We start from the raw sequence: 96,500 nt of genomic DNA, 5'->3' as shown, positions 1-96,500 counted from the left end.
GGGCGGTGGTGCCGGGGGTGATGCGGTACCGGTTGCTGGAGACGGTGGCGGAGTACGCGGCCGAGCGTCTCGACGAGGCCGGCGACCGGGACGGCACCGAGCACCGCCACCTCGTGCACTACCGCGAACTCGCCCGCACCGGGGAGAACGGACTGAGGGGTCCCCGCCAGCCCCACTGGCTCGCGGTCTTCGAGTCCGAGCACGACAACCTGCGGGCCGCGCTGCGCACGGCCGTACGGTCGGCACAGGAGCAGGAGGCCCTCTGCCTCACCCTGTCGATGAGCTGGTTCTGGCAGCTGCGCGGCCATCTGTCGGACGCCCGCACCTGGTCCGCCGCGGCCGCCGGGCTCGGCCCCGACCCGTTCCTCCCGCCGGTGCGCCCCGCCGTACCGCTGCGTGAGCGCTCCACGCGCCGGCCGCCCCCGTGGAGCGAGGAGCAGCTGTGGGAGGCCCGGCGCGGCGCACGGCTGATGGTGCTCGCCGGGGACGGAAGCCAGGGCGCCGCCGCCGTGGAGAAGCCGGAGAACCGGGCCTACCTGGAGGCCGTCGCCGACGCGTACCGGCCGGGCCTGCCCCAGAACAGCCGCCAGCCGGGAGCCATGTGGTTCTTCGTGCGGCTGATGCTCGGGGAGTTCGCGGGCCTCGCCGAGGCCCTGGACGCCTGCGTGGGTTCCGCGCAGGCGTACGGCGACGACGCGGAGCTCGGGTTCGCCCTGCTCATGCGCGCCAAGCTGGTGCCGGGCGGCGCCGACGACGCCGACCGGGCGCTGACCCGGTTCGAGGCGGCCGGGGACCCGTGGGGGATCGCCGAGGCGCTCTGCGCGCGCGGTGAGACGCACGAGCGGGCCGGGCGGTACGCCGAGGCCCTCCGGGACTTCGGCCGGGCCGTCGACAGGGCCGAGCGCATCGGCGCGCGCATCCAGGCCACGGTCTTCCGGGCCCGCCTGGCGGGTGTACGGCTGCGCACCGCCGAGGGAGCGGCGGAGCGCGAGCGCGCCGAAGGCATGCTGCTGGCCGCGGCCGAGGAGGCGGCGGATTTCGACGTGGAGGTGATCGGCACGGCCCGTCTGCTGCTGGTCCAGCACTTCGGCGGCACCGGACGTGTCGCTCTCGCCCGGCGTCAGCTCCGGCTGATCGAGGAGGAGTTCACGCCGGGCACGGCGGAGATGTTCACCGGTATCGTCCTGGGCCTGCATGGGTGGCTCGACTGCCTCGACGGCGAGTACGCCCGCGCCCACGAGCACCTGGAGGCCGCCCTGCGCCGACTGGAGTCCCTCGCCCACCTGGTCGCGCCGCTCCTTGTCACCGGCCAGTTCCCCGCCGCCGCCTGGGTCATGGCACGGCAGGGCGAGCCGAGGACCGGCGCGCTGCTGCTGGGAGCGTACGACCGGAACGTGCCGGGAACGGGCGGTACGGGCTTCCGGCAGCTCACCCCCGAGGCCGAGGCGGCGACCAGGCAGCGCGCCGAGCGCGAGGTACGGGCGGGGCTGGCCCCGCGGGACTACGCACGGGCACACGAGGAGGGCGGGCGCCTCTCGGTACGGGAGGCGGCGGCGCTGGTGCGGCGGCCGGGCGGGCGCGTCACGCCTGCCTGATCGCCCCGGGCGCCCGTCCGCTCATCGCGGGGACGCGTCCCCGCTCGTCATGAGCGTGCGCGCGGGTTTCGCCCGCCCTGTTCCCGGAGATCGGACAGCCGCTCCTGCGCCTCGGCGAGGTCGGCGGGGGTCGGGGCGTCGTCCTGGCTGAGCCGCCGACGCCAGTACCCGGCGAAGTCGACCGACCGCCTGTCCAGGCCCCGCTCGTCGACCAGATGCCGGCGCAGCGCGCGCACCGCGTCCGCCTCCCCGGCCAGCCAGGCGTACCCCGCACCCGTGGGAGGGCGCAGGGAGCGCACCGCGTCGAGCAGCAGTCCCTCACCGTGCAGCCAGCGCACGCTCAGATCGGCGGCGCTCCGCAGCGTCTGCTCCTCCGCCGCGTCCGGCACCTCGATGTACGCCACCGCCCTCCGCCCGGCCGGCAGTGCCTCGGCCACGGTGGCGAGCGCGGGCAGCGCGCAGTGGTCCGCCACCATCAGCGTCCAGTCGCCCGCGCGGGGGTCCACCTGCCGTGCGAACAGTTCCGAGGGGCCGAACATCCCGAGCGTGTCCCCGGCCCGGGCGGCGCGGGCCCAGCGGGTCGCGGGCCCTTCCGCGCCTCCCGCGTGCAGCACGAAGTCGATGTCGATGGTGCCGCGCCCGGCGTCGTGCGCGCGGACGGTGTAGCTGCGCATCCACGGCCGCTGGTCCGCCGCCATGGCGTTGTACGCGGCGTACCAGCGCATCACGTCCCCGTCGGCATCGGGTTCCGGCAGCACGGGCACGCTCTGCCCCCGCCTGGGGAAGAACAGCTTCACCTGCTGGTCGGGTCCGCCCGGGGGGAAGCAGGCCGGTGCCTCCCCGCCGAAGGTGACCCGTACGAGGCGAGGGGTGACCCGCCGTACGGCGGTGGCATGGACGTGGCGGACGGGCAGGGGCGGTCGCACAGGGCCTCCAAGGGGTGCGGGGGTGTTCCGCGACCACCGTCCCAGCCGCTTCCGACACGGGGCCGACAGCCCGTCGACACGGCTCCGACGAGAGGGTGGGTGCAGGGGATGCGATCGGGGTACCCGGCGGCGACAATGAACCAGAGCAGGACCATCAAGGAGGCGGCATGAACGCTGAGCCCGATTCGACCTCCCAGCGCGAGGGCGTCACCCCGGACGGCCTCTTGCACAGCGGCTCCGAGGGTGAGTTCACCGCGGAAGACGTGGTGCTCGCTTCCGGGCGTGACGTCAATCCCGAGAATCTGGCCTGGGCCGAGCGCAGGCTCGCCCAGCGGGGGAAGGCAGCCCTCGACGAACTCCTTCCCTGACGAACTCAGCGGGCCGCGCGGCCCCGCGTCCCCCTCGCGGCAGCGGGGGACGCGGGGCCCGTGACGTTCCGTGACATCCTCGCGGCAGAGGCGGCACCGTGCCGTACCGGGCGGTGACGTCCGCACGGCCCGGGCGTCTCGGCAGGGACAGCGGTCCGGACGGGTCCGACGCGGACCCTCCCCGCACACGCCCCCCGCACGCGCGGATCCTCCCCGCGCCCGGCCTCCTCAAAGACGTACGGGTCGCCGCAGCGAGGTACGCCCGGCATCCCAGGCGCCCAGCACATGGTTCTCCCACAGATCGTCCAGCCACCGCGTCGCGCGGATGCCGAAGGCCACGTCCGGCGCCAGTTCCGGCTCCCGGGCGAGCAGGTCGTCGAGCACGAACCTGCGCATCACCTGCTCGTGCACCGCGTCCGCCTCGACGTGCTCCGAGAAGAAGAGGACGCATCTGTCCTGAGCGCCCAGCCGCTCCAGCGCCTTGACCATCCGGCGGGCACCCGGGGGAGAGGCGATCTCCTGGGCCGCGAAATTGCCCACCCCGGCGCCCCGCAGCGCCCTGTGCAGCCCGAACATCGTCATCATGTTCACCGCTGCGACGGCCGGGGCCGGCACCAGGTCCACGTACCGGCCGTACGAAGCGTCCAGTCCGGCGCCCTCCATGAGCTCCGCGAACAGACGGGCGTGCACCCGCTCCCCGTGCCCCGCGCCGAACTCGTCGTACTCCACGGCGGCCAGCGACGCCTTCGCCTGACCCTCCAGCCGGGGGATCAGCCACGCCTGCGGATCCGACTCCTTGAGCTGGTAGAGCGAGCGGTGGACCAGATACTCCCGCATCCGCTCCCAGTCGCCCTGGTCCATCAGCCACCGCGAGACGCCGCGTCCGTCCACCGGATCCACCAGCAGGGGTTCCAGCGCCGCCGTCACATCGCCGTCGTGGGGAACCGCCGCACGCAGCGCCGCCAGGAACGCCGCTTCCATGGGCCGTCGCAGGCCGAGCAGCGCGGGGTCCCACTCCCGTTCGTCGGCCACGCCCTCCATGGACCGGTAATGCGGTTCGTACGTGAGGTACAGCGCCAGCTGGAGGTCCTCGCCCAGCGGGTCCGCGTCCTCGACGCCGGGACCGGCTGCCGGCGCCGGGCGGCCCAGGAGGACGTCGCGAACCGCCGTCGACAGGGGGCCGCGTGCCTCGGGGAGCGGTGCCTTCGTCATGCGGTCCCCTCCCGCGTGCCGCCGGACTCCTCCGTGAGGTCGGCCTGCTCCAGCGGGCGCAGCGCGGGTCCCTGCACCACCTTGCCGTCGATGTCGAACCGGGACCCGTGGCAGGGGCACTCCCACGCCTGCTCACCGTCGTTGAAGTGCACGATGCAGCCGAGGTGGGTGCAGCGCGCGGAGAGCGCGTGGAGCCTGCCCGTCGTGTCCCGGTGCACCGCCAGGCGCCGGCCTCCCACCCGTACCACCGCGCCGCCTCCCGGTTCGATGTCGTCCGTGGAGTCGGCGTGGGCGCCGGGCACCCGGTCGCCGATGAAGTGCCGCGCGGCCTGTGCCTGCAACCGGAGCAGCGCGGGCGCCTCGCGCAGCGGGTGCAGCCGCACCGGGTCGTACAGGCTCGTCCAGGCGGACTCGCGGCCACGGATACGGGAAGCCAGCAGCGCGCCCGCCATCACCCCGCCGCTCATGCCCCAGCCGGCGAACCCCGTGGCCACGTAGGTGTGCCGGGCGCCCGCGTGCAGCCGGCCCACGTACGGCACGTGGTCGGTGGTCCAGTTGTCCTGGGTGGCCCAGCGGTGGGTGAGCTCCACACCGTCGAACCGTTCACGCGCCCAGGACGCGAGGCGCGCGTACCGCTCCTCGACCTCGCCCTCGCCGACGGCTCCCGGGGTGAACTTCTCGCCGGTGACGATCAGCAGCCGTCGGCCGTCCTCGCCGCCCGGAGCGGTCCGTACCGATCGCGTCCCGCCCTCCGGCGTCAGGAAGACCCCGCCGGGTTCGGGCCCGGCCGGCAGCGGCCCCGCCACCACCAGCTCCCGCTTCGGCTCCAGGCGGGTGAACAGCAGCGCCCGGTCGAAGACCGGATAGTGCGTGGCGATCACCACGTCGCGGGCCGTCACCGTATGGCCGCTGCTCGTCGACACCTTGCACGGACTGCCCTCCCGCAGCCCCGTCACCCGGGTGCGTTCGAAGATCCGCCCGCCGAGCCGCTCCAGGTCGGCGGCGAGCGCCAGCAGGTACTTGCGCGGATGGAACTGGGCCTGGTTCATGACGCGGACCGCGCCCGCCACCGGGAACGGCAGGGGAAGATCGGTCTCGTAGGAGGCGTCCAGCCCCGCCGCCCGCGCCGCCTCCGCCTCCTCGCGCAGCTCATCGGCCTTCGCGGGGTCCTCGGTGTAGGTGTAGGCGGGCAGCCGTTCCAGATCGCAGTCGATGGCCAGCTCCTGGCAGACCTCCGCGACGTGGTCGACGGCCAGCTGCTGGGAGTGGGCGTACAGCCGGGCCCCGCGCGCACCGTGGATCGCACGGATCCGCGCGTACGCCATGCCGTGCAGCGCGGACAGCTTCGCCGTGGTGTGGCCGGTGACACCGGAGGCGATCCGGTCCGCTTCCAGCAGCACCACCGAGTGCCCCGCACGGGCCAGCTCCCACGCCGTGCACAGCCCCGCGACACCCCCGCCCACCACGACCGTCTCGGTCTGCACGGAGCTGTCGAGGGCGGGCCGGTCGGGCCCCGGCGCGTACTCCATCCACAGGGAACGGGAACGGGACTGGTCGGTCATCGCTCACTCCTCGCACCGCGTGGGCCGTACCCCACGCCTCGTCGCTCGCCGTCGCTCTCGTCCTCCGGCGTACGCCGCGCGCCGCGCGCCGTTTCACCGGAGAAGTCCGAGGTACCCGCTCCGCATGCGACTACGCAGGTCGCCGCGGAGCGGGGCGTCCGGGCGGCACCACGATCACGCTCCTGGAGGACACCGTGTCCCGAGAACGCGAGCGCGTCGTGATCGACGCGCACGGCCCGCTCCTGCTCGACGGCCCGGTCGAGGTCCGGCTGCCGGACGGCACCACGGTGTGCTCCGACCGGTTCATGGTCGCCGTGTGCACCTGCCGTGCGAGCCGCCGCTACCCGTGGTGCGACGCCAGCCACCGGCGCAGGAGCCGCCGGGAGCGCGACTGACGGCGATCCCCGGGGGCACGACGACCGACGGGGCCGCGCGGCAGGCGGCGTTGTCCGGTGTGGCGGCGCGGTATGCCGCCGGGGCGCCGGTGAGCGCACGGCGGGACCCACGACCGTGCCACGAGGCGAAGGAGGCCGGCCATGGCGACGGCACGCCAGCTGATGACGGTGGGGGTCGACTGCGTCGGGGAGGGGGAGACCCTTGTCCGCGCCGCGGAGCTGATGAGGCGGCTGGGCGTCGGAGCGCTGCCCATCTGCGGTGACGACGACAGGCTCAAGGGCATGCTCACCGACCGCGACATCGTCGTGAAGGCCCTCGGCGTGGGCAAGGACGCCTCCCGCACCACGGCGGGTGAGCTCGCCCAGGGCGACGTCGTGTACGTCGAGGCCGACGACGACGCGATGATGGTGCTGCGCAGGATGACCCGGCACAAGGTGCGCCGGCTCCCCGTGATCGACGACCACCGCCTGGTCGGCATGATCTCGCAGGCCGACGTGGCCCGCGCCCTGCCGGAACCGCAGGTCGGCGACCTGCTGGAGGCCCTTTCCACCGAATGACGCCCCCCGGGCGGGATCGGCGACGGATCGGCCCGGCCCGGATCGGCCGGTATCGGCCTGGGTGGGCCGCCGGTGCGGAGGTACCTTCGGACCATGGGTAACAGCCACGCCGCCGCGGACCCGGGCCTCTTCGGTCCGGACTCCGTCACCTGGCAGCTGCACGGCGACCCCATGATGTGGGTCGCGGGCGTCCGGGCCCTCTACCTCCAGGCCCTGCACCCCGGAGCCGTACGCGGAGTCATGATCAACAGTGACTTCATGAAGGACGCCTGGGGCCGTCTGATGCGCACCGCGAGCTTCGTGGGCACCATCAGCTACGGCACGACCGAGGCCGCCGAGAAGGCAGGCGCCCGGGTGCGCAGGATCCACCGCCTGCTCGGCGTCGACGACCCCGAGCTGCTGCTGTGGGTGCACTGCGCCGAGGTGGACTCCTATCTCGACGTCGTGCGCCGCTCGGGCATCGTGGTCGGCGACGCCCAGGCGGACCGCTACATCGACGAACACCGGGAAGCGGCCAGGCTCGTCGGCCTCGACCCCGCGCGGGTGCCCGCCACGGGCGCCGCGCTGGCCGCGTACTTCGACCGGATGCTGCCCGGGCTCACCGCCGGCGACGACGCCCGGACCGTCGACGCGTTCCTGCGCCGCCCCCCGGTCCCCGCCCCGCTCGTCCCCGCGCGCGCCCTGGTCTGGAGGCACGTGGCCGCGCTCGCGTACGACTCCCTGCCGAGCTACGCCCACCGGCTCTACGGCAGGCCCGCCCCGGACCCCGCGACGGTCACCCGACGGCTGATCGTGACCGGCAACACCCTGCGCTGCGTTCCCTCCCGTATCCGCTGGCGACTGCCGCCGCAGCACATCCTCAAAGCCATGGCCCGGCTCGGGCCCGACACCCGCCCGGCCCCGTACAAACTCCGCAGACAGGGCGCCATACTGGACGGGCCGGGGAGGGCGTGGCGAATCGACGGGGGCGACAGCGCGCGATGGGGGAAACCAGGCTGATCCAGGGCCGTTACCGGCTGGAGGAGGTGATCGGGCGCGGCGGCATGGGCGAGGTGTGGCGGGCCGTCGACGAGTCGCTCGGCCGCCGCGTCGCGGTCAAGTGCCTCAAGCCACTGGGACCGCGGCACGACGAGGAGTTCGTCCGCGTACTGCGGGAGCGGTTCCGCCGCGAGGCGCGGGTGGCGGCCGCGCTGCAGCACCGTGGTGTGACCGTCGTCCACGACTTCGGCGAGTCCGAGGGAGTGCTCTACCTGGTCATGGAGCTCCTCGAAGGCCGCAACCTCAGTCAGCTGCTGGAGGACAACAAGCACCATCCGCTGCCCGTCCACGATGTCGTCGACATCGCCGAGCAGGTCGCCGACGCCCTCGCCTACACCCACCGGCAGGGCATCGTCCACCGGGATCTCAAGCCCGCCAACATCATGCGGCTCGGCGACGGAGCGGTGAAGATCTGCGACTTCGGCATAGCGCGACTCGGCGAGGACATCGGCCGCACCTCCCGCCTCACCGGCACGGGCATCGCCATGGGCACCCCGCACTACATGTCACCCGAGCAGATCAGCGGCGGCCACATCGACCACCGCAGCGACCTCTACTCGCTGGGCTGCGTGCTGTACGAGATCGCCACCGGCGTCCCGCCGTTCGACCTGGACGACGCGTGGGCCGTCCTCGTCGGACACCGTGACACCCCGCCGGAGCCGCTGCGTACGCACCGCGCCGAACTGCCCGCCTACTTCGAGCGGATCGTGCTCGACCTGCTGGCCAAGACCCCCGACGGCCGCCCCAGCGACGCCGGCGACCTGCGGCGCCGCATCACAGGCGCTCGCGCCGTACCGGCCCGCGACCCCTTCGCGGCCGATCCGTTCGGCCCCGAACCCTTCACGGCCGACCCCTTCACGACACCGAAGCCCTTCACGCCCGCCCCGCCCGTCACCGCTCCCCGGACCCCCGGCACGCTCCCCGCCCAGGCCCCCGGGCCCGTCGTGACGGTCCCCGGCGCCGCCGATCTCCCGCCCCCCGGACGGCCGGGGCAGCACCCCGTCCGCGCCCCGCGTCTGCCCTCGTGGACCCGGGGCATGACCATCGGCCACAGGGCGGCCGGCCGCGAGGCGCCCCGAGGCGCCTTCCCCGACCCGTCGGCGGGCCTCACGGGGGAGTGGACCGCCGCGCGTCCCCCGCGGGCCGCCCCCGTCGTCGTCCCTCCGCGCCCCGGGCACCCGACGGCGCCGCCCGATGTGCTCACCGCCCTGGCCGGGCGGCACGGCGTGGGCCTGGGCCTCGGCCGTCTGGGCCGCTGGGAGGAGGCCGGCGAGGTGCACCGCGCGGTAGCCGCCGAGCGCGAGCGCGTCCTGGGCCCCGACCACCCCGACACCCTCGCCAGCCGCTACGAGACCGGCTTCGCGCTCAGCCGTACCGGGCACGCGGCGGACGCGCTGCGCGAGTTCGGACGCGTCGCCGAGGGCCGGGGCCGGGTGTTCGGGGCCGACCACCCCGAGACCCTCGCCGCCCGGCAGGAGATGGCGTACGTGCTGGGCCGGCTGGGCCGTCATTCCGAGGCACACCAGGTGTACGCCGCGGTGCTCTCCGGCTGGACGCGTACCGTGGGCGCCGACCATCCCGACACCCTGCGCTGCCGTCACAACCTGGCGTTCAACCTCAGCAGACTGGGGCGGCTGGACGAGTCGTACCGGATGGCCCGCGACGTGGCGGCCGCCCGTGCCGCACTGCTCGGCCCCGAACACCCCGACACCCTGGTCACGCGGTACGAGGTGGCCTACACACTGGGCCTGCTCGGCCGCTGGACCGAGGCGCTCCGTACGTACCGCGAGGTCGCCGCCGCCCGCGCCCACACGCTGGGACCCGATCACCCGGACACCCTCGCCGCCCGCTACGAGGTGGGCATCAGCCTCGGCAGGCTCGGCCTGGGCCACGAGGCACTGGAGCTGTACCGGGACCTCGTCGACGCCCGGGTCCGGGTGCACGGACCGGACGACCCCGAGACCCTGCGGGCCCGGCACGGCCTCGGCGTCAACCTGGGGCGCATGGCCCGCTGGCAGGAGGCCCTCGCCGAATCCCGGGACGTGTGCGCGATCCGTGGGCGCGTGCTGGGACCCGATCACCCGGACACTCTGGTCAGCTGCCGCGAGGTCGCCGTCGGACTGGGCTGGCTGGGGCGCTGGCAGGAGGCGCTCACCGTGTACGAGAGGGTCGCCGAAGCCCGTGACCGGGTGCTGGGCGCCGGCCACCCCGACGCCCTGGCCAGCCGCCACGACCAGGCGCACTGCCTCGAACAGCTGGGCCGCCGGGCCGAGGCGGTCGAGCTGTACCGGCGGGTCGCCGCATCGCGCGAGAAACAGACGTCGCGGGACGGGTGAACCCACGGGGCGCCGCGTGCGGCCGCGTGGGGAAGCGGCCGGCATCTGGAGAGGCCGCCGCGGCCCGTGCTACCAAGAGCCATGACCGTACAGCGCTCGTACGACGCCGTCATCGTCGGCGGCGGCCACAACGGACTGGTCGCCGCCGCCTATCTGGCCCGCGCCGGACGCACCGTCCTCGTCCTGGAGCGCCTGGGCACCACGGGCGGGGCGGCCGTCTCCACCCGGCCCTTCCCCGGGGTGGACGCCCGGCTGTCGCGCTACTCCTACCTGGTGTCCCTGCTGCCGCGGAAGATCGTGCGCGAACTCGGTCTGCGGTTCACCGTCGTCAAGCGCTCCATCTCCTCGTACACCCCGTCGAGCGCCACGGCCGGCCCACCGGACTGCTCGTCGGCGGGGCGCGCACGCGGGACTCCTTCGCCGCGCTCACCGGTTCCGACGCCGAGTACACCGCCTGGCGGCGGTTCTACGCGACGACCGGAAGGGTCGCCGGACGGATCTTCCCCACGCTCACCGAGCCGTTGCCGGACCGTGCGGCGCTGCGTGCCCGGATCGCGGACGACGATGCCTGGCGCATGCTGTTCGAGGAGCCCATCGGCGTCGCCGTCGAGGAGCGCTTCCAGGACGATCTCGTACGCGGCGTGGTGCTGACCGACGCCCTGATCGGCACGTTCGCCGACGCCCACGATCCGTCCCTGCTCCAGAACCGCTGTTTCCTCTACCACGTCATCGGCGGCGGCACGGGGGACTGGGACGTGCCGCTCGGAGGCATGGGCGCGCTCACCGACGCCCTCGCCGACGCCGCGAGGGCCGCGGGCGCCGAGATCGTCACTGGCCACGAGGCCACCCGGATCGAGACCGACGGCCGCACCGCCGAGGTCGCCTTCCGCACCGGATGGAACCAGGGTTCGGTCGCCGCACGGCACGTGCTGGTGGGCGCCTCGCCCCACGCCATGGCCGGCCTGCTCGGCGAGGGGCCACCGCCCCCTGCCGAGGGCGCCCAGCTGAAGGTCAACATGCTGCTGACCCGGCTGCCCGCACTGCGGGACCCCTCCGTCGACCCGCGCGACGCGTTCGCCGGCACGTTCCACATCGCCGAAGGGTACGGACAGCTGGCCACCGCGTACGCCGAGGCCGCCGCCGGGCGGCTGCCGAGCGCCCCGCCCTCGGAGATCTACTGCCACTCGCTGACCGACCCGTCGATCCTCGGCCCCGGGCTCGCCGCGAGCGGGCACCACACCCTGACGCTCTTCGGACTGCACACCCCGGCCGGACTCTTCGCGTCCGACCACGACACGGCACGGGCCGCCCTCCTGAGGGCCACTCTCGCCGAACTCGACGCCCACCTGGCCGAGCCGCTGGCGGACTGCCTCGCGCTCGACGAGGACGGCCGGCCGTGCATCGAGGCGAAGACCCCGCTCGACCTGGAACGCGATCTGCGGCTGCCCGGGGGCCACATCTTCCACCGCGACCTCGCCTTCCCGTACGCGACCGGGTCCACGGGCCGCTGGGGCGTGGAGACGAGCCACCCCAACGTGCTGCTGTGCGGGGCGGGCGCGGTCCGCGGCGGCGGAGTCAGCGGCATCCCCGGCCACAACGCCGCGATGGCGGTGCTGGAGGAGTGACGCCGGAGGGCCGACGCGTGGGCGCGCACCCCCGCGGCGGCCCCGCCGCCCGCCTCGGCTCGCGCACCGCGGCGGCCCCGCCGCTCCGTCGGCCCGGCACCCGCTCGCCGCTCCGGTCCGATCCCGGGAAGGCCCCCGGCGGCCCGGTGCTATAAAGACCGTCATGAGCAGAGAGATCCGGGCGGCGGCCGGCGCGCCCACCCTGGAGGACGTGGCACGCGCGGCCGGGGTCTCACGCGCCACCGTCTCACGGGTCATCAACGGCATCCGCAACGTGGATCCCGCCATCCAGGAGGCCGTGAAGCAGGCCGTCGAAGCCACCGGCTACGCCCCCAACCGGGCGGCCCGCTCCCTGGTCACCCGGCGCGCCGAGACCATAGCCCTGGTCGTCTCCGGCGCGGCGGACGACTCCGAGCCCGAGCGGAGCGCTTTCGCGGGCCGGGTGTTCGCCGATCCGTTCTTCGGCCGCGTGGTGGCGGGCGTCGCGGAGTTCCTCCGGCCCCGCTCGATGTACCCGGTACTGATGTTCGCGGAGACGCCCGCCGACCGCGAGCAGGTCGTGTCGTACCTGCGCCAGGGCAGCGCCGACGGCGCGTTGATCGTCTCGACCCACGCGGACGACCCGCTGCCCGCGCTCCTCGCCTCGGCCGGGCTGCCCGCGGTGCTGTTCGCGCGCCCCTCGACCCCCCTGCCGATGAGCTACGTCGACCTCGCCCACCGGGACGGCGCCCGGCTCGCCGCCGAGCACCTGCTGGCGCGCGGCTGCCGCCGGATCGCGACCATCACGGGGCCGCTGGACCTGCCCGCCGGACAGGAACGGCTCGCCGGGTTCCGCGACGTCATGGCCCGCAACGGATTCCCCCACGTCCCCGTCGCCGAGGGGGCGTTCGATCAGGAGAGCGGCGAGGCGGCGATGGACCGGCTGCTCACCGAGGACCCGGATCTGGACGGCGTGTTCGTGGCGAACGACGTGATGGCGCAGGGCGCGTGCCACGTCCTGCGGGAGAGGGGCCGGAGAATCCCCGAGGACGTGGCCGTCGTCGGCTTCGACGACAGTGCGGTGGCCCCCGCCTGCCGGCCGCCGCTGACCACCGTGCGCCAGCCCGTGGAGGAGATGGCCGCCGAGATGGCCCGGCTGCTCCAGAACCACATCGAACAGCCCGGCCGGGCCGAGGCGCTGTCGGTCATCTTCGAACCGGAACTCGTCGTGCGGGAGTCGGCGTAGGGGCGACGCCTCCCGGTGCTCCGGCTCCGGCCGGATCCTCACGGCCCTCCGCTACGCCCTGCCCCCGGGGCTGATCGACGAACTCTTGTGGCAGGTGACGGTCGGACCGGCCAGGACCCTCCGGGCGCCGAACTCCTGCCCTCCGGACTCCCAGTGGCCGAGCTTCGAGACGATGCCGGTGCAGGCGCCCTTGACGGTGACCCGGACGAGCACGGTGAGCGGGCGGCCGGGCCGCAGATCGGTGAGAGCGCAGTCCAGCGCGTGCGTGCCGCGCACGGGGGCCGCCTGGCCGCCCGGCGGGGGATTGACGCACCGGGCGTCGGGCGAGACCAGTTCCACGCCCGAGCCCTGTTCACCGGTCAGCCCGAACCGTGCGCCCGGGTCGGCCTGTTCGCTCAGCCGTGTGACCGTGTACCTCAGGGTGGTCGTGGCGCCGGCGGCCACCGTGCCCGGCGTGACCTCGACACGGTGCGTCGGCTCGGCCTTCCGCTCAGCGAAGTCCAGAGTGGCGCGCACCCGGCCGCGCAGATCGACCCCCACGGAACGCACCTGGACGACGACGCCGAAGTGATAGGTGCCGGGGCCCGGGTACTCGGCCCGTTCGCCCCCGAGGTCGCCGGCCGCCGCCACCGAGCCGTCGTCGCGCCGCGCCGTCCATGTGCCGGTCGTCCGGCAAAGGGTGTCGTGCCCCCTGCCTCCGTCCCGGCGGCAGGTCGCCGGAGCCGTGACGGACATGACGGAGTCGTTGCCGCTGACACACACCCCGACCTCGGCCGCCTGGCCGCGCGGGCCCTGCAACGTCGCCCCGGGGGCACAGCGCGTCACCTCGACGGCCCGTGCCGGCGGAGCGGCCGGGCGCGGTACCAGGGACGCGCGGGCGGTACCGGTGGGGGTGCCCGCCACGGCCGCCGCGCACAGCAGCGCCGACAGCGCCGTCACCGTGAGCAGCTCGCGGGCTCTGCGGCTCACCCTGCCTCCCAGGTCCTCGGCGGGCGCCCATGGCCCTCCCGGCGGTTGATGCTGCGGGGAGGCCGGGGCGGAGGGAACTCCCCACGCGGGGACCGGGCCGAAACCGGTACGACATTTCACCCGTCCGGCGGCAGCGCACATCTCCCCGACGGATCGCGGCGCGTCGCGTCGATCGCGCCGCCGACGGGCGGGCCCCGGCGGCGAAAAGACGTTGTCCGTGGACCGGGGGAGTGCCAGGCTTCCCGCCATGTCGGAAAACAGAACCAGTACCGCCCACGATGTGTCCGCCCTGTTCTCCCAGGGGCGCCTGACAGTGATCCCGCGCAGGACGGCCCGGCGTGAGCAACTGCTCGTCCACCTCGCGCGGACGCTTTTCGAAGCGGACCGGACATACAGCGAAGGCGACGTCAACGAGGCGCTGCTCGCCGTGCACGACGACTCCGCCGCGCTGCGCCGGTATCTGGTCGAGGCGGGACTGCTCGTCCGGACCAAGGACGGCAGCAGCTACCACCGGGCGGATCAGGTGTCGTCCGCCCTGGCCTGATCCCTCGTCGCACCCGCGCAGGGTGCGGCCGAGCGGTCTTCGTCGTGCGATCGGCGACGCTCCGCCGGCCCGCCGGCCGCGGGTGGCGGAGCGTCGCCCCGCGTCCTGACGGCGCGATCGCGTCGGATCGCGACGCGTCCGGTCAGGCGGCCTCGGCGGGCACGGGGGAACCGTCGGGAGCGGCTGCCGGCGCGGCGGCCTCCCGGCGGGGAGGGGCCAGGGCGACGGCGATGGCCACCGCGCCGATCGCGCAGACGGCGGCAGTTCCGTACAGCGCGATGTGCAGGGCATCGGTGAACCCGGCGGCCAGTAGACCGGAGGCGCCCCCGGACAGGTCGCCCGCGGCGACCCGCGCGGCCAGTTCGGGGGAGCCGACCCGGGTGCCGATCAGACTGACCAGGACGGCGCCGAACACGGCGATGACGATGGCCTCGCTGCCGATGCGCATGGTGTTGAGGAACCCGGTGGCCATTCCGGCGCGCTCGGGCTCGACGAGACTCATCGCCATCCCGTCACCCACACCGAACGACAACCCGGCGCCCAGCCCGACCAGCAGCAGGGGACCGGCGATGACAAGGATGCCGGTGGACGGGCCGATCACGGTGAGCCACGCGTTGCCGACGGCGAACATCGCCAGCGACAGCGTGATCAGCAGCCGGGGCGACACACCCCGGTTGACCAGCGCGCCGGCCAGCGGCGGGGCCAGCAGCACCGGAGCGGTCATCAGCAGCAGCACCGTGCCCGCGCGCTGGGCGGAGAATCCGCCGGCACCCACCAGATACGTGGGCAGATAGGTCAGCAGCGTCACGAAACCGAAGGTCGTCACCACCGGCACCATGCACAGTGCCAGGAACCGGCGGTTCCTCACCAGCGACAGGTCCAGCAGCGGGTTGGCGGAACGCGACTGCATCACGACGAAGGCCACCAGCGCCCCCAGGCCCGCGGCCAGCAGCACCAGCACGCCGGGGCTCGCCCAGCCCCACTCGGGGCCCTGGACGGCGCCCAGCACCAAGGCTCCCAGCCCGGTGACGAACACCACCGCTCCGGCCACGTTCAGCCGCGGGCGCTGCGGAGCGCGGGACTCGGCGACGAAACCGATACCGGCCAGCGCCACCAGCACCAGTACGGAGTGCAGGCCGAAGGTGGCGCGCCAGCCCAGCGCGCTGACCAGCCAGCCCGAGAGGGTCGGCCCGGCGGCCAGACCGAGCCCGGCGGCACTGCCGAGGGCCGCGAACGCGCGGGTGCGCTCGGCACCGTCGAAGGCGGTGGCCAGGATCGCGCCACCGCTGGCGAACACCCCCGCCGCGCCGATGCCGGACAGGGCACGGGCGAAGTCGAGCAGAACGATGCCGGGAGCGGCTGCCGCGGCGATCGAGCCGGCAGCGAAGACCGCCGCGCCGGTCGCGAAGATCCGGCGGCGGCCCACCAGGTCGGCCGTGGAGCCCGCGACCAGCATGAACGAGGCGAACGTCAGGTTGTAGGCGTTCATGACCCATTGCAGCGGTGCGCCGGCGGTGTGCAGGTCACCACCGATGTCGGGCAACGCGACGGCTGCTCCGGAGATGGACATCGGCACGGTGACGAAGGCCAGGAGCACCACCGCCAGCGTGATCGCCGGCCGGGAGCGGCCCGTAGGGGCAGTAGTCACGAGTTGAGGCTCCTTCAGGAGACGTTCGACAGCCGCGGTCGGCCACTGAGGCGACAGTGCCACTGAGTGGCATTAGCCGTCAAGGCGCAACAGCGCCCCGGTGGTAGTCTCGTGCTGTGAGTGATGATCTGCGCGTCCTGCCCTTGCGCGAACGGAAGAAGCTGCGCACCCGCGGGGCTCTGTCCGAGACCGCACTCCGCCTGTTCACCGAACGCGGATACGACGCCACCACGCTGGACGACCTGTGCGATGTGGTGGAGGTGTCCAAGCGGACCTTCTTCAGGAACTACCGCTCCAAGGAGGACGTCGCGCTCGCCTGCGACAGCGACCTGTGGTCGTCCTACCTGGACTGCGTCGCCACCCTGGAGATGACGGGCCCGCTCCTCGACGCCCTCCGCGCAGCACTGCACACCACCTTGACGGCCATGGACCCTGACTGGGACCGCCGCTTCCTGGCCACCCGGGAGCTGTCGGAGGGCGTCCCCGCCCTGCAGGCGCACAGCCTGGGCTACTGCCAGGACACCACTCGGGCCATCGTCGAAACCCTGAACGGCCGGGCCGGCGAGGACGTCAACGAGGTGCGCCTCCGTCTGACCGTGGAGATCTTCGTGGCGGCCTGGCGCACGGCTTCGCTGCGCTGGACGGCACTGGGCGGCGACGGAGGCCGCGACGGCCTGACGGAACTGGTCGAGGAGACCTTCGCCGAGCTCCCGGCCGCACTCACCAGCCCCGCCTAGGGAGCGTCCGGAAAGTATCGGCGCCCGTCCGGAGGACGGGGGGCGGCGGCGTCACGGCTTCTCCGCCTCGGCAAGGCGCGTGAGCGTCCTGGCACGGCGAAGCCCCGGCAGTTCCACAGGGGACTGTCGGGGCGCCGGTCCGGGGCTGTCCGCGCGCCGGGGCCGGCCGGTCAGCGCTGAGGCGGCTCCTTGTTCGGGTCGGTGCCGTACTGCTCGCGGAGCTTCTCCTGGGCTGTGTCGACATGGCCCTTGTACTTGCCCTGGGTCCGGTCGTCGACGAAGTCGCCTGTCTTGTCGACGCCCTTGCTCGTCTGACTCTCGTGGCCCTTGAGCATCTGCTTGAGCTTGTCCATCATGGACATGAAGTCTTCCTCCTCGCCGAGTGACCCCCTCCCCTTCAGTCTCACCGCCGGGCGCGGGGTTCGCCATCCGGGCCGTGGCGGGGCCATCCCCCCTGTTGAGGGGCTTGCGACCGCCCCTTGGGAGCAGGGGGGACCTTGTCCCGCAGCGATGCGCGGCCCCAGCTCGTTCCGGCCCGGCGCCGGTCAGTCCTCCGAGGCGATCCAGCCCCGCGCGTCGATCCGGGACGCGTCCGGGGGACGGCTCTCGTCGAAGAGCGTGCGGTGTCCGTCGCGGACGCGGATGCCGTTCACGTACACGCCGCGCCCCACGTACAGCTGGTCGGTGGTGTACCGCCAGCGCAGTCGTACCGCCGTGTCGCGCCAGGGGGTCAGATCGGCCTCCAGCCGGTGCCAGACGCGTCCCGACCAGCCCGTCACCGTCCCGGCCCGGTGGAGCCGGGGCGGCTGCCCGGCCCGTACGGTCGTGAACGGCACCGGTTGCCATGCCGCCCCGTCGTCCGCCGTCGCCTCCAGGGCGACGGTGTCCGCGACCGGTTCGGTGTCCCACCACAGGAAGCAGCGCAGCCGGGCGCGCGAGGAGCGCGGCGTGAGGGCGGGCAGGGCGAGGGTCGCCGTCGAGCCGCCCGCCATGCCCGCGAACCAGGCGGTGCGGCCGCGCGCGGGGCGCACGGCCACGGCACGCGCCAGGTTGTTGGCGGCGGCCACCCGCGGCGCGGACCCGGAGCGCCAGCCGCGTACGGGATGCACCGAGTTGCCGAGGATCACGAGGAAGGAGTCGCTGACCGGGTCGAGGACCAGACTCGTGCCCGTGAAGCCGGTGTGACCCGCGGTGCGCGGGGTGGCCATGGCACCCATGTACCAGTGCTGGTGGAGCTCGAACCCCAGGCCGTGCTCGTCGCCGGGGAACGCGGTGTTGAAATCGGTGAACATGAGCTCCACCGAGGCCGGTCGCAGGATCCGGGCGCCTCCGTACACACCGCCGTTGAGGAGGGTACGGGCGAGGATCGCGAGGTCCCAGGCGCACGAGAACACCCCCGCGTGGCCCGCGACCCCGCCGAAGCCGTACGCGTTCTCGTCGTGCACCTCGCCCCACACCATGCCGCGGTCGAGTCCGGACCAGGGGGGCCGGGCGTCCTCGGTGGCGGCGATCCCCGGTTTCCAGGACGCGGGCGGATTGAAGCGGGTGCGGCGCATTCCGAGCGGATCGGTGATCTCGTCCCGGAGCAGCGCGTCCAGGGGGCGGCCGGTGATCTCCTCCAGGATCAGCTGCAGCGAGATCAGATTGAGGTCCGAATAGAGGTACGCGGTTCCCGGTGGACTCGCCGGGACCTCGTTCCACAGCAGCCGCAGCCTGCCTTCCCGTGTGGGCTCCTTGTACAGCGGGATCCAGGCGCGGAAGCCGGAGGTGTGGGTGAGCAGCTGGCGTACCGTGACGTCCTGCTTTCCGCCGCCCCCGAACTCCGGCAGATACGCGGTGACCTTCTCCTCCAGCCCCAGTGCTCCCCGCTCGATCTGCTGGACGGCGAGGATCGCGGTGAAGAGCTTGGAGACGGACGCCAGGTCGAACACCGTGTCCTCGGCCATCGGGATCCGCTGCCCGGCGGGGAGCTCCACCCCCGTGCCGGTCCGCTCGTCGTACGCCGAGTAGCGCACCGCGTAGCCGATCGCCCGGTGCAGTGCCACCGTGCCGCCCCGTCCCGCGAGCAGCACCGCCCCCGCGTACCAGGGGTGCTTGGGGGAGGGGGCCAGGAAGCGTTCGGCGTCGGTGACCAGCCGGTCGAGGTGTTCGGGAAGCAGACCGGCCCGCTCGGCGGGGCCCCTGCGCAGCGTGGGCCGGGAGCCCCGCGCGCCGCCCGGTCCTGCGCCGGGGTCAGGAACCGTCCCGGCTTCCGGCCCCTCGGCGGCGACGGCCCCCGGAGTCGAACCGATCATCAGCGCGCCTCCCAGGGCCATCACTCCACCGCTGAGCCGACGGCGGCTGATCCCCTTGCCCGTCCGGTCCCACGTGCCCTCGGTCATCCTCACCCTCCCTGAAAGAATCCTTCGGACGCACCCGCAACACGTGAAACCTTCTTACCGTGACTTTCGTGCGGTGACAGTGGCCCGTCAAGGCGGTCGCATGACCTGATGCGGTATCAGGGAGGCCCGCCCCACCCGTCGCCGCTGTGACGTCCGCACCCCGCGAGCGGGCGGCGCGGAAGGCGGGACCGCGTGTGCCCGGGCCCGCCATGCCGCTGTGCCACCGCTGTCCGCCGGCCGCGCCCTCCGTGCCGCCGGAGCCGCGGGCCCGGCCGCTCCCTTGGCCCAGCACACCGCGCGAGCCGCTCGGCGCTCTGGCAGCGTGGCCCGCATGAGCACCGGCCCGGCAGGAGTGATGCGGCAGTGGACGACCTGGACCCCGGTCCTCGCGCTGGCCGTCCTCGCGTCGGGATGGGGCCGCGACCTGCCGGGTCCGCTCGTCGCCGTCGTGGCCCTGTTCCTGGTCGGATCGGTACTCGCGGCCGTGCACCACGCCGAGGTCGTCGCGCACCGGGTGGGCGAACCCTTCGGCTCACTCGTCCTCGCGGTCGCCGTCACCGTCATCGAGGTCGGCCTCATCGTCATGCTGATGGCAGGCGGCGGCGACAAGGTCTCCACCTACGCCCGCGACACCGTCTTCGCCGCCGTCATGATCACCTGCAACGGCATCGTCGGCCTGTCCGTCCTGGTCTCGGCCGTACGCACCCGGGTGGCCGTCTTCAACGCCGAGGGCTCGGGCGGCGCACTCGCCACGGTGACCACACTCGCCACCATGACGCTGGTGCTGCCCACGTTCACCACCAGCCAGCCGGGCCCTGAATTCACCGGAGTCCAGCTGGCCTTCGCGGCCGGTGCCTCGCTCTGCCTGTACGCGGTCTTCGTCGCCGTACAGACCGTCCGCCACCGCGACTACTTCCTGCCCGTGGCACGCGACGGCGAAGGCCTCACCGACCCCGACGAGCACGCCCCGCCGCCCACCCTCCGGGAGACCTGGTGGAGTCTCGTCCTCCTCCTGCTGGCCCTGGTCGCCGTCGTCGGCAACGCCAAACTCATCTCACCGGCCATCGAATCGGGCGTGGAGTCGGCCGGCCTGCCCAACGCGGTCGTGGGTGTGGTGATCGCGCTGATGGTGCTGCTGCCCGAGACCCTCGCCGCCGTACGTGCCGCGCGCCGCGACCGCGTCCAGACCAGTCTCAATCTGGCGTACGGCTCCGCCATCGCCAGCATCGGTCTCACGATCCCGGCGATCGCGCTCGCCTCCATCTGGCTCTCCGGTCCCCTCGTCCTGGGCCTGGGCGCCCTCCACATGGTGCTGCTCGTGCTCACCGCCGTGGTGAGCGCCCTGACCGTGGTGCCCGGACGGGCCACCCTGCTGCAGGGCGGCGTGCATCTGGTGATCTTCGCCGCCTTCGTGTTCCTCTCGTTCAGCCCCTGAGGCGGCCAGTTCCGCATCCGCACCACCCTCAGGGAGCGATCGGCCAGGATGTCCCGCTCGCGGAACCTGGCGCGCACCCACCGCTCATCCGCGTACAGCGCGGTCCGGTCCCGGTAGTGCGGCGAGCCGGGGCAGGAGGACTGCGCGTACGTCAGCAGGGTCCGGGCCACCGGGCGGCGGCCGCCGTCCCAGCCGGCCGCCTGGATGTGGCCGGACCCCTGGGCCACCTCGGTGCACCCCGGGCGCCCGGTCGGCGAACTGCTGCCGCGGGAGGCCGGTCACCGTCAGCCGGCCCTTCGCCGCCATCGCGGCGACGTCCTCGATACCGCCCCGGGTGCGCGGCGAGCGCGGTGCGGCGACGGGGTCGGCACCCGCGTACTTGACCCCAGAAGCACCGCCGCCCAGGATCGCGCCATGGACCGACTCCTGAGCCGCACCGTCGACGGCGTCCTGCGCCGTTCCGCCCAGCGCACGCCCGACCGCACCGCCGTCCGGTTCGCGGACCGGAGCTGGACCTACGCCGAACTCGACGCGGCCGTGACCACCGCCGCCGCGGTGCTGCGCGGCTACGGGCTCGACGAGTACGACCGGGTCGCCGCCTACGGCCACAACTCCGACGCGTACCTGATCGCCTTCCTGGCCTGCTCACGCGCCGGACTCATCCACGTACCGGTCAACCACCACCTGACCGGCGACGACCTGGCGTACATCCTTCGCCAGTCCGGCAGTTCCCTGGTCCTCGCCGACCCGGAGCTCGCCCCCCGCGTGCCCCGGGAGTTCCCGGTCCGCGCTCTGCGCGACACCGACGACTCACTGCTCGCCGCGCTGGCCGAACCGCAGGAGTACGACGCCGACCGCGACGCCCGCGACCTGGTACAGCTGCTCTACACCTCCGGCACGACGGCCGACCCCAAGGGTGCCCGGATGACCCATCGGGCACTGGTCCACGAGTACGTCAGCGCCATCGACGCCCTGGATCTGAAGGAGAGCGACCGGCCCGTGCACTCGTTGCCCCTCTACCACTCCGCCCAGATGCACGTGTTCCTGTTGCCGTACCTCGCCGTGGGCGCGGAGAACACCATCATCGACGGGCCGGACCCCGGGCGGATCTTCGACCTGGTGGAGGCGGGCGCCGCCGATAGCCTCTTCGCACCGCCCACGGTCTGGATCGGGCTCTCCCACCATCCGCAGTTCGCCACCCGCGATCTGAGCGCCCTGCGCAAGGCCTACTACGGCGCGTCGATCATGCCGGTACCGATCCTGGAACGGCTGCGCGAACGACTTCCCGGGCTGGCCTTCTACAACTGCTTCGGGCAGAGCGAGATCGGCCCCCTCGCCACCGTCCTCGGGCCGGACGAGCACGAAGGCCGGATGGACTCGTGCGGCCGCCCGGTCCGGTTCGTCGAGGCCAAGGTCGTCGACGAGGAGGGTGAGGACGTGCCCGACGGCACCCCCGGCGAGATCGTCTATCGCTCGCCGCAACTGTGCGACGGCTACTGGGACAAGCCCGACGAGACCAAGGCGGCGTTCCGGCGCGGCTGGTTCCGCTCCGGCGATCTCGCCGTGCGCGACGGCGACGGCTACTACACGATCGTCGACCGGGTGAAGGACGTCATCAACTCCGGAGGTGTGCTGGTCGCCTCCCGTCAGGTGGAGGACGCCCTCTACACCCACCCCGCGGTGGCCGAGGCGGCGGTCGTCGGACTGCCGGACGACCGCTGGATCGAGGCGATCACGGCCGTCGTCGTGCCGCGCGGACCGCGCGAGGAGGTCACCGAGGCCGAACTGATCGACCACACCCGCGAACGGCTCGCCCCCTTCAAGGCCCCGAAACACGTCGTGTTCGTGGACGAGCTGCCGCGCAACGCCAGCGGCAAGATCCTCAAGCGCGAGCTGCGCGACCGGCTCACCCGCCCCTGACGGCTCGCTGGAAGCGCCGGTCCCGTGCGGACGCGCGGGCACGCGGACCGGCCGCGCGCAGCACCACGTCCAGGACCCGGTCGGGGTCGGCCGCGTAAGCGTTGCTGAACCACGCCATGTTCGCCTCCACCACGGCCCAGCCCTCGGGGGCCGAGGGCCGCGCGGCACTCAGCAGCCCGACGTCCACCACGACGGCGCTGGGCAGGGTGTCGCCGCAGGCCGCGAGCAGACGCGCCGCGAAGGCGGAGACGGCCTCCCGGTGGCGGTGCCCCTCCACCGGCGACGTGTCGAGACGGCCGAAGGCCGCGTACTGCGAAGCGGCGCGGACCTCGCCGTCCAGGACGAACAGGCGGAACTCCGCCTCCCACGTCACCACCTCGCTGATCAGCACCGGCGTGTCCGCAGGCAGCCCGGGCGCGCTCGGCAGCCGGCCGCCGTCGCTGTACACGGCGGCCGGGAAACTCTTGTCGCTCGGCGGCTTGACGAACACCGGCCGCATCACCCGACGGGCCTCGCCCAAGGTCGTCGCGCTGACACGCCGGCGGGTGAACTCGCTCGGGAGCGCCGCCAACCAGTCGTCCTCGGGCTCCAGCAGCGCGACCGACAGCTCCTCGACGACGCCCGCGGCGAACGCCGGCCCGCCGTAGTAGTGGCCCTCACGACCCTTCGGGACGGCGCCGGCCCCACCGCCGACGGACAGCACGGCGACCTCCAGGCCCCGCCGCCGAGCGGCTCGCGCCAGCAGCTCGCCGGTCGAGGTGTACTGCGGCGAGAGGGCCAGGAAACCGTGCTCGTTCATGATCACCGACCCTGCCATCAGGGCGGGGGAGCGGTCCACGGATTATCCCGGTCCGATACGCCGGCCGCCGGACCCGTCCTCCCGTTCGGGGCCCGGCCTCCGCCGGGGCACCGCAGGCCCGTCCGTGCCGGCCGGTCGCCCCGCTCCGCCACCGCGGCCCCTCGGCGAAAGCACCCGCGACGACGGCTCCTGCCCCTCCGCGCGGGTGCGGACGAAGCCGTGGCAGGACCGGTCAGGAATGGAGAAGCCCTGGCGGCGGGGGAGCCCCTAGCGTGAGGGCCATGGAAACCACCGCGTCCACCAGCTCCCTCGCCTCCGTCACCCTTGAGGTGGCCGACCCCGGGGCCGCACACCGCTTCTACACCGCCTTCGGCGTGGACACGTACATACGCCTGCGAGCGTCCGAGGCGCACTCCACCGGATTCCGCGGCTTCACCCTGGCGCTCACGGTGGCCCGGCCGGCCACCGTCGACGGCTTCTTCGACGCCGCCGTGGACGCGGGCGCCACGGTGCTGAAGCCCGCCGCGAAATCGCTGTGGGGCTACGGGGGCGTCGTCCGGGCGCCGGACGGGACGATCTGGAAGATCGCGACCTCGGCGAAGAAGGACACCGGCCCGGCCACCCGCGAGGTGGACGAGATCGTCCTGCTGCTCGGCGTCGAGGATGTGAAGGCCGGCAGGCAGTTCTACGTCGGCCGGGGCCTGACCGTGGCCAGGAGTTTTGGCGGCAAGTACACCGAGTTCGCCTCCGACGGGGCCGGCCCGGTGAAGCTGGCGCTGTACAAGCGCCGCGGCCTGGCCAAGGATCTCGGTGTTCCCGCCGAGGGCACCGGCTCCCACCGCCTCGTCCTCGGCGGCACCACCGGCCCCTTCACCGACCCGGACGGATTCACCTGGGAGGCCGCCACGTCGTCCGCGCTGTCCTGACCGCCGCCCCGCACTCCTCCCGGCCCGGCCTGCCTCACCCCATGCGAACGGACGACTTCGCAAGATCACCTGTCCGACCGCGTGCCGACGGCGTCGGCAGGATCCCGGCAGGGCCGGCCGGACACCGCCCGGTCAGGCGAGAGTCCGCCGTACGCACTCGGCGACCACATCGCGCAGACTGCCCGTGCGCTTCAGCACGTCACGCTGCACCCGGGCGCCGTTCCCGGTCTTCAGCAGCTCGGCCAGCGACTCCTGCACCAGCACCAGATCGCCGTTGTCCTCCAGGGCGTCGCGTACGTGGTCGAACAGCGCGTGCACGACCGCCTCGGCCGGGGCCGGCCGCATGGTGAGGGGATGGATCAGCTGGTCCTCCAGCCCCGACCTGGCCGCCCGCCATCCCGCGAGCCGCAGCATCCCGACCGTGTGCCGCGCGGGCGGCTCGCCGTCGCTCCACTGGCGCGACGCGGTCTCCACCAGTCCCCGCACCAGCGCGGCCATCAGCACAGTGGTGGAGGCATCCAGGCAGACGTCCGCCACGCGGACCTCGACGGTGGGGTAGGAGTGGGAGAGCCGGGCGTCGAAGTAGATCATCCCCTCGTCCCGCAGCACCCCGCTGCCCACCATCGCGTTCACCTCCTGGAGGTATCGGTCGGCGGTACCGAAGATCTCCACGGGTCCGGCCGACGGCCAGCGCCCCCAGACCTGGCTGCGATAGCTGCCGTACCCGCTGTCGTCCCCCTGCCAGAACGGCGAATTCGCGCTCATCGCCAGCAGCACCGACAACCACGGCCGCATCCGGTCGAGGACCGCGACCCCTTCCTCGTCGGACTCCACGGACACGTGCACATGGCAGCCGCAGGTGAGCTGCTCCTGGGCCGTGAGCCCGAAGTGCTCCTTCAGCCACAGATGCCGCTCGTCCGTCCCGATCGAGGGGCTCACCGGGAGCGGCGACGTCGCCAGCGCGGCGACCGACGCCCCCAGCCCCTCCGCGTGCCGCGCGGCCTCGGACCGCCAGCGCCTGATCTCTTCCGCGAGATCGCCCATCACGGTCTGCGGCCGGGTGGCGAACTCCAGCTGCTGGCGCTGGAGCTCCGCCTCGAAGACCTCCCCGCCGTCACCGTCCCGCGAGGCCGCGGCCAGTATCGCCGCCGACAGCGCCCGCGCGTCTCCGCTCTCGCCGTCCACCAGGAGGAGTTCCTCCTCGACACCCACACTGCGCATCACAAACCGCCCCTCTTGCCGCCGTCCGGCCGGAAGAGGTGTGTCCTGCTCCCGGCCGCTCCGGCTCCGACGCCATCCGGCGCGGCCCTTCACGGGGCCGTCCGGGAGGTCCGTCTGCCCCGGATTCCCCGCCTCACGCCTGGCCCGGCGCCCCTCCCGGGCGTCCGTCCGGCGAGGGCTCCGGGTGGGCACCCGGCCCGTCGGCCCGGTGCGCCAGCGGTGTGGGGGACAGGCCGCTGCTCTCCTCCCCGGGCTCCAGCAGGGTGTCGGCGGCTCCCACGATGAGCGGATCCGGCTCCCCGACCGCCTCGGTGCTCTTGCTGGGGTAGTCGAACCGCGACAGCAGACTGCGCATGGCCTCCAGACGGCCACGCCGCTTGTCGTTGCTCTTCACCACCGTCCAGGGCGCGTGCACGGTGTCGGTGGCACGGAACATGTCGACCTTGGCGGTGGTGTAGTCGTCCCACCGGTCCAACGAGGCGAGGTCGGTGGGGGACAGTTTCCACTGCCGTACCGGATCCACCTGACGGATGGCGAAGCGCGTGCGCTGTTCGCCCTGGGAGACCGAGAACCAGAACTTCACCAGCAGGATGCCGTCCTCCACGAGCATCCGCTCGAAGGCGGGGCACTGGCGCAGGAAGATCTCGTGCTCCTCCTGTGTGCAGAAACCCATGACCCGCTCCACACCGACCCGGTTGTACCAGGACCGGTCGAAGAAGACGATCTCACCGGCCGACGGCAGGTGCGCGACGTAGCGCTGGAAGTACCACTGCGTCGCTTCCCGCTCCGTAGGTTTCTCCAGCGCCACGACCCGGGCACCACGGGGGTTGAGCCGTTCGGTGAAGCGCTGGATGGTCCCGCCCTTGCCGGCGGCGTCCCGGCCCTCGCAGATGACGATCAGCCGCTGCCCGGTGTCCTTGACCCACCGTTGCAGCTTCAGCATCTCGATCTGGAGCACCCGCTTGTGCCGCTCGTACTCACCACGCTTGATCTTCTGGTCGTACGGGTAGTTCTCCTGCCATGTCTTGATCGGCTGACCGGCCCTGTCCAGCAGGACCGGCTGCTCCGGCCTGCTCTCGTCGACGGTCAGGCCCTCCAGCAGGTCGTCGGCCATTTCCCTGTCGTCCCTGCCCTCGCCCATGGCGTCACCACCGTCCCCATCACACCGTGCTTCCCACGCTATGCCTGCATGTGTGCCCCGGCACCGGCGCCCTGCCGCCGACGGCACACCGAAGCCCCGCAGGCGCGGGTTCATGGGTCGGCGTGCCGGTCCGGCGACGCCTCCGCGACGGACGGACCGCGTCCCCGCCACCGGGCGGAGCACGGCGCCCGTCTACCCCGATCACGGGTCCCGACGCCTGCGGATCCTCACGGGGACTGCCGGAGGTCGACGATCCGCTTGATCTTCCCCACCGATCGCTCCAGCGTCTCGGGGTCCACCACCTCCACGGCCACCGACACCCCGATGCCGTCCTTCACGGCGGCCGCGATCGACCGGGCCGCCTCGGCCCGCTGGTCCGGCGAGGCCTCGGGACGCGCCTCGGCGCGCACGGTCAGCGCGTCCAGCCGGCCCTCCCGGGTCAGCCGCAGCTGGAAGTGCGGGGCGACATGCGCGGTACCCAGCACGATCTCCTCGATCTGGGTGGGGAAGAGGTTCACGCCGCGCAGGATCACCATGTCGTCGCTGCGCCCGGTGACCTTCTCCATGCGACGGAACACCCGCGCCGTCCCCGGCAGCAGCCGCGTCAGGTCCCGGGTGCGGTACCGGATGACGGGCATGGCCTCCTTGGTGAGCGAGGTGAACACCAGCTCACCCCGCTCTCCGTCCGCCAGCACCTCACCGGTGAAGGGGTCGACGACCTCGGGGTAGAAGTGGTCCTCCCAGATGTGCAGGCCGTCCTTCGTCTCCACGCACTCCTGGGCGACACCCGGGCCCATCACCTCCGACAGTCCGTATATGTCGACCGCGTCGATGGCGAACCGCTCCTCGATCTCCCGCCGCATCGCCTCCGTCCACGGCTCGGCGCCGAACACGCCCACCCGCAACGAGGTCGACCGCGGGTCGACGCCCTGCCGCTCGAACTCGTCGAGCAGGGTGAGCATGTACGACGGGGTCACCATGATGATCTCGGGACGGAAGTCCTGGATGAGCTGCACCTGGCGTGCCGTCATGCCTCCGGATGCCGGGATGACCGTGCACCCCAGTCGCTCGGCGCCGTAGTGCGCCCCCAGTCCGCCGGTGAACAGTCCGTAGCCGTAGGCGATGTGCACCTTGTGCCCCGGCCGCCCGCCGGCCGCGCGGATCGACCGCGCCACGACGTCGGCCCAGGTGTCCAGGTCGCGGTCGGTGTAGCCGACGACGGTCGGCCGTCCGGTCGTCCCGCTGGACGCGTGGATCCGCCGTACCCGGGACTGCTCCACCGCGAACATCCCGAACGGGTAGTTGTCCCGGAGATCCGTCTTGGCGGTGAACGGGAAGCGGGAGAGGTCCGCGAGCGTTCGGCAGTCCTCGGGCCGGATCCCCGCCGTGTCGAAGGCCTGCCGGTAGAAGCCCACGTTCTCGTACGCGTGGTGCAAGGTGGCCCGCAGACGCTCCAGCTGGAGGGCTTCGAGCTCCGCGCGGCCGAGCCGCTCCCCACGGTCGAGCAGGTCCATCATGCGCCGTTCTCCCGTCCCACGCGGACGACCGATCGTTCGGTCGATCTGCTCCGCTCAGTAATTCAAGGACCCCCGGCACCTGGCAAGGGGGTGACGCCGACTTTCTGGACTGTGCCGCCCGCGGCGCCTCACGCGGGGACCCGGCCGCTCCGGCGGGGCCGCGCACGGCGCCCCGCCCGGAGCCCGACCGGGCCGTCCGCTCCCTTCGGCCACCCGGCCGAAGGGCGTCCGGAGCGCCGTGGCCGGCAGCGCGTCACGGCCTGTCCGGAGCCGGTCGCGATGGCTAGTCTGAGCCCGGACGACGAACCGGGAGGAGCAGGGACGTGGCCGACACCTTCATCACCCCCCAGCAGCGGCGGGCCGACCGGGGCAGGCCGGAGCTCGACCTCAGCAAGGCGGAGTGGCAATCGGGCGGTCGGGGGACCGGCGACGTCCAGATCGCCTTCGTGGAGGGCTTCATCGCGATGCGCAACGGCGGCCGCCCGCACAGCCCGTCGCTGATCTTTCCCCCGGCCGAGTGGCGTGCCTTCGTCGTCAACGCCCGGCAGGGGGAGTTCGACCCCAGGTGACGTGACCTGCGCCCACCGCCGGCCCTGTGAGGGATGCCCGACGCGCTACCGTCGGCGTCATGGCCGCGCACCCGCTCGCACTCGATCTCGCTCTCACGATCCGCCACGACGGGCAGGGGGGCGTCGCCGATGATCTCCAGGACCCCACGGGGCTCACCCGTTGGGTCCGCGAGCACGCCGACGCCCTCGCCGTCCTGCCCGCCGCCGACCGCTTCCGTGCCGACGACGACACGCTCGCCGCCGTCCGGTCCGTGCGGACCGCTGTGCGCTCCCTCTTCGCCCGGGCGGTGCCGGGCGGGCCGAACCCCTCCGACGCCCAGCGCCCGCTGCCCGTGGAGAGCGCCCTCCGGAGTCTCAACGCGGCGGCCGCCGTCGTGCCCGTCGTGCCGCACCTGAGCTGGCCCGAGGGCGGCGACCCGACGGAGGAGTCCCGGCCCGTAGGGACCGCCTCGCACCGCGACGCGCTCACCGCTGCCCTCGCGAGTTCCGCGATCACGCTCCTCACCGGCCCGGACCGCGCGCGGCTGCGGGCCTGCCACGCCCCGCGGTGCGTGCGCTACTTCCTCAAGGAGCACCCCCGCCAGGAGTGGTGCAAGCAGTCCTGCGGCAACCGCGCGCGCGTCGCCCGCCACCACGAACGCCACCGCGCCTGACGCCGCCCGACCCGGCCGCCGCCCGTGTCCCCCCGCGCCCGACGCCGCCGCCCCGGCACCACCGCCCGCCCCGGCCCCACCGCCGTCCGTTCCGGCACCGCACCGCGCGATCCGGCCGATCCCGGCGAAAGGGCCTAGTCTGGTGATCATGAGTGGAGAGCGTGACCTGACCCGGCTGCTGGCCGGTATGCGGCCCGAGCTCAACCCCGGCCGCCATGTCTTCTGCACCGTCGACGGCGCCGTCGTCCCGCCGGGCCTGCACCCCGTCGTGACCGTCGCCGAGTCCGAGGGGCTCACCCTGGTGGTACGCCAGGAGGAAGCGGACGCGGCCTCCCTCCCGTACGACTACGTGGCCGGGTGGATCACTCTGCGCGTCCACTCGGCGCTGAACGCCGTCGGGCTCACCGCGGCGGTCGCGGGAGCGCTCGCCGACGCGGGACTGAGCTGCAACGTCGTGGCCGGCTGCCACCACGATCATCTGTTCGTGGAGCACGAGCGGGCGGGGGAGGCACTCGCCGCGCTGAGGCAGTTGGCGGAGCGCTCGGCCTGAGTGCCGACCCCCGCCGCGCACACGGTGGTTGACCCCGGAGCGGACGGCCGCCCGGGCGCGCGCGACCCGGCCACGGTTCGGTGCGGAGCCACCGCGCCCGAGCCCGGCACAGGGCGCGGTGGCGGGCCGCCGACAGGGCCGGGCCCGGGCGCCGTCCGGGGGGCCGGGGCACGTACCATTGCGGCATGTCCTTCCTCCGCCGCCGCAGCGCCGCCACACCCGCGGGCCCGGACTTCGATGTCCTGGCCATGGACCCGGGCGACTGGCCCGGCAACCTCGGCGCCGGTCTGCTCCCCGCCCCCGACGGCAGGTGCCAGGGCGTCTTCCTCCGGTACGACCTGTTCGGCGGCCGGGGCCCCGCGATGATCATCGGCAATCTCCCGGAGGGCTCCCCGGCGCGCGAGCTCGGAGAGGGCCAGATCCCCTTCGAGGTGGCCCAGCTCCTGGCGGCCCTGGAGAACGACGAGCCCGTCGAGGTGGTCGAGACGGAGGACGTGCCGGTGATGCAGGGGGACAACCTGCTCATCGTGCGCCGCCTCAAGCTCTCCGAGAGCCGTATCTCCTGCGTCCAGTTCGACCGCAGCGACAACGTCCTGGTCACCATCGCCAGCTGGGACCGGCCGATCACCGACGATCTGTACGCGCTCCTCAAGCCGCTGCCCGCGGAGCTCTTCCAGCAGGGCTGACGAACCCGCCGTCCGCCCCGGGTCCCACTCCGGGCCCGGGGCGGACGGCGGTCGAGCCGTGGATTTCGCGCGGCCGGCCGGAGAGGGGCCCGGGGACGCGCGGACAGCGGGCCCCGGCCGGACAAGGAGGCGTCCCCTTCCGTCCGAGCCGATTAGAGTCGGACCATGGCAACCGACGAGGGGAACACCACCGCACGGGTCGACAGCTGGATCTGGGCCGTACGACTCACCAAGACCCGCTCACAGGCCGCTGCCGCCTGCCGGGCCGGGCATGTCCGGGTGAACGGCGAGCGCGCCAAGCCCGCCCAGCCCGTCAGGCCGGGCGACGAGGTCCGGCTGTTCCACGCCGGTCACGAGCGGATCGTCGAGGTGAAGCGGGCGCTCGCCAAGCGTGTCGGCGCTCCCGTCGCGGCCGAGGCGTACATCGACAACAGCCCGCCCCCGCCGCCTCGTGAGCATGTCGCTCTGGCCGGCGTGCGCGACCGGGGCGCGGGCCGTCCCACCAAGCGCGAGCGCCGCGAACTGGACCAGCTCCGCGGCGCCCGCCACGCCTGACGGCCGTGGCGCGCGGTCTGCCGTCCCCGCGCGCCACGGCCGGCTCCTCACGTACTCCTACGACGCGAAAAGCCCCGCGATCCGGGCCGCCGACGTCCCCGGCCCGGTCGGCCCGTAGGGCGGACGCCCCCGGTGCAGCAGAGCGGTCCCACTGCCCGAGTGGACGTCCCGCGCCGCGTAACGGCGCACCCGCCGGTGCCAGTTCAGGATTCCGGCGAGCCAGTCCTCCAGCTCCCGCACATAGGCGTCCAAGGCCGCCCTGCCTCGCGCGTCCAGCCCGAACTCCTCGCAGAGCAGGGGCAGTTCGTTCTCTTTCACATGCAGGAACTGGCGCAGCCGACCCCGCATCAGGTCGTCGACGATCGCGACACCGGTCGGGTAGTCGCATCCGAAGAAGGACTGCACCACCAGCACACCGTTGTGCACCTCGCCCTCGACCTCGATCTCCTTCTGGTACGAGAAGAGGTCGTTGAGCAGTGTCGCGTAGTCCGACGCGGAACTCTCCAGGCTCCGCAGCGTGCCGGTCCGGTAGATCTCCGCCGGGAGCTCGTGCTCGTGCCGCAGCCGGGCCAGGCTCATGGTGAGGTCCGAGCCGAAGGTCAGCCGGCGCATCTCGATGTAGTCGACCGGATCGGGCACGCGGTGCTGGGCCTGGTTGTGGAGCTCCCAGAGCCAGCTGTCCAGCATCTTGTCGAGCGACAGGCGCAGCGCGGCCCGCGCGGAAGGGCCCATCGGGCCGGCCGTGCGCTCCCACAGATCGGCGAGCGACCGCTCCATCGGACTCACCGCCAGGGCCGCGCCGGCCGCCGGGTCGTCGACGGGCATGCATGCCTTCAGCCGCTCGGTGCAGAGTTTCGCCCCGACGAGGTTGCGCGGGCGTCCGAAGACGACCGGGTAGTAGTCGTCGCCGTACGTCCCCCAGGTCAGCCACTCGGCGCTGAGCTCCAGCTCCTCGGCGGTGGCGTCCGGGTCCAGGCCGGCGGAGCAGAGCGCCAGGTCGAATCCGATCGCCATCCGCTCGTCCCAGATGTCGTCGAGCAGCCCCATCCGGCCCGCCCAGGCGACCGACTTGGCGCGGGCGTCCTCGTGGTGCGGGCTGATCGACAGCGGGAACGGCAGGTCGAACTCCGGCAGCAGGGAGGGTCCGACCTTCTGGTGCGGTACATGGGTGAACCCGCGGAGCCGTGAGGTGGCCGGGCGGCCGAAGAGCGTCCTGATGTCGAGCGCCGAGGTGCCCAGCACACCCGCGGGCGCCGAGAAGGCGGTGCGCGCGCCCTCGTTCATGTAACGACTGGAGCGCATGTGCCATTCATGACCGCCGGACTGCCAGTCCTGCAGCCCCTTCGTGTACGCCGCGACCGCGGCGCACTCGTCGGGGCTCAGGCCCTTCTCCAGGCACACTCCGGGCACCTCGGTCAGCGCCGTGTTCTCGAACTGCTGAAGCCGGGACGTCAACAGGTCGTTGACGGCATCGGCCGCCTCCTGCGTGGTACAGCCGAGGAATTTCTCCAGGACGAGGACGCCGTTGCTGTTCTCCCCCTCGTCCTCGACCTCACGCTGGTAGGAGAAGAGGTCGTTGCGCAGGTGGACGGCGTCGGAGAACGCGTCCCGCAGCACCAGCAGCGGACGTGTGTGCGCCACCCGTTCGGGCACCTCGGCGCCCGCCGCGTACTCGACGAGCCCCGCGGACCAGGGCGCGCCGCCCACCTTGCGGCGCATCTCGATGTACTCGACGGGATTGGCGATCCGGCCCTCGTCGATGTTGGTCAGTTCCCACATCGACTCGTTGAGCAGGTTCTCGGTGGCCTCCGAGAAGCGGGCCCGCCATGCCGGGGACATGCTCGGCACGGTCCGTGTCCACAGATCGGCGAGCCCGGCCTCGACCGGATTGGTCGGTTCGGGCATCCCCTGGGTCAGATCCATCGGCATGAAGGCGGGCAGCCGGTCCAGATAGGCCTTGCCGCCCGCCCTGTCCTGGGACCTCTTGAAGACCTCCAGGAAGTGGTCGTCGAAGAAGAAGACCCACACGTACCAGTCGGTGACCAGGGACAGCGCGTCCTCGTCGCAGTCGGGATGCGTGTACCCGCACAGCAGGGCGTAGTCGTGGGAGTCCAGGTCGTGTTCCTCCCAGACCCCGGATCCCTCCAGCATCCCCATGTGCCGCGCCCACTTCTTGGTGTGTGCGCGCGCGGCGTCCACATGGGGGCTGAGACGTGCCGGACAGGGCACATAGAAGTCCGGCAGTACAAAGGGCTGTGCCATGCGTGCGGGGCCTTTCGGTGGGCGAAGTGACTACCGCGCCAGCCCTACCCTTCGCCCGTACGGCCCACGCAGCACCGGTATTAGTCATATGAACGCCAGGTGGGGGACGGTGTCCGTACGGAAAGGTTCCGTCGGCCCCCCTGTGGCCGACGGAACCCCTCCGTACCGCTCAGGAGCGGAAAACCCGCACGTCGGAGGCGTTTACAAAGGCGACGCGGTGTCCGAACTGGATCTCGTAGTACAGCTCCTCGCCCCGCACCACCCGGTGCTTCGAGGTATCGAACGCCGGAGCGAAGAAGTACTCGCCGGGGACCCGGTCTCCCACGACGTACCGCTGGCCCGCGAGCAGCCGGTACGGAAGCGGCGCGACCGCCTGCACCGGTACTCCCTCCGGATACGCGGCAGCCTCCGGATAGGCGCGTCCGTACACCGCGACCTCCGCCGAGCCGTCCTTCGGGGTCAGCACCCACCCCCTCGTGCCGACCGCGGTGGGCCGGGTGCGCGGGTTGTGGAACCACGCCTTCTGGCCCAGGTACCAGATCGCCGTCCAGTCCCCGAGCCGCTCCGCGACCGCGTAGCTCTGGCCCGTCGAAGCCCTCGCGCCGGTGTCGTTGACGTCGATCGTGGAGTCCTGTCCGCCCGGTCGCAGACCGGCGTCCTTGACCAGGGGCGCGTCCTGGCGGGGTTCCGTGTGCAGCCGTACCGCCCCGCTGCCGTGCGGCGCGCAGGCCCGACCGGCCGTCACACAGCCCGTGTACGCCGGCCGGTGCTCGCCGTACCGGGGCCTGACCGTCACCACCGCGCTCCCGGGGCCGGCGCTCGGCACGACGGGCCTGCCCAACAGCTCGAAGTAGTGTGCCCAGTCCCAGTAGGGCCCCGGGTCGGTGTGCATGCCCCGGATCGTCGCCGCCGTCGTGCCGGGCACGTTGTCGTGGCCGAGGATGTGCTGCCGGTCCAGCGGGATGCCGTACCGCTTCGCCAGGTAGCGCACCAGCCGCGCCGACGTCCGGTACATCGCCTCCGTGTACCAGGCGTCCGGAGCGACCAGGAAGCCCTCGTGTTCCAGTCCCACGGACTTGGCGTTGACGAACCAGTTGCCCGCGTGCCAGCCGACGTCCTTGAGCGCGACGTGCTGGGCGATGTGCCCGTCCGAGGCGCGCAGCGAGTAGTGCCACGACACGTACGCCGGGTCCTGCACCAGCTTCAGCGTGACGTCCCAGGTCGCCTCCGTGTCGTGGATGACGATGTAGTCGACCGACTGGGAAGCCGGCCGGGCGGACTTGTCGTGGTTCCCGTAGTCGCCCTCCCCGAACTCCTCGTAGGGCGCGGGAATCCATTCGCATGCCACCGAGTCCGGGCACTCGGTCGACGCGGCGTCGGTCGTGCGCAGGCCCAGTCCTGTTGCCTGCGACCGGTCGGGGACTGCCCGGGGGTCCGCGGGCAGGGTGACCAACTGTCCGCTGTCCGTGGTGCGGCGTTCACCCGTACGAATGATGTCGAAGACGTCGTTCGCGTACGTCGTGGCGGTGGCCGCGTCGTCGGCGCCGGAGTACAGCGCCACCGCGCCGTACCAGTCCGCCGGATCGGCGCTCGGAGGCCGGCCGAGATCCCGCTGGGCCTGTGCCAGCAGCGCCGCGCCGCCCCGGATGTTCGCGGCGCTGCTGGTGCGCAACCGCTCGGCGGGCAGCCCCGACAGCTCGGCCGCCCGGTCCAGGGTGCGCAGCCGCGGCGGGAGGCCGGAGTCCTCGGGAAGCTCCCGGCCGACGAGGTCCTTCGGGGGCCGTGAGCCGTCACCGCGCGCGTCCTCGCCGCCGTGCGAGTGGTGGGGGGCCGAAGCGAGCGCCGTACGCACGTCGGTGAGGTGCATCGGGCCGTAGCCGCCCGTGACGCTCGGGGAGCCGCCGTGCCCGTCCCACCGGGACTGGAGGTACGACACGGCCAGCAGAACGCCGCTCGGCACCCCGTAGCGTTCGGCGGCCGCGGTGAACGCGCTCTGGAGAGTGCCGGAAGCGGGGTGCCCGGCCGTCGCGGACGGGGACGCCGAGAGCAACGGGAGCAACAGGGCGGCGGACACCACCGCGCCACCCGCTCTCCGTACCTGTCGACCCGCACTCCGACGTGGATACCGATGGGCGCAGCGGTGCAATGCAGCCTCCTGTGACGGATGGTGCGGCGGCCGGACCCGTACAGGGGTATCGGCTGGCGCGCCATCCGTCAATCAGGCTGCGGCAAAGGGGAGTTCGCACGTCAACTCGGGTATCCGACGGTTGACCCGGGTTTTCCCCGTGGCGGCGTGCGGGCCTGCGGTGCGACAGTGGTATGGACCAATGGGGGCGTGCAGGTTCAGTCGACCCGGACGGCGAGCAGGCACGCGTCGTCGTCGTGCGCGGAGCGCCCGTACTCCTCGGTGAGCCGGTCGACGATCTGCTGCGGCGTCCGGTCGCCGCACGCGGTCAGCTGGTCCGTCAGCGCGGTGATCCCCTGCATGATGTCCTGACCCCGCCGCTCCACCACGCCGTCCGTGTACAGCAGGAGCACGTCGTCCGCCATCAGCGGGAACTCCGCCGTCTCGTACGCGTGGCCGGGCAGCACCCCCAGCAGCGGTCCCCGGTGCTCCACCGGCAGGGTGAACGCGTGCCCACCGCGCAGCAGCAGCGGAGCCGGATGCCCGGCACTCGTCCAGCGCAGCACCCGGTCGTCCCCGATGTGCCCGACCACCACGGTGGCCGTCGACGCCGCGGCGGGATCGCTGCACACCAGTTCGTTGAGCCAGCTCGTGACATCACCGGCCGAGGCGCCCGTATGGGCGAGCCCCGCCATCGCGTAGCGCTGCTGGGCCATCCGGGCGACCGCGTCCAGACCGTGACCGCTGGCGTCCCCGATGGCGATCAGCGCCCGGCGGTCCGGCAGCGGCCGGCACTTGTACCAGTCACCGCCCACGGCGGCGTCCGGCTCGGCGGGCAGATAGGCGGCCGCCGCCACCAGCCCCAGCTCCGCCAGCCCCTCGGAATAGGTCGGCAGCAGTGCCTCGCGCAGCGCCGAGGCGACATGCCGCTCGGCGGAGGCCTGCTGCCGCAGCTGCTCGGTCTCCCACTGCTTCTCCACCAGCCTGCGACGGCTGCGCATCTGCGGGGTGAGATCCCGGGCCACGATCTGCAGCGCCCAGGGCCGCCCGTCCGTCCCGGTCACCGGTCTCCCGAGCAGGTCCACCGTGCGCACCTCGCCGAGCACCAGGAACCGGATCCTGGTCCAGGCGGGCTCCTCGCCGGCCATCACCGACGCGATGAACTCCGCGAACGGCACCACATCGGCCTCCACCAGGGCGTCGCAGAGCTCCAGCAGGGACCACGGCAGCTGGGGGTCCCTGCGGAAGATCCGCTGCAGCCCCTCCGACCAGGACACCGCCCCCGACAGCAGGTCCCACCGTCCCCACCCCATCGACGCGAGGTGCTGGGCGTCGACGGTGAGCAGCTCCGCCTGACTGCGAACGGGTCGCCAGGCCGTCAGCACCTGATCGCCGCAGGCTGCCGCGTAGTGCACCAGCTGCACCCGCTTGAGCCTGCCGTGCCGCTCCTCGGTGTAGTCCACGACGAGCCCGTCGAGCGAGCGCCCGGTCGCCAGTACGTCGGCGAGGGCGGGCAGCAGCCCGGTGGCGGCGGCCCCGGGCCTGGCCTCCAGGAACCGCCGGCCCACCTGCTGGTCCGGCGCCACCAGCCAATCGGCCGAGCGGACGTGGTTGCCCGCGCGGATGACGAAGTCCGTGATCCCGCCGGCGTCGTCCCGTACGGGCGCGAGCAGCGCCGCCGACACCGGAATGGCGGGCAGGGTGGCGCACACGCATCCCAGGGGGTCGTGCCCCTCACCCGCGCCCACGCAGGCGTGCCACGCGCCGTCCCCCTGGCCGCAGGGGCACTGTCCCCCGGGGGTGGGCGGGGCGTCGGCCTCCGCGGCGGTCGCGGCCGCCGCGGCCACGGTGGTCGATCCTGCCGCGGCCCCGTGTCGCACATCGGACCGCAGTGACGCGACCTCACGCTCGATGAACGCCTTGAGCGAGGCGACGTCGGCCTGGGGCGACGCCTTCATGGGAGCACCCTTCTGGTCGTAGGGGACGGGATGTCGTCCGGGCGCTGCCGGGGGCCGCCGCGGCGGCCGGTGCGGGCCCGGCAGGAAACCGGAGCCGGAACCGGAACGGACATCGCGCTGTCCGTCCGGGGCGTCGGGGTGGCCGGGCCGACGTCCGCACCGGGTGGCTCCGTACCGGGTAGGGCCCCGCCCGGTCGATAGTGCCTCACGTCATCGTTCCCCTTCTCGCTGTGCACGGCAGTTCCGCACGTCCCGGGTAAGGCTGGATAATTCATTGCATTACTGGACAGATACTCGGTAAACGATGGTGAGGCATTCCGGCGCACGCGCAGGCCGATGGCCTGGCCGGTCCGGGCCGAAGGTCCTGCGCCGGAGAGGCCGAACGACGTGGCCGGCCCCGCTCCGCCCCGGCAATACCCAGGGCAGCCGGCCCACGGCACACAACGAACCGGAGGAAGCGGAAGATGAAGTGGATCGCGTGGAGCAGGGCGCAACTCCTGCGGATCACGGACCGGTTGGGACCCTCACGCGTCCCGGCCGCGCCGCCCCCGGAGTCGCTCCGGGTCCGAAGCCCGGACGAGGGGACCCGGTGGACCTGCGTCGAGCGGCAGCGGATCAGCTGGCAGTGTTCGGGGAGCCTGTGGCACCCCTGCGACGTCCTGCTGGAACGCCGCACGGATGAGGGCTGGTCCCTCGTGGCGCTGCTCGCCGCCCATGTCGACCCGCGCTCCCTCGGCACCTCCGTGGTGGTGCCCGAGCTGCCCGCGGGGCCCTATCGCGTCCTCATCACCTCCCCGGAGCTGCCCACGGCGGTGTGCAGCCCACCGCTGGAGATCAGCCGTTCGTAGCCGCGCCCGGCGCGGGCCGCACCGGCGGCTTCGAGCATGCCGACAGCACCCGACAGCACCCGACCGCGCGCCGGCCGACCGGGACGGCGCGGCCGCGCCCCGGCTACGACCGGCGGGACCGCCCCTGGTCGTTACGGCCGCGGGAGACCGGCGCCGGAGCCGGGCCCGGCTCCCGGGTCCGCTCCCTGCCGGGCTGCGGCCGCGGTCGGCCCGGGGTTCCCGTCACGGCCGGGCCGCGACGACCCGACGGGGCCCGCACATGACAGCGCGCTGTGTGCCGGTGCGTCGCACCAGGCACACAGCGCCCTTCCCCCTCACCGGCCGGTCAGCGAGTGCCGACCGCAGCGCGCACGGCCCGCCGTGCCAGCGCGCAGTCATCGTGCAGCCGCCTCAGCAGCAGCCGCTGTTCCTCCCCGGCCGACACCCCACCGGGCTGGACCGGGATCGAACCGGCCGACGGAGCCTCTCGTATCGTGCGCTGCACCGCCGTCTCGTACGTCCGGATCTCCCGGGTGAGCACGATCATCAGGTTGACCAGGAACGCGTCCCGGGCCGCCGGGCCGGCCGTCTGCGCCAGCTGACTGATCTGGCGCCTGGCCAGCGGGGCGTCGCCGAGGACGGCCCACAGGGTCGCCAGGTCGTACCCCGGCAGGTACCAGCCCGCGTGTTCCCAGTCGACCAGCACCGGGCCGGCGGGGGACAGCAGGATGTTGGAGAGCAGCGCGTCACCGTGGCAGAACTGCCCCATGCCCTGCCGCCCGCCCGCGTGGGCCAGTCCGTGCAGCAGCTTCTGCAGGTCGTCGCGGTCGCGGTCGGTGAAGAGCCCCAGCTCGTGGTAGCGGGAGATCCGTGACGCGTAGTCGAGCGGCGCGTCGAAGGTACCGACCGGAGGACGCCAGTCGTTGAGCCGGACGATCGCGCCGAGCACGGCCCGCAGGTCCGAGCGGGGCGGGGCCTCGGAGGGGTGGCGGGAGAGAGCTGCCGCACGTCCGGGCATCCGCTCGATCACCAGGGTGCAGTTGTCGGGGTCCGCGGCGATGAGCCGGGGGGCCCTTACCGGCGGGCGGTGCCGGACGAAGGTGCGGTAGGCGGCGATCTCGTGACGGAACCGCTCGGCCCAGGCCGGGGAATGGTCCAGTAAACACTTGGCGACCGCGGTGGCGCGTCCCGTGGTGCCGACCAGCAGTACGGAACGCCCGCTGCGGCGCATCACCTGGACCGGGTTGAACTCGGGGCAGATCCGGTGCACCGACGCGATGGCCTTCCGCATCTGCGCGCCCTGAGGGCCGGACAAGTCGATTCTCCCGCTCAGCGGCCCGGCCACCGTCCCGGCCCAGTGCCGGGCCCGACCCGCCTGGGAGGGATCCAGATACGGTCCGCTGCCGACCGGGACGGAGCGCTGCGGCCGGGGCGGGGCGGACACGGAGGACGATGCTGTGTACATGGGCGAGACAGATCCCTTCGTGTGCCGACGAGTTGCGTGCGCTGCCCCGTCCCGGCCACCGGTCAACACCCTGGGGAATGAGGGCCGGTTGCCGGGCCGGGGTGGCGCGTTCCTACCTGACACCCGGCCCCGGGTGGCACACCATCTGGCGAACCCTGGCGAAGCCTGGCGAATAGTCGCCAGCCCTATGACCGCGGGCTACTGTCAACTCAGCCGAGAACCTGGGGGCTTTACGTGACCGGAGAACCCAACACCCGTCTTGCGGACCTGTTCGGCCTGGCCGGCTGGTCCAAGGGAGAGCTCGCGAGGCTCGTGAACCGGCAGGCGGCGGCCATGGGCCACCCGCAGCTGGCGACCGATACCTCACGGGTACGGCGTTGGATCGACATGGGGGAGACCCCGCGTGATCCCGTGCCCCGAGTGCTGGCCGCCCTGTTCACCGAGCGACTCGGCCGTGTCGTGACCATCGAGGACCTCGGGTTCGTGCGACACGGGCGCGCCGGGAAACGGCGGGACGTCAGGAACACCGACAACCCTGACGGGCTGCCCTGGGCGCCCGAGCGTACGGCTGCGGTCCTCACCGAATTCACGGGAATGGACCTCATGCTCAACCGACGCGGCTTGGTGGGCGCGGGCGCCGCGCTCGCCGCAGGCTCCGCACTCACCAGCGCCATGCACGACTGGCTCCACATCGATCCCGCTGCCACCGCCGACGCTTCCCGTCCCGGGGATCCCCTGCACGCCGACCCCGCCGGATACGACCGCTATGAGGCCGCCCCCATCGGGTCGCAGGAGATCGAGGCACTGGAACGCTCCGTCGAGGTGTTCCGTGCCTGGGACGCGGCCCGTGGCGGCGGGCTCCAGCGCAAGGCCGTGGTGGGCCAGCTCAACGAAGTGGGCGGCATGCTCGCCTACCGCCACCCCGATCACCTCCAGCGCAGGCTCTGGGGCGTCGCCGCCAACCTGGCCGTCCTGGCCGGCTGGATGTCCCACGACGTGGGCCTGGAACCCACGGCGCAGAAGTACTTCGTCATCGCCGCCCACGCGGCGCGCGAAGGGGGCGACCGGCCGCGCGCCGGGGAGGCCCTCTCCCGGGCCGCCCGGCAGATGGTGCATCTGGGCCGGCCGGACGACGCGCTCGATCTGATGAAGCTCGCCAAGTCAGGCTCGGGCGAGGAGGTCCTGCCGCGTACCCAGGCCATGCTGCACACCATCGAAGCCTGGGCGCAGGCGGCCATGGGGCGCGGTCAGGCCATGCGGCGCACCCTGGGGGAGGCCGAGGAGCTCTTCGTCTCCGACAAGGGCGATGTGCCACCGCCCAGCTGGATGCAGATGTTCGACGAGGCGGACCTGCACGGCATGCAGGCCCTGGCCTACCGCACCCTCGCCGACCACGACCCCGCGGCGGCAGCCACCGCCCAGCGTCACGCCCGGCGGGCGCTGGAACTGCGGGAGGGCGGCCGCCAGCGTTCCAAGATCTTCGACTACATCTCGCTCGCCTCGGCGTGCTTCATCGCGGACGATCCCGAACAGGCCGACCGCTACGCCCGGCTGGCGCTGGTGTCGATGGGGGAGACCTCCTCCCACCGCACGTGGGACCGGCTGCGTGAGATGTACCGGCTCACCGGCGAGTACGCCGGCTACACAAGGATCGAGGACCTGCGTGAGGAGATCGAGCTCGCCATGCCCAGAAGCACCGCCAAGAAGCCGCCGAGGAGTCCGAGAATCTGACCCGACCCGGCCGGCGCAACCGGGAACGGCCTCTCCCGCGACAGCTCGTCGCGGCGCCGGTCCCCTCGTGGTGCCACGGCTCCGGTCCGGACCGCCGACGGCCGGTGAGGCGGCTCCGTCACATCGTCATCCTGTCCACTGACACCCCCTGGGACGGCTCGCCGACCCTGGCGGCCATCACGCAGGCGTCGTCCTCACGAGGGGAACCACCGAACTCCTCCACCATCAACCGCACACATTCCTGTGCGTCCCGGGCTTCGGCGAACCGCGGTGCCATCGCGAGCAGCCTGTCCACTCCCGAGTGGTCCGGGTCGGCACCGCGCGTCAGTCCGTCCGTGTGCAGCACCAACAGGTCTCCGGGCCGCAGCCGCACTTCGGCCTGCTCGTACGCGGCACCGGACGTCGCACCGAGCAGGACCCCGTCCGGGCGCGTCAGCGTGCGCCCCGTCCCGCCGCGGAACAGCAGCGGGGCGGGGTGTCCCGCCTGCGCCCAGCGGAGGGTCCCGGACGCCGGGCTGTACCGGCAGCACACGGCGCTGCCGAGGGCGGGCTGGGCCGAGGCTTCCAGGAGCTGGTTGAGGTGCCCCATCAGGGCCCCCGGCCGGATCCCTGCCACGGCCATTCCGCGCAGCGCGCCCAGCAGCATCGCCATCGAGGAGGTGGCGGACACCCCGTGCCCGGTCAGGTCGCCGACCGTCAGCATCACCTCGCCGTCGGGCAGTTCCAGCACGTCGTACCAGTCGCCGCCGATCAGGGCGCTGTTCCCGGACGGGAGGTAGTGCCCCGCCAGGTCCAGTGCCGTCGTGTCGCCGTGAGGAAAGCGCAGGGGGCCGCGCCAGGGAGGCAGGACCGCTTCCTGGAGCTCGACGGCCACCCGGCGTTCGGTCCGCTCGACATGCTGACGGCGGCTCAAGGTGTCGCGTGACTCGCGCACCGCCCGCTCGCTTCGGCGCAGTTCGCTGACATCGCGTAACACCGCCCACATCGACGCGGTGCACCCGTCGGTGTCGAGCACGGGTTCGCCCGTCATGTGCAGGGTGCGCACCCGTCCGTCCGGCCGGACGATGCGGAACTCGCCGTCGACCGGCTTCCCGTCGATCAGGCAGCCCGTCACCATCGCGGTGAGCGCGGCCTGGTCCTCGGCGAAGACCACGGAGGGCAGCTCGTCCAGTGACATGGGGCCGTTCCGCGGGGTACGGCCGAAGATCTGGTACAGCTCCTGCGACCAGCTCACCTCATCGGTGAGGAGGTTCCACTCCGCGCTGCCGACCCGGCTGAGGAGGGAGCCGGTGGGCAGCCGTCGGGCCGCCCCCCCCTCGTCGACGGCCGTGGCCGATGCCTCCCAGGACTCCACGGTCTCCATGAGTCCGTCCGGGACACCGACCCTGAGCTGGCCCAACTGTGCTCCGACATCGTCCAATTGGGTGACCGCGAGATCACACAGGGCGCGCTGCCAACGGCCCTGCGGGTCGTCCTCGTCCACCGCGGCGTCCCGGCGCACGGCGTCGACATCCCCGCGCAGCCGACGGGTCTGCGTGATCAGTGCCTCCACCGTGCCGCGCTCGGGCGGCTGCGGGGCGGGACGGTCCGCGAACAGATGGGACGGCATGTCGTACTCCGATACACGCGCGGCGCGGCCAGGATCCGAATGTAAGGACCGGCTACGACTTTGGCACAGGCCGCCAGGGCCTGTAAGGGGTTTGGCAACACTCGATACGGTGGTGCTTCTGGCATATGCCGAAGGCCTGAGGGAGACCGGCCGTCCCCGGACACGACTCACGGCAGGATCGAGTCAACATACCCCCCCGTCGACGCGGACGGCGGCACCCGTCGTCGCGGACGCCTGGGCGAGCTGAGGTAGACGCCATGTGTGCGATCCCCTCCGGTCCGATCAGCCGCCGGAGCAGCGACCGGGGCCGGTGCTCCCGCATGAACGCGCGCCGGGCCTCGTCCCACGGCAGAGCCCGGTCCACCGGTTCGTACGCGACGAGATCCTCCACTCCGCCCATGCGGGTGGGGCCGGTGATCAGGGAGTTGACGGTGACACCGGTGCCGGCCGCCTCCTTGGCGAAACCCCGGCCCACCGCGAGCAGGGCTGTCCTGGACGTCCCGTAGTGGATCGTCTCGGCGGGGATGCCTGGAGATCCACGTGCGTGCGCCCGGTTCCTCTCCCGCTCGCCCGGTCCCCGGTTCCCGTGGTGCACCGAGGGTCCGGCAGGTGAGCGACGGCGGCGCGCGCCGCCGACTGCCCGCCCACCGGTCCGGGCGCGGCCCGTTCCCGCGTCCGTCCCGCCCGGCGCCGCGCAGGTGTTCCCCCGCCACCGCGGTGAACACGATGACGTGGACCGACGGGGATCGGGTACTCGGAGGTCCCGGCGCCGGGCCGGGGACACCGTCGTGGGAGGACAGGAACCGTGAGCACCGAAGCCGGCAAGAGGATCGTCGTCACCGGAGCCACCGGCAATGTCGGCACCAGCGTGGTGGCCGCCCTGGCCGCGGACCCCCAGGTCTCCTCGATCCTGGGCCTGGCCCGCAGGGTGCCCGGCTGGTCGCCGCCGAAGACGCAGTGGGCGTCGGTGGATCTCAGGCGGGACTGCGACCTGGTCACGCTCTTCGAAGGGGCCTCTGCCGTCATCCATCTGGCCTGGGCCTTCCAGCCGACGCACGACGCGGTCAAGACGTGGCGCACCAACGTCCTCGGCAGCCTCCAGGTCTTCCGGGCCGTGGCCGAAGCCGGTGTACCGGTCCTGGTGCACGCCTCGTCGGTGGGCGCCTACGCGCCGGGCCCCAAGAACCGGGCGGTCGACGAGTCGTGGCCCACCCATGGCTGGCCGGAGGCCGCGTACTGCCGGGAGAAGGCGTATCTGGAGCGGGCACTGGACGCCTTCGAGCCGAACCACCCCGAGGTGCGGGTGGTTCGCATGCGGCCGGCGTTCCTGTTCAAGGAGGAGTCCGGGAGCGAGCAGCGCCGGATCTTCGCCGGGCGCTTCATGCCGGGCCCGCTCGCCCGGCCCTCCCTGCTGCCGATCGTCCCTGACATCCCCGGCCTGCGCTTCCAGGCGCTGCACACCGACGACGCGGCGCAGGCGTATCGCCTCGCGCTCGTCCACGAGGTGCGCGGCGCCTTCAACCTGGCCGCCGAGCCGCCCATCGACGCCCATGCGCTCGCCGGTCTCTTCGGCTCCCGGGTGGTCCGTCTGCCGCGCCCGGCCGCCCGCACGGCACTGGCCGCCGGGTGGGGACTGCACCTGATACCGGCCTCGCCGCAGCTCTTCGACGCGGTGCTGCGACTGCCCCTGATGGACTGTGCCCGGGCCCGCACGGAACTGGGCTGGGAGCCCGAACGGACCGCCCTGGAGGCGATCGAGGAGATGCTGCGGGGCATGCGGACCGGTGCCGGGATGGACACCGAACCCTTGGCGGGCCGCAAGGCCGGCTGAGGGGCGCAGAGGCTGTTGTGTTTGCTGTGCTGGCTGTGCTTTCTGAGGGCTGCTGTGCCCACTGTGCCCGCACGGCCGCTGTGCCGCACGGTCGCTGTGTCCGTGGCGGTCCGGGCTTCCGCGCCGTTCGTCACAGCTCTGGCGCAACCTTGTCACCCGCGCACGGTCACCTTTGCCCCGCCACCGTCCGCCCGGGACCCTGGCAGCACCGAGTCGACCGAACGGGGACAGACCATGAGATTCCGTCGAACCGCCCTCCGTCCCGCCCTGCGCGGAGCCTTCGCGGTCCTGGCCGCCGCCCTCCTCGCGGCCGTGCCCGCGCCCGCCCGGGCGGAGGCCGCGCCGGGCTTCCTCGGCGGGGCGGACCTGCCGCCCGCCCCGGGGGCGTCCTGGCAGGCGGACCGCGTCACCGGGGGACTGCCGGCGAAGGCTCCCTTCTGTCTGGAGAAGGCGTTGCCCGCGTCGGGCCGCTCCGCCTGGCACCGTACCTTCCGCACCGACCTCGACACGGGTGCCGTGCAGATCGTGGTCACCTCCCAGGACACCGCCACCGCCCGTGCCCTGGCCGCCGCCGTCGAGAAGGCAGCCGTCCGCTGCGCCGCCGAGTGGCTGGGCGGCACCCCGGGCGGCAGCGCCTCCTGGCGGGACTACGGTCCGATCACCGTCGAGGACGGGGCGAGGGTCATCGGCGTGCACACCTCCGTACCGGATTCCGACCCCTCGGTCCATCTCACCGGCGTCGGCCGGGACGGCCGTGATGTGACGATCGTGCAGTGGGGCCGGATGGGTGATCTGGTGCACGCGCCGGTGGCGGCGTTCGAGAAGACGACCGTCACGGCCGTACGGAAACTGCGCTGACCACCGCCTCTCGGGGGCGGCGGGGACGGCGAAGACCGCGAATACCGGGAAGGAGGCCCTCCGGAACGACGGCGGGCCGTCCTCGCGTGCGTCGTGGGTGCGCCGTACCCTCCGGTAGTCGGCCAACCCCACCGCGCTTCTCGGCCATTGCCGGGGTGGCCGCTCCGGTTCGTGGTGAAGACGCTTCCCCGCCTGGGCACCTCTAGAGGCAGAACGGCAGGACGCCCCGGCGTCCGTCGTCGCGACGCGCTTCGGGAGGAGGCGAGAAGCCGTGCCGGACAGGCGTCCTCGTGGATATCAGCCGGATTGGCAACCGCGCCCGGCGACCCAGGAGTTGCTGGCAGCGGTCGAACTGATCCTCGGCAGATACGCTGCCCAGCTTCCCCTGACGATACGGCAGATCTGGTACGCGGCGATCGCCGAAGGCTTCCTCATCCGGCAGGAACGCACCTACAAACGGCTGGTGGAGATCCTCGGCATGGCGCGTCGCTCCGGCCGCATCTCCTGGCTGGCGATCCGGGACGACACGCAGGCAGCCGTCGAACCTCTCGCCTACGACGGCCCGGACGGCTTCCGCCGGGCGCTGGTCGAGGCGGCCCTCGGGTACCGTCTCGACCGTCAGGCCGGCCAGGCCGCCCGGATCGAGCTCTGGTGCGAGACCCCAGGCATCGTGCCCCAACTGGCCGCGGTCACCGACCCCTGGGGCGTGCCCGTCTACGCGGGCACCGGATTCACCAGCCTGTCCGGCAAGCGCGCGGCCGCCCTGCGGGCGGCCTCCGGTGGCCATGAGGCGCTGTGCATCCTGGTGATCAGCGACTGGGATCCGAGTGGACTCCACCTGTTCACGGCCCTCGCCGAGGACATCCGGGCCTTCGCGGCCCTCGACGCGCCCGACGTACGGATGGAGTTCGAACGCCTGGCCGTGACCGAGGAACAGATCGCCGAGTTCCGCCTGCCGACCAGTCCCGTCAAGGCCACCGACCGGCGTTCCTTCCCCGGTACGTCCACCACCCAGGCGGAGGCGTTGCCCCCGGACGTGCTGGCCTCCCTCGTACGCGACGCGATCAGCCGCCGCCGGGACGCCGCGGTCCTGGCCGAGGTGCTCGAACGCGAGGACGTCCAACGGCGGGCCCTGCTGGAACGTCCGCCCGTCTGACGAGAGGGCCCCGGGCCGGGCCGCCCGCCCGGGGACGTCGTCGGCACCGGCGATCAGGCGTGGCCGCCCGGACGCGCGGGTCGACGGCGCGGACCGCGACCATGGGGGAGCCCGTACCCCGCCGGCCCGGTACGTGCCGGCGGGCCGTGCGCCGCTTCGCCGGGACGGATCCGGGCGTCAGGGAGGGCTGCCCGGTTCCGCCGTGCCGCGCAGCCGGTCGAGGCGGCTGATGACCGGCGTCGCGCTGACCCCGTGCAGCACCACCGAGGCCAGCACGGTGAAGGCCACCACCGCCCACAGCTGTCGTTCCAGCCCGTTGAAGTCGTCGTGTCCCAGGGCGTACGCCAGGTAGTAGAGCGACCCGATGCCACGCAGCCCGAACACGGCCGTCACCACCCGTTCCCGGGGCCCGGCGCGGAACCCGAGCTGCGCGATCCACCCGGTGACCGGACGGACCACCAGCACCAGGAGCAGCGCGAGCACGGCGGCCTGCCAGGTGAGGTACCGGAGGGCCCCGGAGGCCAGGAATCCGCCGAGGAGGAAGAGCAGCAAGGCGGTCAGCAGACGTTCGATCTGCTCCGTGAACCCGTGCAGCACCTTGTGGTAACCATGGCTGCGCTCGGCGGCGCGCAGGGTGCAGGCGGTGACGAACACCGCCAGGAACCCGTAGCCGTGGAGCAGCTCCGTCACTCCGTACGACAGGAACGTCGCCCCCAGCGCCACGAAGCCCTCCATGTGCTCCGAGAGCCGCAGCGACGATGCCCTGGCGCGGAAGAACATCCTGCCCAGCAGCCGCCCGACGCCCACCCCGGCGACCAGCCCCACGGCGCCCTTGAGGAGGACGTCGACCAGCGCCCAGTCCCCGATCCACCCGGTCGACCAGCCGGCTCCCGCCGAGGCGGCGAGCGCGACGGACGCCAGGACGAAGGGGAAGGCCAGACCGTCGTTGAGCCCTGCCTCACTGGTGAGGGTGAAGCGCACCTCGTCCTCGTCGTGCTCCGAGTCCGTCGGCTCGCCCACGCGTACCTCCGCGGCGAGCACGGGGTCGGTGGGTGCCAGGGCGGCGGCCAGCAGCAGGGCCGCGGCGGGCGGCCAGTCCAGCAGCGACCAGGCCAGGACGGCCATGGCCAGCACCGTCAGCGGCATGGTGATCCCCAGCAGCCGCCAAGTCCCCGCCCAGGCGCGGAGGCCCGGCGGCCGGTTGATGGCCAGCCCCGCGCCCATCAGGGACACGATCACGCAGACCTCGGTGATGTGCTCGACCCACAGACGGTCCCGGACGGGGTCGACCGTCGGCAGTGGCAGGGGCAGGAAATGCACGAGGACACCCGCCGCCAGGAACACCATCGGCATGGAGAACGGACGGCGGAAAGCGACCCGGGGCAGAACCGCCGCTCCGAGCGCACCGACGCCCAGCACGGCGTACACCACGTCGGCGAGCCTCATGGCGGGCTCGCGTCACAGGACCGGAGGCGCAACAGGCCCCCTCAGTGGCCGGTGGTGCGGCTGTTCAGGGTGAACAGGCCACCGTCGGGGTCACGGAGCGTGGCGCTCGACCCCGGATCGTGGCTGATCACGGTGCCCCCGAGCCGCAGCGCGGCACTGACACGCCCGTCGACGTCGGTCACCGGGAAGTGGACCTCCCAGCGCGGACGGATCGTGGGGTCCGGTGCGGCTTCGAGCGCGCCGGAGCTGAGCCGGGCGACGACGTGTCCGGCGCTGCGCAGGACGACTTCCTCCTCCTCGTACTCCACGTCGCAGCAGCCCGGGCGGCCGCACGCCCAGTCGAGGATCTCCCCGTAGAAGATCGCGGCCTCGAAGGCGTCCCGGGTCTGCAGCCGCACCCAGGCGGGTGCCGCGGCACGCCAGTTCTCCCATCCGGTGAGCAGCTGTCCCTCCCAGATGCCGAAGACCGCTCCGTCCCGGTCGGCGGCGAGTGCCCCTCGCCCCATCACGAAGGCGACGGGCCCCACGGCGACCGTTCCGCTGCGCTCCCTGATGCGCGCCGCCGTCTGGTCGGCGTCCTGGACCGCGAAGTAGGGGGTCCAGGCCACGGCCACCTGGAGAGCGGGCGCCAGGGCGCCGATGCCGGCCACCGGCCTGCCGTCGTCGACCGCCACGCTGAACTCCTCGCCCAGTCGCGCGGGACGGAACGTCCACCCCATGACCGTGCCGTAGAAGTCCTGCGCCGCGCGCAGGTCGCGAGCCATCAGACTGACCCAGCAGGGGGCCCCGAACACCGACCCGCTGGATGTCTTCCCCTCGGCCCTCGTCGCCGTCGATTCTGTGTTCATGTGCACAACCGTCCTGGTTCACTGCTGCGACTGGACGCTCCGCCCCGCTCTGCGGCCCCGGCCCCAGGAGGAGCCGCGGGACAGGGCTACGGCCGGTTCACGCGCGGGAGGGCACTCCCGCCCCTTCCACCCGGTGTCCATCTTTGCACTGTTTGCACGGAGCAGCCCGGTTCATCCCCCGGTCGGTTCGGCGAGCCGGTGACGCACCGTGCGGGATCCCTCGCGGACGGTCGACGCCGGGCGCGGGGCCCGGAGGCCGCGTGCCCGGGGGCGCTGACGCAGCCCATGGCCGTTCCGGGGCGCCTCCGCTTCCCCGCCCTGACCGGCCCCGGCGGCCCTCGCCCGCCCCCGGTCGTCCCCGGCGCGGAGGGGCCGCCTCGTCCGTCGCCACCGGCACGGCACAGCGCTCCCCCGGACGGGATGTCCGGGGGAGCGGGGCCCGATGCTCGCGGGCCGGCACCACGGCCGCTCGTGCGCCGGCCGTGTGGCGGCGGTGGTCCGACGGCGGCGTACCGGGCCGGGAGCGGAGAGGTCAGACCTGGCCGCGCCAGGCGCCGGTCTCGGTGCCGCGCGACTCGATGTAGGTCTTGAACCGCTTGAGGTCGCCCGAGACCTGGCGCTTGACGAAGCCCAGCTTGTCGCCGACCGTCTCGGCCAGGCCGTCGGGGTCGAACTTCATCTGGAGCATCACCTTGGTGGTGGCGTCGTCGATGCGGTGGAAGGTCACCACTCCGGCCTGCTCCGCCTCGCCCGCCACGGTGGTCCACGCGACCCGCTCGTCCGGGATCTGCTCGGTGATCCTGGCATCGAACTCGCGCTCCGCGCCGTTCACCTTCGTCACCCAGTGGGTGAGCGTGTCCGTGCGCTGCTCGATCCGCTCCACCCCTTCCATGAACGCGGGGAAGGTCTCGAACTGCGTCCACTGGTTGTAGGCGGTGCGCACCGGAACGGTGACTTCGATGGATTCCTCGACCTGCGACATCAGATGTACGTCCCTTCCTCGGGTCCCGACAGCCCGGCCGTACGCCGGGGCAACGTCCGTATCGGGTCCCTCCGCACTCTGTTGCCCCGTCGTCGCGAAGTCATGGCTGCCGATCCGGGAGAACCCGCGCGACGGCCGGCGGCCCGGGAGCGGGCCGTCACCGGCGCCCCGACGCCGTTCAGCCGCCTCCCGCGGATCCGGAGCGGGTGCGCCGCGGCCCAGGGGGGACCACCATGGAAGGAGCGAGGGGCGCGTTACCGTGGTGCGCGGGCCGCCCCCCGCCGCGGCCGCGAGCTCTTCTCACCCCTGGGGGCCATCGGAGCTCCGCCATGACCAACCACCACAGGGCCGGGCGTGACATCACCGTCCTGACGGATTGCCTGGAGGTGCCGGGGATCGGATTCCTCCCCGTCAACTCGTTCGTTCTGCACGCCGCCGAACCGGTCGTCGTCGACACCGGACTCAGTCTGCCCGACCGGGATTTCCTGGCGCTGCTCAGCTCCGTGATCGATCCCGTCGACGTGCGGTGGATCTGGCTCACGCACCCCGACCGGGACCACACCGGCGGGCTCTTCGACCTGCTGGCCGCGGCACCCAAGGCGCGCCTCGTCACCACGTATCTGGCTGCCGGGATCATGTCCACCGAGCGACCGCTGCCGCTGGACCGCGTCTTCCTGCTCAACCCCGGGCAGTCCCTGGACGTGGCGGACCGCACCCTGCGGGCGTTCCGGCCGCCGCTCTTCGACAATCCCGCGACCGTGGGTTTCTACGACGAGCACTCACGCGCCTGCTTCACCTCCGACTGCTTCGGCGCGCCGATGCCGGACGCGCAGTTCGCCGTCGACGGCGAGGCCGGGGCCCTGGCGGACGAGCAGCTGAGAGGAGCGCAGTTGCTGTGGGCCGCCGTCGACAGCCCCTGGGTGCACAACATCGACGTCGGCAAGTACCTGGCCACCCTGCGGCCGTTGCGTGAGATGGAGCCGGAGCTCGTCATGTGCACGCACCTGCCGACGGCCTCGGGCAGTGTCGTTCCGCGCATGGTCGACACGCTGGCCCAGGCGCCCGGAGCCGATCCCTTCGTCGGGCCGGACCAGCGTGCCCTGGAGCGGATGCTCGCGGGCTTCGAACCGGGCGGGCCTCCCTCGCCGCCCCCCGACGCGGAGCTGTCGGTACCGGGAGCGTCCGAAGCGGTCGTACCGGGCGCCCCTGCCTGAGCCGGACCCCGGCCACCGGCCGCCTCGCCCAAGGCCGCCCGCCCCGACCGGTCGTGGCGAAAATCGATTGCGGAGCGGGCGGCCCCGCCCGACAGTGGCCGGATGACAGTGGGAGCCATATCGACCGTCCGGGCGGCCCGGACGGATGCTCCGGCGCCGAACGCATCGACATGGACCACTATGTGCTGCCCGGGCATCAGGCCGCGGGGGAGCGGCTGCTGGAGCTGGCCGGGGAACGCGCCCGGGAGAGGGCCGGCGGCAACGGCGCCGATCGCGCCGTGGTGCACCTGCGTCCGAACCAGGAGCCGACCACCGACACGGCGCTGCTCGCCGGCCGGGGCCGGGAGCGGGTGCGCCGCTACCAGGTCATGGTCCGCGACCTGACGGCAGAGGCGGACCCGGTGCCCGCGGTGCCCGCCGGAGTGACACTGCGCGCCTGTACCGACGAGGCCGACCGGCGGCGCGTCCACGCCCTGCTGGAGGAGGCGTTCGCGGAGCACTTCGACCACCGGCCGCGGACGTACGAGCGGTGGCTGGAGGACCTCGACGCCGTGGGCACCTGGGAGGTCACACTTCAGGTGAGAGACGCGAACGCCGTACGGCCTGAACCCCCGGAGCCCCACCGGCAGCACCGGCCCCGAAGCCGTCCGCCGGGCACCCCACGCGCCACGGGGCCCTGCCCGATCGGCAGAGCCCCCGGAGACACGGCCCGGCCGGCCCGTCGCCGGCCGGGCCGTGCCTCCCTACGTGTCTTCCGCCTTCCGGCGGGCGATCACGCCGCGGGACCGACGACGTCGAACGCGGTGTGCTCGGTGCTCGGGGCGGTGCCCAGGGCGCCTCCGGGCGCGTACAGGCACGTCCGGCTCAGCTCGTCGGAGCAGGGCGCGGCCGTGGCCCCGAAACCGAACCGGGCCTGGGGCAGGGACGGCAGCGCCTTCCACGTGCCCGAACCCGGGGCGAAGACCTCCACGGTCCCGACGGCCGAGGTCTTGGCGGTGGGGGAGCCGCCGATGCCGTACACGCAGGAGCCGCGCCGGCTGCCGGCGTCCTCCGGGCAGGGACCGGACGTCACGCCCATGCCGCGCCGCGCGGTGGGAACGGCGGCAAGCGCGGACCACTTGCCGGAGAGCGGGTTGTAGGACTCCACCGCGCCCAGGGGCTCACCGGTGTCGGAGCCGCCGATCGCGTACACGCAGAGCGGTGAACCGCCGCCCTTGCCCCGCGGGCAGGACGCGGACGCCACACCCAGGCTGCGGCGCGCGGTGGGCAGCGACGCGACGGTCGCCCAGCTGTTGGTGACGGGACTGTACGCCTCCACGGTGTTCGAGGTCTTCGTCGCGTCGGCGCTGATGGTGGTGCCGCCGACGACGTACACACACGTGCCCCGCAGGCTCGCCACACCGACCGGACAGGGCGCGGCCGCGCCGCCGAGGAAGCCGCGGCCCGTGCTCATCGACGGCAGGGTCACCCACTTGTTCGTGGCGGGGCTGTACGCCTCGACCCTGTCCAGCGATCCGCCGCCGTTGGTGCCGCCGACGGCGTACACACAGGGGCCGCGCAGCTCGGCGACGCTCCTGGGGCAGGGGGCCGTGACCGCCGCCAGGCCGGAGCGTCCGACCGTCATCGAGGGCAGCGTCGCCCAGGTCTTCGTCTCCGGGCTGTACGCGTGCGCCGAGAGGGCCGCTTCGAGCGGGTGACCGCCGATGACGTACACGCACGAGCCCTGCCCGAGACCCGGGACCGCTTCGGGACACGGCGCCGTCGTCGTGCCGTGCCCGGAGCGGGCCTGCTGCATCACGGGGGCCGTCACCCAGACGCCCTCGGCGTGTGCGAGCGAGCCGGTCGAGGCGAGCAGCGACGTCAGCGCCGCCGTGAAGAGCCGCCGGGTCCATCTGCGGCGGCCGGAACCCGTCCGTGTACCGCCATGGCTTCCTGAGAAGATCCGCACCTGCAACCCCTGCCTTTCCACGGGCCGACGAGCGGCCACCGGGACACGCCCAATCCGGGCTTTCGGGATCATTAAGGCATCGTCCCGTGCGACACGCGGAGGGAGCGGGACCGAACGACTGACAAGGGCGCGCCTTCGGGTGCCGGTACCGCCGTGCCCTCAGCGCGGGCCGCCCGCGGGCCGGTGGACGAAGCCGGTCAGGGTGACGGTGTAGTCGTCACGGTCCGGCCGGTAGGCCGTGCAGTAGCGGGTGGGGTACCAGCCCTCCGTGCGCCAGGCCTGCGGCTGGGGTACGGGGGCACACGTCCGGTGGCCGGGTGTGGTGCGCTGCCGCTCCAGGAACGTCTTGGTGAGCATCGGTTCCATGAAGATGATCTCGCCGGCGTAGGCGCCGTAGATGAAGGTGTGCGTCGACAGGGCGCCGGAGGTCGGGGGCCGGCTGTCCAGATGCCCGCCCATGGCTCCTTCGGCGGTCTGCGGGCTGGAGGCCGGATAGCCGCGCGGCAGGTGGGGCGCCGGCACCGGCGCGGCGGCTGTCGGCAGCTGGCCGCAGTCGATGAGCAGGGCGCAGGCGCCGAGGCGGATCCTCGCGCGCGCCTCGGGCGGCACGAGGTAGAAGTGGACGTCGAAGTGCGGGACGTCGTATCGGCCGTGCGGACTGTGGCCCTCCGGGTTCCAGTTGAACAGCGCCCACCGGAAGGGCAGTCGTGGCTCGGACGGCCCGGTGGCAGGCAGTGCCAGTTCGCTGCCGTGCCCGCCGACGCACTCGTGCGAGGGATGGGCGCTGCCGTCCCCGTCCGCGTCGAAGCAGTGCTCGCCGTCGGTCGGTGCGGTGGGCAGCCCCGTGAGGGCGGCGCCCGTCAGCAGGACCCCCAGTGTCCGGGGGCGTCCGCCGGCGTACTCGGTGAAGACGCGGACCTGCCCCCGGCCGAGCGGCGCGGCCGGGCCGTAGCGGACGCAGGGGCCGCCCGGCGCCGTGCGGGTGTCGCACCGCTCGTCCGCCCGGGGGGCCAGAGGAGGGCGGCCGGCGGCGCCGGTGCCGTGGCGGGCCGGGGTCGCGGTCGAGGCGGGGGACGGGCCCGCCCCGGCCGCCGGCAGAAGCGCGACGAGCAGGGCGGCCGACGTCAGCCCGACTGAAGGGGCCAGGCGCATGCGGATGCCGTTCGTGCCGGGACGTTCCAGGAGGAACGTGCGTTGAGCCCTGCGGCGTCCACGCCGGTGACCTGGCGGGTGCAGGACCTGATCTCGGCCAGCTTGTGGTCCGGGAGGATGTCGCGAATGTCGCGGAAGCCGTCCGGGGCAAGCGACTCCACCTGATGGAGCAGCGGGTCGGGCTCCAGCCGCCGGTGGGCGGCCAGCAGCCGCGTGGTCTCCGGGCGGCGGGTCGCGTCGTACCGGGCCAGCGCCTCGTCCGGATCGTGATGGGCCAGCAGATACGCCAGCACCCGCGCGTCGACGATGGCCTGCGAGGCACCGTTGGAGCCGGTCGGGTACATCGGATGGGCGGCGTCCCCCAGCAGCACGACGCGGCCGTCGACCCAGGAGGGGAGCGGATCCCGGTCGATCATCGGGTACCGCAGGACCCGCGGGGCGGCGGCCACGGTGGCCCGGAGGTCGAGGAACGGGACGTGCCAGCCCTCCAGGTGGGGCAGGACGGTACTCGGCGGGACCGCGGAGTCCCAGCCGGCCGCCGCCGTCGATCCGTCGGCGACCGGCGCGGGGGCCCGGGAGGCGGGGGCGCCCCCGAATGTCCGGGGTCCGGTCGTACGGGTGCTCGGCCTACGGGTCACCGGCGCGACGGTCCCGGCCGGGGTCCCGATCGTGCGCGTCTCCACCACCCAGTTCAATGTGCTCGTGCCGGACGCGTCGGGAGGGCGGACCGGATACACCACCGCCTTCACCCGTGAGTTGCAGCCCAGGATGACCATCGTCCGCCCGTCCAGGAACGGTGGTCCCTCGCTCAGTCCGCGCCACATGCAGATGCCGTTGCCCAGAGGTGGCCCTTCGTCCGGGTACATGGCGGCGCGGACGGCGGAGTTGATGCCGTCCGCGCCTATGAGCAGGTCGCAGGAGATCGGCTCAGGGTCGCCCGCCGTGTACGCCCACACCCGGTGGTGCCCGTCGGCGTACCGCTGTTCGTAGCGGGCCAGACGCCTGCCGGTCATCAGGGCCCCGGGGCCCAGGCGCCGGGTCACCTCGGCCAACAGCAGTTCCTGGAGGCGTCCGCGGTGCACGGAGTACTGCGGCCAGCGGTAGCCGGCCGCCAGGCCGCGCGGCTCCGACCAGATCTCCCCGCCGTACCGGTGGTGGTACTCCAGTCGTGCCGTCGCCACCGCCTCGGCGGCGAGCGCGTCGCCCAAGCCCAGTTCGGTGAGCTCCCGTACCGCGGCGGGCTGGAGGTTGATCCCGGCGCCGACGGCGCGCAGCCGTGGGCACGCCTCCACGAGCACGATGTCGTCCAGGCCCGCCGCATGGAGGCTCAAAGCAGTGGTGAGACCGCCGATACCCGCACCCGCGATCAGAATCCTTGGTGAATTCTTTTCGCTCCATGGCGTCATATTCTCAGCCTCCCGGGAAAGACCCCTATATAAAAATGCGGGATCTTATGGAAGGTCACAACCGCAGCAGATGCACGCTCGTCGTACGCCCAGGTCACTTGGGTATCGGTCACCCGATCGGCCTAGAAGCAAGTGCCGCCTAACGGGTGACATGGTTTTAATGGGGCGTCGGCGACAGAAAGGCTGCGACATGAATCACGTAGCATTCGACGCGTGCGACATCCAGCGCCTCCAGCATGCAGTTGACTACGCGCACCACGCGTCCAAAAGCCCTCTGGAGACCCTCCTCCCGCCCTGGATACCAGGCCATCTGAAGCGGGAAATCAAGAGCCGGTGTACTGTCTCGCACTGTGCGACCCTGCTGTTCCCCGCCTCCGAGGACTCCGCTCTGGAGTACTTCAAGGGAAATGGCTGGCGGGCGGCAGCGACAATTCCGAGCGTTCTGGTGAAGCGTCGCCTGGTGGCGCGCCATCTCCTCCCGCAGGACGCGGAAATCCTGGTGACGCGACTGTGCGTCACCGACGACCCGGGGCCCGAGGTCGAGGTATTCCTCTTCCCGCGCTGCAGTCCCGGATACAGCTCCGACGTCAGCGACGAGGAACGCGTCCACGGTTTCGAGAACCATGTGGGACTCTTCCTGGGCGGACCCGAACCGGCGGTCCTCGCGAGCCTCGCGGACGGACTGGAAGCGGTGGGCGGGATGCTGTTCGAAGGCTCGGCGCACAACCCGCACGAGAACACCACCATGCTGTACTTCGCCCCCAGCGCGCGGGTCGCGCGGGTGCGTCGCCGCTTCCCCAGGTGGGAGCTGCAGTGCTCGGGCGATCTGAGCGCGGTCGCCCAGGCCCGGGCCGTCCGGGCCGACGAACTCGAACTGGCCTACAACGCGCTGAGGGAGAACTCCTCGTCGGGGCTACTCGCGCAACGCGCCTCGATGGCGGTCTGAGCACCGCTGTCGCCCCGGCGGCGCGCCGCGCCCACCCCACACGCCCCACGTCCACCGTCCATCCACCGTGGCGGGGCGGCCTCCTCCGAAGCGGGCCGCCCCGCTTCCGCGTGCCGGGCCACGCCGGACCGCACCTCCGCACCGGGGCTCTCGCCGACGCGGCCGGGCCGGCCGACCTCCTTCCCGGCCCCCCTACTCGTAGTACTTCAGGGGTACGCCGTGGATGCCCTCCCGGGAGTGACGCCGACCACCGGGCATGATCCATAGCTTCGGTACCGGAGAACACGGCCGGTCCCCGGCCGGAAACCGGTACGGAAGGACCACCCGCCCATGGCGCCCCGCTCGCGCATCCGACGCTCCCACCGCACCGTACTCGCGGCGCTCGTCATCGCCTCCGTGGCGATACCGGTGTCCGGGGCGGCCCGCCCCTCGACCGTTCCGGCACCCGTGCCGTCCCCCCTGGTCCCGCTGAGAGCGGCGACCCCGGCCGCGCTCGCCGAGCGATACGCCGCGAGCCGCGCCGAGATCGGTGCGGCCGGCCGTATGGCGGCCGCCCACGGGGACCGGGGGCGCGCCGCCGCGCTGCGCGACATGGCGGACCCGGCACGGCACTTCCTCTCCTTCGACGGCCGCGACGGCGGCCGCACCGCCGAGGTCTTCGGTGACCTGGCCCGGGCCGACCGGATCGCCGTCCTCGTCCCGGGCGCGGACACCGACCTGGACCACTACGACCGCTTCCGCGACGGTGCCGGATCCCTGCAGCGCGAACTGGGCGGCCGGGCGGCCGTCGTGGCATGGCTCGGATACGCGACGCCGGGAACGGTCGGCTTCGACGTGCTGACGGCGGACCGGGCGCGGGACGCGGCCCCCGCGCTCCGCGACTTCCTGCGGGAACTGCGCGAGGCCGGGCCCGCCACCCGCACCTCCCTGCTGTGCCACTCCTACGGATCCGTGGTCTGCGCCGAGGCCGCGTCGGGGCTCGACGTCGCCGACATCGTTCTCTACGGCAGCCCCGGCGTCGGCCATGACGACGTCGCCGCGCTGCGCACCCGGGCCACGGTCTGGGCCGGCCGCGCCAGCGGCGACTGGGTGGCCGATGTGCCGCACACCCGCCTCCGGCTCCCGTTCGCCACGGTCGGGTTCGGGGCGGACCCGCTTTCGCCCCGGTTCGGCGCACGCGTCTTCGCGGCCGGGGACGGCGGCCACAGCGACTATCTGAAGCCCGGCTCCACCTCTCTGAGAAGCCTCGCCCGGATCGTCTCCGGAACGGTTCCCCCGGGACACGGCCCGTCAGGTCCGCCGGCCGTGGAGGCCATGGACCCCGTCGAGCCCACACCGTCCGGTCGGACGGGGGCGGTACGGACCGGTACCGCGCAACTCGGTCCCGTGCAACCGGGTTCCCTACGGACCGGCCGCGTGCAGCCCGAAGCCGTCGGGACCGGCTCCGCAGGGGCCGGTGACGCTCGGCCCGGCTCCCGTACCGCCATACCCGTGGGGGCCCGCCATGCGTGACCTCGTCCGGCGGATCGACGCGGCCACCCCGCCCGGGCGGGACCGGACGATCGACGCCCTGCGGGCACTCGCCGTCCTCGGTGTCGTCCTCGGCCACTGGCTGGTGACCGCCCTTGTCACCGACAGCGGGAGGGTGCACGGATCCAGCCCGCTCACGTACATGCCGGAACTCGCCCCCGCGTCCTGGGTGTTCCAGACACTCGCGGTCTTCTTCCTCGTCGGCGGCTCGGCGGGCGCGCGCAGTCACGCCTCCGCACGGGCGCGGGGTGTGCCGTACGGCCGGTGGCTCGGCGCGCGGACGGCCCGGCTGTCCGGACCGGTGGTCGCCCTGCTGGTCGTGTGGACCGTGGTGGCGGGCATGATGCTCGCCTCGGGGGCCGGCCCGCAGACCGTGCGCACGCTGTCCAAGCTGGTGTTGTCACCGCTGTGGTTCCTGCTGGTCTTCGTGGCGCTGACGGCGGCCACGCCACTGCTCGGCAGGTTGCACCCGTTGTGGCCGACCGCCGTCGTGCTCCATGTCGACCTGGTCCGCTTCGGCCTGGACGGGCCGGCGTGGCTCGGCTGGATCAACGTGGCGGCCGGCTGGCTGGTCCCGTACAGCGTGGGCGTGGCCTGGGCCCGTGGCGGCATGCGCAGTCCCGCCGCCGGATGGACCATGCTGCTCGGCGGCGCAGGAGCCACCCTCGGACTCGTCCTGTGGGCCGGCTACCCGGTGTCCATGGTGGGGGTGCCGGGAGCGGAGATCTCCAACCTCGACCCGCCCACCCTCGCCGCCGTCACCTTCGGCACCGCCCAGTGCGGGGCGGCCGTGCTGCTGCTCGGCCGGCTGCGCCGGGTGCTGCGGCGGCCGGCCGTCTGGGCGGCGGTCGCCCTGGTGAACCTCTCCGCCATGACGATCTTTCTCTGGCACCAGACCGCGATGATCGCGGTCACCGCCATCGGTCTGCTCGGCGGCGGTCACCTGCCTGGACTGCACACGGTCCCCGAAGGCCCCGGGTGGATCCCCGCCCGGCTGGCCTGGCTGCCGGTTTTCGCGGGGGCGCTGGTGGTGTGCTGGGCCGCGTTCCGCGCCTACGAACGGCCAAGGCAACGGACCGTGCCCGTCACGTCTTCGGGCGGAGGCCGACCCGCCCGTCCGGCCGGGATGCGAGGTACCTAGAATGGACGCGGTGAACGACGGGGGCGGCAGACACGGGGTGCGGCGACTGGTCAAGGCGCTGCCTGCCCGTGCCGCGGACACTGCTGGACGACCTTTTCACGACGGCCCGCGACCCGCTGCCCCGCCACACGTACCTGGGCCGGCTCCCGCACGCCCACATCGGGCTCCTCGCGGTGGCCATGGGCATCTACCACGCGAACGACTACGTCGAAGGCACCCAGCCGGCCCCGGTGTACCTGCCGCTGCTCCTCGTGCTCCAGCCGGCGGCCGCCGTCCTCGCGCTGTTCCGCCCGCTGCCCGCCTGGTGGCTGTCGGCGATTGCCCTCTTCCTGACCGCCGAGGCCGTCGACACGAGAATCGGCCACGACGTGGTGTGGCCCCGGAGCGTCGCGGCGATCGCACCGCACACCCTCGTGCTGCTTCTTCTCGCCCTGCGGGTCCACCCCCGGATCGCGGTCGAGGCACTGGTGATCACCGCCCTGGCCGAGGCGGTCAGTCTGTCCCTGGCGTCCGGGGCCCACAACCAGGTCCTCGCCCGGGGCCTTGTGGCGTTCGCGACGGCGGTGGTGGTGGGCGCCTCGCTGCGCTACGGCCGGGTGGCGCGTACACGTCTGGTCGTGCAGGAGGTGCTCACCGCCGAGGAACGCTCCCGGCGCACCCTGCTGGAGGAGCGCAACCGGATCGCCCGTGAACTGCACGACGTGGTGGCCCACCACATGTCGGTCATCTCCATCCAGGCCCAGGTCGCCCGGCACCTGGTGACCGACCCGTCCGAGGAACTGACGGAGAACCTCGCGGGCATCCGGCGAAACGCCGTGGAGGCCCTGACCGAACTGCGCCGGGTGCTGGGCGTACTGCGCTCCGAGGACGCCCTCCCGGAGCGGACGCGGCATGCCCCGCAACCCACGCTGGACCGGCTGGACGAGCTGGTCCGCAATGTGCGCGCAGCCGGGTCCTCGGTCGTCACCGAGACCACGGGGACGCGGCGCGCGCTGTCGCCGGGCGTCGAGCTCTCGGCGTTCCGCATCGTGCAGGAGGCCCTCAGCAACACCATGCGGCACGCCCCGGGAGCGGCCGTACGCGTGGAGATCGGTCACCGGCCGGACGGTCTCATCGTCCGGGTCACCAACACCGCGCCCGACGGGCCGGCCCCGCCCTCGCCCGGCGTCGGCCACGGACTGCCGGGCATGCGCGAGCGCGCCGCGATGCTCGGTGGCGAACTGGCCACCGGTCCTCTTCCCGGCGGCGGCTGGGAAGTGACCGCCCTCCTGCCCGCCGAGGCGCCCAAGCCCGCCGAAGCCCCGAAGCCCGCCGTCACCCCCGCCGAGGACCTCTCATGACGCCCATCCGTGTGCTGATCGCCGACGACCAGATGATGGTCCGCCAGGGCTTCACCGTGCTCCTCGACGCCGAACCGGACATCGAGGTCGTCGGCCAGGCCGTGAACGGCCTCGAAGCCGTCGACAAGGTGGCCGAACTTGCGCCGCACGTCGTGCTGATGGACATCCGCATGCCCGAGCTGGGCGGCATAGAGGCCACCCGCCGTCTCACCGGGCCGGCCGGTGCCGCCGCCAAGGTCCTCGTCCTGACCACCTTCGACCTCGACGAGTACGTGTACGAGGCGCTGCGCGCCGGGGCGTCCGGATTTCTGCTGAAGGACGCGTCCGCCGACGAGCTCGCCCACGCCGTACGGGTGGTGGCCGCCGGCGACGCCCTGCTGGCACCCCACATCACCAAACGGCTCATCGCCGAGTTCTCCCGGGTGAGCGGCGCCCCGCGCTCCCCGCTCAGGTCCCTGGTGGGCGAGCTGACCGAACGCGAGACCGAGGTCCTCTCCCTGATCGCGCAGGGCCTGTCGAACGCCGAGATCGCCGGACGGCTGGTGGTGGCGGAGCAGACCGTGAAGACCCATGTGAGCCGGATCCTGGTCAAGCTGGGCCTGCGCGACCGTACCCAGGCCGCGGTCTTCGCCTACGAGACGGGAGTGGTGCGCCCGTCGGGCTGCTGAGCCCGCGGGCCGCGGCCCGGAAGTGGACCAGACACCCGCCCCCCCGGGCCACGCCGCATCGGCCCGGGACGCCCGTGAGGCGGCGGGGGCCCGTCGCACCGTAACGGACCTCGACGTGCCGCCGGTGCCGATCCGGCGCAGGGTAGGGGCATGAACACGCAACCGCCCGTGATCGTCTACCCCACCTCGGAGACAGGCGGCCGCACAGTGCGGGCCGACGGGGCGATCCTCGGCCTCGCGCACAGCGTCGCCGATCTGGTCGACCTGCTGAGCGGGGTCGGGCTGGAGCTCGATCCGGACGAGGTGGTCTCGTCGCCGCTGATCGAATGGAGGGGCGGCGGAGCGGCAGTGTGGGCCGAGTCGCCACCCTGAGCCATGTCCCGGGTCGGTGGCCCGCGTCCCAGGTCCCCGGCCGCCCCCGCGTACACGCTGATCCGTCCGTCGACCCCTCTCTCCCCGGCGGTCCCACCCTGAACGGCTTCTCCGTGGAACGGTCCCTCCGGGCCGCCCTCGGGCGACCCGCGCAGGCGCGATGGCGCCGCCATCACGGTGAATCCCCGCCGTGTCGCACGTCACAGGTGTGGGATTCCGGGTCCGGGGCAGCAGAATGTCGACCGGCGCTCGACGGGCCTCCCCCCCGGGCCGCACCGAGCGCCGGACAGCCCCGCCATCACCCCCCCGGTGGCGGGGCTCGAACGTACCCCCGGCCGTTCCCGGGGCGGCCCGCACCGGCGGCATGCGGAGCCTGAGTCGGCGGCGCGGGGCCCACGAGGGCGGCCGGGGGCCCGCGCCGAGTGGTCCGGACGGCCCGGCGGTCAGCCGGAGACGAGCTCGGGATGGTGCCGGCGGGCCACCTCGGGGTGGGCCCGGACCCAGCCCTTGAGTTCGTTGCGGCCGTACTCGGCGTGCAGGGGGTTGGCCAGGTCCTCCTCGACACCCGGCGCCAACCGCAGATAGCGGCCCGGAACCGTTTCGACGACGGTGTCCAGCCGCGGGTTGTAGAAGAACGGGACCGAGAACCGCTCCACGGCGCCCGGCGGGCTCACCACCCGGTGGTCGGTCGCCGTCAGATAGCCCCGGGTGGCGATCTCCAGCAGCTCGCCCAGATTCACCACGAACGCCCCGGGCATCGGCGGAACGTCCAGGAAGGCGTCCCCGGAACGCACTTGCAGCCCGCCCACACCGTCCTGGAGCAGCAGGGTCAGGAAGCCGTAGTCCTTGTGGGCTCCCACACCCTGCCCGGCTCCCGAAGGCGACGACCCCGGGTAGCGGATCAGCTTGGTGTGCAGATGGGGGCGGTCGGCGAACGCCTCGTCGAAGAAGTCGACGGGCGCCCCGATCGAGGCCAGCAACTCACGCAGCAGCTTGTGGGCCACCGTCGCCAGCCGCTCCTGCCATGACAGCACCCCCGTACGCAGCTCCGGCAGCGCGGACGGCCACTGGTTGGGGCCCTCCAGCCACAGGTAGGCCGGGTCCTCCTCGCCCACCTCGATGGCGGGCCGTTCCGCGCCGACGTCCAGTTGGTCACGCCAGTCGCTACGGCCACCGGTGAGCTCATGGCCGATCCGCGTGTAGCCGCGGAAGTGGGGCGAGCCCACATTGCTGACCGCCAGCCGGTCGGCCTCGGGGAGAGCGAAGAACGCCTTGGTCAGCTCCAGGACGCGGTCGATCTCCGCGTCCCTGATGCCGTGTCCGGTCAGATGGAAGAAGCCGACGTCACGAGCGGCGTCGTGCAGCTCCTGGAGGAAGGCGGCCCGGGTGGCGGGATCGTCCGCCCGCGACAGGTCGACGACGGGAAGGGAGCCGGGTACAGCGATACGCGTGGACGGCATGGCGGATTTCCGTTTCTGATGTACGAGGCCCTGTCCCCGGGGATGGCGGGGCGGCGGGTACGGGAAACGCCGGCGGGGGTGGAGCCGGATTCCGCGGGAGACCGCTACAGGACCTGAGCAGGCTGAGAAATGAGGCGTCAGTCCTGAGGGGGACAGCTCGTGGTCGTCACACGTGCGTAGTCCACGTGTCGGCGCATCACGAGAAAAGTCACGGGCAGATCCTAACGCCAGGCCGGGGGGCCGCTCCGGAGACGTCGGTCACAGCACGCCACCGGGGGCCGGCCGCACGCGCCGAGCCGGACCGGGCGCCACAGCGGGGCCTCGTGCGCGGCGGGCCGGTGTGAGGGCTGTCCATGGGACGGCCGGTCCGCCGGCGGACGCCGCCCCGGGCGTGTCGCCTGAGGCGAGGCACACGAACCGTGGTGTCATAGGTGTCTCCTTCTCGCTGCGGGGAAGCGAGGGGTGCGCAGGCCCGCCGTCCCCGGGAGGCGGATGGGGAACGGAGAGGACCTCGCCGGTACCGGTGCGGCCGCGCTGTCGGTACGCGTCCGGCGCCGAGCGCCCCACTCGCCCGAACGGGCAACAGGGTCCGGGCAGCCGGGCGTCGCCGCAAGAGCACGGCGCTGTCCGGGACAGCCCCCGCGCTGTCCCGGACAGCGGGCGGCGCCGCGTTCGCACACATCACACGGCGCCGGCCGGGTAGGCGCACCCAGGAACGTCGGTTCACGGTCTGGACCACCCCATCACGCAGGAGGCGCCATGCCCGGACTCATCGCACGGATCAAGCAGTTCGGCCGGAGCCCGCAGGGCCGGCGGGCCATCGACTCGGCACGCCGCGCGGCCGCGGACCCCAGGAAGCGGGCACAGGCCCGCGAGCTGATCGGCAAGCTGCGGACTCGGCGCTGACGTACGGCGTACCGGACCTTCGCCGCGCCGTACGGGGCCTGCCCCGCTCCCCGGGGCCCGGCCCGAGGCGGCGTCGCGGACGTGCCGACGCGGCCGAGGGGCCGCCGGGCCGGGTGTCGGCCGGGCGGCCCTGACCGGGTGATGAGGACGGTTCAGGTGACGGACCGGAGCCGGAGCTCGTCGCCCGCCACGGTGTCGAGGTACTCGCTGACCGCGTCCCGGTTGCGTATGAGGCACTGGATGCGCCGGGTCATGCGGTCGCGCTCCTCGGTGAGGGTGGCGATCATCTCGGGAGTGGCGTCGGGGAAGTGGATGACGCGCGGCTTGTCGAGGCAGGGGAGGATCTGCTTGATGATGCGGGTGGGCAGCCCGGCGTCGAGCAGCCCGCGGACCTGGATCACCCGGTCGACGGTGCTCTCGTCATAGGTCCGGTACCCGTTGGCGGCCCGCTCGGAGACGATGAGCCCCTGCTCCTCGTAGTAACGCAGAAGGCGCCGGGACGTGTCGGTACGCTCTGCCAGTTCACCGATGCGCATGTGACCCACCTCACGTCTGGACTGTTTGACCTTCACATAGGTGTGAAGGTTTGAGCATACCGGCATGTCACCTACAGAACTCTCCGTCGACTCCTCCACCCCATCGGGCGCCAAGGCCGGAAAGCTGCCGATGGCGGCGTTGTGGGCGCTGTCGACCGCCGTGTTCATCACGAGTCTCACCGAGACGCTGCCCGCCGGCCTGCTGCCGGCGATGAGTGCCGACCTCGGGGTCGGTGAGTCGGCCGCGGGGCAGACGGTCACGATCTACGCGATCGGCACCGCGGCGACCGCCGTCCCCCTGACGGCCGCCACGGCGGGATGGCGGCGCAAGCGCCTGCTGCTGACCGCCATGGCCGGGTTCGCCGTCGCCAACACGGCGACGGCGTTGTCGGGCGACTACGTGCTGACGATGGTCGCCCGTTTCGTCGCCGGTGTGGCCGCGGGCCTGGCATGGGCGCTGCTGGCCGGTTACGCGCGCCGAATGGCCCCCGTCCATCTGCAGGGCAAGGCGATCGCCATCGCGATGGCCGGCATCCCGGTCGCCCTGTCGCTGGGCGTGCCGGCCGGAACGTTCCTGGGGAAGGTCCTCGGCTGGGAGGTGGCGTTCCTGATGATGACGGTGCTGACGGTGATCCTGCTCGTGTGGATCGCCGCCGCGGTTCCCGACCATCCCGGGCACAAGGGGGAGGGCCGACCGCCGATGCTGCGGGCCTTGCGGGTGCCCGGGGTGTCGCCGGTGCTGTTCGTGACGCTGGTCTTCGTGCTGGCGCACACCGTGCTCTACACGTTCATCGCGACCTTCCTGGACCGGCTCGGGATGGGCGGGTCGACCGATGCGGTGCTGCTGGTGTTCGGTGCGGCCTCCCTGGTGAGCGTCTGGGTGGTGGGAGCCCGTATTCACCACCGTCTGCGGTCGTTGACGATCGCGAGCGCGCTGCTGGTGGCCGTCGCGGCCGCCCTGCTGGCGGTGCTCGCCGACAGCGCCGTCGCGGTCTACGCGGCGGTGGCCCTGTGGGGCCTGGGCTGGGGCGGTGTGCCGACGCTGTTGCAGACCGCCGCGGGTGACGCGGGCGGGGAACAGGCCGACGCGGCGCAGGCGATGCTGGTCACCCTGTGGAACGTGGCGATGGCCGGGGGAGGTGTCGTCGGAGGCGTCCTGCTGAACGTCTTCGGCACGTCGTCCTTCCCCTGGAGCGTCCTGCTGCTGATGCTGCCCGTTCTGGTGGTCGTGTTCGCGGCCCGCGGCCACGGCTTCCCCGCTCGGCGGACGGGTGCGTGAACCCTTGCTCCCGCCCCTCGGAGCAGGATCCGCTCACGGGAGCCGCACCGGACCCCCTCCCCGCCACGAGGACGGCGTCGACGCGTTCCACGGCTGCTGCGCCGGCATCGCGGCGAGCGTGCGCGCAGGGCGTCGCGGTCCGGACGGGACATCCCGGACACGACCCGCGGGGTTCACGCGAGCGCCGTCGTACGGGACGCGGCCCGCGGGCGTGCCGTCGCCCCGGGGCCGGGCGAGGCGCTGCTGAGCGCCTCGCCCGGCCCCGGGGCGTGTGGGGGAGGATGCTCTGCGAGCCGGGTTGCGCGGAAGGCATCCCGACGGGCCTCCGGGGGCCGCGGACGAGTGTCCGTGTGGGGGCCGGGATCCGCGCGGTGGGGTGTGGGCACCGCAGAGCGGGGTGGCGGAGTGGGGTCGCGACCGGTCCGGGCGGCTTGGTGACCGGACCGGCCGCGGCCCCGGTGCGGCGACGGCGTGCCGAGCATTGCGGTGACATGGAGGATGCCCGGCGCGCTGTTGCCGCCACCGACAGCGTGCGGACGCCGTCGGCTGGATCAGGGGTGTCTTCCGGTGGTGCGGTGGGCGGTGGCGAGTGGGGGGGATCCGATGGGGGCGGATCCTCACCGTGCCGACCGCACCACCGGATCGGATGACGTCCGGCAGAAGGACGTCATGGCTGTTGAGGCTGCCTGTGACGTGGTCACCTCGGCGCTCCTGGAACCGTCGTGGCGGCCGGTCCCGCCGGACCCGCTGACCGCATCACACCGACGGTCGCGGGGCGACGAGGATGGGGGGACGGGCATCACGGCGCCGGGCCCGGTGGCAAGGGCCCGCCCGTGGTGGCCGGGGCGAGGAGCGTGCCGGCTGTGCCCCGGCTCCGGAGCGGCGCCGCCATCGCGTGGGTGCCGTCGTGGCGGGGATCCGTTCCGCCATGCCCGCGCCGTCCGCCAGAACGCTCATTCTCAGTCACCTCGTTGTCGTTGTGCGTGGGTGCGGTCCGGCGGTCCGGCGGCCGGCCCGAGGAGGGGTCTCCCAGGAGCGTGCGGGGGCTCAGCCGAACATCCGCGTGAAGCCCCGCAGGATCTCCAGTCCGTCCTCGCGGAACTCGACATGCGCCTGGGCGCCGTAGATCCGGCCGTCGTGCGACCGCAGGAACTCCACCGGCGCGTACTCCGACCGACCGATGGAACGGAACCCCTCCGGTGCCTCCTGCAGGTAGAAGGTGTGGCGGTGGAACACGCTCACGGTCGGCTTGACGTACGAGAACAGCGGCTCGTCCTTGTCGACCTGCACGTCGTAGCCGCCGACCCGCTGGGGGCCGGGCTCCAGCTGCCCGCCGGCCGCCGTCGCGATGACCTGCATGCCTCCGCAGATTCCGAAGACCGGGACCTTGGATCCCATGACCAGATCGATCAGGGGCCGGTAGTAGCCGATGTCATGGGCGCGCACCTTGGTACCGCTCAGCACCACGCCCTGGTAGCGGGCGTCGAGGCGGTCCGGCAGCTGGGAGCAGCGGACCGTCTCGGTCTTCGCCCCCAGGGACTGCAGGCGCCTGCACAACTGATCCAGGGACAGGGTCCCGTTGTTCACCACGAGTACGCGTGGGGACGTCACGTGCCTTGCTCCTCTCGGTGCGGATCCCCTGCCGCTGCCGTCCGGTGGGGCGGGACGGCGGACAGGACTGGTCTCAAGCCCGCGTGGTCACGGTTCCGGCGGGTTCCGCGAGCAGGTCCGGTACCGGCGCTTGGCCGGTACGGGCCCGCACCGCACCGCGCTCCGGCGCCCCGCGGAATTCGACCGCCGCCTTGCGGATCGCGTCCCGGTCGAGCAGCGGTCGCCCGGCCTGCTCCTGACGCGCGAGCAGCCAGGGGGTGAAGCCGGCGATGTCGACGTCGACACCCGAGTCGGCCAGTGCCCAGGCGACCAGGCGCGGCGTCAGCCGCGAACGGACCCGGAGCTCGCGGGTGTTGCCGACCTCCTGGGGCGGCAGGGACTCGTACGCCGCCGGACGGGCGAGCTGGCCCGTCAGTTCGTAGGCGAAGGCATACGGTGTGGTGGGGCCCGGCATGAAGGCGTTCCCGAGTCCCGAGGCCTGCACCGCGGCCCGCGTCAGCTCGGTGAGGTGCGAGAGGTCGAAGCGGGTGTCGCCGTGGATGACGCGCAAGGCGATCAGGATCTCGGCCAGTGGGGCGTTGCCGCCCCGCTCGCCGATCCCGCCCGCCGTGGTCGAGATCCACCGCGCCCCCGCCTCGACAGCGGCCAGCGAGTTGGCCACGGCCAGCCCCAGCATGTTGTGCGAATGGATCTCGATCTCGGAACCCTCGACCGCGACCAGGGACCCGATCACCTCACCCATCTGCGAGGGCGAGAGGCAGGCGACGGTCTCCGCCAGCCGGAACCGGTCGGCGCCCGCCTCGAAGCCGGCCCGCACATAGGAGACCAGCCGCTCCCTTTCCGTACGCGCCCCGTCCTCACCGGTGAACGTGACGTGCAGACCCCGCTCCTTGGCCAGGCCGATCGCCGCCCGGGCGGTCGCGATCAGGTACCTGGTGCTCGTCGACGCCAGCTTCAGTCGGGCGTGCTCCGCCGAGGCGGGAAGGGAGAGAACCACCGACCGGCACCCGAGGAGAACCGCCTCGTCCAGCGCCTTCGCCACCTGCTGCCGGTCCCGCACCACGACGAGGCTCTGGCTGCGTTCGGGGCCGACGGCTTCGTGGGTGGCGAGCACGAGTCCGGCGTCCGCCGACGACGGGCCGGAGATCATCCCCACCTCGACCAGCTCCACGCCCGACCTCACGAGGAGGTCCGCCATGCGGGCCGCGTCGCGGGGTCCGAACTCCACCCCGGCCATATGGGCGGCGTCGCGGAGCGTCGCATCGGAGATGCGGGGCAGCCCCGACGGGAGGCCACCACCGTTGTCCGCTGCTGCCGGCATCGCGTTCCCTCCTTCTCCCGGATCCTGTGCCAGGGGCAGATCGTCGAATCTCGAAAGGCGGTCCCCGCGCCGAAATTCCTGGAAAGTCTTCGATATCCACCAGGAAGCATCGACTATTCGGAATGCCGCGTTCGGCGGAAATCCAAGGGCCGCGGTATCGCGGTTCTCCGCTCGCGAGCGGAGGTTCGTCGTGCGTTTGTGCAGTTCCTTGCCCCATGCGCCGTTGCCAGAGATTCCGGCCATTCGCCGAGAGAAGCCCTGTGGGGTGTACATCAACGTCATTCCAGGTCGGAGGGGATGGAGCGAGTCGGTGCGGTCGGCTTCGCTGAACAGCTTCTTCGTTTTCGAGGCGCTCGTCAACAACTCCTATGTCAGACGTTTGTCAAGCTTTGTCACGTCGATGTCAACCCAGGAAAAAGATGCGGGATCGGCGGTGGTCGGCCGTCATTTCTCGGTGACGTGCCTGTCGACGATGGAACTTCTGGATTAGTGTGACCGGCGTCCCCTTGGAGTGGCCGCGCGGAGGCGGAACTCGAGTCCCCGTGTGAGCTCGCGATGGTTCGGGGCGCGGCCGGGAAAGGCCGGGAGCGGACCATGGTGCGACCGCCGCGCTGTCATGGGGGTGTCGCAGCGGGCACGGTGCCCGCGCTGCCGGGCGAGGGTCTTCCCCGTGCGGTTCCCGGACGCCCTGCCGGTCACACCCGAACGGCAGCGCCTCGCTCGGGACAGGCGGGGCGGTCGAAAGGGAGAGGAAGAGGGGATGACCTTCATTGTCGAGCTGATCTTCCGGGAGGGAGCGGGGGACCGCCCGGGAGGACGGGAGGAACACCGGGCCTACTGGAACGGCAGAGCCCGGGAGGGGGTGCTGATCGGAGGGGGGCCCTGGCGGGACGGCCCGGGGGAGCTGCTGCTGTGTGAAGCACCCGACCGTGCCTTTCTGCTCCGTGTGGTGCACGCGGATCCCTCCGTCGCGTCCGGGGACGTCGTCCGGTTGCGCATCCGCGAATGGAACGTGGTGATGGGCGACTTCGGGCCGCCGGCACGCGCACACCTCACCGGCGGCCGGGAGCCGGCCAGGGCCTGGCCGCCCCTGGCCGCGGCGGGCGGTACGGGCGGGCTGCCCGTCGGACAGCCCGCACGCGAGCCGGCCACCCGCCGCCGAGCGGACGAGGCCGCGGAACGGCGCGGCCCGGCGGGTGCGGGAGCCGGGTCCGGCACGGGCTGTGCAGAGCTGACCGCACACGAGGAACGCATCGCCGCGATGATGGTGGACGGCATGACCAACCGCGCCATCGCCCAGGCGCTGTCGGTCTCCACGCGCGCGGTGGAACTGCACATCACGCGCATCTACCTCAAGCTGTCCATCAGGCGGCGGGCCCAGCTCGCTCCGGCGCTGAGCAGGCGCCGGGAGGTGGTCTGACCCGGGGCCGGTGCCGGGGTCATCCGGTGGGCCGGGAGCTGCGGCATCCCGTAGTGCGTGCGTCTTCGGGGCGCGGATACGTTGCCGGGGACGCTTCCGACGCTCCGACAGATGGGTGATGCCGTCATGGACGCTCTCTCCGTACCGCGGTTCGGGGCCGCCGTACGGCCGGAGCACCCCGCCGTCCGCCCGGAGTCCGGCAGCGCGGACCGGACGCCGCCCGTCCTGGGTCCGGCCGGCCTCCGGCGAGAGGGCGGGACCGTGGGGGAGCGGGACGGTGGGACCGCGACCCGTCGCCCCACGGGACGGCCGGCGCACGCGGCGTCCGCGGTCTGAACCGATGGCACACCGGCCCGCGTCCGCCGGCGGTGCCGGCCCCCGGTCCGCCGGGCGTGGTCGTCCCCTCGCCGGCATGCCCGGCCGGGCCGTACCCGCGCCGGATCGGCCGGGCCCGGGCAGTGTGCGCGGGGGAGAAGAGCGTCGCCGGGAGGAACACGGGGTGACCGGTGAGCGGCGCGGTCCGGGACCGCGCGGATCCGCCCTCACGACGAGGAGGCGGCGGGAGTGGCCGAACGCCTGTGGGTCACGCGTGACCGATCCGGTAGCCGACGCCCCGCACGGTGGTGATCCAGCTCCTGGCGCCCAGCTTGCCGCGCAGGCTGCTGACATGGGTGTCGAGCGTGCGGCTGTATCCGGCCCCGTGGTCGCCCCAGACCTTCACCATGAGTTCCTTGCGCGACACCACGGTCTCGGGGTGGGAGGCCAGGGTGTAGAGGAGCTCGAATTCCTTGGAAGTGACGTGGATCGCCCGGTCGTCCATACGGATCTCACGCGCCCTGCCATCGATGTGCAGCGGGCGGAGCGAGATGGCCTGGGGAGCGGACGGCCGGGGTCGCGCACGGCGCATCACGGCCTCGATCCGGGCCATGACCTCCGGTGATCCACAGGAGGTCACGACGCAGTCGTCCGAGCCCGCCTGCAGGGCGAGAACCCGGTCGAGCTCGGTGTCGCGCCTGGTGAACGAGATGAGGGGGGTATCGCTGACGGACCGTATGGCCCGGCACACGTCGAGGCCGTCGATGTCCGGAAGATCGAGGTCGAGCAGCACCAGGTCCGCCTTCTGATGCTTCTTCAGTGCTTCGGTGCCCGTGTCGACGACATCGGCGTCGTATCCCTTGCGGCGCAGTGTGTGCACCACGGGTTCCGTCATGGAAGCGTGCTCTGCCACCACGAGTACACGTAACATAATCCCTCGCTGACTTCTTCAAGAGTTCGAGCGATGTCCCGGAACCGGGCCTCGGTCGGGGCCGTCACCGCCGGTGCGGGCGGACCCCTCCCTTCGGCCCGGAGCTGTTCTGTGAGCGCGCCACGCCCCGCGCGTGCCTAGGGGGTGTCCCGCCGGTCTTGCCGGGCTCGCGACGCATGGCACCGAACGCCGCTCACCGATCCGGCCCGATCGACAGGACACCCCTGGGGGCGGTTGTCGGCGGAGCCCCGGTGTCACCGGCGGCGCTCTCCTGTGACGATGGCGGCACCGGTTCCCTCCCGAACCCCTCGAAGGTCTTCTGCCGGACGTCGAGAATCCGACGGTTCGTGTCGATCGCCTCCCGCGAACCCCTGTACTCGTAGCGCCTCTCGCTGCCCGCGCCCACCGGCGCGGCGGCCGCCGGCCCCTCTCCGAGCGAAGGGCCCCGGCTTGGACGTGATGCCCGAGCCGGGCGCTTGGTGTCGATTATATTGGCACCCCGTGACAGACGGGGGCAAGCAACAGGCCTTTTCCCTGGCCCCGTTGGCACCCCTCGGCACAGGCGTTCGGTTGAGATCGAGGTTGTTGCCGGGCCCGAGGGCGAGATCGACTTCGGCCATCTTGCGGGGACGCCCTCAAAACGTGAGCGGTGCCCCCGAACGGTGCAAAGCACCGGCACTGAGCTGGTCATTCGGGTGTGATGCGGACTCGGTCCGGCAGATGGGGCGGATGGTGACCCGGCCGGAAATCGACGCCATTCCCGCGTGTACCTGTGGTCTGTCCGTACAACACGCCCTCGGCGGGACCGGGCGAGGCCCATGGGGAAACGTCTTGGATATCGCCCCTTTGGATCACGGGACCGGCCTAGGCGTGGCACGATGAGATGATCCGACCGGGGAGCATGGGCATGCTGGTAGTTACTGGCCAAGGCCGTGAGCGGTCGCTGGCCGAGCGATTGAACGCGTTATTCGCGATGGTGCTGCGGACCGATGCTCGCGGTCGGCAACGCGAGTACTCGACCGCGGAAGTGGCCAAGGCCGTCACCGCCGACCCGTCGCATTCCGAAACGCTGTCGCGCAGTTACCTCGCGATGCTGCGCAACGGGTCGCAGGCCAATCCGACTCTGAGTGTGCTGGAGAGCCTGGCCAAGTTCTTCGACGACCACCGCGAACCGGGATCTGCTCCGATCACCATCCACGCGCTGGTCGCCGAGGAGGACCCCGAGGACGAGCTGTTGCGCCAGCGACTCGCCAGCCACCAGGTGCGGGCGATCGCGATGAGGGCGGGCGCGATGACTCCGGCCATGCGGGAGCAGCTGCTCAAGATGATCGAAGTCTTCGACGGGGACGGTGCCCCTGATACCGGCACCGGGACATGAGAAAGGGCAACGTGGCCGTCCGCGAACGCGAGCTCCGCCGCTACTGCAAACGCCTCTTGCGTCAGCTCGACATCCAGCCTCCCCTGCGGGTGGACGAGTTGTGCCGCAGGCTCGGTGAACACCGCGGCAAACCGATCCGGCTGATTCCCTGGGCCCTGCCGATTCCCGGACCGTTCGGACTGTGGATGTCCCGGCCCGCCGAGGAGAACATCTTCTACCAGGCGGAAACCACCCGCGTGCACCAGGACCACATCATCCTGCACGAGATCGGGCACATCCTCGCCGACCACCAGGACGGCGCGACCGAGGGCGAGGACCTCCCGGGCCTGGGCCCCGACTACCCGCGTGACTCGATCACACGCGGCTTCCGCCGCACCAGCTACAGCGAGGACTACGAACGCGAGGCCGAACTGGTCGCGACGATCATCCAGGAGTGGGCTGTCGTCATCGACTACGCCACCCCCCGCGTCCCGGAGGACTCCACGCTGGAGCCGCTGAGTTCGGCCCTGAACCCGCGTTGGGGGTGGACGTAGTCTTCCAGCAACCAGTGACCGTCATGCTGGTCATCGGGTCGGTATGGAAGATGATCGACCTGGCACGGGCTCCGCACGACCGGGTACTGCGCGTCCTGGTCGTCTGCCTGCTCCTGCTGACCGCCGGCGAGATCCTCAGCTTCCCCGAAGCCGGCCGCGCGCTCGACACGTACACCACCGTGGGTGTCGGCAAGGTCGCCTTCAACGCCATCTACATGTCCGGCCTGGCCGCCCTCATCCTCTTCTTCATCTCCTCCACACGAGGGGCCCGCGCCAGGTACCGGCGCCAGCTGCGCGCCAACACCGGCCTGCTCGCCGGTGTCGTCGTCGCGCTGGTCCTGTGCATGATCGCCACACCCCCGGCCCTGCGCGGCCACACCCTGAGCACCCCGGACATGGCGCGGCCCACCATCGCCTGCTTCTACATCGTCGGAAACGCCTACTTCCTCTACGCCTATCTGACCTCGGGCTGGTGGGCCCTGCGCTACGCCCGCATGGCGACCCGCTACCTGGCGCTCGGTCTGCGGATCACCGCGGTCGGCCTGTCCGCGCTGGCGATCACCTCGGTCAACCGGGTCGTCTGGGTCTTCCTGCGCATCCACGACCCCGGGGCGTACCAGACGTTCAACACCGTGAACTGGTCGCTGAACGACTGGGCCATGGGCATCGTCCTGGTCGGCATCAGCTATTCGGCCGCCGTGCAACTCGTCATGCACCAGCGGTCGGTGCTCCACCACCGCCGGATGTACCACGAGCTCACCCCGCTGTGGACGGCACTCGCCGGGGCCTATCCCGAGCTGGTCCTGAACAGTGACCCCGCCGGGGCCAGGTGGAGCCGGTTCAGGCTCCGCCGTACCCACGAGCGGTTCTACCGCAGGCTCATCGAGTGCCGCGACGGACTGGTGCGCCTGAGCCCCTATCTGGCGCGCGTCGCCCCCGGGGTCGACCTGGCCCGTGGCCCGGCCGACCAGCTCGCCCGGCACATCGCGCAGGCGCTGACGCTGAAGCCGGCCGCCGAGGACCCCGATACGGCGCTGCCCGCCGCGCGTATCGCGTTCCCCGCCGGCAACGACCTGGGCGACGACGCCCGGGAGCTCATCGCCATCTCCCAAGCCTATGCAAGAGGACATCGTGAACAAGGTTCTGATCAGCGCTGACCACGTCATCACCGGGCCCGCCGACCGGGTGATCACCCGGGGCGCCGTGCTCGTGGAAGGCGGCTCGATCACCGCTGTCGGTACCGCCGCCGAACTGGACACGTCGGTGGAGCCGGAAGTGCCGCGACTGGCCTGTCCCGGGGCGACCCTGCTGCCCGGGCTGATCGACTGCCACGTCCACCTCGCCTTCGACGCCGGCCCGGACCCCCTCCGCGCCGTCGCGGAGGCCGACCCCGGCGAACTCGCCACCGCCATGGCGGACCGCGCGGAACAGATGCTGGCCGCCGGCGTGACGACCGTCCGGGACCTCGGCGACCGCGACGCGCTCACCGTGACGCTCCGCGACGCCATAGCGGCCGGGACGGCGACCGGGCCGCGCGTCCTCGCCGCGACCGCGCCCCTCACCTCGCACGGCGGCCACTGCGGGTTCCTCGGCGGCGAAGTCACCACCGACGACGAGATCCGCGCCCGAATCGCCCGCAACGCGGAGCAGGGCGCGGACCTGATCAAGGTGATGGCCTCCGGCGGGGCCCTCACCCCGGGCGGCCCGCGCATGTGGCAACCGCAGTTCACCCGGGACCAATTGCGCCTGATCGTCGACGAGGCCGCCCGGTACGGCCTGGGGGTGGCCGCGCACGCCCATGGCACCGACACCATCGAGCACTGTGTGACGGCCGGTGTCCGCACGCTGGAGCACTGCTCCTGGCGCACTGCCGAGGGCATCGTCTACGACCCCCCGACCGCCCGCCGGATCGTCGAGAACGACATCGCCGTCTGCCGCTGCGTGTCCGGCGACTGGCGGCTCTTCCTGGAACAGATGGGCCCCGAGCGGGCCGAGGCGATGGCCGGGGTCATCCGGGACATGCGCAAGGAAGGCGTCCGCTTCATCGCCGGTACCGACGCGGGGGTGCCGGGGGCCCGGTTCGGCGACTACGTCGGGATGCTCGAGTTCTTCTCGTCCCTCGATTTCAGCCATGCCGAGATCCTGGACATGGCGACGGTCCACGCCGCCCACGCGCTCGGGCTGACCGACACCGGCACGATCGCCCCCGGCATGCGCGCCGACCTGATCGTCGTCGACGGGAATCCGCTGGAGAGCCTGGACTCCCTGCGGGCGATCCGGCACGTCCTCACGGCAGGCCGACCCATCGGCATGTGAGAAGGCCCGGACGGCGCCCGGGCCCTCGATACCGGTCCGGCGCGTGCGCGGCGGCGCGCCCGGCTCGCGTCCGCCCTTCCTCCGGGGCGTATACGAGCCGGGCTCCGGCCGGGCGGACCCGTCCGGATCAGGAAGTGGACGCGTAGCGACCGGCGGGCCGCGGCAGTCCGAGACGGCCACGCAGGGTCCTGGCTCCGTAGGAGGTGCGGAAGACCCCGCGTCGCCGCAGCTCGGGCACCAGGCCCCGGGTGATGCCCGTCAGGTCGTGGGGAAGGGCACCGGGCCGCAGCCGGAAGCCGTCCAGCCCCGCCTCCCGCCGATCGAGCAGCAGATCGGCCAGCTCGCCCGGCGTACCGGTGAAGATCTCCGCGTCCGAGGCGAGGAGGGCGCCGCCGAGCTCGTCCAGGTGCTGCTTGCGCCGCGCGGCCCGGCCGGGTTCGTCGTCCAGGAACACGAGCAGGTCCGCGAAGGCCAGGAGCGGTTCGTCCACCGGCCGCCGGACCGCGTGCCTCGCCTCCGCCACCTCGCCGAGCCGGTGCGTGGTGTCCGCACGGGAGTGCGGCGTGATGAAGACGACGTCGGCTCCGCGCGCCGCGAGTTCGTACGGTGTACGGGCGTGCGCCAGCACGGCGACCAGGGGCTGGCCCTGCGGAGGACGCGGCGTGATCGACGGGCCGCGCACGCTGAGGTGCTGCCCCTCGAAATCGATGGGGTGGACCCCGGCGTCGCCGATGGAGCGCCCCGTCGCCACGTCGCGGATCTCCGCGTCGTCCTCCCGGCTGTCCCAGAGCCGGCGCACGATCTCGACCACCTCGGTGGCCTCGTCGAACAGCGGACGCAGCCGCTGGGAGATCAGCCGCTCGTCCAGGACGTCCTCCGCCGTCACAGCCGGGGTCGTACGGCGGCCGAAGAGGGCGGCATCGGCCGCGCGGGACGACAACTGCGGCCGCCAGCCGGCCCGCCCGCGGCTCGCGTGGTCGAGGGCGGCGATGCCGGTGGAGAGATGGAACGGTTCGGTGTGGGTGACGTTCGTGGTGGGGACCAGCCCGATGTACGAGGTCAGCGGCGCGACCCTGGCCGCCAGCAGGACCGCGTCCAAGGCGCCCCTGACCTGGTCGGTCCGGTCGTCGGGCAGGTGGAAGGAGGCGGTCTGGAGGCCGAGGGGGTCCTCGAAGGTGACGAAGTCGAGCAGGCCGCGTTCGGCCTCGGTGACCAGATCGGCCCAGTAACGGGCGGTGAAGAGCTCGGCGGGCCGCGCGTCGGTCGCGCGCCAAGCAGCCGGATGCCAGCCGGCGCCGTCCAGCGCGACGGCGAGGTGAAGCGGGGTCACGGGGTCTCCTTCCCGGCGTGTCCGTCGGTGCCCGAGCGTCCGGCCCGTGCGGTGCGGGCCTGTTCCAGGCCGAGGTGGTCCCGGAGCGTGGTACCGGTGTACTCCGCGCGGAACACGCCCTTCTCCTGGAGGAGCGGCACCACCCGGTCCACCAGATCGGCCAGGCCGCCCGAAGGGAGGTGCGGGACGAAGACGAAGCCGTCGGCTGCACCGGTCTGCACGGACTCGTCGATGGAGTCCGCCACCTGGCGCGCAGTGCCGACGAACGTCGGCCGTCCGGTGACCTCGATGACCAGCTCGCGGATGCTCAGCCCGCGTTCTTCGGCGATCTCCCGCCACCGGCGGACGGTGGCGCCCCTGCGGTACCGCGTGGGCCCGTGGGTGATCTCCGCGTCGGGCAGCGGGTCGATGTCGGGCAGCGGCCCGTCGGGGTCGTACCCCGACAGGTCCCGGCCCCAGACCGCCTCCAGCCGTGCGATCGCGGTCTGCGGCCCGATTCGGGCCCGGCTGATCTCGGCCGCGTGTTCGGCCGCTTCCTCGGACGTGTCGCCCAGAGCGTAGGTGGCGGGAGGGAGGATCTTCAGTTCCCCGGGAACGCGGCCGTATGCGGCGAGCCTGCCTTTGACGTCCTGGTAGAAGGCGCGGCCGTCCTCCAGGCCGCCGTGGTCGCCGAGGACGACATCGGCGTGGGACGCCGCGAACACCCGTTCCTCGGGGGAGTCACCCGAGTGGATGATCACCGGATGCCCCTGCGGCCCGCGCGGCGTGCCGAACCGTCCGGAGATGTCGAAGTGCTCACCCCGGTGCGCGAACCGGCCCGCCCCGGCCTGTATGAACGCACCGGCCTCCGCGTCGGCCCGCACATCACCGGGGCGCCAGCTGTCCCACAGCTCGCGCGCGGCCCGGAGGAACTCGGCGGCGCGGGTGTGCCGGTCGGCAGGATCGAGGAAGCTGCCGCGCCGGAAGTTCCCACCGGTGAACGCGGAGTGGCCGGAGACCACGTGCCAGGCGGCGCGGCCGTCGCTGAGGTGATCGAGCGTCGCCAGCCGCCGCGCGACCTCGTACGGCTCGTTGAACGTGGAGTCGACCGTCGCGGCCAGTCCCAGCCGGGTGGTGACGGCGGCGAGCGCGCTGAGAACGGTGAGCGACTCGGCGGCCCTGAGCACCTCATCGGGGTCGTGGACGTGCCCCTCGCCCCCGCTCGGCCGCGGCTCCTCGGAGAGGAGGAGGAAGTCGAACCGGCCGCGTTCGGCCGTCTGTGCCAGCCGGGCGAGAGAGTCGAATGCGAACCGGGTCCGAGAACTCGGATCCGCCCGGGCGGTGGTGTGTTGTACGGGGGGGAGTTGCGCGGCGAGATGTATCTGTTTCACGGGCACGACGTATCGCCTCCTGTGACAGTGGAATCGGGGCGCCGGCTTGTACCGGCTCTCGGCCGGAACGGGACTCGCTTTCAGTGCCCGGCGCTGAAGGGGTGACGGTCACGAGAACAGTCGATTGCTGCCGGTACGCATGTCGCCCCCGTGTTCTCCGCTTCGGGAAACAGCCGTGCGTAAGCCTTCGCTCCCGCTGTCGGCCGAAGGGTGAAAGGCGCGCGGGTCGCATTCTCGTTCCGTACAAGGTGATAGGCGTGCGTTGATGTGCGTGTTCCATCGGTTCCATGGGCCCCACGGCGGAGGGTATTCGTCCATGAGAACCGCGGTTGTTACCGGAGTGGATTGCCGATGTTTCGAGGGCGCCATTCATGCTGACCGGTTCGGCGCCCTTGTGAGAGTTCTTCCGGCCTCCCCTCGGGGCCTCAGCTCGTACACCGCTGGTGAGTCGAATCGGCCGGACATCGGAATCTCCGGAAGATCACCCGATGAATCCTGCTGTGGTCGAAGGTGCCACGCAAGCCCCGTCAATGAACTGTTCACAATCAGAAGACGCGGGCCGGGAGGACCAACGCGCGCGGGGTGACGGCGCGTTCTTCCGTCAGGCGGCTCAGCCCGTGGGCGGCGACGCGAGAGGACGGCGACGCGAGAGGACGGCGTATCGCTCGGCCGGTTTCGGCACCGTACCGAAGCCGGCCCCGCGCGTGCCGTCAGCCACGGCGGAGTCCGGGCGGAGTCCCGCGGGCCGGGGCCCGGCAAGGCAAGCGCCGGCACCTGACCCCGGTCCGCCGCACCGGCCTGCCCTTGGGGGTGCCCCTGTCGCCCGCCGTACGGCCCCGCGGCCAGGGCCGGCGCCCCGACGGGTCCGGGTGCGGGTCTCGGCGCCGTCACGATCGCGCGCGTGACCGTAAATCGATTGATCTTTCCGGTGGCCGAGGACGTACATTTGTGCCCGCACACGACGATTCCGCGTGAACTCCGATGAGTGAACACCGCGCGGGGGGAGCGTCGTTCACCCATCCAAGAGGGAAGCTGTTTTTCTGATGCGCCGAATCACTCTTCGCCGTACCGCCGTGGCCGCCGGGGCCGTTTCGATGGCCCTGCTCGTCAGTGCCTGTGGCTCCGGGGACACCGCCGCGAAGGACGAGTCCAAGGGCCAGGAGTCCGCGGCCGCCCCGGCAGCCAAGGCCCTGTCGCAGGCCGAGCTCGACAAGCTGGTCCTGACCAAGGCCGACCTGCCGGACCACATGGTCGCCGAAGTCACCAAGGCCGAGCTCGCCGCCTCCGCGTCCGCCACCGGCGACAAGACGGAGTGCAAGCCGCTGGTCGACGTGATGGCGATGCGCGGCGCCGGTACGCCCGGTGCCACCGCGACGCGCAAGCTGGTCGCCGTGCCCAAGCCGCCGGCGGAGGACGCCTCACCGGAGGAGAAGCTCCAGGCCGGCCTCGGGGCGCTCGGAGCCACGAGCACGGTCGACACCCTGGGCACGTACGACGGTCAGGGCGCCGCCGACGCGTTCGCCGCCCTGAAGAAGGCGGGCGCGGACTGCGCCGCAGGCGTCACGGTGACGACCGGCGGCGAGAAGATGAAGATCACGAAGGTGGAGACCGCCGCCTACACCGCGGGTGACGAGGCCGTCGCCTTCACCCTCGGCATGGACCTCGAAGGTGAGACCCTGAAGACCCAGCTGGTGGCGGTGCGCAAGGGCGGCACGGTCGCCACGTTCTACGCCCAGAGCCTCGCCGGTACCGCCCAGCAGCCGAAGGCCGTCATCGACGCCCAGCTGAAGAAGCTCGGCTGAGCCTTCCCGGTCCTTCCGGTGTCTCGGACACCCGGAGCCGCCCGGCCGGTGGCCCCGGGTGCCAGGTCGGGGGCCGGCCATCAGTGAACCGGTCCCGGTGCCCGGGGCCACCCGCGGCCGACGGGGCCCCTGAGCACCGGCGGCAGCGGGACCGGCGCCCGCTCAGGACGACGGGCGCCGCTGGTCGTTGCTGTCCTGCCGCAGCTGGTCGGTCTCACGGGTGATGTCGTCGATGCGGGCGGCGAGCTCCGGGTGGCTGCGCCGCAGATGCGGGCGCGTGCCGGTCAGGGGGCCGACCAGACGGGCGGCGTCGTCGTCGGCGAGCGCCCGCGTGAGGTCGTCCATCGGCGGAACCGCTTCGGCGGGCAGGTCGGTGAGGGACGTGATCTGCCCGGCGAGCCGGCGCAGGTCGGCGGCGTTGCGGCGGGCCCAGGCCGTCACGGTCCGGTTGGCGGCTCGCCGGTCGCGGGTGGCCTTCACACGCTGCTCGCCGGTCGTGCCCGCGGTCCCCGGGCGCAGCCGCAGGTAGCGGCGTTCGGCGGCCTGGCGGCTGGTGACGCCGAGAGGCGGGGCCAGGTCGGCCCAGCTCGCGCCGGCCTCCCGGGCCGCCTCGATGAGGTGCGTCTCCCATCCCGCGAGCTGATGGCGCACCTCACGCAGGAGCAGGAGGGCGGCGAGCGCCTCGTCCGGCGACGTCCCGGCCGCCCCCGAGCCGGGCTGCTCATCGGTCTCCGGCGCTTCCCCGGTGTCCCCGTCGCGGACGACACGCACAGCCTCGGCGATGGTTCTCAGCGCCGACACGGCGGTGGGCAGGGAGACCCGCGCGGGCCGCGCCGACCACCCGGCCGCCGTCGCCCCGGGCGCCGGACTCTCCGATCGGTTCGGCAGCGGGTTCCGCTCGTCTGCTTCAGGCACTCGCACTCCCTGTTGTCATCCTTTCGACGACATCCTGTTTGTCATCGCGTGGACGACATGCTACAACGGATGGCAGGTGAAGCGCATTGGCAGTCACTGCCCGACCGACTGGAGGTGTTTCGCGATGTTGATGCGCACCGACCCCTTCCGCGAGCTCGACCGGCTCACCCAGCAGCTCCTCGGCGCCTCCGGAACCTGGTCGAGGCCGTCGACGATGCCGATGGACGCCTATCGCGAAGGCGACGTCTACGTGGTGGCCTTCGACCTTCCCGGCGTCGACCCGGACGCGATCGATGTGGACGTCGAACGGAACATGCTGACCGTGAAGGCGGAGCGCCGGCCGACGCCCAAGGCGGAGGGCGTGCAGATGGAGCTCTCCGAGCGGCCCCTGGGCGCCTTCTCCCGCCAGATCGTGCTGGCCGACACGCTCGATGTCGAGAACATCCGGGCCGACTACAGCGCGGGTGTCCTCACCCTGCGCATTCCGATCGCCGAGCGAGCGAAGCCCCGCAAGATCGCCATCGGCACCAGGGGCGACGAGCGCAGGCAGATCAGCGGCTGATCGAACCACGCACCGTGCGTCGCGGAGGGCGAGGTCTCGCTCCCGTCCTCCGCGCGCCGTAAGGGGCAGCGCGATGCACATGAGATGGGAAGCGTTCCTGGACGCCGTCCAGGAGCGCGGCGAGTACTCGTCGCAGCAGGAGGCGGAGCGGGCCGCCCGCGTCGTCCTGGCCCTGCTGGGAGCACATCTGGTGGGCCGGGAGAGGGCCGAACTGGCCGCCCGCCTCCCTGAGACGTTCGCCCTGATCCTGCTCAACCCGCTCAAGGCCGCCGAGCCGCTGGACCCGGAGCGCTTCGTCCGGGCCACCGCCGCCTGGATCGAGGGAGCGACCGAGGAGACCGCCACCTGGGACACCGGCGCTGTCCTCAGCGTGGTGGCCGACGCCGCGGGCGAAGAGCTTATCCGCAGTGTCCTGCTCCAGCTGCCACCGGGCTACGACCTGCTCTTCGGTCGCCCTCAGCCCATATGACCGGTCCGGTAGGTCCGGGCCATGACTTGCCCGGACCACCCGGACCACCCGGCTCATCCGGACCACCCGGCTCACGCGGCCGCGGACGCCGGCCTCGGAACCCCCCGGGCCCGTCGGCGCCCCCCCCCGGAGGCACCCGCCCACGCGCCGGGACGGTCCCGGGGCGGGACGCCCCGCCCCGGGACCGTCCCCGGCCGCCCCGTCAGAAGTTGCCGTAGTTGACCTGCCAGGTGGGCAGACCCAGACGGCGCCAGACGGCGACCACCCGGTCCCGGTCGTCGAGCGAGACGCGAACCGCGTACCGATGGCGCACATGCCGGTCGAAGAGCTCGGCCTTCACGACATCGTCACGGCGCCCGTCCCCGGCGGCGCGCATCCACAACTCGTCGTAGGGGACCTCGTGCCGCCTCAGCCATGCCTCGGTCATCTCGCGGTGTTCCTCGCCGCGGCCCGAGAGCAGGACGACGACATCGCCGTCGGCTCGCCGGAAGGAGCACAGGGCCCCGCGCACCGACACGTTGAGCAGGTCCTCGTCGCAGCGGCTGAAGTCGAAGGGGCCCCGGTCGCCCCGGATGGCGAGCGTGCCGTCGATGTCGCACATGACGGCCGAAGGGAGCGCCGGATCCGCCGTGTACGGCTCCACAGACGGCTGGTCGTTCAACCACTCCCCGGTGAGCCTCCAGCCGCCCTTCCTCGCCCTGGTGTGCTTGTCCGCCAGGATCCGGATGATCTCCTCGCCGACCGTCCGCTCCCGCTCGGCATCGCGCCGTACGCACTCCTCCACCGGTACGTCGGTGAAGTCGTGGACCACGAAAGCGGCTTCACCGCCGACCGCGGCCTTGAGGCGCTTGGGGATGTGCGGCGTCAGATGCGTGTTGTCCACGACCACGTCGAAGCCGCCGTCGACCGCGGCGCGCACGGCCGCGTCCTGGATCGCCAGCACGGTCTGCTCGTGCGCGTGCGACCGGCCCCGGTCCGGCGACGGGACGTCGAGCATGGTCCGCAGGTCGTCGAGGTTCACCCGCCGCATCCGGCCCTCGGACTCCGCCTGCAGTCTGCGCGCGGCGGTCGTCTTGCCCGAGGCCGGAAGCCCCGTCATGACGTGTACTACGGGCACGGTCGGTTCTCCTCGTCGGTCTTGAACGGATCAGAAGCGTCCGGTCGGAGGGAACGGTACGTCACGAGCTCGGTCGGGCGCCCGTCCAGGCGCAGGAACATCGCCGGCCGCAGGGCGGGGTCGGGCAGCGCCCTGACCGCACGGGCGAAGGCGGCCCGGTCGCCGGTGAAAGGCGCGAGGGAGCGGAACGCCTCGTCGATCGCCCGCTCGTGGTCGGCCACGTCCTTCTCGATCTGGGCGACCACCTCGCGCACCCAGGCGTCGAACTCGTCGGGCACCTGCTCCAGGAGCGCGTCGAGCGGCTTGCCCCCGGACGCCTCGACGTCCGCCGTGGAGCAGCCGAGCGCCTGGGCCGTCTGCCGGGCGGGGAGTCCGGAGAAGCGCTGGATGCCGTGGCCCCGCCAGATGTCCCGCTCGGTGACGCCGGTGAGCACCTTGTGCAGCCGTACGTACTCCGCGAGCTTGGCCTTGGCCCGCACGCCCGACGCGAAGCGCAGCACGAAACCCTCCGCGTCGGTGCCCGTCGCGGCCCGCCCTCCGGGGAGCCGGTTCGACTCGGCCAGTGCGAGCAGCTCGGCAAGGGGCATGGCGGGCCATACGGTGACGACCGAGCCGATGCCCTCCCAGGCAGGCGCCGCCCGCGCCAGCGGCACCTCCGTACCGTTGCGGGCGAACGCGGCGAGGAGCACGAGGTCGCGGCGGTCGCCGTAGTCCACGACGATGCGGTTCTGCGGGTACAGGATCTCGGCCAGGTAGGTCACCCCGGGGACCAGGGCCGTGGTGTCCTTGCCGTCGAGCAGGCGCTGGGCCCACCTGGCCTGCGCGCTGATGAACGACCCCTTGGACGCGACCCGCCATCGGCCGGCGTAGTGGAAGACGACCGCCAGGCTGCCGTCGACCTTGTCGTAGACCTCGAACGGTTCCTCCGGGAGGGCGGGCGCGTACGGCTGCCCGGCCCCGTGCTCCCCGACATTGAAGAACTTCGGCAGCGGAAGCGCCACTATCTCGCCCGTGGCGTCGTCGGCCACCAGGCCACGGCAACGCGTGGTCACACGGTTCCACACACGTTCGAACTGGCACGTCCTGGTGTACGTGTAGATCGACAGCGGCAGCTCCGGGTGGGGCTTGCGCGTGACGTGTCCCGCGTCGAGAGCGGCTGACAACTCCTGCGGCGGCAGCAGCTCGTGGAGAGTCAGGTACGCCTGGCTCATGTGGTCCTCCCCGTCGGTGACTGTGATTGTCACGTGCGGGGGGCGTCCGTGGACAGCGAATTAGAGCCTTCGTTCGGATCTTGCCGGGATGCGAGGCGCAGCGGCGAGTCGTCCGTCGGGGTGTCCGTGACCGGACTCCTCCGCCGCTTCCGTCCGGTGTTCCGTCGTGACCTCCCGGCCGGCCGCGTGGGGGCGCGCCCGCGCGACCCGCCGGGGGGCGGCCGACCGTGTGATCCGGCCACCCGCGCCGGACGACACGCCCACCTCCGCCCTGTGTCGCACCCTGCTTCGCAGGGCCGTACTTCCGCCGTAACGGCCCCTTTTGACCAGGGCCCGAGGCGCCGCGAGTTCCGGACATCGGCAGTTGATGATCGTTGCTCTCTGGTGGTGAACGGTTCCGCCGTGTAGCGTCTTTCCCAGATGTCGTGGTTCGCAGTACCTGCCCGCGCTCCGGCGTGGGCGTCTTGCTGTTGCAGTGCCTGAGGACCAGGGCGATCACCTCCGGGTCCGCGCGGTGCGGATCCGATATCGACTGAGAGGGCACCAGCATGGCCAGCGGAACCGTCAAGTGGTTCAACTCGGAAAAGGGCTTCGGCTTCATCGCGCAGGACGGCGGCGGTCCGGACGTCTTCGCGCACTACTCCAACATCAACTCGTCCGGCTTCCGTGAGCTCCAGGAAGGCCAGACCGTGACCTTCGACATCACCCAGGGCCAGAAGGGCCCGCAGGCGGAGAACATCACCGTCGCCTGATCCGGGTAGTGGTTCGGCCGGGCCCCCGGAGCATGCGCTCCGGGGGCCCGGTGCGTGCGGGCCCTCGCCGGTCAACCAGGGTCGGACGCCACCCGCAGGACGAGCAGCGCGATGTCGTCCGTGCGCTGCTCGGCGGGACGCAGCTGCGTCAGGAGCGTGGTGATGAGGCGGTTCAGGTCGCGGTCGTCGGCGACGGTGAGACGGTGCGCGAGCTCTCCGATCGACTCGTCGATGTCGGTCCCCGGTGTCTCCACGAGTCCGTCGGTGTAGAGGGCGAGCAACAGCCCCGGAGTGAGGGGAATCGCGGTGACCGGGTAGACGGCGTCGGGGACGATGCCCAGCAGCGGTCCTGGAGGGACGTCGAGCGGGCCGGCCGGCCGGCCGGGAGCCCGCACGACCGGCGGCGGGTGACCGGCGCTGGCGAACGTCGCATGACCTCGGGCCAGGTCGAGATGGGCGTAGAGACAGCTGGTGAACAGGCCGGGGTCGAGGCCGTTGAGGAGCTGGTTGGTCCGGGCGAGGACCTGATCGGGTGACGCGCCGGCGGAGGCGTGGGCGAGCACTCCGGTGCGGACCTGGCCCATGAGCGCGGCGGCGGCGACATTGTGTCCCTGGACGTCTCCGATGACGGCCGCAGCGGCGGTGTCGCCGAGCCGGATCAGGTCGTAGAAGTCGCCCCCGATGTCCATGCCGTGGGTGGCGGGCAGGTAGCGGGCGGCGACGTTCAGGCCGGTGACGTCGGGCAGTGTGTGCGGCAGCAGTGCCTGCTGGAGCCCGTGGGCGAGCTGGTGCTTGGTGTCGTACAGCCGGGCGCGGTCGAGGGCCTGGGCGACCAGCCCGGCGAGCGACGTCATCACGGCACGCTCCTCGGCCGAGAACGTATGCGGCCGGTCGTAGGTCAGGACGCAACAGCCGACCGGACGCCCGGAGATGATCAGCGGCAGGAAGGCCCACGCCTGTTTGCCGCTGGCGAGCGGAGCCTCGGGATGGATCCGCCGCATCTCCTGGGCGTCGGCGAAGAACGACGGGATGCCGCTGGTCAAGGCCTGTCCGGCGGGAGTGAAGGTGGTGTCGAGCGGAAGGCCGTCGAGGCGCTCGACGGCCTCGTCGGAGTAGCCGCGGTGGCCGGTGATGCGCAGTCGGCCCGCGTCGGCGGCGGAGAGGACCAGGCCGTCGGCGCCGAAGGCCGGCATGATCTGGTCGGCGATCAGATCGACCACGTCCCGCACCCCGACGACCTCGGTCAGCGCGGCGGCCAGGTGCATGAGCTGGTAGAGCTGTCCGGCGCGGGCGGGAGTCGCGGCTGCCGTGGACCGCCGGGAGGCAGGGACGGGCGGGGGCTGCCCGCCCGCGGGAACGATACGGACGCTGATGCCGCTGGCGTCCGGGTAGAGATGGAAGTCCAGCCATGTGTCGGGCGGGCGACAGGCGGTGAAGGCGACGGACTCGCGGCTGATCACGGCGGCCCGGTAGCGGTCCTCGTACGTGGGCTCGTCGAGCCAGGGCAGGGACCGCCACGGCAGTGTCCCCAGCAGCTGGTCGGCGTCCCGGCCCAGCAGTTCGGCGGCACCGTCGGTGAGAAACGTGATGCGCCCTTCGAGGTCGAGTGCGAGGGAGCCGCCCGGCAGGCGCTCCGAGAAGTCCGCGGCGGCCAGCGCCGGGCTGGTGAGCCGCCGGCCGGTGTTGACGGGGAGGACGCGGGGGCCGCCGTCCGGGGCCGACGGCTTCCCGGGTCCGGCGGACTCCTCCAGCAGCCGGGCCAGGCCCCGGCAACTGGAGGTGATGTGCCCCTGCTCCCGCCGGGTGATGTGCGGCGGCCGGGTGGCCGGCCACATCAGCAGCAGTGAGCCCCACCGCCGGACGCCGCTGACCGGTGCGGCGGCGAGTGCGACGGGATAGGGCAGCGCCATCGCCGTGCGGGGGTAGGAACGGGCCATCTCCTCCTGGTTGCCCAGCCAGATCATGCGGTTCTCGCGGACCGCGTCCGCGACGGGGGCCGGAGCGGCCAGCGGAACCCTCGCCCAGGGGGCGGCGAACTCGGCCGGAGCCCCGCAGAGCACCGCCAGGTGCAGTACCTGCCCGTCCGCCGCGAGCAGATAGAGCGCCCCGATGGTGGCACCGGCCCTGCGTACCGTCTCGGCCAGCGCGGAATCCACCCCGCCGGTGTCCACGGCCGGACCACCCGTTCCGGTCACGAAGTACCTCCAGCGTCGCAGGGCGTGGCGGGCCCGGAGGGTGCGGGCGGAGCTCTCCCTCGCGCGCCCCTCCGACGGAGTGGTGCTGCGTGCAACCATTTTCATCGTAAATCTCCTTTGCGGGATTCACGACGGATGCACTCTTTGCGGGCGCAGGGCGCAGGGCGCAGGGCGCAGGGTGCGGGGGAGCGGGGCGGGAGGCGGGAGACGGCGGCGCGGTTCCCGCCGGGCGGACCGCCCCTCGGTCTCCCTCGTGTCTCCGTCACCGGCCCGCGGCGAGGCGCGGCACCAGGACGCGGACCGGCGCGGCTCGGCCCCATCAGGGCGTGAGCCGAGGCGAGTCCCCCGGAAGTCCGCTCCGGTTCAGGACGCCGCTCTCCGCTGTCGGGACGCCCGTCGCGGTGAGCCGAAGGCGCTTTCCGGCGTTCGTGCGCGACCCCTTTACGGGTCTGTCATGCACCGGTAACTTCCGGGATGAAATTGCTTGCAGCAACTTTCCGAACGACCTTCCAGTGATGGGCCGGCTGACCGCTCCGAGGCGCGTCAGAGCAGCAGTCGGTGAGGACGGGCGCTCGTCGAGCGCCGGTCCTGTCGGCGAGTTGTGGCGCCCGCGCGCCACGGCCCTTCTCCAGGAGAGATGGATGAAACGCACTTCTCCACGGCTGCCGGGACGCCCCCTGGCGGCAGTCGTAGCGGTCGGCGCCCTGTTCGGCCTGCTGGCGGCGGTGCCCCCCGGCACCGGCCCGTCGACCGCGCCCGTGGCGGCGGCGGACACCACGGCCACGGTCTTCTACTACACGAAGACGAAGAACTGGGCGCAGTACAACCTGCATTACGCCCCCGACGGCGGATCGTGGACGACCGTGCCGGGTGTGCGCATGGAGGCCGCCTGTACCGACTGGGTGAAACAGACCGTCACCCTGGGCTCGGCGGGGGGATTCGAAGCCGCCTTCAACAACGGCTCGGGCGTCTGGGACAACAACGCCGGCAAGAACTACGACCTGGGTACGGGCGACATCACCGTCAAGGACGGTGTGATCGCCCACTCCGCCCCGTGCGGCGGAGACGGCGATCCCGGCCCGACGCCCACGCCGAGCCCCGGGAACCAGGCGTCCGTCTACTACTCCACGGAGGCTCTGGGCTGGTCCACGGTCAATCTCCACTACCAGCCCGCCGGAGGAGCGTGGACCGCGGTCCCCGGCACCGGCATGGAAGCCGCGTGCACCGGCTGGTGGAAGAGGACCGTGGACCTCGCGTCGGCCGCCACCATGAAGGCCGCCTTCAACAACGGGAACGGCACCTGGGACAACAACAAGGGCGCCGACTACGTGCTCACCGCGGGTACCAGCACGGTGAGGAACAACACCGTCACCAAGGACGCCCAGGACCCGTGCGCCGGTGAGGCGCCCGACACCCAGGCACCGACCGTGCCCGCCAAGGTCACCGCGAAGGCCGACGGCGTGGCGGTCGTCCTGTCCTGGGAGCCGTCCACCGACGACAAGGGCGTCACCCGGTACCAGGTGACCCGGACCGGCGGTACCCGCGGCACGACCGTGACCGACGTCGGCTCCACCGTCCTCACCGACTCCGGCCTGGAGGAGAGGACGGCCTACACGTACACCGTGAAGGCCGTGGACGCGGCCGGGAACGTCTCCGCCGCCTCGGCCGCCGCCGGCGCCACCACCGGCGAGAAGCCGACGACCCCCGCCGCCGGCAAGCCCCTGGGCACCGACCCGCGCAAGGACCCCGTCTACTTCGTCCTGACCGCCCGGTTCAACGACGGCGACACCTCGAACAACCGTGGCGGCAGCCAGCACGGGAAGTCCGGCAACGCGACGAACAACGACCCCATGTTCCGCGGCGACTTCAAGGGCCTCGTCCAGAAGCTGGACTACATCAAGGGTCTCGGATTCTCCGCCGTGTGGATCACGCCGGTGGTGCTCAACCGTTCGGACTACGACTACCACGGCTACCACGGCTACGACTTCTACCGGGTCGACCCGCGCCTGGAGTCGGCCGGAGCCTCCTACCAGGACCTGATCGACGCCGCCCACGCCAAGGGCATGAAGATCTACCAGGACGTCGTCTACAACCATTCGTCCCGCTGGGGGGCCAAGGGCCTGTACACGCCGACCGTCTACGGCGTGCGGGACAAGGACTGGTCCTGGTACTACGACGAGAAGCAGCCCGGGTTCGAGTACGACGGTCTGACCATCGATCCGAAGACCGGTAAGTCGTACTACAACGGTGATCTGTGGTCGACGGCGGAGCCTTCCGGCAACACCTGCGTCGACTGGGGCCAGCCGACCCGGTGGACGTCACCCGAGGGCTACCGCATCCACAACTGCCAGTGGCCCAGCCCCACCTCGGGGATGTTCCCCAAAGCGCTCTACCACCAGTGCTGGATCGGGAACTGGGAGGGCGAGGACTCCCGCTCCTGCTGGCTGCACGACGATCTCGCCGACCTCAACACCGAGAGCGCCCAGGTGCAGAACTACCTGATCGGCGCGTACAACAAGTACATCGACATGGGGGTGGACGGCTTCCGGGTCGACACGGCCGTGCACATCCCCCGGACCACCTGGAACCGCCGCTTCCTGCCCGCCATCCAGGAGCGCGTCGCCCAGCAGCACGGCGCCGAGGCCGCCAAGAACTTCTTCGTGTTCGGAGAGGTGGCCGCCTTCGTCAACGACAAGTGGAACCGCGGGTCGGTCAACCACTCCGCGCAGTTCTTCACCTGGAAAGAGCGCAAGGAGTACAGCGCCGACGACGAGAAGGCCGCGCTGGAGATGTACGACCACGAGCAGCAGGCTGGCACGTCGAACCAGCCGACGTCCACCAACGCGTGCCTCGACGGCAACGACTACCACGCCCCGGACCACAGCAGGTTCTCCGGGATGAACGTCATCGACATGCGCATGCACATGAACTTCGGGGACGCGTCGAACGCCTTCCACAACGGGAAGGACTCCGACGACAGCTACAACGACGCCACGTACAACGTCGTCTACGTCGACAGCCATGACTACGGCCCCAACAAGGGCGCGGAACGCTATGCGGGCGGCACCGACGCCTGGGCCGAGAACATGTCGCTGATGTGGACCTTCCGCGGCATCCCGACGCTCTACTACGGATCCGAGATCGAGTTCCAGAAGGGCAAGAAGATCGACTGCGGTCCCACCTGTCCCCTGGCCACCACCGGCCGCGCCTATTTCGGCGACCATGTGGCCGGAGACGTCAAGGCGTCCGAGTTCTCCAAGGTCGACTCCGCCACCGGCGCGGTGGCGTCCACGCTCCAGCAGCCGCTTGTCCGGCATGTGCAGCGGCTCAACGAGATCCGCCGCGCGATCCCCGCCCTCCAGATGGGGCAGTACTCCACCGAGGGCATCCAGGGCGACATGGCGTTCAAGCGCCGTTACACCAGCGGCGCCACGGACAGCTTCGCCCTGGTCACCGTCACCCACGCCGCCACCTACACCGGCATCCCCAACGGCACCTACACCGACGCCGTCACCGGCGACAAGCAGGTCGTCACGGGCGGCACCCTCAAGGTCGTCGCCCCCGGCAAGGGGAACCTGCGCGTCTACGTGCTGAACGGCACCGGCAGGATCGGCGCCGCCGGCACGTACCTGAAGTAGCACCCTGTCGCCGCCCGGACGCGCACACCGCGGCGGGGCACCACGTCCCGGGGCGGTCGCCATCGCCGCCCCGGGACACCGGGCGAGAGCGCGTCAGCAGCCGGCGCGGCCGCATCCGCCGTCGGGGACGCCACGGGTCGACGCCGGCGTACATGCCGTGACCCGGGCGGCGACCGGGCGGCGACCGGGTGGCGGTGGGGAACACGGGCGGATCCCATGACGTTGGGCCGGGTATGGCGATCACTGCTCGTTCCCCTGAAGTCCTGCGCTACACGGCGTTCTCCGGCGACCCGGACGGCGGCAACCCCGCCGGGGTCGTCCTCGACGCCGCGGGGCTCGGGGACGGGGACATGCTGGCGATCGCAGCCGGGCTCGGGTACAGCGAGACCGCGTTCCTGACCCCGCCGCCCGAGGCGCTCGGCGGACCGGAGACGGCGCGGCAGGGGAGGGCGTTCGGTATCCGCTACTTCAGCCCGAAGGCGGAGGTACCGTTCTGCGGGCACGCCACCGTCGCCACGGCGATCGCGCTGGGAGAGCGGTACGGGCCCGGTGACCTGCTGTTCGCGACGCCCGTCGGGACCGTTCCCGTCACGGTGACCGCTCAGGCGTGCGGTGCTCTGGAGGCCACCCTGACCAGTGTGGAGCCGCACGTCGAAGCTGTCCCGGGGGCCGATGTCGAGGAGGCGCTCGCCGCCCTCGGCTGGACGGCGGCCGAACTGGATCCGGCCCTCGCACCGCGCATCGCCTTCGCGGGCGCCCGTCACCTGGTACTGGCCGCCGCCACCCGCGAGCGGCTGGCCGACCTGTCCTACGACTTCGACCGTCTGGAAGCGCTGATGCGCCGCCTGGACCTGACGACGGTGCAATTGGCCTGGCGCGCCTCGGAGACCGTGTTCCACGTCCGGGACCCCTTCCCGGTGGGGGGAGTGGTCGAGGACCCGGCGACCGGAGCGGCGGCCGCCGCGTTCGGCGCGTACGCGCGTGAGCTCGGTCTCGTCCCCCGCACGGCGGTCCTCACCCTCCACCAGGGCGAGGACATGGGGCGCCCGGGCGTACTGACGGTGGAACTCCGGGCCGGCGAGACCCGCGTGCGGGTGAGCGGGAGGGGAACCCGGATCCCCGCGTAGGGCTTGCGTCTGGACCGTGCCGGGCTCACATGCCCCGGCACCGCGCCTCGCCGCGTTTGCCGTCGGTCGCCGGCGAGCCCCGTAGCCCTCCCGGCACGGAGGCACCCCCACCGCGTCGACTCCCTCCTCCGCCGTGCGATCGCACGCACCGGACACCGCAGCCCCCGTTCTCCGGGCGGACGCCGATACTTTCCGGACACTCCCTAGGGGGCCTGGGGATGCCCCGGGCGCCGGACCCCGCTCACCCATCCGGCCCGATCCAGACGTGAGACCCCGGGTCGTGTCCGGAACGCATCGGTGTCGTCCGGGGGACACCGCGGGCGGCCCGCCCGGGCTCAGCAGGGCGTGTCGCCCGCGCACCTCCACCGCACCTGCTCCGGATACACGTTCGCCCGGGGAGAGAGCTGGTGGGTCGTCCACCTCTCCGTGGCTCCGGGGGCCAGAAGCCCGTCGGCCTGGTACGCGGCTGCGGCCGGGAGGCGGGGGGCCGCACAGTCGGCGGCGTCGGTCACATGGGTGCCGCCGGCCGGAAGAGTGCCGTGATACGTCCCCTCACCCGGATGGCACGCGTAGTACTGGCCACTGCGCACATACCTCAGCTTCGCCGTCACCTCGGCGGCGTCGGGACCGGGGTTGGTGATCTTGAGGGCGAACAGCACCTTCTTCTCCGCGACCTTGACGCAGGCCCGCAGCAGGACGCCGACGGCTCCGGGGCGAGCAGGACCGCACCGGCTCTGCTCCCCGAGCGCGTCGACCTGGACGTCGTCGGCCGGTCCTTCGCCCCTTCCTCCGGAGAACGCGCCGGAACCGTGATGGCCACCGCGGATGGCCGGACCGGCCGGACCGGAACCGGCCCCCGCGGCCCCCGGCCGGGCGATGTTCTGCGCGATCTGAGCACCCGCCCCTGCCAGGACCATGGCGGAGATCACGGCGAGCACGCGGCCTGCCGGAGTCCTGAGGGGCTTGGGCCCCCGGCGCGGTGCGGGTGCGCCGGCCGCGGCCCCCGGCACCACGGCGGAAGCGGCCCGGGTGCCCGGTGGGCCGACCGGGCTGCCGGGCGCGGCCGGAGCGGCGGCCGGTTCTCCGCCGGGCGATCCGTCGGTGGTCATGGGTACGGCAGGCGGCGGTGCCGATGCCGTGACGGCTTCCGATCCGTCCGGGGACCGCGGGAGCGAGGGCGACGGCGCGGGGCGCAGCTGGGACTGCAGGGTCCGCCAGCGTGACGTCCACTCCTGGGTCGCTGCCTCCACCCGCTCACCGCCGGCCTTCGCGTGCACGAGGCAGGAACGCACATACGCCCGCACGACCTCCAGCGAGGGTGGCGCCTGACCGTTCGCCGCGGCGGACAGCGCCGAGGACGAGTACCCCGCGGCTCGCTCCATCTCCTTGTAGGTGGGACTGCCGCAGTCCTCGCGCAGTCGCCGCAACCGCCAGGCGAAGGCCTCGACCGGCCCGTCCTCCGGGTTGATCGGCCGTTCCTTGCGCCCCTGCCTGCTCGCCATTGAACGACTCCGTTTCTCAGCAAGCTTGATGACCAGTCGATGACCAGCACGTCAGGACGGTGCAGGTCATCAAACGCCGGGTCAAGCTTCGGGCAACGAGCCGTCCGGACGCCAATCAGGGCGACGGAGGCCGGTCACCGAAGGACGGACGAAAATATGATCAACCTTCGTAGGCGACTGACACAGGCCATGGTCGCGACAGCGGGGGCGGTGACGCTCCTGGGCGGAGGCGTGGTGACCGCCCCCGCCCACGCCGCACCGAACGACCTGGGGCGGGTCTGCATGTTCAACGCCCCCGCCGAGGTGCCCAAGGCCGGCCACGTCGCCTGGGCCTTCCGGGTCCGCGGAGAGAAGGACCACTGGATCTGGGGGTCCTTCAACAGGGACGAGGCGTGGACCCGCGGCGGCACGTGGAAGGACGTGCGTGCCTCCTTCAAGCCCGTCTGGGACAAGAAGGACAAGCGCTGGGAGGGCTACACGCGCTACCGGTGCACCAACACCAAGGACGGCAACGCGCGCAACGCCCAGTCCGCCTTCAAGGCCGTCCGCGACAAGGGCTACAGCATCACCAGGAACAACTGCCTGCATATGTCGATGGCGGTCTTCAAGGGGTACAGCGGCGTCCTGCGTCGTGACGCGCGGCTGCCCTCGGCGACGGCCGTGCGTCCCAACGACTACTTCTCCAGGACGCTGAGCAACGCCAAGTGGGAGCGGATCCACCGCATGCCCTGACGCGGTCGGACGGCGCGGCGCCCCCGGTCCGCCGGGGGCGCCGCCGCGCGTCCGGGTCGTGTGCCGTGGAGGACGATGCCGTCGAGAGGCCGCGCCACCGGGAGGCGGGCGGCACCACGTCGACGAGGGGAGCGTGGCCGGGGGAGCGGGTCAGCCGGAGTCGAGCCCGTCGACCAGGCGGTCCAGGAACCGGGTGAACGTCGCGGCGGGCGTGAGCGGGCGGGCCGGGGCGGCAAGGGCCTCGGCGAGCTCGGGGTGGTGGCCGTCCGAAGCGACGGCGGCGAGGTAACGGGCCTCGGCCGCCGCCCTGCCCGGTGTGTCCGCGGCCGTGTTCTGCGTGATCTCGTACGCGACATGGCCGGCGACGAAGCTGGTGAGCAGGCTGAAGACCTCCAGCTTCGCGGCCCCGTCCAGTTGGGTGGGCCGCAGGGCCGCAAGGGCGTGCTCCAGGAACTCCAGTGTGTGCGGCCCCGGTGTCCGACGGGTCGCCAGCGCGGCGGGGAGCCATGGGTGGCGGAGCATGAGGGCGCGCTGGAGACGGCCGATGGCCTTGAGGTCGGCACGCCAGTCGCCGGTGAGCGGGTCGGTCGTGGGAAGTTCCGCGCTGACGTGATCGACCATCAACTCCAGGAGGGTGTCCTTGTCGGGCGCGTAGCTGTAGAGCGTCATGACGCCGGCGCCGACCTGGGCGGCGACCCGCCGCATGGTGACCGCCTCCAGCCCCTCCGTGTCCGCCAGGGCCACGGCAGCGGCTGTGATCTCCGATCGGCTGAAGGCTGGTCTGCGCCCCCTGCCGCGCCGGCCGGATCCCAGCCAGAGCTGTGCGGGGTCGACGCCGGTGGCGTCGGCCCCCTGGTCACGGGTCACGTATCCGCCCTCCCTTTCTCCTTCGGTGCCGGTTGCCCGGGACACATCCAAGCACCCGTTATTCTCGTACGGCGTACGAAAATAACGGAGGAGAACCATGACACGCAGCCCGCGCGACCTCGCGTCGAGGCCCGACAGGACACAGCCGTCACGCAGGCCGCCTCTCTCGTCCCGGCTGCTGAGGGCGACATGGCGCGGCCTGCCGGCCAGGCGACACGACGTGGGCTGGGAACCGGGGCTCGTGGTGCCGTCCGCGGACGGCAGCCCCTTGATCACGGACCACTACTTCCCCCGCGCGCGGGGTGACTTCCCCACCCTTCTCGTACGTACGCCCTACGGCAGGGGGCTGCCCTGGTCACCCATGTACGGCGTGCTCTTCGCCGAACAGGGCTTCCACGTGGTCGTGCAGAGCTGCCGCGGCACCGGCGGCTCGGGCGGCCGGTTCGACCTGTGGCGCAACGAGGCCGCCGACGGCCTGGCCGCGGTGGCCTGGCTGCGGACGCGGCCCTGGTTCAACGGAACGCTGGGCACGATCGGCTCCAGCTACCTGGGCTACGTCCAGTGGGCGCTCGCCCTGGACCCTCCACCCGAACTGCGGGCCATGGTCGTACAGGTCGGCCTGCACGACCCCCACGCCCTCTTCCACACCGACGGCGCGCTCCTCCTGGAGAACGCCCTCGCCGTCGGCGTGGGCATGACCTATCAGCACCAGGGACTGGCACCCTTCGTGAAGGCGACCCTGCGCCTGCGACGGCGGCTGCGGGCGCTCACCATGGCCCGGCCGCTGCGCGGGGCGGTCCTGTCCGCCTTCGGGGAAGTGCCCTGGCTGGACGGAGTCATCACCCATCCGGACGCCGACGACCCGTACTGGCAGGGCGCCTCCATGGCGCGAGCGGCGGAGCGGCCGGGTGTTCCCACCGCCCTGATCACCGGCCGGTACGACGTGCTGGCCGACCAGACCTACGAGCAGTACGCACGGCTGCGAGGCGTGGGATCCGA

Annotated in this window: 78 protein-coding genes and 5 pseudogenes (1 of these 83 cut by a window edge); 46 read left to right on the top strand and 37 right to left on the bottom strand. The window is 72.5% G+C overall.

The features are described 5' to 3' along the window. A pseudogene (locus PUR26_RS12295) lies at positions 1–1,595 on the top strand (AfsR family transcriptional regulator); the annotation flags it as partial. A gap of 47 nt (positions 1,596–1,642) precedes the next feature. Here PUR26_RS12295 and PUR26_RS12290 read toward each other — a convergent pair. Then, on the bottom strand, positions 1,643–2,521 hold the full coding sequence (locus PUR26_RS12290; protein ID WP_329872000.1) for a siderophore-interacting protein: 879 nt from the start codon (positions 2,519–2,521) through the stop codon (positions 1,643–1,645). A gap of 167 nt (positions 2,522–2,688) precedes the next feature. Here PUR26_RS12290 and PUR26_RS12285 point away from each other — a divergent pair, with 167 nt between their 5' ends. Beyond that, positions 2,689–2,889 (top strand): hypothetical protein, encoded by a 201-nt coding sequence (locus PUR26_RS12285; protein ID WP_329871998.1) that lies wholly within the window; start codon positions 2,689–2,691, stop codon positions 2,887–2,889. Between the two features lie 228 nt (positions 2,890–3,117). Here the strand turns inward: PUR26_RS12285 and PUR26_RS12280 are convergent, their stop codons facing one another. Continuing rightward, complete coding sequence (locus PUR26_RS12280) at positions 3,118–4,101, bottom strand: iron-containing redox enzyme family protein (protein WP_329871996.1); 984 nt, start codon at positions 4,099–4,101, stop codon at positions 3,118–3,120. After that, entirely contained in the window at positions 4,098–5,663 is a 1,566-nt protein-coding gene (locus PUR26_RS12275; RefSeq protein WP_329871994.1) for an FAD-dependent oxidoreductase, read from the bottom strand. The genes PUR26_RS12280 and PUR26_RS12275 overlap by 4 nt, the downstream gene beginning before the upstream one ends. Positions 5,664–5,845: 182 nt before the next feature. On the opposite strand from PUR26_RS12275, the gene PUR26_RS12270 reads away from it, so the two are divergent. The 6 genes and pseudogenes from PUR26_RS12270 to PUR26_RS12235 all read left to right on the top strand — a co-directional run bounded on the left by PUR26_RS12270 (position 5,846) and on the right by PUR26_RS12235 (position 12,840). Further along, positions 5,846–6,058, top strand: coding sequence for a CDGSH iron-sulfur domain-containing protein (locus PUR26_RS12270; RefSeq protein ID WP_329872019.1), 213 nt, complete (start codon positions 5,846–5,848; stop codon positions 6,056–6,058). Between the two features lie 141 nt (positions 6,059–6,199). Beyond that, positions 6,200–6,616: a CBS domain-containing protein gene (locus tag PUR26_RS12265; RefSeq protein ID WP_329871992.1), complete on the top strand. Its 417-nt coding sequence runs from the start codon at positions 6,200–6,202 to the stop codon at positions 6,614–6,616. 93 nt (positions 6,617–6,709) lie between these two features. After that, entirely contained in the window at positions 6,710–7,615 is a 906-nt protein-coding gene (locus tag PUR26_RS12260; RefSeq protein ID WP_329871991.1) for an oxygenase MpaB family protein, read from the top strand. Then, positions 7,597–9,990 (top strand): tetratricopeptide repeat protein, encoded by a 2,394-nt coding sequence (locus PUR26_RS34675; protein WP_443077047.1) that lies wholly within the window; start codon positions 7,597–7,599, stop codon positions 9,988–9,990. Before PUR26_RS12260 ends, PUR26_RS34675 begins: the two co-directional genes overlap by 19 nt. 81 nt (positions 9,991–10,071) lie before the next feature. Further along, a pseudogene (locus PUR26_RS12240) lies at positions 10,072–11,615 on the top strand (phytoene desaturase family protein). 163 nt (positions 11,616–11,778) lie between these two features. Beyond that, on the top strand, positions 11,779–12,840 hold the full coding sequence (locus PUR26_RS12235; RefSeq protein WP_329871989.1) for a LacI family DNA-binding transcriptional regulator: 1,062 nt from the start codon (positions 11,779–11,781) through the stop codon (positions 12,838–12,840). 51 nt (positions 12,841–12,891) lie between these two features. Here the strand turns inward: PUR26_RS12235 and PUR26_RS12230 are convergent, their stop codons facing one another. Next, entirely contained in the window at positions 12,892–13,809 is a 918-nt protein-coding gene (locus PUR26_RS12230) for a hypothetical protein (protein ID WP_329871987.1), read from the bottom strand. 247 nt (positions 13,810–14,056) lie between these two features. Between PUR26_RS12230 and PUR26_RS12225 the strand changes: the two genes are divergently transcribed. After that, the gene (locus tag PUR26_RS12225; protein WP_329871985.1) at positions 14,057–14,353 is read left to right on the top strand and encodes a DUF2087 domain-containing protein; all 297 of its coding nucleotides are present in this window, start codon (positions 14,057–14,059) and stop codon (positions 14,351–14,353) included. Positions 14,354–14,495: 142 nt separating this feature from the next. On the opposite strand, the gene PUR26_RS12220 is transcribed toward PUR26_RS12225, so the two are convergent. After that, entirely contained in the window at positions 14,496–16,001 is a 1,506-nt protein-coding gene (locus tag PUR26_RS12220) for an MFS transporter (RefSeq protein ID WP_329871983.1), read from the bottom strand. Positions 16,002–16,117: 116 nt separating this feature from the next. On the opposite strand from PUR26_RS12220, the gene PUR26_RS12215 reads away from it, so the two are divergent. After that, a complete protein-coding gene (locus PUR26_RS12215; protein ID WP_329871981.1) occupies positions 16,118–16,738 on the top strand; it encodes a TetR/AcrR family transcriptional regulator in 621 nt (206 codons plus the stop codon). 170 nt (positions 16,739–16,908) lie between these two features. Here the strand turns inward: PUR26_RS12215 and PUR26_RS12210 are convergent, their stop codons facing one another. After that, positions 16,909–17,100, bottom strand: a complete 192-nt coding sequence (locus tag PUR26_RS12210) for an antitoxin (protein WP_329871979.1) — start codon at positions 17,098–17,100, stop codon at positions 16,909–16,911. Positions 17,101–17,283: 183 nt separating this feature from the next. After that, positions 17,284–19,119: a serine hydrolase gene (locus PUR26_RS12205; RefSeq protein WP_329871977.1), complete on the bottom strand. Its 1,836-nt coding sequence runs from the start codon at positions 19,117–19,119 to the stop codon at positions 17,284–17,286. Positions 19,120–19,450: 331 nt separating this feature from the next. On the opposite strand from PUR26_RS12205, the gene PUR26_RS12200 reads away from it, so the two are divergent. Then, the gene (locus tag PUR26_RS12200) at positions 19,451–20,554 is read left to right on the top strand and encodes a calcium:proton antiporter (RefSeq protein ID WP_329871975.1); all 1,104 of its coding nucleotides are present in this window, start codon (positions 19,451–19,453) and stop codon (positions 20,552–20,554) included. A 14-nt stretch (positions 20,555–20,568) separates the two neighbouring features. Here the strand turns inward: PUR26_RS12200 and PUR26_RS12195 are convergent. Next, positions 20,569–20,793: pseudogene (locus tag PUR26_RS12195) on the bottom strand (penicillin acylase family protein); the annotation flags it as partial. 175 nt (positions 20,794–20,968) lie between these two features. On the opposite strand from PUR26_RS12195, the gene PUR26_RS12190 reads away from it, so the two are divergent. Then, entirely contained in the window at positions 20,969–22,474 is a 1,506-nt protein-coding gene (locus tag PUR26_RS12190; protein WP_329871974.1) for a fatty acyl-CoA synthetase, read from the top strand. On the opposite strand, the gene PUR26_RS12185 is transcribed toward PUR26_RS12190, so the two are convergent. Then, positions 22,461–23,273 carry an ATP-grasp domain-containing protein gene (locus PUR26_RS12185; protein WP_329871972.1) on the bottom strand — a complete coding sequence of 271 codons (813 nt, stop codon included), beginning with the start codon at positions 23,271–23,273 and terminating at the stop codon, positions 22,461–22,463. The genes PUR26_RS12190 and PUR26_RS12185 overlap by 14 nt on opposite strands. 281 nt (positions 23,274–23,554) lie before the next feature. Here PUR26_RS12185 and PUR26_RS12180 point away from each other — a divergent pair, with 281 nt between their 5' ends. After that, positions 23,555–24,199: a glyoxalase gene (locus PUR26_RS12180; RefSeq protein ID WP_329871971.1), complete on the top strand. Its 645-nt coding sequence runs from the start codon at positions 23,555–23,557 to the stop codon at positions 24,197–24,199. A gap of 132 nt (positions 24,200–24,331) precedes the next feature. Here PUR26_RS12180 and PUR26_RS12175 read toward each other — a convergent pair whose 3' ends face one another. The 3 genes from PUR26_RS12175 to paaK form a co-directional block, all read right to left on the bottom strand. Next, positions 24,332–25,420, bottom strand: coding sequence for a glutamate--cysteine ligase 2 (locus tag PUR26_RS12175; protein ID WP_329871969.1), 1,089 nt, complete (start codon positions 25,418–25,420; stop codon positions 24,332–24,334). A gap of 133 nt (positions 25,421–25,553) precedes the next feature. Continuing rightward, entirely contained in the window at positions 25,554–26,561 is a 1,008-nt protein-coding gene (gene ppk2, locus PUR26_RS12170) for a polyphosphate kinase 2 (protein WP_329871968.1), read from the bottom strand. Positions 26,562–26,788: 227 nt separating this feature from the next. Continuing rightward, positions 26,789–28,078, bottom strand: coding sequence for a phenylacetate--CoA ligase PaaK (paaK, locus tag PUR26_RS12165; protein ID WP_329871966.1), 1,290 nt, complete (start codon positions 28,076–28,078; stop codon positions 26,789–26,791). A gap of 323 nt (positions 28,079–28,401) precedes the next feature. On the opposite strand from paaK, the gene PUR26_RS12160 reads away from it, so the two are divergent. The 5 genes from PUR26_RS12160 (at position 28,402) to PUR26_RS12140 (ending at position 31,091) form a co-directional block, all read left to right on the top strand. Continuing rightward, on the top strand, positions 28,402–28,647 hold the full coding sequence (locus tag PUR26_RS12160; protein WP_329871964.1) for a DUF397 domain-containing protein: 246 nt from the start codon (positions 28,402–28,404) through the stop codon (positions 28,645–28,647). 59 nt (positions 28,648–28,706) lie between these two features. Continuing rightward, positions 28,707–29,300 carry a CGNR zinc finger domain-containing protein gene (locus PUR26_RS12155; protein WP_329871962.1) on the top strand — a complete coding sequence of 198 codons (594 nt, stop codon included), beginning with the start codon at positions 28,707–28,709 and terminating at the stop codon, positions 29,298–29,300. Between the two features lie 148 nt (positions 29,301–29,448). Next, on the top strand, positions 29,449–29,850 hold the full coding sequence (locus PUR26_RS12150; RefSeq protein WP_329871960.1) for an ACT domain-containing protein: 402 nt from the start codon (positions 29,449–29,451) through the stop codon (positions 29,848–29,850). Between the two features lie 185 nt (positions 29,851–30,035). Further along, positions 30,036–30,536 carry a hypothetical protein gene (locus PUR26_RS12145; RefSeq protein ID WP_329871958.1) on the top strand — a complete coding sequence of 167 codons (501 nt, stop codon included), beginning with the start codon at positions 30,036–30,038 and terminating at the stop codon, positions 30,534–30,536. Positions 30,537–30,701: 165 nt separating this feature from the next. Further along, positions 30,702–31,091, top strand: coding sequence for an RNA-binding S4 domain-containing protein (locus tag PUR26_RS12140; protein WP_329871957.1), 390 nt, complete (start codon positions 30,702–30,704; stop codon positions 31,089–31,091). Between the two features lie 57 nt (positions 31,092–31,148). Here PUR26_RS12140 and PUR26_RS12135 read toward each other — a convergent pair whose 3' ends face one another. The 3 genes from PUR26_RS12135 to PUR26_RS12125 form a co-directional block, all read right to left on the bottom strand. After that, positions 31,149–33,353, bottom strand: coding sequence for a terpene synthase family protein (locus tag PUR26_RS12135; RefSeq protein WP_329871955.1), 2,205 nt, complete (start codon positions 33,351–33,353; stop codon positions 31,149–31,151). Positions 33,354–33,522: 169 nt separating this feature from the next. After that, positions 33,523–35,430, bottom strand: coding sequence for an N-acetylmuramoyl-L-alanine amidase (locus PUR26_RS12130; RefSeq protein ID WP_443077045.1), 1,908 nt, complete (start codon positions 35,428–35,430; stop codon positions 33,523–33,525). A gap of 266 nt (positions 35,431–35,696) precedes the next feature. Continuing rightward, positions 35,697–37,436 (bottom strand): PP2C family protein-serine/threonine phosphatase, encoded by a 1,740-nt coding sequence (locus PUR26_RS12125; RefSeq protein WP_329871954.1) that lies wholly within the window; start codon positions 37,434–37,436, stop codon positions 35,697–35,699. Positions 37,437–37,900: 464 nt separating this feature from the next. Between PUR26_RS12125 and PUR26_RS12120 the strand changes: the two genes are divergently transcribed. Continuing rightward, positions 37,901–38,284: a hypothetical protein gene (locus tag PUR26_RS12120; RefSeq protein WP_329871952.1), complete on the top strand. Its 384-nt coding sequence runs from the start codon at positions 37,901–37,903 to the stop codon at positions 38,282–38,284. A 325-nt stretch (positions 38,285–38,609) separates the two neighbouring features. On the opposite strand, the gene PUR26_RS12115 is transcribed toward PUR26_RS12120, so the two are convergent. After that, on the bottom strand, positions 38,610–39,728 hold the full coding sequence (locus PUR26_RS12115) for an aminoglycoside phosphotransferase family protein (RefSeq protein WP_329871950.1): 1,119 nt from the start codon (positions 39,726–39,728) through the stop codon (positions 38,610–38,612). Positions 39,729–39,962: 234 nt separating this feature from the next. Between PUR26_RS12115 and PUR26_RS12110 the strand changes: the two genes are divergently transcribed. Next, positions 39,963–41,459, top strand: coding sequence for a DNA-binding protein NsdB (locus PUR26_RS12110; RefSeq protein ID WP_329871948.1), 1,497 nt, complete (start codon positions 39,963–39,965; stop codon positions 41,457–41,459). A gap of 118 nt (positions 41,460–41,577) precedes the next feature. On the opposite strand, the gene PUR26_RS12105 is transcribed toward PUR26_RS12110, so the two are convergent. Both PUR26_RS12105 and PUR26_RS12100 read right to left on the bottom strand, forming a co-directional pair. Beyond that, complete coding sequence (locus tag PUR26_RS12105) at positions 41,578–43,068, bottom strand: PP2C family protein-serine/threonine phosphatase (RefSeq protein WP_329871947.1); 1,491 nt, start codon at positions 43,066–43,068, stop codon at positions 41,578–41,580. Between the two features lie 167 nt (positions 43,069–43,235). Then, a pseudogene (locus tag PUR26_RS12100) lies at positions 43,236–43,594 on the bottom strand (SDR family oxidoreductase); the annotation flags it as partial. Positions 43,595–43,873: 279 nt separating this feature from the next. Here PUR26_RS12100 and PUR26_RS12095 point away from each other — a divergent pair. The 3 genes from PUR26_RS12095 to PUR26_RS12085 all read left to right on the top strand — a co-directional run bounded on the left by PUR26_RS12095 (position 43,874) and on the right by PUR26_RS12085 (position 46,913). After that, positions 43,874–44,899, top strand: a complete 1,026-nt coding sequence (locus PUR26_RS12095; protein WP_329871945.1) for an SDR family oxidoreductase — start codon at positions 43,874–43,876, stop codon at positions 44,897–44,899. Positions 44,900–45,133: 234 nt separating this feature from the next. After that, positions 45,134–45,757 (top strand): hypothetical protein, encoded by a 624-nt coding sequence (locus PUR26_RS12090; protein ID WP_329871944.1) that lies wholly within the window; start codon positions 45,134–45,136, stop codon positions 45,755–45,757. A 334-nt stretch (positions 45,758–46,091) separates the two neighbouring features. Then, positions 46,092–46,913: a hypothetical protein gene (locus tag PUR26_RS12085; RefSeq protein WP_329871942.1), complete on the top strand. Its 822-nt coding sequence runs from the start codon at positions 46,092–46,094 to the stop codon at positions 46,911–46,913. A 177-nt stretch (positions 46,914–47,090) separates the two neighbouring features. Here the strand turns inward: PUR26_RS12085 and PUR26_RS12080 are convergent, their stop codons facing one another. The 3 genes from PUR26_RS12080 to PUR26_RS12070 all read right to left on the bottom strand — a co-directional run bounded on the left by PUR26_RS12080 (position 47,091) and on the right by PUR26_RS12070 (position 50,189). Then, on the bottom strand, positions 47,091–48,359 hold the full coding sequence (locus tag PUR26_RS12080; RefSeq protein WP_329871940.1) for a cation:proton antiporter domain-containing protein: 1,269 nt from the start codon (positions 48,357–48,359) through the stop codon (positions 47,091–47,093). 41 nt (positions 48,360–48,400) lie between these two features. Next, the gene (locus PUR26_RS12075) at positions 48,401–49,207 is read right to left on the bottom strand and encodes a VOC family protein (RefSeq protein WP_329871938.1); all 807 of its coding nucleotides are present in this window, start codon (positions 49,205–49,207) and stop codon (positions 48,401–48,403) included. A 532-nt stretch (positions 49,208–49,739) separates the two neighbouring features. Next, a complete protein-coding gene (locus PUR26_RS12070) occupies positions 49,740–50,189 on the bottom strand; it encodes an SRPBCC family protein (protein WP_329871937.1) in 450 nt (149 codons plus the stop codon). Positions 50,190–50,518: 329 nt separating this feature from the next. On the opposite strand from PUR26_RS12070, the gene PUR26_RS12065 reads away from it, so the two are divergent. Further along, positions 50,519–51,403: an MBL fold metallo-hydrolase gene (locus tag PUR26_RS12065; RefSeq protein ID WP_329871935.1), complete on the top strand. Its 885-nt coding sequence runs from the start codon at positions 50,519–50,521 to the stop codon at positions 51,401–51,403. A 772-nt stretch (positions 51,404–52,175) separates the two neighbouring features. On the opposite strand, the gene PUR26_RS12060 is transcribed toward PUR26_RS12065, so the two are convergent. The 3 genes from PUR26_RS12060 to PUR26_RS12050 all read right to left on the bottom strand — a co-directional run bounded on the left by PUR26_RS12060 (position 52,176) and on the right by PUR26_RS12050 (position 55,909). Then, on the bottom strand, positions 52,176–53,351 hold the full coding sequence (locus tag PUR26_RS12060; protein WP_329871934.1) for a Kelch repeat-containing protein: 1,176 nt from the start codon (positions 53,349–53,351) through the stop codon (positions 52,176–52,178). Between the two features lie 159 nt (positions 53,352–53,510). Further along, positions 53,511–54,503 (bottom strand): hypothetical protein, encoded by a 993-nt coding sequence (locus tag PUR26_RS12055; protein ID WP_329871933.1) that lies wholly within the window; start codon positions 54,501–54,503, stop codon positions 53,511–53,513. Further along, positions 54,476–55,909, bottom strand: coding sequence for an FAD-dependent monooxygenase (locus PUR26_RS12050; protein WP_329871931.1), 1,434 nt, complete (start codon positions 55,907–55,909; stop codon positions 54,476–54,478). The genes PUR26_RS12055 and PUR26_RS12050 overlap by 28 nt, the downstream gene beginning before the upstream one ends. Positions 55,910–56,099: 190 nt before the next feature. Here PUR26_RS12050 and PUR26_RS12045 point away from each other — a divergent pair, with 190 nt between their 5' ends. From PUR26_RS12045 to PUR26_RS12020, 6 genes and pseudogenes are all read left to right on the top strand, one after another. After that, complete coding sequence (locus PUR26_RS12045; protein WP_329871929.1) at positions 56,100–56,855, top strand: hypothetical protein; 756 nt, start codon at positions 56,100–56,102, stop codon at positions 56,853–56,855. Between the two features lie 330 nt (positions 56,856–57,185). Beyond that, positions 57,186–58,130 (top strand): annotated as a pseudogene (locus PUR26_RS12040) (alpha/beta hydrolase); the annotation flags it as partial. A 229-nt stretch (positions 58,131–58,359) separates the two neighbouring features. After that, complete coding sequence (locus PUR26_RS12035) at positions 58,360–59,526, top strand: acyltransferase family protein (RefSeq protein WP_329871927.1); 1,167 nt, start codon at positions 58,360–58,362, stop codon at positions 59,524–59,526. Positions 59,527–59,594: 68 nt separating this feature from the next. Next, the gene (locus tag PUR26_RS12030; RefSeq protein WP_329871925.1) at positions 59,595–60,866 is read left to right on the top strand and encodes a sensor histidine kinase; all 1,272 of its coding nucleotides are present in this window, start codon (positions 59,595–59,597) and stop codon (positions 60,864–60,866) included. Further along, a complete protein-coding gene (locus PUR26_RS12025) occupies positions 60,863–61,534 on the top strand; it encodes a response regulator transcription factor (protein ID WP_329871923.1) in 672 nt (223 codons plus the stop codon). The genes PUR26_RS12030 and PUR26_RS12025 overlap by 4 nt, the downstream gene beginning before the upstream one ends. 150 nt (positions 61,535–61,684) lie before the next feature. Further along, positions 61,685–61,906: a hypothetical protein gene (locus PUR26_RS12020; RefSeq protein WP_329871921.1), complete on the top strand. Its 222-nt coding sequence runs from the start codon at positions 61,685–61,687 to the stop codon at positions 61,904–61,906. Positions 61,907–62,349: 443 nt separating this feature from the next. Here PUR26_RS12020 and PUR26_RS12015 read toward each other — a convergent pair whose 3' ends face one another. Next, positions 62,350–63,366: an isopenicillin N synthase family dioxygenase gene (locus PUR26_RS12015; RefSeq protein ID WP_329871920.1), complete on the bottom strand. Its 1,017-nt coding sequence runs from the start codon at positions 63,364–63,366 to the stop codon at positions 62,350–62,352. A 759-nt stretch (positions 63,367–64,125) separates the two neighbouring features. Here PUR26_RS12015 and PUR26_RS12010 point away from each other — a divergent pair. Next, positions 64,126–64,272 carry a hypothetical protein gene (locus PUR26_RS12010; protein WP_329871919.1) on the top strand — a complete coding sequence of 49 codons (147 nt, stop codon included), beginning with the start codon at positions 64,126–64,128 and terminating at the stop codon, positions 64,270–64,272. 152 nt (positions 64,273–64,424) lie between these two features. Here PUR26_RS12010 and PUR26_RS12005 read toward each other — a convergent pair whose 3' ends face one another. Then, entirely contained in the window at positions 64,425–64,808 is a 384-nt protein-coding gene (locus PUR26_RS12005; protein ID WP_329871917.1) for a MerR family transcriptional regulator, read from the bottom strand. A 64-nt stretch (positions 64,809–64,872) separates the two neighbouring features. Between PUR26_RS12005 and PUR26_RS12000 the strand changes: the two genes are divergently transcribed. Further along, positions 64,873–66,087: an MFS transporter gene (locus PUR26_RS12000; protein WP_329871915.1), complete on the top strand. Its 1,215-nt coding sequence runs from the start codon at positions 64,873–64,875 to the stop codon at positions 66,085–66,087. 1,047 nt (positions 66,088–67,134) lie between these two features. Here PUR26_RS12000 and PUR26_RS11995 read toward each other — a convergent pair. Both PUR26_RS11995 and PUR26_RS11990 read right to left on the bottom strand, forming a co-directional pair. Continuing rightward, positions 67,135–67,698: a type 1 glutamine amidotransferase gene (locus PUR26_RS11995; protein WP_329871913.1), complete on the bottom strand. Its 564-nt coding sequence runs from the start codon at positions 67,696–67,698 to the stop codon at positions 67,135–67,137. A 73-nt stretch (positions 67,699–67,771) separates the two neighbouring features. Next, positions 67,772–69,019: a LeuA family protein gene (locus PUR26_RS11990; protein WP_329871911.1), complete on the bottom strand. Its 1,248-nt coding sequence runs from the start codon at positions 69,017–69,019 to the stop codon at positions 67,772–67,774. A gap of 265 nt (positions 69,020–69,284) precedes the next feature. On the opposite strand from PUR26_RS11990, the gene PUR26_RS11985 reads away from it, so the two are divergent. Together PUR26_RS11985 and PUR26_RS11980 are read left to right on the top strand one after the other, a co-directional pair. Next, positions 69,285–69,509, top strand: a complete 225-nt coding sequence (locus PUR26_RS11985; protein ID WP_329871909.1) for a hypothetical protein — start codon at positions 69,285–69,287, stop codon at positions 69,507–69,509. Between the two features lie 270 nt (positions 69,510–69,779). Next, a complete protein-coding gene (locus tag PUR26_RS11980; protein ID WP_329871907.1) occupies positions 69,780–70,439 on the top strand; it encodes a LuxR C-terminal-related transcriptional regulator in 660 nt (219 codons plus the stop codon). A gap of 583 nt (positions 70,440–71,022) precedes the next feature. Here the strand turns inward: PUR26_RS11980 and PUR26_RS11975 are convergent. Beyond that, entirely contained in the window at positions 71,023–71,685 is a 663-nt protein-coding gene (locus PUR26_RS11975) for a response regulator transcription factor (RefSeq protein WP_329871905.1), read from the bottom strand. Between the two features lie 907 nt (positions 71,686–72,592). Here PUR26_RS11975 and PUR26_RS11970 point away from each other — a divergent pair. From PUR26_RS11970 to PUR26_RS11955, 4 genes are read left to right on the top strand one after another with little or no spacing between them, the layout of a single operon-like run. Continuing rightward, positions 72,593–73,063 (top strand): hypothetical protein, encoded by a 471-nt coding sequence (locus tag PUR26_RS11970; protein WP_329871903.1) that lies wholly within the window; start codon positions 72,593–72,595, stop codon positions 73,061–73,063. After that, positions 73,060–73,596 carry a hypothetical protein gene (locus PUR26_RS11965; RefSeq protein WP_329871901.1) on the top strand — a complete coding sequence of 179 codons (537 nt, stop codon included), beginning with the start codon at positions 73,060–73,062 and terminating at the stop codon, positions 73,594–73,596. The genes PUR26_RS11970 and PUR26_RS11965 overlap by 4 nt, the downstream gene beginning before the upstream one ends. Before the next feature lie 23 nt (positions 73,597–73,619). Beyond that, on the top strand, positions 73,620–74,753 hold the full coding sequence (locus PUR26_RS11960) for an MAB_1171c family putative transporter (RefSeq protein ID WP_329871900.1): 1,134 nt from the start codon (positions 73,620–73,622) through the stop codon (positions 74,751–74,753). Next, a complete protein-coding gene (locus tag PUR26_RS11955) occupies positions 74,728–75,912 on the top strand; it encodes an amidohydrolase family protein (protein ID WP_329871899.1) in 1,185 nt (394 codons plus the stop codon). Before PUR26_RS11960 ends, PUR26_RS11955 begins: the two co-directional genes overlap by 26 nt. Positions 75,913–76,039: 127 nt before the next feature. Here PUR26_RS11955 and PUR26_RS11950 read toward each other — a convergent pair whose 3' ends face one another. Then, positions 76,040–77,242: an LLM class flavin-dependent oxidoreductase gene (locus PUR26_RS11950; RefSeq protein WP_329871896.1), complete on the bottom strand. Its 1,203-nt coding sequence runs from the start codon at positions 77,240–77,242 to the stop codon at positions 76,040–76,042. After that, positions 77,239–78,612: an NtaA/DmoA family FMN-dependent monooxygenase gene (locus tag PUR26_RS11945; protein ID WP_329871895.1), complete on the bottom strand. Its 1,374-nt coding sequence runs from the start codon at positions 78,610–78,612 to the stop codon at positions 77,239–77,241. Before PUR26_RS11945 ends, PUR26_RS11950 begins: the two co-directional genes overlap by 4 nt. Positions 78,613–79,655: 1,043 nt before the next feature. On the opposite strand from PUR26_RS11945, the gene PUR26_RS11940 reads away from it, so the two are divergent. Next, the gene (locus tag PUR26_RS11940; protein WP_329871893.1) at positions 79,656–80,414 is read left to right on the top strand and encodes a hypothetical protein; all 759 of its coding nucleotides are present in this window, start codon (positions 79,656–79,658) and stop codon (positions 80,412–80,414) included. Between the two features lie 162 nt (positions 80,415–80,576). Here the strand turns inward: PUR26_RS11940 and PUR26_RS11935 are convergent, their stop codons facing one another. Continuing rightward, positions 80,577–81,227 carry a type III effector protein gene (locus tag PUR26_RS11935; protein ID WP_329872014.1) on the bottom strand — a complete coding sequence of 217 codons (651 nt, stop codon included), beginning with the start codon at positions 81,225–81,227 and terminating at the stop codon, positions 80,577–80,579. Between the two features lie 226 nt (positions 81,228–81,453). Here PUR26_RS11935 and PUR26_RS11930 point away from each other — a divergent pair, with 226 nt between their 5' ends. Beyond that, positions 81,454–81,891, top strand: coding sequence for an Hsp20/alpha crystallin family protein (locus PUR26_RS11930; protein ID WP_329871891.1), 438 nt, complete (start codon positions 81,454–81,456; stop codon positions 81,889–81,891). A gap of 73 nt (positions 81,892–81,964) precedes the next feature. After that, positions 81,965–82,360: a DUF2267 domain-containing protein gene (locus PUR26_RS11925; RefSeq protein WP_329871889.1), complete on the top strand. Its 396-nt coding sequence runs from the start codon at positions 81,965–81,967 to the stop codon at positions 82,358–82,360. A gap of 202 nt (positions 82,361–82,562) precedes the next feature. Here the strand turns inward: PUR26_RS11925 and PUR26_RS11920 are convergent, their stop codons facing one another. Together PUR26_RS11920 and PUR26_RS11915 are read right to left on the bottom strand one after the other, a co-directional pair. Then, on the bottom strand, positions 82,563–83,477 hold the full coding sequence (locus PUR26_RS11920; protein WP_329871887.1) for a phosphatase domain-containing protein: 915 nt from the start codon (positions 83,475–83,477) through the stop codon (positions 82,563–82,565). Beyond that, positions 83,468–84,721 (bottom strand): RNA ligase, encoded by a 1,254-nt coding sequence (locus tag PUR26_RS11915; RefSeq protein ID WP_329871886.1) that lies wholly within the window; start codon positions 84,719–84,721, stop codon positions 83,468–83,470. Before PUR26_RS11915 ends, PUR26_RS11920 begins: the two co-directional genes overlap by 10 nt. Positions 84,722–85,236: 515 nt before the next feature. On the opposite strand from PUR26_RS11915, the gene PUR26_RS11910 reads away from it, so the two are divergent. Continuing rightward, entirely contained in the window at positions 85,237–85,440 is a 204-nt protein-coding gene (locus tag PUR26_RS11910) for a cold-shock protein (RefSeq protein ID WP_329871885.1), read from the top strand. A 71-nt stretch (positions 85,441–85,511) separates the two neighbouring features. Here PUR26_RS11910 and PUR26_RS11905 read toward each other — a convergent pair whose 3' ends face one another. Next, entirely contained in the window at positions 85,512–87,635 is a 2,124-nt protein-coding gene (locus tag PUR26_RS11905) for a SpoIIE family protein phosphatase (RefSeq protein WP_443077050.1), read from the bottom strand. Between the two features lie 641 nt (positions 87,636–88,276). Between PUR26_RS11905 and PUR26_RS11900 the strand changes: the two genes are divergently transcribed. Both PUR26_RS11900 and PUR26_RS11895 read left to right on the top strand, forming a co-directional pair. Further along, a complete protein-coding gene (locus tag PUR26_RS11900) occupies positions 88,277–91,273 on the top strand; it encodes a carbohydrate binding domain-containing protein (protein WP_329871881.1) in 2,997 nt (998 codons plus the stop codon). Between the two features lie 233 nt (positions 91,274–91,506). Continuing rightward, entirely contained in the window at positions 91,507–92,400 is an 894-nt protein-coding gene (locus PUR26_RS11895; protein ID WP_329871879.1) for a PhzF family phenazine biosynthesis protein, read from the top strand. A gap of 335 nt (positions 92,401–92,735) precedes the next feature. Here the strand turns inward: PUR26_RS11895 and PUR26_RS11890 are convergent, their stop codons facing one another. Then, positions 92,736–93,902: a helix-turn-helix domain-containing protein gene (locus tag PUR26_RS11890; protein ID WP_329871877.1), complete on the bottom strand. Its 1,167-nt coding sequence runs from the start codon at positions 93,900–93,902 to the stop codon at positions 92,736–92,738. Positions 93,903–94,058: 156 nt separating this feature from the next. Between PUR26_RS11890 and PUR26_RS11885 the strand changes: the two genes are divergently transcribed. Beyond that, positions 94,059–94,634: a hypothetical protein gene (locus tag PUR26_RS11885; RefSeq protein ID WP_329871875.1), complete on the top strand. Its 576-nt coding sequence runs from the start codon at positions 94,059–94,061 to the stop codon at positions 94,632–94,634. 150 nt (positions 94,635–94,784) lie between these two features. Here the strand turns inward: PUR26_RS11885 and PUR26_RS11880 are convergent, their stop codons facing one another. Next, complete coding sequence (locus PUR26_RS11880) at positions 94,785–95,501, bottom strand: TetR/AcrR family transcriptional regulator (protein WP_329871874.1); 717 nt, start codon at positions 95,499–95,501, stop codon at positions 94,785–94,787. A gap of 97 nt (positions 95,502–95,598) precedes the next feature. Here PUR26_RS11880 and PUR26_RS11875 point away from each other — a divergent pair, with 97 nt between their 5' ends. Next, positions 95,599–96,500, top strand: partial view of a CocE/NonD family hydrolase gene (locus PUR26_RS11875; protein WP_329871872.1) — the 5' portion only. It continues 835 nt past the right edge of the window; only the first 902 of its 1,737 coding nucleotides appear in the window; the start codon lies at positions 95,599–95,601; the stop codon falls past the right edge of the window.

The sequence above is a fragment of the Streptomyces sp. SP18CS02 genome, from assembly GCF_036322365.1.
GTDB lineage: Bacteria > Actinomycetota > Actinomycetes > Streptomycetales > Streptomycetaceae > Streptomyces.
The sequence above is the reverse complement of the archived record's forward strand: the minus strand, read 5'-3'. Positions and strand labels throughout refer to the sequence as shown.

Bases quoted from the DNA above. Each gene is read 5' to 3' on its own strand.
- PUR26_RS12285 (WP_329871998.1), top strand. From the start codon at position 2,689: ATGAACGCTGAGCCCGATTCGACCTCCCAGCGCGAGGGCGTCACCCCG.
- PUR26_RS12280 (WP_329871996.1), bottom strand. From the start codon at position 4,101: ATGACGAAGGCACCGCTCCCCGAGGCACGCGGCCCCCTGTCGACGGCG.
- PUR26_RS12275 (WP_329871994.1), bottom strand. From the start codon at position 5,663: ATGACCGACCAGTCCCGTTCCCGTTCCCTGTGGATGGAGTACGCGCCG.
- PUR26_RS12265 (WP_329871992.1), top strand. From the start codon at position 6,200: ATGGCGACGGCACGCCAGCTGATGACGGTGGGGGTCGACTGCGTCGGG.
- PUR26_RS12260 (WP_329871991.1), top strand. From the start codon at position 6,710: ATGGGTAACAGCCACGCCGCCGCGGACCCGGGCCTCTTCGGTCCGGAC.
- PUR26_RS34675 (WP_443077047.1), top strand. From the start codon at position 7,597: ATGGGGGAAACCAGGCTGATCCAGGGCCGTTACCGGCTGGAGGAGGTG.
- PUR26_RS12235 (WP_329871989.1), top strand. From the start codon at position 11,779: ATGAGCAGAGAGATCCGGGCGGCGGCCGGCGCGCCCACCCTGGAGGAC.
- PUR26_RS12225 (WP_329871985.1), top strand. From the start codon at position 14,057: ATGTCGGAAAACAGAACCAGTACCGCCCACGATGTGTCCGCCCTGTTC.
- PUR26_RS12210 (WP_329871979.1), bottom strand. From the start codon at position 17,100: ATGTCCATGATGGACAAGCTCAAGCAGATGCTCAAGGGCCACGAGAGT.
- PUR26_RS12205 (WP_329871977.1), bottom strand. From the start codon at position 19,119: ATGACCGAGGGCACGTGGGACCGGACGGGCAAGGGGATCAGCCGCCGT.
- PUR26_RS12200 (WP_329871975.1), top strand. From the start codon at position 19,451: ATGAGCACCGGCCCGGCAGGAGTGATGCGGCAGTGGACGACCTGGACC.
- PUR26_RS12190 (WP_329871974.1), top strand. From the start codon at position 20,969: ATGGACCGACTCCTGAGCCGCACCGTCGACGGCGTCCTGCGCCGTTCC.
- PUR26_RS12185 (WP_329871972.1), bottom strand. From the start codon at position 23,273: ATGAACGAGCACGGTTTCCTGGCCCTCTCGCCGCAGTACACCTCGACC.
- PUR26_RS12180 (WP_329871971.1), top strand. From the start codon at position 23,555: ATGGAAACCACCGCGTCCACCAGCTCCCTCGCCTCCGTCACCCTTGAG.
- PUR26_RS12175 (WP_329871969.1), bottom strand. From the start codon at position 25,420: ATGCGCAGTGTGGGTGTCGAGGAGGAACTCCTCCTGGTGGACGGCGAG.
- ppk2 (WP_329871968.1), bottom strand. From the start codon at position 26,561: ATGGGCGAGGGCAGGGACGACAGGGAAATGGCCGACGACCTGCTGGAG.
- paaK (WP_329871966.1), bottom strand. From the start codon at position 28,078: ATGATGGACCTGCTCGACCGTGGGGAGCGGCTCGGCCGCGCGGAGCTC.
- PUR26_RS12155 (WP_329871962.1), top strand. From the start codon at position 28,707: ATGGCCGCGCACCCGCTCGCACTCGATCTCGCTCTCACGATCCGCCAC.
- PUR26_RS12150 (WP_329871960.1), top strand. From the start codon at position 29,449: ATGAGTGGAGAGCGTGACCTGACCCGGCTGCTGGCCGGTATGCGGCCC.
- PUR26_RS12145 (WP_329871958.1), top strand. From the start codon at position 30,036: ATGTCCTTCCTCCGCCGCCGCAGCGCCGCCACACCCGCGGGCCCGGAC.
- PUR26_RS12140 (WP_329871957.1), top strand. From the start codon at position 30,702: ATGGCAACCGACGAGGGGAACACCACCGCACGGGTCGACAGCTGGATC.
- PUR26_RS12135 (WP_329871955.1), bottom strand. From the start codon at position 33,353: ATGGCACAGCCCTTTGTACTGCCGGACTTCTATGTGCCCTGTCCGGCA.
- PUR26_RS12125 (WP_329871954.1), bottom strand. From the start codon at position 37,436: ATGAAGGCGTCGCCCCAGGCCGACGTCGCCTCGCTCAAGGCGTTCATC.
- PUR26_RS12120 (WP_329871952.1), top strand. From the start codon at position 37,901: ATGAAGTGGATCGCGTGGAGCAGGGCGCAACTCCTGCGGATCACGGAC.
- PUR26_RS12115 (WP_329871950.1), bottom strand. From the start codon at position 39,728: ATGTACACAGCATCGTCCTCCGTGTCCGCCCCGCCCCGGCCGCAGCGC.
- PUR26_RS12105 (WP_329871947.1), bottom strand. From the start codon at position 43,068: ATGCCGTCCCATCTGTTCGCGGACCGTCCCGCCCCGCAGCCGCCCGAG.
- PUR26_RS12090 (WP_329871944.1), top strand. From the start codon at position 45,134: ATGAGATTCCGTCGAACCGCCCTCCGTCCCGCCCTGCGCGGAGCCTTC.
- PUR26_RS12080 (WP_329871940.1), bottom strand. From the start codon at position 48,359: ATGAGGCTCGCCGACGTGGTGTACGCCGTGCTGGGCGTCGGTGCGCTC.
- PUR26_RS12075 (WP_329871938.1), bottom strand. From the start codon at position 49,207: ATGAACACAGAATCGACGGCGACGAGGGCCGAGGGGAAGACATCCAGC.
- PUR26_RS12070 (WP_329871937.1), bottom strand. From the start codon at position 50,189: ATGTCGCAGGTCGAGGAATCCATCGAAGTCACCGTTCCGGTGCGCACC.
- PUR26_RS12065 (WP_329871935.1), top strand. From the start codon at position 50,519: ATGACCAACCACCACAGGGCCGGGCGTGACATCACCGTCCTGACGGAT.
- PUR26_RS12055 (WP_329871933.1), bottom strand. From the start codon at position 54,503: ATGCGCCTGGCCCCTTCAGTCGGGCTGACGTCGGCCGCCCTGCTCGTC.
- PUR26_RS12050 (WP_329871931.1), bottom strand. From the start codon at position 55,909: ATGACGCCATGGAGCGAAAAGAATTCACCAAGGATTCTGATCGCGGGT.
- PUR26_RS12045 (WP_329871929.1), top strand. From the start codon at position 56,100: ATGAATCACGTAGCATTCGACGCGTGCGACATCCAGCGCCTCCAGCAT.
- PUR26_RS12035 (WP_329871927.1), top strand. From the start codon at position 58,360: ATGCGTGACCTCGTCCGGCGGATCGACGCGGCCACCCCGCCCGGGCGG.
- PUR26_RS12025 (WP_329871923.1), top strand. From the start codon at position 60,863: ATGACGCCCATCCGTGTGCTGATCGCCGACGACCAGATGATGGTCCGC.
- PUR26_RS12020 (WP_329871921.1), top strand. From the start codon at position 61,685: ATGAACACGCAACCGCCCGTGATCGTCTACCCCACCTCGGAGACAGGC.
- PUR26_RS12015 (WP_329871920.1), bottom strand. From the start codon at position 63,366: ATGCCGTCCACGCGTATCGCTGTACCCGGCTCCCTTCCCGTCGTCGAC.
- PUR26_RS12010 (WP_329871919.1), top strand. From the start codon at position 64,126: ATGCCCGGACTCATCGCACGGATCAAGCAGTTCGGCCGGAGCCCGCAG.
- PUR26_RS12005 (WP_329871917.1), bottom strand. From the start codon at position 64,808: ATGCGCATCGGTGAACTGGCAGAGCGTACCGACACGTCCCGGCGCCTT.
- PUR26_RS12000 (WP_329871915.1), top strand. From the start codon at position 64,873: ATGTCACCTACAGAACTCTCCGTCGACTCCTCCACCCCATCGGGCGCC.
- PUR26_RS11990 (WP_329871911.1), bottom strand. From the start codon at position 69,019: ATGCCGGCAGCAGCGGACAACGGTGGTGGCCTCCCGTCGGGGCTGCCC.
- PUR26_RS11980 (WP_329871907.1), top strand. From the start codon at position 69,780: ATGACCTTCATTGTCGAGCTGATCTTCCGGGAGGGAGCGGGGGACCGC.
- PUR26_RS11975 (WP_329871905.1), bottom strand. From the start codon at position 71,685: ATGTTACGTGTACTCGTGGTGGCAGAGCACGCTTCCATGACGGAACCC.
- PUR26_RS11970 (WP_329871903.1), top strand. From the start codon at position 72,593: ATGCTGGTAGTTACTGGCCAAGGCCGTGAGCGGTCGCTGGCCGAGCGA.
- PUR26_RS11965 (WP_329871901.1), top strand. From the start codon at position 73,060: ATGAGAAAGGGCAACGTGGCCGTCCGCGAACGCGAGCTCCGCCGCTAC.
- PUR26_RS11960 (WP_329871900.1), top strand. From the start codon at position 73,620: ATGCTGGTCATCGGGTCGGTATGGAAGATGATCGACCTGGCACGGGCT.
- PUR26_RS11940 (WP_329871893.1), top strand. From the start codon at position 79,656: ATGCGCCGAATCACTCTTCGCCGTACCGCCGTGGCCGCCGGGGCCGTT.
- PUR26_RS11930 (WP_329871891.1), top strand. From the start codon at position 81,454: ATGTTGATGCGCACCGACCCCTTCCGCGAGCTCGACCGGCTCACCCAG.
- PUR26_RS11925 (WP_329871889.1), top strand. From the start codon at position 81,965: ATGCACATGAGATGGGAAGCGTTCCTGGACGCCGTCCAGGAGCGCGGC.
- PUR26_RS11910 (WP_329871885.1), top strand. From the start codon at position 85,237: ATGGCCAGCGGAACCGTCAAGTGGTTCAACTCGGAAAAGGGCTTCGGC.
- PUR26_RS11900 (WP_329871881.1), top strand. From the start codon at position 88,277: ATGAAACGCACTTCTCCACGGCTGCCGGGACGCCCCCTGGCGGCAGTC.
- PUR26_RS11895 (WP_329871879.1), top strand. From the start codon at position 91,507: ATGGCGATCACTGCTCGTTCCCCTGAAGTCCTGCGCTACACGGCGTTC.
- PUR26_RS11890 (WP_329871877.1), bottom strand. From the start codon at position 93,902: ATGGCGAGCAGGCAGGGGCGCAAGGAACGGCCGATCAACCCGGAGGAC.
- PUR26_RS11885 (WP_329871875.1), top strand. From the start codon at position 94,059: ATGATCAACCTTCGTAGGCGACTGACACAGGCCATGGTCGCGACAGCG.